This is a genomic window from Roseateles sp. DAIF2 (assembly GCF_015624425.1).
Lineage (GTDB): Bacteria > Pseudomonadota > Gammaproteobacteria > Burkholderiales > Burkholderiaceae_C > Kinneretia.
The window spans coordinates 2517646-2629088 of record NZ_CP049919.1 but is presented as its reverse complement, the minus strand read 5'-3'; the positions used below and the strand labels follow the sequence as shown (position 1 = coordinate 2629088).

Annotated in this window: 105 protein-coding genes (2 of these 105 only partly in view); 69 read left to right on the top strand and 36 right to left on the bottom strand. The window is 70.0% G+C overall.

The genetic code is table 11. The annotated features are described in order from the left end of the window. The 5 genes from G8A07_RS12145 to G8A07_RS12125 all read right to left on the bottom strand — a co-directional run. Positions 1–174, bottom strand: partial view of an autoinducer binding domain-containing protein gene (locus G8A07_RS12145; RefSeq protein ID WP_195797238.1) — the beginning only. The gene continues 540 nt to the left of window position 1, outside the view; the window shows 174 of its 714 coding nt (coding positions 1–174); it begins with the start codon at positions 172–174; its stop codon lies beyond the left edge, outside the window. A gap of 154 nt (positions 175–328) precedes the next feature. Further along, positions 329–3148 carry an ATP-binding protein gene (locus G8A07_RS12140; protein ID WP_195797237.1) on the bottom strand — a complete coding sequence of 940 codons (2820 nt, stop codon included), beginning with the start codon at positions 3146–3148 and terminating at the stop codon, positions 329–331. A 9-nt stretch (positions 3149–3157) separates the two neighbouring features. Further along, on the bottom strand, positions 3158–3892 hold the full coding sequence (locus tag G8A07_RS12135; RefSeq protein WP_195797236.1) for a hypothetical protein: 735 nt from the start codon (positions 3890–3892) through the stop codon (positions 3158–3160). After that, entirely contained in the window at positions 3889–5316 is a 1428-nt protein-coding gene (locus tag G8A07_RS12130) for a hypothetical protein (protein ID WP_195797235.1), read from the bottom strand. Before G8A07_RS12130 ends, G8A07_RS12135 begins: the two co-directional genes overlap by 4 nt. 152 nt (positions 5317–5468) lie before the next feature. Then, entirely contained in the window at positions 5469–6413 is a 945-nt protein-coding gene (locus G8A07_RS12125; RefSeq protein ID WP_195797234.1) for an SIR2 family protein, read from the bottom strand. Positions 6414–6974: 561 nt separating this feature from the next. Between G8A07_RS12125 and G8A07_RS12120 the strand changes: the two genes are divergently transcribed. Beyond that, complete coding sequence (locus G8A07_RS12120) at positions 6975–7574, top strand: GAF domain-containing protein (RefSeq protein WP_195797233.1); 600 nt, start codon at positions 6975–6977, stop codon at positions 7572–7574. Positions 7575–7588: 14 nt separating this feature from the next. On the opposite strand, the gene G8A07_RS12115 is transcribed toward G8A07_RS12120, so the two are convergent. Continuing rightward, positions 7589–7978 (bottom strand): DUF1801 domain-containing protein, encoded by a 390-nt coding sequence (locus tag G8A07_RS12115; protein WP_249937314.1) that lies wholly within the window; start codon positions 7976–7978, stop codon positions 7589–7591. Positions 7979–8107: 129 nt separating this feature from the next. On the opposite strand from G8A07_RS12115, the gene G8A07_RS12110 reads away from it, so the two are divergent. Then, a complete protein-coding gene (locus G8A07_RS12110; RefSeq protein WP_195797232.1) occupies positions 8108–9082 on the top strand; it encodes a DUF6279 family lipoprotein in 975 nt (324 codons plus the stop codon). 57 nt (positions 9083–9139) lie between these two features. Here the strand turns inward: G8A07_RS12110 and G8A07_RS12105 are convergent, their stop codons facing one another. After that, entirely contained in the window at positions 9140–10126 is a 987-nt protein-coding gene (locus G8A07_RS12105) for a LysR family transcriptional regulator (RefSeq protein ID WP_249937313.1), read from the bottom strand. A 150-nt stretch (positions 10127–10276) separates the two neighbouring features. On the opposite strand from G8A07_RS12105, the gene G8A07_RS12100 reads away from it, so the two are divergent. Both G8A07_RS12100 and G8A07_RS12095 read left to right on the top strand, forming a co-directional pair. Then, a complete protein-coding gene (locus G8A07_RS12100; RefSeq protein ID WP_195797231.1) occupies positions 10277–10534 on the top strand; it encodes a hypothetical protein in 258 nt (85 codons plus the stop codon). A gap of 166 nt (positions 10535–10700) precedes the next feature. Further along, positions 10701–11510: a class III extradiol ring-cleavage dioxygenase gene (locus G8A07_RS12095; protein ID WP_195797230.1), complete on the top strand. Its 810-nt coding sequence runs from the start codon at positions 10701–10703 to the stop codon at positions 11508–11510. A gap of 48 nt (positions 11511–11558) precedes the next feature. Here the strand turns inward: G8A07_RS12095 and G8A07_RS12090 are convergent, their stop codons facing one another. After that, positions 11559–12875, bottom strand: coding sequence for an MFS transporter (locus tag G8A07_RS12090; RefSeq protein ID WP_195797229.1), 1317 nt, complete (start codon positions 12873–12875; stop codon positions 11559–11561). A gap of 103 nt (positions 12876–12978) precedes the next feature. Here G8A07_RS12090 and cyoA point away from each other — a divergent pair, with 103 nt between their 5' ends. The 7 genes from cyoA to G8A07_RS12055 are packed head-to-tail and all read left to right on the top strand — an operon-like array spanning position 12979 to position 19831. Continuing rightward, a complete protein-coding gene (cyoA, locus tag G8A07_RS12085) occupies positions 12979–14058 on the top strand; it encodes a ubiquinol oxidase subunit II (RefSeq protein WP_195797228.1) in 1080 nt (359 codons plus the stop codon). Positions 14059–14087: 29 nt separating this feature from the next. Beyond that, positions 14088–16079, top strand: coding sequence for a cytochrome o ubiquinol oxidase subunit I (gene cyoB, locus G8A07_RS12080; RefSeq protein ID WP_195797227.1), 1992 nt, complete (start codon positions 14088–14090; stop codon positions 16077–16079). A gap of 17 nt (positions 16080–16096) precedes the next feature. Next, positions 16097–16720, top strand: coding sequence for a cytochrome o ubiquinol oxidase subunit III (gene cyoC / locus G8A07_RS12075; protein WP_195797226.1), 624 nt, complete (start codon positions 16097–16099; stop codon positions 16718–16720). Continuing rightward, positions 16720–17100 (top strand): cytochrome o ubiquinol oxidase subunit IV, encoded by a 381-nt coding sequence (gene cyoD, locus G8A07_RS12070; RefSeq protein ID WP_195797225.1) that lies wholly within the window; start codon positions 16720–16722, stop codon positions 17098–17100. Before cyoC ends, cyoD begins: the two co-directional genes overlap by 1 nt. Next, positions 17100–17879: an SURF1 family protein gene (locus G8A07_RS12065; protein ID WP_195797224.1), complete on the top strand. Its 780-nt coding sequence runs from the start codon at positions 17100–17102 to the stop codon at positions 17877–17879. The genes cyoD and G8A07_RS12065 overlap by 1 nt, the downstream gene beginning before the upstream one ends. Continuing rightward, complete coding sequence (locus G8A07_RS12060) at positions 17863–19260, top strand: ATP-binding protein (RefSeq protein WP_249937312.1); 1398 nt, start codon at positions 17863–17865, stop codon at positions 19258–19260. The genes G8A07_RS12065 and G8A07_RS12060 overlap by 17 nt, the downstream gene beginning before the upstream one ends. Continuing rightward, positions 19253–19831 carry a response regulator transcription factor gene (locus G8A07_RS12055; RefSeq protein ID WP_195797223.1) on the top strand — a complete coding sequence of 193 codons (579 nt, stop codon included), beginning with the start codon at positions 19253–19255 and terminating at the stop codon, positions 19829–19831. The genes G8A07_RS12060 and G8A07_RS12055 overlap by 8 nt, the downstream gene beginning before the upstream one ends. Here G8A07_RS12055 and G8A07_RS12050 read toward each other — a convergent pair. From G8A07_RS12050 to G8A07_RS12040, 3 genes are all read right to left on the bottom strand, one after another. Continuing rightward, positions 19824–20372, bottom strand: coding sequence for a GNAT family N-acetyltransferase (locus G8A07_RS12050; RefSeq protein ID WP_195797222.1), 549 nt, complete (start codon positions 20370–20372; stop codon positions 19824–19826). The two genes, G8A07_RS12055 and G8A07_RS12050, sit on opposite strands and share 8 nt — an antisense overlap. Continuing rightward, on the bottom strand, positions 20359–20994 hold the full coding sequence (locus G8A07_RS12045; RefSeq protein ID WP_195797221.1) for a cold shock and DUF1294 domain-containing protein: 636 nt from the start codon (positions 20992–20994) through the stop codon (positions 20359–20361). The genes G8A07_RS12050 and G8A07_RS12045 overlap by 14 nt, the downstream gene beginning before the upstream one ends. Positions 20995–21086: 92 nt before the next feature. Beyond that, positions 21087–22817: a DEAD/DEAH box helicase gene (locus G8A07_RS12040; RefSeq protein ID WP_195797220.1), complete on the bottom strand. Its 1731-nt coding sequence runs from the start codon at positions 22815–22817 to the stop codon at positions 21087–21089. Between the two features lie 532 nt (positions 22818–23349). Here G8A07_RS12040 and G8A07_RS12035 point away from each other — a divergent pair. Beyond that, positions 23350–23961, top strand: a complete 612-nt coding sequence (locus G8A07_RS12035; protein WP_195797219.1) for a DUF2087 domain-containing protein — start codon at positions 23350–23352, stop codon at positions 23959–23961. A gap of 120 nt (positions 23962–24081) precedes the next feature. After that, positions 24082–25605 (top strand): FAD-binding oxidoreductase, encoded by a 1524-nt coding sequence (locus G8A07_RS12030; protein ID WP_195797218.1) that lies wholly within the window; start codon positions 24082–24084, stop codon positions 25603–25605. 8 nt (positions 25606–25613) lie between these two features. Here the strand turns inward: G8A07_RS12030 and G8A07_RS12025 are convergent, their stop codons facing one another. From G8A07_RS12025 to orn, 3 genes are read right to left on the bottom strand one after another with little or no spacing between them, the layout of a single operon-like run. Then, positions 25614–27872, bottom strand: coding sequence for a hypothetical protein (locus G8A07_RS12025; RefSeq protein WP_195797217.1), 2259 nt, complete (start codon positions 27870–27872; stop codon positions 25614–25616). 49 nt (positions 27873–27921) lie between these two features. Next, on the bottom strand, positions 27922–29793 hold the full coding sequence (locus tag G8A07_RS12020) for a chorismate-binding protein (protein WP_195797216.1): 1872 nt from the start codon (positions 29791–29793) through the stop codon (positions 27922–27924). A gap of 16 nt (positions 29794–29809) precedes the next feature. Continuing rightward, entirely contained in the window at positions 29810–30373 is a 564-nt protein-coding gene (orn, locus tag G8A07_RS12015; RefSeq protein WP_195797215.1) for an oligoribonuclease, read from the bottom strand. A 67-nt stretch (positions 30374–30440) separates the two neighbouring features. On the opposite strand from orn, the gene G8A07_RS12010 reads away from it, so the two are divergent. Genes G8A07_RS12010 through rsgA form a run of 3 tightly spaced genes read left to right on the top strand, consistent with a single transcriptional unit; the run spans position 30441 to position 32967 of the window. Beyond that, the gene (locus tag G8A07_RS12010; protein WP_195797214.1) at positions 30441–31721 is read left to right on the top strand and encodes a M48 family metallopeptidase; all 1281 of its coding nucleotides are present in this window, start codon (positions 30441–30443) and stop codon (positions 31719–31721) included. A gap of 8 nt (positions 31722–31729) precedes the next feature. Next, positions 31730–32062 carry a 4a-hydroxytetrahydrobiopterin dehydratase gene (locus G8A07_RS12005; protein ID WP_195797213.1) on the top strand — a complete coding sequence of 111 codons (333 nt, stop codon included), beginning with the start codon at positions 31730–31732 and terminating at the stop codon, positions 32060–32062. Further along, entirely contained in the window at positions 32017–32967 is a 951-nt protein-coding gene (rsgA, locus tag G8A07_RS12000) for a ribosome small subunit-dependent GTPase A (protein WP_371816458.1), read from the top strand. The genes G8A07_RS12005 and rsgA overlap by 46 nt, the downstream gene beginning before the upstream one ends. Before the next feature lie 9 nt (positions 32968–32976). Here the strand turns inward: rsgA and G8A07_RS11995 are convergent, their stop codons facing one another. The 3 genes from G8A07_RS11995 to G8A07_RS11985 are packed head-to-tail and all read right to left on the bottom strand — an operon-like array spanning position 32977 to position 34371. Next, on the bottom strand, positions 32977–33252 hold the full coding sequence (locus G8A07_RS11995; protein ID WP_195797211.1) for a hypothetical protein: 276 nt from the start codon (positions 33250–33252) through the stop codon (positions 32977–32979). A 42-nt stretch (positions 33253–33294) separates the two neighbouring features. Next, complete coding sequence (locus G8A07_RS11990; RefSeq protein WP_195797210.1) at positions 33295–34056, bottom strand: SDR family oxidoreductase; 762 nt, start codon at positions 34054–34056, stop codon at positions 33295–33297. A 48-nt stretch (positions 34057–34104) separates the two neighbouring features. Next, a complete protein-coding gene (locus tag G8A07_RS11985) occupies positions 34105–34371 on the bottom strand; it encodes a hypothetical protein (protein WP_195797209.1) in 267 nt (88 codons plus the stop codon). A 197-nt stretch (positions 34372–34568) separates the two neighbouring features. Between G8A07_RS11985 and G8A07_RS11980 the strand changes: the two genes are divergently transcribed. After that, entirely contained in the window at positions 34569–34991 is a 423-nt protein-coding gene (locus G8A07_RS11980; RefSeq protein WP_195797208.1) for a response regulator, read from the top strand. Positions 34992–35001: 10 nt separating this feature from the next. On the opposite strand, the gene G8A07_RS11975 is transcribed toward G8A07_RS11980, so the two are convergent. Beyond that, positions 35002–37056 (bottom strand): M3 family metallopeptidase, encoded by a 2055-nt coding sequence (locus G8A07_RS11975; protein WP_195797207.1) that lies wholly within the window; start codon positions 37054–37056, stop codon positions 35002–35004. Between the two features lie 129 nt (positions 37057–37185). Continuing rightward, a complete protein-coding gene (locus G8A07_RS11970; protein ID WP_195797206.1) occupies positions 37186–37851 on the bottom strand; it encodes a hypothetical protein in 666 nt (221 codons plus the stop codon). Positions 37852–37955: 104 nt separating this feature from the next. On the opposite strand from G8A07_RS11970, the gene G8A07_RS11965 reads away from it, so the two are divergent. The 22 genes from G8A07_RS11965 to G8A07_RS11860 all read left to right on the top strand — a co-directional run bounded on the left by G8A07_RS11965 (position 37956) and on the right by G8A07_RS11860 (position 58525). Further along, a complete protein-coding gene (locus G8A07_RS11965; protein ID WP_195797205.1) occupies positions 37956–38516 on the top strand; it encodes a YaeQ family protein in 561 nt (186 codons plus the stop codon). Between the two features lie 22 nt (positions 38517–38538). Further along, complete coding sequence (locus G8A07_RS11960) at positions 38539–40632, top strand: prolyl oligopeptidase family protein (RefSeq protein ID WP_195797204.1); 2094 nt, start codon at positions 38539–38541, stop codon at positions 40630–40632. Then, positions 40629–41495, top strand: a complete 867-nt coding sequence (locus tag G8A07_RS11955; RefSeq protein WP_195797203.1) for a DUF924 family protein — start codon at positions 40629–40631, stop codon at positions 41493–41495. The genes G8A07_RS11960 and G8A07_RS11955 overlap by 4 nt, the downstream gene beginning before the upstream one ends. Before the next feature lie 150 nt (positions 41496–41645). Continuing rightward, positions 41646–43322, top strand: a complete 1677-nt coding sequence (locus G8A07_RS11950; protein WP_195797202.1) for a sensor histidine kinase — start codon at positions 41646–41648, stop codon at positions 43320–43322. A 16-nt stretch (positions 43323–43338) separates the two neighbouring features. After that, positions 43339–44085: a response regulator transcription factor gene (locus tag G8A07_RS11945; RefSeq protein WP_195797201.1), complete on the top strand. Its 747-nt coding sequence runs from the start codon at positions 43339–43341 to the stop codon at positions 44083–44085. 86 nt (positions 44086–44171) lie between these two features. After that, positions 44172–44807 (top strand): isoprenylcysteine carboxylmethyltransferase family protein, encoded by a 636-nt coding sequence (locus G8A07_RS11940; RefSeq protein WP_195797200.1) that lies wholly within the window; start codon positions 44172–44174, stop codon positions 44805–44807. Between the two features lie 84 nt (positions 44808–44891). After that, complete coding sequence (locus G8A07_RS11935) at positions 44892–45386, top strand: response regulator transcription factor (protein ID WP_195797199.1); 495 nt, start codon at positions 44892–44894, stop codon at positions 45384–45386. A 10-nt stretch (positions 45387–45396) separates the two neighbouring features. Then, positions 45397–45585, top strand: a complete 189-nt coding sequence (locus G8A07_RS11930) for a Flp family type IVb pilin (RefSeq protein WP_195797198.1) — start codon at positions 45397–45399, stop codon at positions 45583–45585. Between the two features lie 144 nt (positions 45586–45729). After that, complete coding sequence (locus tag G8A07_RS11925) at positions 45730–45912, top strand: Flp family type IVb pilin (RefSeq protein WP_195797197.1); 183 nt, start codon at positions 45730–45732, stop codon at positions 45910–45912. Positions 45913–45983: 71 nt separating this feature from the next. Beyond that, positions 45984–46523 carry a prepilin peptidase gene (locus G8A07_RS11920; protein WP_195797196.1) on the top strand — a complete coding sequence of 180 codons (540 nt, stop codon included), beginning with the start codon at positions 45984–45986 and terminating at the stop codon, positions 46521–46523. 12 nt (positions 46524–46535) lie between these two features. Continuing rightward, a complete protein-coding gene (locus G8A07_RS11915; protein ID WP_195797195.1) occupies positions 46536–47915 on the top strand; it encodes an ATP-binding protein in 1380 nt (459 codons plus the stop codon). Next, positions 47894–48751 carry a Flp pilus assembly protein CpaB gene (cpaB, locus tag G8A07_RS11910; RefSeq protein ID WP_195797194.1) on the top strand — a complete coding sequence of 286 codons (858 nt, stop codon included), beginning with the start codon at positions 47894–47896 and terminating at the stop codon, positions 48749–48751. Before G8A07_RS11915 ends, cpaB begins: the two co-directional genes overlap by 22 nt. A 29-nt stretch (positions 48752–48780) precedes the next feature. Next, positions 48781–50499 carry a type II and III secretion system protein family protein gene (locus G8A07_RS11905; protein ID WP_195797193.1) on the top strand — a complete coding sequence of 573 codons (1719 nt, stop codon included), beginning with the start codon at positions 48781–48783 and terminating at the stop codon, positions 50497–50499. After that, positions 50496–50789: a hypothetical protein gene (locus G8A07_RS11900; RefSeq protein WP_195797192.1), complete on the top strand. Its 294-nt coding sequence runs from the start codon at positions 50496–50498 to the stop codon at positions 50787–50789. The genes G8A07_RS11905 and G8A07_RS11900 overlap by 4 nt, the downstream gene beginning before the upstream one ends. Before the next feature lie 19 nt (positions 50790–50808). Next, complete coding sequence (locus G8A07_RS11895; RefSeq protein ID WP_195797191.1) at positions 50809–52068, top strand: Tad domain-containing protein; 1260 nt, start codon at positions 50809–50811, stop codon at positions 52066–52068. A 10-nt stretch (positions 52069–52078) separates the two neighbouring features. Continuing rightward, complete coding sequence (locus G8A07_RS11890; protein ID WP_195797190.1) at positions 52079–52549, top strand: TadE/TadG family type IV pilus assembly protein; 471 nt, start codon at positions 52079–52081, stop codon at positions 52547–52549. Next, positions 52546–52989, top strand: coding sequence for a TadE family protein (locus G8A07_RS11885; protein WP_195797189.1), 444 nt, complete (start codon positions 52546–52548; stop codon positions 52987–52989). Before G8A07_RS11890 ends, G8A07_RS11885 begins: the two co-directional genes overlap by 4 nt. Beyond that, on the top strand, positions 52986–54167 hold the full coding sequence (locus G8A07_RS11880) for an AAA family ATPase (protein WP_195797188.1): 1182 nt from the start codon (positions 52986–52988) through the stop codon (positions 54165–54167). Before G8A07_RS11885 ends, G8A07_RS11880 begins: the two co-directional genes overlap by 4 nt. Positions 54168–54178: 11 nt before the next feature. After that, positions 54179–55543: a CpaF family protein gene (locus G8A07_RS11875; protein WP_195797732.1), complete on the top strand. Its 1365-nt coding sequence runs from the start codon at positions 54179–54181 to the stop codon at positions 55541–55543. Between the two features lie 18 nt (positions 55544–55561). Beyond that, positions 55562–56533, top strand: coding sequence for a type II secretion system F family protein (locus tag G8A07_RS11870; RefSeq protein WP_195797187.1), 972 nt, complete (start codon positions 55562–55564; stop codon positions 56531–56533). A 14-nt stretch (positions 56534–56547) separates the two neighbouring features. Continuing rightward, positions 56548–57492 (top strand): type II secretion system F family protein, encoded by a 945-nt coding sequence (locus G8A07_RS11865; protein WP_195797186.1) that lies wholly within the window; start codon positions 56548–56550, stop codon positions 57490–57492. 10 nt (positions 57493–57502) lie between these two features. Then, entirely contained in the window at positions 57503–58525 is a 1023-nt protein-coding gene (locus G8A07_RS11860) for a LytR C-terminal domain-containing protein (RefSeq protein WP_195797185.1), read from the top strand. A 28-nt stretch (positions 58526–58553) separates the two neighbouring features. Here G8A07_RS11860 and G8A07_RS11855 read toward each other — a convergent pair whose 3' ends face one another. Then, positions 58554–60239, bottom strand: coding sequence for a long-chain fatty acid--CoA ligase (locus G8A07_RS11855; protein ID WP_195797184.1), 1686 nt, complete (start codon positions 60237–60239; stop codon positions 58554–58556). 91 nt (positions 60240–60330) lie between these two features. On the opposite strand from G8A07_RS11855, the gene G8A07_RS11850 reads away from it, so the two are divergent. The 5 genes from G8A07_RS11850 (at position 60331) to G8A07_RS11830 (ending at position 66169) form a co-directional block, all read left to right on the top strand. Next, positions 60331–61302 carry an HlyD family secretion protein gene (locus G8A07_RS11850; RefSeq protein WP_195797183.1) on the top strand — a complete coding sequence of 324 codons (972 nt, stop codon included), beginning with the start codon at positions 60331–60333 and terminating at the stop codon, positions 61300–61302. 2 nt (positions 61303–61304) lie between these two features. Then, complete coding sequence (locus tag G8A07_RS11845; protein WP_195797182.1) at positions 61305–62246, top strand: ABC transporter ATP-binding protein; 942 nt, start codon at positions 61305–61307, stop codon at positions 62244–62246. Beyond that, positions 62243–63379: an ABC transporter permease gene (locus G8A07_RS11840; RefSeq protein WP_195797181.1), complete on the top strand. Its 1137-nt coding sequence runs from the start codon at positions 62243–62245 to the stop codon at positions 63377–63379. The genes G8A07_RS11845 and G8A07_RS11840 overlap by 4 nt, the downstream gene beginning before the upstream one ends. Before the next feature lie 70 nt (positions 63380–63449). Beyond that, on the top strand, positions 63450–63950 hold the full coding sequence (locus tag G8A07_RS11835; RefSeq protein ID WP_371816443.1) for a molybdopterin-dependent oxidoreductase: 501 nt from the start codon (positions 63450–63452) through the stop codon (positions 63948–63950). Continuing rightward, positions 63947–66169: an ATP-binding protein gene (locus G8A07_RS11830; RefSeq protein ID WP_195797180.1), complete on the top strand. Its 2223-nt coding sequence runs from the start codon at positions 63947–63949 to the stop codon at positions 66167–66169. The genes G8A07_RS11835 and G8A07_RS11830 overlap by 4 nt, the downstream gene beginning before the upstream one ends. A 10-nt stretch (positions 66170–66179) precedes the next feature. Here G8A07_RS11830 and murB read toward each other — a convergent pair whose 3' ends face one another. Then, entirely contained in the window at positions 66180–67208 is a 1029-nt protein-coding gene (murB, locus tag G8A07_RS11825; RefSeq protein WP_195797730.1) for a UDP-N-acetylmuramate dehydrogenase, read from the bottom strand. Between the two features lie 94 nt (positions 67209–67302). Between murB and G8A07_RS11820 the strand changes: the two genes are divergently transcribed. The 12 genes from G8A07_RS11820 (at position 67303) to ileS (ending at position 83152) form a co-directional block, all read left to right on the top strand. Continuing rightward, a complete protein-coding gene (locus tag G8A07_RS11820) occupies positions 67303–67797 on the top strand; it encodes a YajQ family cyclic di-GMP-binding protein (RefSeq protein ID WP_195797179.1) in 495 nt (164 codons plus the stop codon). 48 nt (positions 67798–67845) lie between these two features. Further along, on the top strand, positions 67846–68454 hold the full coding sequence (locus tag G8A07_RS11815) for a TIGR02281 family clan AA aspartic protease (RefSeq protein ID WP_195797178.1): 609 nt from the start codon (positions 67846–67848) through the stop codon (positions 68452–68454). A gap of 81 nt (positions 68455–68535) precedes the next feature. After that, positions 68536–71364 carry an XrtA/PEP-CTERM system TPR-repeat protein PrsT gene (prsT, locus tag G8A07_RS11810; protein ID WP_195797177.1) on the top strand — a complete coding sequence of 943 codons (2829 nt, stop codon included), beginning with the start codon at positions 68536–68538 and terminating at the stop codon, positions 71362–71364. Between the two features lie 159 nt (positions 71365–71523). Next, positions 71524–72354 carry an exosortase-dependent surface protein XDP1 gene (gene xdp1, locus G8A07_RS11805; RefSeq protein ID WP_195797176.1) on the top strand — a complete coding sequence of 277 codons (831 nt, stop codon included), beginning with the start codon at positions 71524–71526 and terminating at the stop codon, positions 72352–72354. Positions 72355–72497: 143 nt separating this feature from the next. Next, on the top strand, positions 72498–73676 hold the full coding sequence (locus G8A07_RS11800; RefSeq protein WP_195797175.1) for an acyl-CoA dehydrogenase family protein: 1179 nt from the start codon (positions 72498–72500) through the stop codon (positions 73674–73676). Between the two features lie 13 nt (positions 73677–73689). Continuing rightward, the gene (locus G8A07_RS11795) at positions 73690–74799 is read left to right on the top strand and encodes an acyl-CoA dehydrogenase family protein (protein ID WP_195797174.1); all 1110 of its coding nucleotides are present in this window, start codon (positions 73690–73692) and stop codon (positions 74797–74799) included. A gap of 87 nt (positions 74800–74886) precedes the next feature. Beyond that, positions 74887–75453, top strand: a complete 567-nt coding sequence (locus G8A07_RS11790; protein ID WP_195797173.1) for a DUF3617 domain-containing protein — start codon at positions 74887–74889, stop codon at positions 75451–75453. Positions 75454–75469: 16 nt separating this feature from the next. Beyond that, complete coding sequence (locus tag G8A07_RS11785) at positions 75470–76444, top strand: P1 family peptidase (RefSeq protein WP_195797172.1); 975 nt, start codon at positions 75470–75472, stop codon at positions 76442–76444. Between the two features lie 7 nt (positions 76445–76451). Beyond that, positions 76452–77174 (top strand): pseudouridine synthase, encoded by a 723-nt coding sequence (locus G8A07_RS11780; RefSeq protein WP_195797171.1) that lies wholly within the window; start codon positions 76452–76454, stop codon positions 77172–77174. 156 nt (positions 77175–77330) lie between these two features. Then, positions 77331–79160: an ATP-binding protein gene (locus G8A07_RS11775; protein ID WP_195797170.1), complete on the top strand. Its 1830-nt coding sequence runs from the start codon at positions 77331–77333 to the stop codon at positions 79158–79160. A gap of 47 nt (positions 79161–79207) precedes the next feature. Then, a complete protein-coding gene (locus tag G8A07_RS11770) occupies positions 79208–80242 on the top strand; it encodes a bifunctional riboflavin kinase/FAD synthetase (RefSeq protein WP_195797169.1) in 1035 nt (344 codons plus the stop codon). A gap of 78 nt (positions 80243–80320) precedes the next feature. Beyond that, positions 80321–83152, top strand: a complete 2832-nt coding sequence (gene ileS / locus G8A07_RS11765; RefSeq protein WP_195797168.1) for an isoleucine--tRNA ligase — start codon at positions 80321–80323, stop codon at positions 83150–83152. 56 nt (positions 83153–83208) lie between these two features. Here the strand turns inward: ileS and G8A07_RS11760 are convergent, their stop codons facing one another. After that, positions 83209–83718: a DUF1269 domain-containing protein gene (locus G8A07_RS11760; RefSeq protein WP_195797167.1), complete on the bottom strand. Its 510-nt coding sequence runs from the start codon at positions 83716–83718 to the stop codon at positions 83209–83211. A gap of 153 nt (positions 83719–83871) precedes the next feature. Between G8A07_RS11760 and lspA the strand changes: the two genes are divergently transcribed. The 3 genes from lspA (at position 83872) to G8A07_RS11745 (ending at position 86803) form a co-directional block, all read left to right on the top strand. Beyond that, positions 83872–84366 carry a signal peptidase II gene (lspA, locus tag G8A07_RS11755; RefSeq protein WP_195797166.1) on the top strand — a complete coding sequence of 165 codons (495 nt, stop codon included), beginning with the start codon at positions 83872–83874 and terminating at the stop codon, positions 84364–84366. A 39-nt stretch (positions 84367–84405) separates the two neighbouring features. Then, on the top strand, positions 84406–85191 hold the full coding sequence (locus tag G8A07_RS11750) for a DUF2189 domain-containing protein (RefSeq protein WP_195797165.1): 786 nt from the start codon (positions 84406–84408) through the stop codon (positions 85189–85191). 76 nt (positions 85192–85267) lie between these two features. Further along, positions 85268–86803 (top strand): ATP-binding protein, encoded by a 1536-nt coding sequence (locus tag G8A07_RS11745; protein ID WP_195797164.1) that lies wholly within the window; start codon positions 85268–85270, stop codon positions 86801–86803. Here the strand turns inward: G8A07_RS11745 and G8A07_RS11740 are convergent. Beyond that, entirely contained in the window at positions 86783–87775 is a 993-nt protein-coding gene (locus G8A07_RS11740) for a quinone oxidoreductase (RefSeq protein WP_195797163.1), read from the bottom strand. The genes G8A07_RS11745 and G8A07_RS11740 overlap by 21 nt on opposite strands. 77 nt (positions 87776–87852) lie before the next feature. Here G8A07_RS11740 and G8A07_RS11735 point away from each other — a divergent pair, with 77 nt between their 5' ends. Together G8A07_RS11735 and G8A07_RS11730 are read left to right on the top strand one after the other, a co-directional pair. Beyond that, positions 87853–88779 carry a DMT family transporter gene (locus G8A07_RS11735; protein ID WP_213086296.1) on the top strand — a complete coding sequence of 309 codons (927 nt, stop codon included), beginning with the start codon at positions 87853–87855 and terminating at the stop codon, positions 88777–88779. Positions 88780–88835: 56 nt separating this feature from the next. Continuing rightward, positions 88836–89870: a CsgG/HfaB family protein gene (locus tag G8A07_RS11730; RefSeq protein ID WP_195797161.1), complete on the top strand. Its 1035-nt coding sequence runs from the start codon at positions 88836–88838 to the stop codon at positions 89868–89870. A 93-nt stretch (positions 89871–89963) separates the two neighbouring features. On the opposite strand, the gene G8A07_RS11725 is transcribed toward G8A07_RS11730, so the two are convergent. Beyond that, the gene (locus G8A07_RS11725) at positions 89964–90752 is read right to left on the bottom strand and encodes an SDR family oxidoreductase (RefSeq protein ID WP_195797160.1); all 789 of its coding nucleotides are present in this window, start codon (positions 90750–90752) and stop codon (positions 89964–89966) included. Between the two features lie 7 nt (positions 90753–90759). Next, on the bottom strand, positions 90760–91653 hold the full coding sequence (locus tag G8A07_RS11720; protein WP_195797159.1) for a DMT family transporter: 894 nt from the start codon (positions 91651–91653) through the stop codon (positions 90760–90762). Positions 91654–91933: 280 nt separating this feature from the next. On the opposite strand from G8A07_RS11720, the gene G8A07_RS11715 reads away from it, so the two are divergent. Genes G8A07_RS11715 through G8A07_RS11695 form a run of 5 tightly spaced genes read left to right on the top strand, consistent with a single transcriptional unit; the run spans position 91934 to position 95823 of the window. Further along, positions 91934–92356: a type IV pilin protein gene (locus G8A07_RS11715; RefSeq protein ID WP_213086269.1), complete on the top strand. Its 423-nt coding sequence runs from the start codon at positions 91934–91936 to the stop codon at positions 92354–92356. A 38-nt stretch (positions 92357–92394) separates the two neighbouring features. After that, positions 92395–92826 (top strand): hypothetical protein, encoded by a 432-nt coding sequence (locus G8A07_RS11710; RefSeq protein ID WP_195797158.1) that lies wholly within the window; start codon positions 92395–92397, stop codon positions 92824–92826. Next, positions 92810–93220, top strand: a complete 411-nt coding sequence (locus G8A07_RS11705; RefSeq protein ID WP_195797157.1) for a prepilin-type N-terminal cleavage/methylation domain-containing protein — start codon at positions 92810–92812, stop codon at positions 93218–93220. Before G8A07_RS11710 ends, G8A07_RS11705 begins: the two co-directional genes overlap by 17 nt. Positions 93221–93223: 3 nt before the next feature. Further along, positions 93224–93964 carry a PilW family protein gene (locus G8A07_RS11700; RefSeq protein ID WP_195797156.1) on the top strand — a complete coding sequence of 247 codons (741 nt, stop codon included), beginning with the start codon at positions 93224–93226 and terminating at the stop codon, positions 93962–93964. After that, on the top strand, positions 93961–95823 hold the full coding sequence (locus tag G8A07_RS11695) for a hypothetical protein (RefSeq protein WP_195797155.1): 1863 nt from the start codon (positions 93961–93963) through the stop codon (positions 95821–95823). The genes G8A07_RS11700 and G8A07_RS11695 overlap by 4 nt, the downstream gene beginning before the upstream one ends. Before the next feature lie 132 nt (positions 95824–95955). Here the strand turns inward: G8A07_RS11695 and G8A07_RS11690 are convergent, their stop codons facing one another. The 9 genes from G8A07_RS11690 to G8A07_RS11650 form a co-directional block, all read right to left on the bottom strand. Beyond that, the gene (locus G8A07_RS11690) at positions 95956–97068 is read right to left on the bottom strand and encodes an ABC transporter substrate-binding protein (RefSeq protein ID WP_195797154.1); all 1113 of its coding nucleotides are present in this window, start codon (positions 97066–97068) and stop codon (positions 95956–95958) included. A gap of 94 nt (positions 97069–97162) precedes the next feature. Further along, complete coding sequence (locus G8A07_RS11685) at positions 97163–97795, bottom strand: glutathione S-transferase family protein (protein WP_195797153.1); 633 nt, start codon at positions 97793–97795, stop codon at positions 97163–97165. 10 nt (positions 97796–97805) lie between these two features. Next, complete coding sequence (locus G8A07_RS11680) at positions 97806–98135, bottom strand: DUF3325 domain-containing protein (protein ID WP_195797152.1); 330 nt, start codon at positions 98133–98135, stop codon at positions 97806–97808. Between the two features lie 3 nt (positions 98136–98138). Next, a complete protein-coding gene (locus G8A07_RS11675) occupies positions 98139–99743 on the bottom strand; it encodes a PepSY domain-containing protein (RefSeq protein ID WP_195797151.1) in 1605 nt (534 codons plus the stop codon). A gap of 2 nt (positions 99744–99745) precedes the next feature. Further along, a complete protein-coding gene (locus G8A07_RS11670) occupies positions 99746–101908 on the bottom strand; it encodes a TonB-dependent siderophore receptor (RefSeq protein WP_249937310.1) in 2163 nt (720 codons plus the stop codon). A 43-nt stretch (positions 101909–101951) separates the two neighbouring features. Continuing rightward, positions 101952–102254, bottom strand: a complete 303-nt coding sequence (locus G8A07_RS11665; RefSeq protein WP_195797150.1) for a DUF3649 domain-containing protein — start codon at positions 102252–102254, stop codon at positions 101952–101954. Between the two features lie 3 nt (positions 102255–102257). Continuing rightward, a complete protein-coding gene (locus G8A07_RS11660) occupies positions 102258–104435 on the bottom strand; it encodes a TonB-dependent siderophore receptor (RefSeq protein ID WP_195797149.1) in 2178 nt (725 codons plus the stop codon). A gap of 113 nt (positions 104436–104548) precedes the next feature. Further along, positions 104549–105265 (bottom strand): cobalt ABC transporter substrate-binding protein, encoded by a 717-nt coding sequence (locus tag G8A07_RS11655; protein WP_195797148.1) that lies wholly within the window; start codon positions 105263–105265, stop codon positions 104549–104551. Between the two features lie 236 nt (positions 105266–105501). Beyond that, positions 105502–106719, bottom strand: coding sequence for a nitronate monooxygenase family protein (locus G8A07_RS11650; protein WP_195797147.1), 1218 nt, complete (start codon positions 106717–106719; stop codon positions 105502–105504). A 203-nt stretch (positions 106720–106922) separates the two neighbouring features. Here G8A07_RS11650 and G8A07_RS11645 point away from each other — a divergent pair, with 203 nt between their 5' ends. From G8A07_RS11645 to G8A07_RS11635, 3 genes are all read left to right on the top strand, one after another. Next, positions 106923–107963: a diguanylate cyclase gene (locus G8A07_RS11645; protein WP_195797146.1), complete on the top strand. Its 1041-nt coding sequence runs from the start codon at positions 106923–106925 to the stop codon at positions 107961–107963. A gap of 65 nt (positions 107964–108028) precedes the next feature. Then, positions 108029–108715, top strand: coding sequence for a response regulator (locus G8A07_RS11640; RefSeq protein WP_195797145.1), 687 nt, complete (start codon positions 108029–108031; stop codon positions 108713–108715). Then, the gene (locus tag G8A07_RS11635; RefSeq protein ID WP_195797144.1) at positions 108712–110037 is read left to right on the top strand and encodes an ATP-binding protein; all 1326 of its coding nucleotides are present in this window, start codon (positions 108712–108714) and stop codon (positions 110035–110037) included. Before G8A07_RS11640 ends, G8A07_RS11635 begins: the two co-directional genes overlap by 4 nt. 3 nt (positions 110038–110040) lie before the next feature. Here G8A07_RS11635 and G8A07_RS11630 read toward each other — a convergent pair whose 3' ends face one another. Then, complete coding sequence (locus G8A07_RS11630; protein WP_249937309.1) at positions 110041–110688, bottom strand: tetratricopeptide repeat protein; 648 nt, start codon at positions 110686–110688, stop codon at positions 110041–110043. 24 nt (positions 110689–110712) lie between these two features. Next, positions 110713–111443: the 3' portion of an SDR family oxidoreductase gene (locus G8A07_RS11625; protein ID WP_195797143.1), read on the bottom strand. The gene runs 64 nt beyond the window's last position; 731 of the gene's 795 nt are visible here — the last part of the coding sequence; its start codon lies off the right edge, out of view; it ends in the stop codon at positions 110713–110715.

Below are 111443 nucleotides of genomic sequence, written 5' to 3'. Positions count from 1 at the left end.
ATAGTTGTTCAGCAGAATCGTCTTCGGATTGCTGAAGGAGCGCGGAATGCGCATCCCGTAGGCGCAATACTCGAAGCCGAGATTCCGGGCCGCCGCGCCGATGCGCTCCAGCAGTTGATGCTCGCAATGGACCACCTGCACCGCGTGCAGCAGCTCTTCTTGCCAGGCCTTCATCCGATCCCCTTGTCGTCACTACACAGCCCTCCCTGTCATCGGGATTGGGGCGCTTTACGCACGCGAACTGTAGCGACGCGTGACAGCAAGCCGTCCTGTCAGGCCTGACAGGTCACGCGGGGATATTTGTAACAAGATGAGCCCGGGCCGGGGCTCAACCGTAGACCGAGACCTCCGGCCGGCGCGTGATCACCGCGATCGGCGGCGCCCAGCGTTCGCCGCGCGGCTTCTTGCTGGTCACCAGGGTGATCTCGCTGGGCTCGAACACCTCGACGTTGTGGGTGATCGGCGTGGTCAGCAGGTACTGCGCGCGGGTGCTGCGCAGGAAATGGCCGACCAGCTGGATGTTGCGCACGTCCAGGTGGGCAAAGGGCTCGTCGATGAAGACGAAGCCGCCGGGCGTCTCGTCGTCCTTCATCAGGCCCACCAGCAGGATCAGGCTCTTCAGCACCTGCTGGCCGCCCGAGGCCTCGCCGTCGTTCAGGCCCACCTCGCCCTTGCCGTCGAAGTTGAAGCGCACATGCAGGCCGGCCTGGGCCAGCACCATGTCGTCGTTGTCCAGGTGCGGCAGCTCGGCCTGGGCCATCACGCCGGCCAGCTCGCCCAGCTCCTGCACGTTCTTCTTGTAGCGGCGCACGGTGGCGCGCAGCACGTCGATATAGCGCTCGCGGGCGTTGAAGGCGGCGATGCGCGCCATCTCGTTGCTGGCGCGGCGGTCGTCCAGCTGGGTGCTCTGCTCCAGCACCGAGACGTTCATGCGCGCATGGCGCTCCTGCACCGCGGCGTCGGTCTCCCAGACCCCGGTATCCAGCTCCTGCTGCACATGGCGGGCCGCGATCTCGGCCTGCTTGGCGTTCTCGAACTCGTCGCGCAGCTGAGCGATGCGCGCCGGCTGGGTCCAGCTGGCCGGGAACTTCGCGCGCGCCTCGCGCGAGGCGCGGGACGCCAGGGCCAGGTCTTGCCGGCGCGATTCATGCTCGCGCTGGCCGCGCAGCACGTTCTCCTCGCTGGCCTTCAGCCCGCCCTGCGCGGCCTCGTAGTCGCGCTCGGTTCGGGTGGCCTGGGTCAGCGAGCGGTCATGCTCGGCGTCCAGCGAGCCCATGCGGGTGGAGGCCTCGACGCGCGCCTGGCGCAGCCCGGCCAGGCGGGCGCGCCCTTCCGCGAACTCGGCCGCGCGCTCGGCCAGCTCCTTGGCGGCCTTGTGCCCCTGGGCCGCCTTCTGCGCATCCTTCAGCTGGCGTTCGACCTCGGCCTGCTCCTTGGCGATGCGGGTCAGCTCCACGTCGTAGCGGCTCAGCTCGCGCTCCAGCGAGGCGCGGCGCGAGTCCAGCGCCGAGGCGCCGAACTGGTAGTCGCGCGCCTCGACCCAGAGGCTGCGGCCGCCGCGGCCGTCGCGGTAATAGGCGTCCGGCGTGATCCATTCGCCGCCGGCCTTGGCGCCCGCTTCCGTGTCCTTGACGCAGCGGATCGATGCCAGCTGGCGCAGCAGCCAGCCCGGCAGCTTGGCGTTGATGTTCAGCGCGGCCAGCAGCGAGTCCTTGGGCGGCAGGGCCGGCGCGCCCTCGGCATCGCCGACCACGTAATGGCGGTAGCGCTCCTTGGCCGCCAGGCCGAAGGCGCGGCCCTCGTCGCTCGAGCGCTCCAGCACCACCACCCAGCGCGAGGGCCGCAGGAAACCCTCGGCCGCGGCGCGCCAGGCCTCGTCGGCGATGTCGATGCAGTCGGCCAGCACATGGTGGCCGATGCCGGCCTCGTCCAGCGCCTTGCGAAAACGCGTCACCTCGGGCGGCGGCGGCGGCAGGCGCTGGCCGCTCAGCGCGTCCATCGCGGCCTGAGCCTTGCGCGACTGGTCGTTCTGGCGCGTGAAGGCCTCGCGCAGCGCATGCTGCTGGCTGCTCAAGGATTCCAGGCGCTGGGTCAGCTCGGCGCCGTCGGTCTCCACCGCCGCCAGGGCCTTCAGTTCCTCCTCGCGCTTGGCCAGCAGCTCGGCCGGGCGCTCGGCCTCGCGCGCCGCGTCGAAGGCGGCGCGGGCCTGCTTGCGCTCGGCCTCCAGCTCGACCAGCTTGCGCTTGGCGGCCTCGTGCTTCTCAAAGAGGGCATGCAGCTCGGCGCGCTTGGCCGACATCTGGCGGTTGTCGCCGGCGGCAAAGAGGCGCTGGCGGTGCAGCTCGCGCAGCTGCTGCGCGGTGCGCTGGCGGCTCTCGGCCCATTGCAAGACCGGCACCACCTCGGTGGCCAGCCTTTCTCGCTCCTTGAGGCGCAGCTGGTACTGCTGGTAGCTGTTGACCCGGTTCGCCAGGTCCGAGAGCTGGGCCTGGGTGTGCGACAGCTCATGCGCGGCCGACTCCACCTCCTTGAGCAGCTGCTGCTGGTGGCTGCGCGCCTGGTCGTAGCGGTCCAGCACCTCCTGGTCGCCGAACACCTCGAACACGAGGCGCAGCAGTTCCTTCGGGCTCAGCTCGCACAGGCGGTCGGTCTGGCCCTGCTCCAGCGCCAGCACGCGGCCGATCGCGCGGGTCAGGCCGGCGGCCTCCAGGCGGCGCTTCCAGGCCTCGATGCCCAGCCATTCCTTCTCGGCCTTGTCGGCCAGCGCCTCGATCTCGTGCACCCCGTCCGCCATCATGTAGCGGCGCACCCAGTCGCCGCCCTGGCGCTCGATGCGGCAGGCCAGGGTCACCTGGTCGGCATAGAGCAGCGAGCTGGCGAAGGGCCGCGAGCTGTTCTGGCGCCCGCGCGGGCGGTTGTCCACCAGCGCGCGCAGCCAGGCCGTCTCGGCATTGGCATGGCGGGCATAGGTCTTGTAGGTGCGGCCGCCCGAGCATTCCAGGCCCAAGAGGGTGCGCATCGCATCCAGCAGGGTGGTCTTGCCCGAGCCGTTGGGCCCGGCGATCGTGATGATGGCGCCGTCCAGCGGCATCGAGACGCGCTGGCAATAGTCCCAGTGCAGCAGTTCAAGCGATTGCAGATGAAACATGATCGGGGGTCAGGCCTTGTTCTGTTCTTGTTGTTCTTCGTCTTCTGGAATTTCTTCCTGCTCGGCCTCGCGCAGCTTGGCCAGCAGCGGCGCCACCGTCGGGTCGGTGCTGCGCGCCAGCACGTCGGCCAGCGCGCCGTCCAGGATGCGCGGCGCCAGGGTGTCGTAGTCCAGCAGCAGGTCCAAGAGCGGCCCCTCGGCGATGTCCTCGCCGCGGCGGATGATGAAGCCGTTGCGCTCCAGCAGCTTCAGGTTGGCGTCCAGACGCATCTTCTTGCCGAGCTGGTTGCCAAAGTCGGCCAGCAGGCTGCGATAGCTGACGGTGGGCGCGACGCTGGCGGCCAGCGGCACCGGCTTGTCGGTGGCGAAGAACTCGCCCTGCCCTTCCTCCTTGGCCTCGGCGCGCGCCACCTGGCGCTGGCGCTTGGGCAGCACGATCAGCGACCACAGCACCACCAGCAGGGCCACGCCGTCGCGCGGCAGGTCCAGGTTGTTGTTGGCGGCCAGGCCGGTCTCGCCGAACACCGCCACCTCGGCCGGGCGCAGCATCGCCAGCGAGATATGGTCGGCATAGAGGTTGTCGATCACCCGCATGCCGACGGCGGCCAGGCGCTGGTTCAGCGCGGCCCACAGCTCGGTGTCGATCAGGGCGCGGCGCACCAGCGCATGGTTGCGCGGCAACCAGCGGCGGGCAAGCAGTTGCGCCGCCAGTTGGGCGGCATCGTCGAAGGTTTGCTGGCTCATGTGGGGGAACTGGTCGTCTTGTTCTCGTCTTGCTTGTCGTCGGCCGCCGGCGCCGTCGCCGGGGCTGCGGCCGCGACCTCGGTGCTGTAGAGCACGCCGCGGCTCATCCATTCGACGTACTCGTCGGGCACCTCGCCCTGCTCCACCGACCAGCGCACGCGCCAGGGCTGGCGCGCCATGTCGCCGGTGGCGCCGGACAGATGCTGGGCCTGCGGATCGCCCAAGAGCGGCAGCAGCTGCGCACGGTAGGCCGCGCGGGCGTAGCTGCCACCCAGCACGGCCGGGGCCAGGTCTTGCTGCGCATGGCCGGCCTCGGTCCAGATGCCCAGCAGGGCCTGCAGCTCGTCCATCTCCGGCGGCAGGCTGAGCACCGCCAGCTGCCCCGGCGGCGCGGCCTGGCCCGGCGGCAGCGCCATCACCTCGGGCGGCTTCGGGCGGTCGCGCTCGAATTCCGCCTCGGTCGTGTCCAGCAGTTCATGCTGGGCCACCAGCACCGGATGCACCGGGCGCGACAGCGCGCCCAGCGACAGGTTCTCCAGGAAGGGCACGTTCTGCAGCCAGCGCCGCACGTCGGTGGTCGTGATGCCGGTGGAGCCCAGGGTGACGCGCTGGCGGTCCACCTGCTGCAGCGCGCGGTTGAACTGGCTGGCCATCGCCAAGAGGCGCGCCTGGGCCAGGCCCAGCTCGCGCGCCAGGCGCTCCAGCCGCGCATTGCCGTCGGCCTCTGCCTGCTCGATGATGGCCTTCAGCGCCTCGCTGGCCTTTTCGACCAGCTTCAGCGCGCGCTCGAAGCGCTGGCGCGCGCGGCGCAGATGGAACTCCGAACCCGAGGCAATCGCGTCGGCGAACTCGTCGTACAGGCGCGAGAGCTGGGCCTGCAGATGGTGCAGCTGCGCCGGGTCCAGGGTGCCCAGGGTATGCGCGCCGGCCACATTGGCCAGCAGCGCCGCCAGGTCGGCGTCCTGCTCGCTGTTGTTGCCCTGCACCAGCGGCGACAGCAGGCCGATCAGGCGCTGCGCCAGCGGCGTGACGCTGTAGACCTGGTTCGAGCCGTCCCAGGCCAGCAGCTCCGCCTCGCGCAGGCGCTTGAGCACCAGCTCGAGCGCCTCGTCGCGCAGCGTGTGGAAATGGCGGTTCAGGGTGTCGCGCGCAACGCGCGACTCCGGCAGCGCCATCAGCTCCATGAACACCCAGGTGCGCAGCCGCACCAGCGGCGCCGGGCCATGGCACAGCGCGCGCAGCGCGGCCAACAAGGCCTCGTTGCGCTCCAGCTGCCACCACAGCAGGGCCTCGGTCGGAGCGGCTCCCTCGCGGAAATAGTCTTCGAAGCGCAGGGCCTCGGCGGCGGTGTCGGCGGCGTCATCGACTGGGATGACGGGCGCCGCACGAACGCCCCGGGCCGCGCTTGCGGCGTGATCGGTCATGGGCGGCGATTATCCCAGGGTGGGAGGGGTGGCTTGGCGGGGGGCGCGCTGGTCAGGGGAAGCGGGGCACCGGACAGTCTGAACGTTTGACATGAGAGGCCCGACCCGGCTTGCCGGGGCGGGCCCTCTCGATGGAAGGGTTAGGCATCGGCTTAGAGCGAGTCTATGAACTGGATCAAAGACTGGTCTTCTGGGCGCTTCCAGGTGTACTTATCTGTGACGTTCGATAGTCGGTCTTCCACGTCAAAGAGGGAGATCGAGTCGAATGTCTTGTTTGCGATGCCATGTTTGAGTCGATTGACGATGTGCTCGTCCTCCTCCCGGAAACCGAAGCCGATAACGGCAAGATTGTTTTCCTGGTAGGGGCCTCGGCTCTCACATGTGGCCTTGAAACGATTGTTGTAGAACCTTAGTGACTCGTTCGACGTGATGATTCCCATCTTGACTTCATGATCTCCAACAACGAGCACAGGCCATTTGTATGGAGGATTGTTGTTCTTCGTCTTTTTGAACGGCTTGTACCGTAGGTCACCGTGCAGGTGAAAAATCTTGGCTCTCCGATCAATCTTATGGTCCAGATCACCAGATGGCCACCAGAAGTCGGTGACATCTTTTCCCCGCGAGTAGCCTTTTCCGTAAAGAACATGGTCAAAGATGCCATCGAAGTTGACCGTGTAGTAGTTGATCGAGTCGTACTTCGAGAAGATCTTGTCTACGGCAGGACGAAATTGATCAATCACCCCAAGGATCTGGCCAAGAGAGATGGTTAGCTGCTCCTCAATCGAGCTAAGTGCGGAGGCTATAGATGCCTGCAAGCTTGATTGACGAAACAACTCGGCAAACGCAGCCTCATTCATGTTGAAGCGCTTTAAATCTTGCTTGGTCTTCTCAATCGCAAGATTGACGGTCAACAGGCCACCAAGGATGTAGTCAAAGGACTCAGGGGTGAACATCGCCTTCACCTCTGCGTCGATCTTTGAGTAAACGCTCGTGCTGATCTTTTGATAGGTAAAGCTCAGCATCTCGTCCGCCTCGGGGCAAGCATGTGAGATGCCAAGGTTTATTCCCGCACCGCCAAGAATTGTGAGTTGTCGCATCTCTTTCTCCCTTGATGTGAAGCACGGGCTTCCGGCTAATGCCTAACTTGGTTATATGCGGACAGCATCTGCCGGATAACACCGAAACTGTCGGATGTGCCACCCTGACCGGCGCGAAACAAGCTGTTGATTCACCAGATTTTCCCCTCGATAACTTGATCAGTCTCAGGCAATAAAACTGGGCCAAAACCGGACAGGCGTTACAAATTTCCCCGGCGGCATGATGCCCATGCAGTCAAACGCTGGCAAACGCAGATAGGCAAACGCACCACACCCCGGAGAGGGGCCGCGAACTGCATCCCCGGCATTGCACGCGCGCGCAGCGCCGTCCGCCAACCCTGACTCGCGAAGGCGCCACCATCCTGCCCACCACAGCCCCAAGCCCGCCAACCGCTGCGGCTTTCGATGAGAACTTCGCCGCACTACTCGCACGCCAGCGAAGTTGTTACCCCTCGTCTCAAGCCTCGGGCGAAGCCCTCTCCGCCTCCATTAGGATGGCCGTCCAAGCGCTCCCTCTCCTCCTCCCACACCGACCCGCGAAGAACCCCAAGGAACTTCGGCATGCCGCCCTCCTACGACCACGCCTACCTCGACGCCACCACCCTCGACGTCCTGATCTCCGAGCTCCTGGTGGCCACCTGCGACGGCTGCGACCCCGAGCTGGGCGGTCGCATCACCGAGCTGCTGAGCCAGTTGCGCCGGCAGCTGGGCATGGACCTGGTGTTCGTCTCCGAGTTCAAGGACGGCCAGCGGGTGTTCCGTTTTGTCGAGGGCGCCGAAGCCGCCGAGGCCCTGGGCATCCATGCCGGCGGCGCGGCGCCGCTGGAGCAGAGCTATTGCCAGCGCGTTGTCCAGGGCCGCTTGCCCGAGCTGGTGCACGACGCCGAGACGCATCGCCAGTCGGCCGGGCTGCCGGACACACCGTTCCGGGTCGGGGCGCATCTGAGCACGCCGGTGCTGCTGTCCGATGGCCGCGTCTACGGCACCCTGTGCTGCTTCAGCACCCAGCCGAACCCGAGCCTGCGCGCGGCCGATCTGTCGCGGCTGAAGGGCTGCGCCCGGCTGGTGGCGCGCAAGGTCGAGACCTCGGCCGCCCGCGGCGCCACCATCCCGACCGGCTTCCGTGACACCCAGGTGGACTGGCCGGCCCTCGATCCCTGATCGGCCCCGCCTAGTTAGTTAGCCAGCCCCGCCGCCCCGGCCACCATCCTGAGCGCGGTCTCCCGTGCCAGCGGCGTGTCCTCGCGCAGCTCCAGGGTCGCCATCTCGTACTTGCCGCCGGGCCGCAGGCGCGGCTCGATGTCGCGCAGGCGCTGGCCGCGCCAGAAGCCGAACAGCAGGCGCTGCGGCTCGATCCGGATCAGCAGCACCGGGCTCTTCGCCTCCCGATCCCGGCAATAGACCAGATGACCCCAGCGCAGCCGCTCGTGCAGCTGCGGCGCCGCCTCGCCCACCACGGCGCGCAGCGCCTCGGCATAGCGGCGCTGCCAGCTGCCCCCGGCATGCCAGGCGATGTACTCGTCGGGCGTGGTGGCGTTGGTCAAGACCATCTTCATCGTCATCATCGTCGGCTCCCTGTTGCCAACCCTGCCAACGGGCGGATGCAAGCGGCGATGTTAGTAGTAGCAGGTAGGCGACGACGGCCGTTACCGCCGATACACCACAAGTCACCGTCAGGTGGTACGGTTGGCGCCATGCGCCTCGTCCATGACGCAACCCCCACATCTCCATCCCCAGGGCCGCTGGCCCGCCTGCTCCTGCTCCTGGCGCTGCTGGCGCTGCTGGCGCTGCAGGCCTGCAGCACCGTCAAGCTCGCCTACAGCAACGCCGACACCCTGCTCTACTGGCGGCTGGACAGCTATGTGGACATCACGGCCGAGCAGGCGCCGCGGGTGCGCGAGGGGCTGGCGCAGTTCATGACCTGGCACCGCCGCACCCAGCTGCCGCGCTATGCCGACGAGCTGCAGCGCCTGCGACCGCGGTTGGCCGGCGAGATCGCACCGGAGCTGGCCTGCACGCTGCTGGAGCAGCTGCGCGCGGTGGTGGAGCCACCGCTGCTGGAGCCGGCCAACTGGCCGCTGCTGTGGCTGGCCTCGGACCTGAGCGCCGAGCAGCTCAAACATATCGAACGCAAGCAGAAGGTCACCGACACCCAATGGAAGGCCGACTGGCTGGACGGCACGCCGGAGCAGCGCCGTGAGCGGCGCTTCGACAAGATGCTGGAGCGCAGCGAGATGCTCTACGGCAGCCTGGACGAACCGCAGCGCCAGGTGTTGCGCGAGGCCCTGCTGACCCAGGGCGCCGGCTTCGATGCGCAGCGCAGCTTCAACGAGCGCCTGCGCCGCCAGCAGGACCTGCGCCAGCAGCTGCGCCGCATCCATGACGACAAGCTGCCGCCCGAGGCCGCCGCCGCCCTGCTCAAGAGCTACCTGGAGCGCGCGCTGCGCCAGCCGCCCGACCCGACCCAGCAGCGCTATGCCCAGACCCTGCTGCGCGAGGGCTGCGCGGTGTTCGCACGCCTGCACAACGCCACCACGCCGGCCCAGCGCGAGCGCGCGATGCGCACGCTCAAGGGCTACGAGGACGATTTCCGGCAGCTGGCGGGCCAGCCGGCAGCCGCCAACGGCGGCGGAGCCTCGCGGGCCTCGTCGGCCACCTCTGCGCCCTGAGCACCCGTATCAGTCGTAGATACACGCTGACATCGACTCAGCCCGCACATTCTTCGCTCAGGCCGTCGCCCCTGCCGCCGGCAGCGCCAGGATCTCCGCCGCCACCGCCACCAGGGCCTCGCGCAGCCAGCGCTGCGCCGGGTCCAGCTCGTGGCGGGCATGCCAGGCGTAGCCGATGTCGATGCCCAGCAGCTCGAAGGGCACGGCGCGCGCGGCCAGGCGGTCGCCGAAGCCGGCGGCCGGCAGGAAGCTGCTGGGCAACACGGTCAGCAGATCGCTCTGCTGCACCGTCAGCGCGGCGGTGAAGTAGCTGTTCACCGTGATCGACACATGGCGCTGGCGGCCGATGCGGGCCAGCGCGTCGTCGACGAAGCCGCGCGCCCGGCCGGCGAAGCTGACGCGCAGATGCTCGGCCGCGCAGTAGTCATCCAGGCTCAGGGTCTCGGTCGCGGCCAGCGGATGGTCGCGCCGCATCACGCATTGGTAGGCGGTCGAGTACAGATGCTCGCAGCGAAACAGGCTCAGCGCCTCGCCCTCGGCCCGCAGCGCCGCCGGCAGCTCGGGGAAGAAGCCCAGCGCCACCTCGGCCAGGCCCTGCTCCAGCATCTCGCGCGGGTCGCGCGTCGTCAGCGGCACCACGCGCAGCCCCACCCGCACGCCCTCGCGCTGGAAGCGCCGCGCCAGCGCCGGCACAAAGAGCGCGGCGGTGGCGTCGGCCATCGCCACCGTGAAGCCCAGGCCGCTGTCCTCGCGCGGGTCGAAGGCCTGCGGTTCGAAGGCGCGCTGCAGGTTCGCCAGCGCCGTCCGCACGATCGGCCACAGGGCCTCGGCATGGGCGGTGGGCACGACGCCGGACGAGGTCGGGATGAACAGCTCCTCGTTGGTCGCCTCGCGCAGCCGGCGCAGCGCATTGCTGACCGCCGGCTGGGTGATCGCCAGGCGCGCGGCGGCTCGGGTGACATGGCGCTCGACCATCACGACGTCGAATACCCGCAGCAGGTTCAAATCCAGGGTGCGGAAGTTCAGGGGCCGAGGTATCTGCATGGCCCGATGCTAAATCGATCACGGGTCATTCGCGACAGTGATACCTGGATTCGGGAACGCAATTGGATAGTTCTACGTAAAAACCTCAATATTCGGGCCATGGACAGGGAGCAACCCGCGCCCTCCAGCCAACGAAGAAGGAAGCACACCATGTCTACCGCCCCGCTGAACCTGCCGCTCCATGTGATGCCGTTTGACGCCGCTCGCATCGGCGCCGCGCGCAGCGGGGGCGAACGCCTGGTCACCGCCGGCGCCGCCCTGGGCCGCACCCTGCTGCGCTTCGCCGCGATGATCGGCGAGGGACGCGCCCGGAGCGAACTGCGCGAGCTCGCCGACCGCACCGAGGCCAGCCGCCCCGAACTGGCCGCCTCGCTGCGCCAGGCCGCCCGCCGCAGCTGGCTCGACTGAACCCGGCCGGGGCCGCAAGGCCCCTTTCCCCTCAAAAGCCCGGCCCTGGCCGGGCTTTGTCATTCCGCTCTTGCGTATTTTTGAATGCAGCGCTCAACAGCCCTGCGCCATGCGGAGCCCGCCAAGGTTCAGACTGAAGGCCAGCATCACAAAAGGCAGGCCCCCGATGACCGGCAGCACCCGACTCCCCACCTACTTCCTCTCCCACGGCGGCGGCCCCTGGCCCTATATGGACGGGCCGTTCCGCGAGAACTTCCACGCGCTGGAGGTCTCGCTGAAGCGCATCCCGCAGGAACTCGGTGCGACACCGCGCGCGGTGCTGATGATCTCCGGCCATTGGGAGACGCCCGGCTTCGAGGTGATGGCGGCCGAGCGGCCCGGCATGGTCTACGACTACGGCGGCTTCCCGCCCCACACCTACCAGGTCAAGTACCCGGCGCCCGGCGATCCGGCGCTGGCGCGGCGCGTGCTCGCGCTGATCGAGTCCGCCGGCCTGCCCGGCGCGCTGAACGAAAGCCAGGGCTTCGACCATGGCGCCTTCACCACCATGGTTCCGATGTACCCGGCGGCCGAGATGCCGCTGGTGCAGCTCTCGCTGCAACAGGGCTATGACCCGGCCGCGCACCTGGCCCTGGGCCGGGCGCTGGCGCCGCTGCGCGACGAGGGCATCCTGATCGTCGGCAGTGGTCTGAGCTATCACAACCTGCGCGCCTTCGGCCCGGCCGCCAAGGCCGCCTCGGGCGCCTTCGACGCCTGGCTGCAGCAGACCCTGCTGCGGGAATCTCCCGAGGCCCGCAGCGCCGCCTTGTTGCGCTGGAGCGACGCCCCGGCGGCCCGTCTGGCGCACCCGCGGGAGGACCATCTGCTGCCCCTGATGGTCGCGGTGGGGGCCGCGGAGGGCGAAACGGGCTCGCTGATCTATCACGAGGCCGCCTTCATGGGCGGGGTCACGGCCTCCAGCTTCCGCTTCGGCTGAACAAAAAACGGGCCCCGCGGGGCCCGTTTCGGATTGCCGGAGCGGCGCTCAGTCGCGCTGCGCCAGGCTCTTGTTGATGCGCAGCGCGGCCAGGGTGCAGGCGGCGCCGGACAGCAGGTACAGGCTCACCGCGCCCAGGCCGAAGCGGGCCGACAGGCCCAGGGCCACCAGCGGCGCGAAGGCGGCGCCGATCAGCCAGGCCAGATCGGCGGTCAGCGCGGCGCCGGTGTAGCGCAGGCGCGGCAGGAAGTTCGAGGTCACCGCGCCGGCCGACTGGCCGTAGGACAGGCCCAGCAGCACGAAGCCGAACAGGATGAACAGGTCCTGGCCGCGCGCGCCGCCGTCCAGCAGCCAGGGCGCCACCAGGCTGAACAGCCCGATCGCCACCGCCAGCCCGCCCAGGGTGCTGCGCCGGCCGATGCGATCGGCCAGGATGCCCGACAGCGGCATCGCCGCGGCCGCCAGCAGCGCACCGACCAGTTGCACCGCCAGGAAGGCCCCGATGTCCTGGCTGGAATGCAGCATCACCCAGGACAGCGGGAACACCGTGACCAGGTGGAACAGCGCATAGCTGGCCAGGGCCGCGAAGGCGCCGATCACCACATTGCCGCCCTGCTCGCGCATCAGCTCGCCGACGTCGCAGGGCTCCAGCTCGCGCTCGCCCAGCTCACGCTCGTACTCATGCGTCACCACCAGGCGCAGCCGGGCGAACAGCGCGACCACGTTGATCGCGAAGGCGGCGAAGAAGGGGAAGCGCCAGCCCCATTCCAGGAAGTCGTTGCTGGACAGATGGCCCCAGAGGTAGGCGAACAGGCCGCAGGCCACCAGGAAGCCCAGCGGCGCGCCCAGCTGGCCCAGCATCGCGTACCAGCCGCGCCGGTGCGGCGGCGCGTTCAGCGCCAGCAGCGAGGGCAGGCCGTCCCAGGACCCGCCCTGGGCCAGGCCCTGGCCGATGCGGCAGGCCGCCAGCATGCCGATCGCCGCGGCGCCGGCACTCGCGTAGCCGGGCAGCAGGGCCATGCCGGCGGTGGAGCTGCCGAGCAGGAACAGGGCCACGGTCAGCTTGACACTGCGGCCGTATCGGCGCTGAATCTCCATCCCCGCGAGCGTGCCCAGCGGCCGCACGATGAAGGCCAGCGAAAACAAGGCGAACGAGAACAAGGTCCCTTCGAGCCGCCCCATGTGGGGGAAAAACACCGCCGGGAAAACCAGCGCGGATGCGATCCCGTAGACGAAGAAATCGAAGTATTCGGAGGCGCGACCGATGACCACGCCCACCGCGATATCCCCGGGTGCGAGGCTGTCGGCAGGGCCCTGTTGGGCTTCGGGCACCAGCGACGAATTGAGAGTACTGCTGCTGTTCATGTCTCCTGCCTGGGACAAAATGTCCAATCGTTGATTTGGGTCAATCAAGATACATTCGCGCCCGACGCGCAACTAGCGTTTTCCCGCCGGTCTGGTTTTCCCGATGACGTCCAATTCCTCTCCTTTCAAGAGCATTCTGCTCCGCCTCGGCCTGCTACTGGCGGGTCTTCTGCCGTTGGCGGGCTGCAATATGGTGGTGATGAAGCCCTCCGGCGATATCGCCGTGCAGCAGGCCGATCTGATCATCACCTCCACCCTGTTGATGCTGGTCATCATCGTACCGGTGATCGCCTTGACCATCCTGTTCGCCTGGCGCTACCGCCAGGCCAACAAGTCGGCCGCCTACGAGCCCGACTGGGACCATTCCACCCGGCTGGAACTGGTGATCTGGGGCGCACCGCTGCTGATCATCATCGCGCTGGGCGCGATCACCTGGATCAGCACCCACAAGCTGGACCCCTACCGCCCGCTGGACCGCATCGACGCCGAGCGTCCGGTCCCGGCCGATGTGCAGCCCCTGATCGTCGAGGTCGTGGCGCTGGACTGGAAATGGCTGTTCCTCTACCCGCAGCAGGGCATCGCCACGGTCAACGAGCTGGCCGCGCCGGTGGACCGCCCGATCCAGTTCAAGCTGACCTCGTCCACCGTGATGAACGCCTTCTACGTGCCGGCCCTGGCCGGCATGATCTACGCGATGCCCGGCATGGAAACCAAGCTGCACGCGGTGATCAACAAGGTTGGCGTCTACGACGGCTTCTCGTCGAACTTCAGCGGTGACGGCTTCTCGCACATGCGCTTCAAGTTCCACGGCATGTCCGAATCGGACTTCGCCAGCTGGGTCGAGCGCAGCAAGGCCGAGGGCAGCCAGCTGACCCGCGCCGACTACCTGGCGCTGGAAAAGCCCAGCGGCAAGGAGCCGGTGCGCCGCTACGCCAGCGTGGCCAACGGCCTGTACGACGCGATCGTGAATCGCTGCGTTGACGGCAGCAAGATGTGCATGGCCCAGATGATGGCCATCGACGCCGCCGGCGGCGGCGGCAAGGGCGCGATCGACGGCCTGGCCAGCAAGCCCTGGGGCGATGAAGGGCAGCGCACCTATGTGTCGGCCCTGTGCACGCCCGAGAACGCCGGCGACTTCGCACCGCGCAACCAGGCCCAACAATCGCCGTCGCAGCTGCGCTGAGGCAGCCGCCCCAATCCCGAGTATTTGTTATGCAAGATCTGAACAAGCTCGTGTTCGGCCGCCTCGGCTGGGATGCGATTCCCCATGACCCGATCATCTGGGCCACCTTCGCGATGGTCGCGATCGGCGGCACCGTGATGCTGGCCCTGATGACGCGCTACCGCGCCTGGGGCCCGCTGTGGCGCGACTGGCTGACCAGCATCGACCACAAGAAGATCGGCATCATGTACATCATCCTGGGCCTGGTGATGCTGCTGCGCGGCTTCGCCGACGCCATCATGATGCGTGCACAGCAGGCCATGGCCTTCGGCGACCAGGCCGGCTTCCTGCCGCCGCACCACTACGACCAGATCTTCACCGCCCACGGCGTGATCATGATCTTCTTCGTGGCGATGCCGCTGGTCACGGGCTTCATGAACTATGTCGTGCCGCTGCAGATCGGTGCTCGCGACGTGGCCTTCCCCTTCCTGAACAACTTCAGCTTCTGGATGACCGCCGGCGGCGCCATCCTGCTGATGATCTCGCTGTTCGTCGGCGAGTTCGCGCGCACCGGCTGGCTGGCCTTCCCGCCGCTGTCGGGCATCCTGGCGAGTCCGGGCGTGGGGGTGGACTACTACATCTGGGCGCTGCAGGTCGCGGGGGTAGGCACGACCTTGTCGGGTATCAACCTGATCGTGACCATCATCAAGATGCGCGCGCCCGGCATGACCCTGATGAAGATGCCCGTCTTCACCTGGACCTCGCTGTGCACCAACGTGCTGATAGTGGTGAGCTTCCCGGTGCTGACCGCCACCCTGGTGCTGCTGTCGCTGGACCGCTACCTGGGCACGAACTTCTTCACGACGGACCTGGGCGGCAACGCCATGCTGTACGTGAACCTGATCTGGATCTGGGGCCACCCCGAGGTCTACATCCTGATCCTGCCCTGCTTCGGCATCTTCTCCGAGGTGGTGTCGACCTTCTGCCGCAAGCGCCTGTTCGGCTATGCCTCGATGGTCTATGCGACGGTCGTGATCACGATCCTGTCGTATCTCGTCTGGCTGCACCACTTCTTCACGATGGGCTCCGGGGCCAGCGTCAACAGCTTCTTCGGCATCACGACGATGATCATCTCGATCCCGACCGGGGCGAAGATCTTCAACTGGCTGTTCACGATGTACCGCGGCCGCATCAGCTTCGAGCTGCCGATGATGTGGACCATCGCCTTCATGATCACCTTCGTGATCGGCGGCATGACGGGCGTGCTGCTGGCGGTGCCGCCGGCCGACTTCGTGCTGCACAACTCGCTGTTCCTGATCGCGCATTTCCACAACGTGATCATCGGCGGCGTGCTGTTCGGCCTGTTCGCGGGCATCTACTTCTGGTTCCCGAAGGCCTTCGGCTACAAGCTGGATCCGTTCTGGGGCAAGGTTTCGTTCTGGTTCTGGGTGATCGGCTTCTACTTCGCCTTCATGCCGCTGTACGTGCTAGGCCTGATGGGCGTGACCCGCCGCATGAGCCACTTCACCGATCCCTCGCTGCAGATCTGGTTCCAGATCGCCGCCTTCGGTGCCGTGCTGATCGCCGTCGGTATCGCCGCGATGCTGATCCAGTTCGCCGTCAGCTACCTGCGCCGCGAGCAGCTGCGTGACGTCACGGGCGACCCCTGGGACGGCCGCACGCTGGAATGGTCGACCGCTTCGCCCCCGCCCGCCTACAACTTCGCGTTCACCCCGGTGGTCCACGACCTGGACGCCTGGGCCGACATGAAGAAGCGCGGCGCCGTGCGCCCGACCCGCGGTTTCGTGGACATCCACATGCCCAAGAACACCGCCGCCGGCGTGGTGATCGCCGCCCTGGCGACCCTGCTGGGCTTCGCGATGGTCTGGCAGATGTGGCTGGTGGCCGGCGTGAGCTTCGCGGCGATCGTCATCTACGCGATCGTGCACACCTTCAACTACCACCGCGACTACTACATCAAGGCCGATGAGGTGACGCGCACCGAGGATGCCCGCACCGCGCAGCTGGCGGCCCAGGCTTGAGCGGAGGTCACGACAACATGCAAGCAACGCACACCCTGAACGGCGCCGGCGCAGCGCCGGTCTTCTACGACGACGGCAGCCACCATCCGCAGCAGGGCACCCTGCTCGGCTTCTGGATCTACCTGATGAGCGACTTGCTCATCTTCGCGGCCCTGTTCGCCACCTTCGCGGTGCTGGGCAGGAGCTATGCGGCCGGCCCCTCGGGCGCCGACCTGTTCGACCTGAAGCTGGTCGCGATCAACACCGCGCTGCTGCTGTTCTCGTCGATCACCTACGGCTTTGCGATGATCGGCGCCCAGCAGGGCAGCAAGAAGCTGGTGCTCGGCTGGCTGGCGATCACCGGCCTGCTGGGCCTGGCCTTCGTCGGCGTCGAGCTGTATGAGTTCGCCCACCTGATCCACGAGGGTGCGAACTGGCAGCGCAGCGCCTTCCTGTCGTCCTTCTTCGCCCTGGTCTCCACCCACGGTCTGCACGTCAGCTTCGGCATCATCTGGCTGGTGGTGCTGATGGTGCAGGTCGGCAAGCTGGGCCTGACGGTCGAGAACAAGCGTCGCCTGATGTGCCTGTCGATGTTCTGGCACTTCCTGGACCTGGTCTGGATCGGCGTGTTTACCTTTGTTTATCTGATGGGGGTGCTGTGATGGGCGCTCAGAACCACGGTCACGACGACCACGGCCACCACGACGATCCGCTGGCCGAGTACCACGTCTCCTACAAGGGCTACATCGTCGGCTTCCTGCTGGCGGCCATCCTGACCATCATCCCCTTCTGGCTGGTGATGGCCAAGGTGCTGCCGGCGGACATGACCAAGCTGATCATCCTGGTGTTCGCGGCGGTGCAGATCGTCGTGCACATGGTCTATTTCCTGCACATGAACGGCAAGGTGGAGAGCGGCTGGTCGATGCTGTCGCTGATCTTCACCGTGGTGTTCGTGGCCATCATCCTGGCCGGCACGGTCTGGGTCATGTACCACATGAACATCAACATGATGCCCGTGCACGACATGAACAGCATGCGCTGATGTCCCGCGATCCTTCCGCGCTGCGGCCGCGCCGCGGCAAGGCCTTCTGGGTCTTGCTGCTGGGCGCGGCCCTTTCGTTTGTGGCCTTCCTCGCGCTGGGCAGCTGGCAGGTCCAGCGCCTGGGCTGGAAGCAGGACCTGATCGCCCGCGTCGAGGCCCGCCTGGCCGCCGCGCCGGTGCCGCCACCGGCACGCGCCGACTGGCCCGCGGTCGACAAGGCCGGCTTCGAGTACCGCAAGCTGCGGCTCGCCGGCCGCTTCGAGCATGGGCGCGAGACCCTGGTCGGCGCCAGCACCGAGCTGGGCAGCGGCTTCTGGGTGCTGACCCCGCTGCGCCTGGCCGACGGCGGCTGGCTGCTGGTGAACCGCGGCTTCGTGCCGCCGAGCCTGCGCGATCCGGCGAGCCGGCGCGAGGGCCAGATCGAGGGCGAGATCGAGCTGACCGGCCTGCTGCGCCTGAGCGAGCCGCTGGGCAGCCTGCTGCAGAAGAACGAGCCGGCCGCCGGCCGCTGGTACTCGCGCGATGTCGCCGCGATCGCCGCGGCGCGCGGCCTCGAGGGCCCGGTCGCGCCCTTCTTCGTCGATGCCGCCGGCGACCCGCAGGCCGAGGTCTGGCCGCGCCCCGGCCTGACCGTGCTGCGCTTCAGCAACAATCACCGGGTCTACGCCCTCACCTGGTTTGCGCTGGCCGCGATGGCGGCCGGTGCCGCGGTCTACCTGCTGCGCGAGCAGCGGCGCCGGCCGCAGGACCCGCCATCGCATCGTGAACTCGACCCTTGAATCGCCCGGCACGCTGGGCCTGATCGGCCTGGCCTCGGAACACCGCGCCGGCCGCAACAACCTGCTGCAGCTGATCCAGCTGCGCTGGGTGGCGGTGGCCGGCCAGCTGGCCACCATCGCGATGGTGCAGTTCGCGCTGGGCATCGAGCTGCCGCTGGCCGAGATGCTGGCGCTGCTGGCCGCGCTGACCCTGTTCAATCTGCTGTGCTGGCTGCGCTATCACGCGCCCTGGGGCGTCGGCGACGCCGAGCTGTTCGCCGGCCTGCTGGTCGACATCGCGGTGCTCAGCGGCCAGCTCTTCTACAGCGGCGGCGTCACCAACCCCTTCATCCTGATCTATCTGCTGCTGGTCGCGGTCGGCGCGATGCTGCTGCGCCGGCCCTATATCTGGATCATGGTGGGCTTCACCGCCCTCGCCTTCCTGGCGCTGACGCAGTGGTACCGGCCGCTGGCGCTGCTGGGCCCGGCCCTGTCCACCCATTACATCGGCGGCCTGCTGCTGTGCTTCGCGCTGAACGCGGCGCTGCTGGTGATCTTCATCCACCGCATCGGCCGCAATCTGCGCCAGCGCGACGCGCGCCTGGCCGACCTGCGCCAGCGCGCCGCGGAGGAAGAGCATATCGTGCGCATGGGCCTGCTGGCCTCCGGCGCCGCGCATGAACTGGGCACGCCGCTGGCGACGCTGGCGGTGATCCTGGGCGACTGGTCGCGCATGGCGCCCTTTGCCGGCGACCCGGAGCTGCGCGAGGAGATCGAGGAGATGCAGTTCCAGCTGGCGCGCTGCAAGAGCATCGTCAGCGGCATCCTGCTGGCCGCCGGCGACGCGCGCGGCGAGGCGCCGGTGGTGACCGGCCTGCATGCCTTCCTGGACGAGCTGGTCGGGCAATGGCAGGACAGCCGGCCGGTGCAGGCGCTGGACTACCGGCGCGAGGGCCTACCCGACCCGCGCATCATTGCCGACTCGGCACTGCGCCAGATGATCGGCAACATCCTGGACAACGCGCTGGAGGCCGCGCCCCAGGGCCGCATCACCCTGAGCGCCAGCTGCGAGGGCGGCCCCACGACACAAGATTCCACGGCCGAGGACGAAGACGGCGCAGGCGATGTGAGCGAGGCCCAGTTGGTGCTGCGCGTGCAGGACCAGGGGCCGGGCTTCCTGCCCGGGATGCTGGAGCGCTTCGGCAAGCCCTACCAGTCGAGCAAGGGCCGGCCGGGTGGCGGCCTGGGCCTGTTCCTGTCGGTCAATGTGGCGCGCATGCTGGGCGGCCGCGTGCTGGCGCGCAATCCGGCCCAGGGCGGTGCGGAGGTCGAAGTGCGCCTGCCGCTGGCCACCTTGATGCCGCGCGAGCCGCGCGACAATGCGGCCCTGCACGATGAGTAACCCCTCCCCCACCCCTTCCGCCCCCGCGCCGCGCCAGCTGCTGATCGTCGAGGACGACGACGCCTTTGCCCGCACCCTGACCCGCTCCTTCGAGCGCCGCGGCTACCAGGTGCTGCGCGCCGCCAGCCTGGACGAGGTGCAGGCCCTGCTGCGCGATGCGCCCGCGCCGGGCCCCGCCGCCTATGCGGTGGTCGACCTGAAGCTGGCCGGCGGCGCCTCCGGCCTGGCCTGCGTGCAGGCCCTGCATGCGCATCACCCGCAGATGCTGATCGTCGTGCTGACCGGCTATGCCAGCATCGCCACCGCGGTCGAGGCGATCAAGCTGGGCGCCCGCCACTACCTGGCCAAGCCGGCCAATACCGACGACATCGAGGCCGCCTTCGCGCGCGGCCAGGGCGATGCCGAGGTCGAGGTGACCGAGCGCGTCACCACCTCGATCAAGACCCTGGAGTGGGAACATATCCACGAAACCCTGGCGGCCACCGACTTCAATATCTCCGAGACCGCGCGCCGCCTGGGCATGCACCGCCGCACCCTGGCGCGCAAGCTCGAAAAGCAGCGCATCAAGTAGCGGTCGCGAGCCCGCGCTCCATCCAGCAGGCCGCCGCGCCGAAGCTGGCCAGCTTGCGCCGGATCGGCGCCGGCAGCTGCGCCTGATGCGGCAGCGCAAAGCCCTGGCGCTCCCAATAGGGCCGCGCGCCCTGCACCGCCACCAGGCCCAGCTGCCGCAGGCCCAGCGCCGCGGCGCGCGCCTCGACCTCATCGAGCAGGCGCCGCCCCAGGCCCAGCGCGCGTCCGGCCGGCGCCACCGCCAGGTCGTGCAGATAGAGAAAGCGCGGCGCGGCGCTCGGCGCCCAGGCCGGCGCATCCAGCGCCGGCAGGCTGTCGGCGCAGGCCGGCAGGGTCACCAGATAGGCCAGCGGCTCCTCGCCGCGCCAGGCCATCCAGCTGGTCCGCAGCGCCTCGGTCGCGCACAGCTTGGCCTCGAAGGCAGCCGCACCCTCCAGGAAACCGGGCTCATAGCATTGCGCCTGCACCGTCAGCAGTGCCGGCACATCGGCCAGGCGCAGCGGCCGCAGGCTCACCGCATCCTCGAATTCAGAACGAGACATAGGACGACAGCAGCCGCGTGCCCAGCGGCGTGAAGATCAGCACGAAGCCCAGCAGATTGACGATCACGCTGAGCCAGAACAGGTGCCGGAACGCGGGCTTGCTGCTCTTGTGGCGCAGCAGCTGCTGCGCCAGCAGCGCGCCCGGCCAGCCGCAGGCCAACGCCAGGCCATGCAGGGTGGCCTCCGAGACGCGCCATTGCTGCAGGCGCGCCGCGCGCTTGTCGCCGGCATAGACGATGAAGGTGGCCAGGCTCATCGCCAGATAGCAGCCCCACAGCCAATGCGGCAGACCGAAGGCCAGATGCACCATCAGCACCAGCAGCGCAAAGCCCGGGATCAGCCACAGGCTGGCCCCACGCAGCGACTCGGGCCGCGGTGCCGCGGCGGCCGGCGCCGGCGCGCGGGCCGGGCGCGGCTCCAGGCTCTGCACCTTCAGCGCGCGAGCCTTGCCCTGCGCATCGGCGCCGGCCACGAAGCTCAGACGCTCGCCGACGAAGGGCCGGCGCGGCCGCAGGCCGAAGGCTTTTACATGCACAAACAGGCGCGGACCGCCGCCCTCGGGCTGGATGAAGCCATAGCCCTTGGCATCGTCCCACTGGATCAACTGGCCCGACTGTCGCATCGGAGATGGAAAAGAGAAGGTTGAAAAATGCAAAAGGCCCGCAACAGCGGGCCCCATCAGCTTAGCCGATCAAGATCGACCCGAGCCGGATCTCAGCGGCCGAAACCACCACGGCGCGGCGCCGGGCCGTTGCCCTGCGGGCGCTTGCCGCCATTGCCGCGACGCTCGCCGTCGAAGGCCGGACGATCGCCCTGGTGGAAGCTCTTGCCCTGGCCGCCGCCACCGAAGGGCTTGCGGTCGCCGAAGGCCGGGCGATCACCGCCGCCGCCGAACGAGGGCTTGCCCGCGAAGGGCTTGCGATCACCGTGGAACGAAGGCTTGCCCTCGCCGCGCGGGGCGAAGCCACGCTGCTCGCGCGCACCGCCGTCGAAACCGCGCTGCTCGAAACCGCGTTGCTGCTGCGGGCGCTGCTCGAAGGAGCGGCGCTCCTCGAAGCCACCACCCTGCGGCTGCTGGCGATCCTGCTGGCCGAAGGAACGGCCGAAGGACTTGCCACCGCCGTGGAAGGGCTTGCCGCCGCCCTGGCCGCCTTCGCGCTGGAAGGGCTTGCTGCCGAAGCGCTTGTCACCCTTGGGGGCGAAGCCCGGGCGACGGTCGTCGAAACGGCCACGCTCGCCTTCCGGACGCGGCGGGAAGATGCGCGGTTCCTGCGTCTTCGGCTCCAGGCCGGCGATCTGCGCCACCGGGATCTGCTGCGTCGTGAACTGCTGGATGCGGCGGATCATCGAGACGTCGTCACGCACGGCCAGGGTCACGGCCAGGCCTTCGCGGCCGGCACGGCCGGTGCGGCCGATGCGGTGCACATAGTCCTCGGCCTTCATCGGCAGGCCGTAGTTGATCACGTGGGTGATGGTCGGCACGTCGATGCCGCGCGCGGCGACATCGGTGGCCACCAGCACGCGCAGCTCGCGGCGGCGCAGCGCCATCAGCGTGCGGTTGCGGCGGCCCTGCGGCATGCCGCCGTGCAGCGGTGCGACGGCGTGGCCGATCTCCTGCAGGCGCTCGGCCAGCCAGTCGGCGTCGCGCTGGGTCGAAGTGAAGACCACGGCCTGGTCCAGATCGCGCTCGGCCAGGATGGCCTCCAGCAGCTGGTCCTTGTGGTTGTGGTTGTCGGCCCAGTGCAGGCGCTGGGTGATGTTCTCGTGGGTGTCGGTGTGCGAGGCGACGTCGATGCGCAGCGGGTCGTTCAGCAGGTCATGCGCCAGGCGGCCGACATGGCCGGCAAAGGTGGCGCTGTACATCACGGTCTGGCGCGTGGCCGGCGTGGCCTCGGCCACCACCTTGATGTCGTCGATGAAGCCCATGTCCAGCATGCGGTCGGCCTCGTCCAGCACCAGCATCTCGACATTCTCCAGCACGCACTTGCCCGAGGACAGGTGGTCCAGCAGACGGCCGGGGGTGGCGATCAGGATGTCCAGCGGGCCGCTCAGCTGGCGGATCTGCAGCGCATAGGGCATGCCGCCCAGCACGGTGGCGACCTTCAGGCCCTGCACATGGCGGCCGTAGGTCTGCGCGGCCTTGGAGACCTGCATCGCCAGTTCACGCGTCGGGGCCAGCACCAGCACCTTGGGGCCGTAGTTCTTGCCCTTCTCGCGCTTCTGGAAACCGTTGCCGTTGTCGCCGCGGGCGGCCAGCACCTTGTTCAGGGCCGGCAGGATGAAGGAGGCGGTCTTGCCCGAGCCGGTGCGCGAGCTGACCATCAGGTCCTGGCCCTGCAGCGCCGGCGGGATCGCCTGGCCTTGCACTTCGGTGGCGTTCTCGTAACCGGAATCCTTGACGGCGCGCAGCAGGGCTTCATGCAGGCCCAGATTTTCGAAACTCATTGTCTTTTCTTTCAACAAAGCCGTGCCCTGCCCCGTGGGGAGCAAAAATAAGGCACGTGCGGTCCCGGCCAGGCCGGCCCGCAGGTCATCAAGTCGCTGGGAGAAAGCTCGCGTCGTACAGCGAGGGCAACAAGCCTCGTGCGGCGCCGGGGAACAGTCAAAAGCGACGGCTAAACATCGCCGCCGACCGCACCCGTTGGGCTTTCGGCGCTGCGCCCACGACACCAGCGCGATGGCTGGCAGGGACGGCCCGAAAAAGGTCAGAGGAGACGAACGAATTGCCACGACCGTATCGCGGCAAGCCATTGATTGTAGCATCTAGGGTTTCCACTGACAAGGGGCTTCGTCCTATACTTGTTCACGGTCGGCAGTTCACCCAGGCCTTGCCGCGCGGCCCGTGCCGCGAGCTAAACCTGCCTCGATACCCCAGCATGTCACGTGGCGCCCTGTGCCCTTGGCTGCAAGACGGCAAGCCCAGCCCCTGTTGTGACGACAGGTTTTTTCCGCGCACATGGCGATGGAGTGAACATCCATGCCCCGTGAAACGATCGCTTGCCCGGTGCCGGACCTCTCGGCCTTTGCCAAGACCCTGCGCCGCCAGCTGGCCGAGGCCACCCCGGCCGAACATCTGCCCAGCCACCTGAGCCTGATGAACATGCTGGCGCGCGCCGCCGGCCATCGCAATCTGCAGGCCCTGAAGGCCACCCCGCCCGCGGCCGACCCGAGCCCGCCGAGCGACAACCCCGGCCGCCTGCCAGAACGCCAGCGTCTGGCCCCGCAGCGCGGCCCGCGCCACCCGGCGCTGGGCGACACCGCCGACCGTGCGCTGCGCCAGTTCGACACTCGCGGCCGGCTGATGCGCTGGCCCACCAAGTACAGCGTGCAACGCCAGGCGCTGTGGGGGCTGTGGCTGCATTTCGATGCCAAGCGGCCCTACACCGAGCGCGAGGTCAACCAGATCCTGCAGGCCTGGCATGGCTTCGGCGACCACTGCACCCTGCGCCGCGAGCTGATCAACATGAAGCTGCTGGCGCGCACGCCGGACGGCGCCGTCTACCGCAAATGCCCGGCGCGCCCGGACGGCGAGGTCTCGGCCCTGCTGCGCGCGCTGCGTGAACGCCACCAGGCCCCGCCCGAGCCCTGAAGCTTCAGATTGCCTATAGGCGCGCCGCCGCCTAGGGTCTGCCCCAGGCACATTGGCCCTCAACAGGTCCCAAATTGGTATTTGATTGGCTGCAACAAATACCGAAGAGGGAGGAGGCTCATGGACAGGCGGCGTTTTCTGACGGCGGCCGGCGGCTTGACGGGCGGCCTGTGGCTGCCCGGCTGCGGCGGCGGGGGTGGCGGCTCGGGCGAGACGGCGACGCCGCCGGTGATCCCGCCGCCCGCTGGCCTCGACTGGGAGCCGCTGGCGCGCCAGCTGCAGGGCCAGCTGCTGCGCCCCGGGCAGACCGGCTATGACACCGCGCGCCGGCCGGCCAATGCCCGCTACGACACGCTGCAGCCGCAGGCGCTGGCCCGCTGCAACACGCCCGCCGACGTGGTCGCCGCGCTGGCCTTCGCGCGCCAGCACAAGTTGCCGCTGACGCCGCGCGGCGGCGGCCACAGCTATGTCGGCGCCTCCACCGGCGAGGGCCTCGTCATCGACGTCGGGCCGATGAATGCGGTGCGGCTGGAGGGCGAGGTGGCGGTGATCGGCGCCGGCGCCACCCTGGCCGATGTCTATGCGGCGCTGATCGATGCCGGCCGCTGCATCGCCGCCGGCAGCTGCGTCAGCGTCGGCATCGCCGGCCTGACCCTGGGCGGCGGCTTCGGCGTGCTGGACCGCCGCTACGGCCTGACCTGCGACCAGCTGGTCGGGGCGCGCCTGGTGCTGGCCGACGGTCGACAACTGGACTGCAGCGCGACGCAGAACCCCGAGCTGCTGTGGGCCCTGCGCGGCGCCGGCGGCGGCCAGTTCGGCATCGTCACCGAGCTGCGCCTCTCGACCCATGCGCTGACGCCGCTGTGCCGCTTCGGCGCGGCCTACCGCGTCGACGAACTGCCCGCCGTGCTGGCGGCCTGGCAGGACTGGAACCCGCCGGACTGGATCTGGTCGCAGCTGGTGCTGTCGGCCATCGAGGACTTCATCCTGCTGTGGGGCATCGCCAGCGCCGACGCTGCGACCACCGCGCCGGTCTGGCAGGCGCTGCAGGCCCGCATCGGCCGCACGCCGATGAACGACGGAGGGGTCACCGCGTTCGGCTACCGCCAGATCATGCTGGAGGGCTGCGGCAGCCTGGACCTGCCGGCCTGCCATCTGCCGGCTCAGCGCAGCACCGGCCAACTGCAGCGCGTCGCGATGGCGGCCAGCTCGGACTTCTTCGATGCGCCGCTGGACGCCGCCGGCATCCAGGCCCTGGGCGCGGCCTTGCAGGCGCGGCGCGGCCAGCGCGGCTCCATCATCCTGAACCTGATGGGCGGCGCGATCGCGCGCGTCGAACCGGCCGCCAGCGCCTTCGCGCACCGCGGCGCGCTGTTCAGCGCCCAGTACCTGGCCGACTACTTTCCCGGCACCGCGGCGGCGACCCTGGACGAGGCCGCCACCTGGACCCATGGCATGCGCGCGACCATGGCGCGCTGGAGCAGCGGCCGGGCCTACCAGAACTACCCCGACCTGCTGATCGGCAGCAACGGCCCCGCCGCCTACTACGGCGCGCAGCTGGCGCGGCTGCGCCAGCTGAAGGCCCAGTACGACCCGGACCGGGTGTTCGCCCCGCCGGCCAGCCTGGCGCTGAACGCGGCCTAGAGCTGGGCTTAAAGCGCTTCCAGCAGCGCCTGCAGGGCCGGCATCAGCGCGGCCAGCTGCTCTTCGTCCAGCCAGGCCGGCGGCGCGTCCAGCCAGGCCGGGAAGGCAATGCCGCGCTGCTGCACGCCCAGCAGCGCACGGTCCAGCGAGCCCTCGATCAGCAGCTGGGCCACCGGCACGCCGCGCGCACCCTCGCCGCAGACGCGCTGCAGGCGCTGCAGCGGCAGCGCCGCGCTCCAGGGCAGGTCGGCGTGGATCAGGGCCACGCGCGGCTCGCCCAGGCCGGCCTGGGCCGCCAGCGCGGCATCGCTGGCCAGCAGCACGCCGCCGGCCTCGGCCCGCCAGGCAGTCAATGCAGCCTCGGCATCGCCGGCGCGCAGGCGCTGCACCAGCAGCTTGCGCACCTTCAGCGCCTGGGCCAGGCTGTCCAGCAGGGTCTCGGACTGGGCGCAGACCACCAGGCGCGCCGCGGCCGCACCGGCCTCCGGCAGCAGCCATTCCTGGCGCAGCGCCAGCAGCGCCTCGACCTTGGCCGTCAGCGCATGGCGCGAGGCGGCCGGCAGCAGGGCCAGGGCCTGCAGCAATTGCTGCTGTTCGGCGGCCGTCAGGAAGCCCAGCTGCGACCAACGCTGCTGCAGCGCGCGCAGTTGCTGCAGCGGCGCCTGCGGCTGGGGCGCGGCGCTCGCCGGCAGGCTCAACCAGCGCGGCTGGGTCAGCGCGGCCGGCAGCTGCTCGCCCTGCAGCTCGCGCTTGCGGCGCGACAGCAGCACGCTTTGCAGCGCCTCGCGCTGCGCCTTCTTGCTGGCATCGGCCGGCAACGCGGCCAGGCGGGCCGCGGGGCCGCGCCGCGCCGGATCCAGCCAGTCCACCCAGGCCGCCAGACGTAGGTCGCCCAGCGGTTCCTGCGCGGCGATCAGCAGCAGCTGCGGCACCTCCAATTCACGCAGCGCCTGCAGCGCGGCCTCGTCCAGGCGCTCCAGCGCATCGACCACCAGCAGGCGCGGCGCCTGGGCATGGCGGCCGGTCGCGGCCGGCGGCTTCTCGGCCAGGATCAGGCTGCGCGGGAACTCGCCCAGCAGGCGTTCGATGTCGCGCCGCCAGGCCTCATGCGTGGCGGCCGGCGCGATCAGCAGCACGGGCTCGACGCCGAAGCGCTGGGCCCAGAGCCGGATCGCCGCGATCGCGGCGCCGCGCTGGCCCAGGCCCAAGTCGTCGGCGATCAGCGCGCGGCCGGCGCAGACGGCGAACAGCGCCGCCTCCCATTGGTAGGTCGGCAGCTCCTCCTTCAGCAGCCCGGCCAGCGCGCCGGGCTCGGCCAGCAGCGGCTCCAGCCGCGCCACGCGCGCCTGCGCATCGCGCGCCCAGGCCAGCTGGGTCCAGACCTCGGGCGCGACGCGCAGCGGCAGCGCCTCGGCGCGCGCACCATCCAGCAACGCCTGCAGCCAGGCATGCGCCCGCTCGGCCGGCAGGCGCATCGCCTCGTCCAGCGCCGGCGCGGCCAGCTGCTGCAGGGCCGGCGGCACCGCCAGACCCGGCACCCATTGCAGCTTGCGCTCCAGGCCCTGCTGCACCAGCCAGACCTCGGCCTCGCGGGCCGGCCAGCCGGCGTCCAGCTCGGCCACCTTCTCCAGCGGCAGCAGGCTCAGCAGCGCCTCGCCATGCTCGCAATCGGCCTGCGCGCGATGCTGCTCGCAATCGCAACGCCAGGCCAGTGGGCCCTGCAGACGCAGGTGATAGCTGCGCGCCAGCTCGAGGTCGTGCAGCTCATAGTCGCCGAACACGCTGTCCTCGTCCTCGCGCGAGCCCAGGCTGTAGCGCGGCGGCGGGGGCGGCTCGGCCGGTTCGACCGGCGCCGCGGCGACCTCGGCCGGTTTTGTCTTCTTGCTGCCGGCCTTCTTCTTGGCGGCCGGCGGTGCTTCGGCAGCGACCTCCTCGACCGGCGCCGCGGCGGCGACCTTCTTGCGCGCGGCGGGCTTTTTCTTCGGCGCGGATGCGGGCTCCTCGGCCGGCGGCTCCACCGGTGCCACCGGCGCAACAGGCTGGGCGACCACGGCAGCTTCGGCAGCCACGACGGCGGGCTTGCGCGCCGGCGCTTTTGTCTTCGCCGGCGCCTTCTTCGCAGCGACGGGCTCGGGCACGGCCTCGATCACCACAGCCGCCTCGGCCGTCTCTTTTTTCGTGCGGCGCTTCGGCGCGGGCTTGGCCTCGACGGCGGCTACATCGCCACCATCCGGGATCTGGTCTGCAGAGGTCTTCTTGTGTTTCATGGGATTCGGAAAAAGGAGGACCCGGCCGCGGCCGGCATGCAGGCGTGCCTCAGGAAGAAGAGGCGCGCAGGCGAGCGGGTGGCGGGTCGTCGTGGTCGTGATCCTGCTGCGGTAGCAGCTCGGCCTCGAGCCAGCCGCGCAGGCTGTTGAAGAAGGCGAGCCCCTGGGCTCGCGTCAGGTCCTGGGGCGTCAGGCGTGCCTCGCGCACGCGCCCCTGGGCCAGCAGCTCCTCGCGCAGCACACCGGGCAGCAGCCCGGCCGCGGCGCGCGGCGTCAGCCATTGGCCCTCGATATTCAGCGCGATATTGCCGAACGTACCCTCGGTCAGTTCGCCGGCCTCGTTCCACAGGATCAGATCGAAGGCGCCGGCCGGCTTGTCCGCGGTGAAGGCCTCGTAGAGCTCGCGCCGCGTGGTCTTGTGCTGAATAAACTCGGCCGCCGGCCCGAGGGTGGCGATCGGCCGCGGCGCCAGCGCCAGCCGCACCGGCTGCATGGTCTCGGCCAGCGCCTGCACCTCGGTGCGCAGCTTGCCGCCGCGCGCCAGGATCAGGCGCACGCGCCAGCTGCCATGCGGATGCTCGCGCGCGATCTTGGCCAGCTGGGAGCGCACGCAGTCGCCGCACCAGGTCAGGCCGAAATGGCGCACGCAGCGCTGCAGCCGCGCCAGGTGCAGCTCCAGCCGGGCAAAGGCGCCCTGCGCCAGCCGCAGGGTTTCCAGCGCCGCCACCGGCGCCGCCGCGCGCAGCAGAAAGCGGCTCTTGGCGCGCCATTCGGCGATCTCGGCCTCGGCTTGCGAGTCCAGCGTGATGCCGCTGCCGATGCCGCAGCACAGGCCGGCGCCGTCCGGTGCGGTCTCGACGGTGCGGATCGGCACGTTGAAGGTGGCCGCCCCGCCCGGCTGCAGCAGGCCCAGGGCCCCGCAGTACCAGCCGCGCGGGCGTTGCTCCAGTTCGGCAATGATCTGCGTGGCACGCACCTTGGGCGCGCCGGTGATCGAACCGCAGGGGAACAGCGCGCCGAACAGCTCGGACAGCCGCAGGCCGCTGCGCCCCACCGCGGTGACGGTCGAGGTCATCTGCCAGACCGTGCTGAGCGGATGCAGCTCAAAGAGGCGCGGCACCCGCACCGAGCCGGTGACCGCGATGCGCGACAGGTCGTTGCGCAGCAGGTCCACGATCATCAGGTTTTCGGCGCGCTCCTTCTCGCTGGTGCGCAGATAGGTCTGGGCCGCCTCGTCTACAGCGCGGTCGGCGCCGCGCGGCGCCGTGCCCTTCATCGGCTGGGCCGCGATCAGCCAGGTGCGCGGCGCGCCCTCGCTCTCGGGCAGCGGGCGCCAGTCGAAGAACAGCTCGGGCGAGACGCTGGCGATGCCAGGCTCACGCAGAAACAGCGCGAAGCCGCCCGGCTGCGCCGCCTGCAGCGCCAGGAAATAGGCGGCCAGCTCGAAGCCGGGCTGTGGCGTGGCCGCGAGCCGGGTGGTCAGATTGACCTGGTAGCAGTCACCCGCGCGTATCCATTCGCGCACCCGCTTGACCTGTGCGGCCGCGGTCGCCTCGTCCTGGCCATCGCTCCAGCCGGACAGCGGCATCGGCGCGGCCTCGGCCTCGGGCCAGGCCTCGGGCGCCGAATCCCAGACCTGGAACTCGGCCAGCGGGCCCTCGGAGGGCAGGGTCGCCAGCACCGGGTCCAGGGCCGCCGCGGCCTCGTAACGCAGGCCGCCCAGCACCCAGGCGCCGGCGCGCGCGGCCGCATGGGCGGCGTCGATCACGCCGCGCAGCTCGGCCGCCTCGCGCGCGATCAGGCGCCGCGCCGGCGGCGCGTAGAAGGCGCCGCGCAGGCGCTCGCCGTCCTCGCGGGACAGCGGATGGCGCGGGAAGTCGAAGGCCGCCCAGAGCTCGTCGGGGCGGCGGGTACTGCTCATCGCGGGACCGGCGGGATCAGAGGCTCAGGAAATGCTCGCGGTAATAGGCGAGCTCCTCGATCGACTCATGGATGTCGGCCAGCGCGGTGTGCTTCTGGGCCTTCTTGAAGCCGTCGATGATGCCGGGCTTCCAGCGCCGCGCCAGCTCCTTCAGGGTCGACACGTCGAGATTGCGGTAGTGGAAGAAGTCTTCCAGCGTCGGCATGTAGTTGGCGAGGAAGCGGCGGTCCTGGCAGATGCTGTTGCCGCACATCGGCGACTTGCCCTTGGGCACATAGGCCTTCAGGAACTCGATCACCTGGGCGGCGGCCTGCTCCTCGGTGATGGTCGAGGCCTTGACGCGGTCGATCAGGCCGCTCTTGCCATGCGTGCCCTTGTTCCAGTTGTCCATCGCGTCCAGGGTCGCGTCGCTCTGGTGGATCGCGAACACCGGCCCCTCGATGCGCACCGTCAGCTGCGGGTCGGTCACCACCACCGCCACCTCGATGATGCGGTCGCGGTCGGGGTACAGGCCGGTCATCTCCAGATCGATCCAGATCAGGTTCTGGTCGCTGCTGGCCAGCAGGGGGTTGTCGCTCATGGCTTGGCTCTCTCGGAAAGCTTGTGGTCTTCGGTTGCCGCATTGTCGCAGCCCTACACTCACGCCCATGCCGTCCGCGAATTTTCTTGTGCTGAATCCCACCCATCTGAGCCTGGCCTTTGCCGCGGCGCTGCTGCTGTCCCTGCTGATCAAGTTCTGGCTCAACGGCCGCCAGGTGCGCCATGTGATGCGCCATCGCGAGGCGGTGCCCGCGCCCTTCGCCGCCACCGTGCCGCTGGCGGCGCACCAGAAGGCGGCCGACTACACGGTGACGCGCGCGCGCTTCGGCCTGCTGAGCCTGGCCTTCAACGCCGCGGTGCTGCTGGGCTGGACCCTGCTGGGCGGGCTGGACCTGCTGAACGGCGCGCTGCGCGCGCTGGACTGGCCGCCCATGGGCTACCAGCTGGCGCTGATCGCCGCCTTCGCGCTGATCGGCGGCCTGCTGGACCTGCCCTTCGAGCTCTACAGCACCTTCCGCATCGAGCAGCGCTTCGGCTTCAACCGCATGACATGGAAGCTCTACCTGGTCGACAACCTGAAGGGCCTGGCGGTCGGTGCCGTGATCGGCCTGCCGATCGCCGCGCTGATCCTGTGGCTGATGGGCGCGGCCGGGCGCTATTGGTGGCTGTGGGCCTGGGGATCCTGGATGGGCTTCAATCTGCTGATCCTGGTGCTCTACCCGACCGTGATCGCGCCGCTGTTCAACAAGTTCGAGCCGCTGACCGACGAGGGCCTGAAGACCCGCGTGCAGGGCCTGATGGCGCGCTGCGGTTTCGCGGCCAAGGGCCTGTTCGTGATGGACGGCAGCCGCCGCTCGGCCCATGGCAATGCCTATTTCACCGGCATCGGCGCGGCCAAGCGGGTGGTGTTCTTCGACACCCTGCTGGCGCGCCTGTCCGGCGCCGAGGTCGAGGCGGTGCTGGCCCATGAGCTGGGGCATTTCAAGCACAAGCATGTGCTCAAGCGCATGCTGACGATGTTCGGCCTGAGCCTGGCCGGCTTCGCGCTGCTGGGCTGGCTGTCGGCCCAGCCGGCCTTCTTTTTTGGCTTCGGCGTGCAGCCGAACCTGGATGCGCCGAACGACGCGCTGGCCCTGCTGCTGTTCCTGCTGGTGCTGCCGGTGTTCGGCTTCTTCTTCACGCCGATCGGCAGCCTGCTGTCGCGCCGCGACGAGTTCCAGGCCGATGCCTATGCCTGCGTGCAGGCCAGCGGCGCCGATCTGGCCTCGGCCCTCCTGAAGCTGCACGAGGACAATGCCGGCACCCTGACGCCGGATCCGGTCTACGCCCGCTTCTACTATTCCCACCCGCCGGCCAGCGAACGCCTGGCCGCCATTGCCGCCCTGTGACCCAAGCCATGAACCTGCTGCTCGCCCAATGCACGCCCCAGCATGAGGCCCTTCCCGAAGCCCAGCTGCAGAGCTGGCTGGACCAGGTGCCGGGCTGGCTGCCCGATGCCGAGCGCCAGCTGATCGCGCGCGCCTTCCGCTTCGACAACTACTACCAGACCATGGCCTTCGTCGACGCGGTGGCCGAGCTGGCCCATGCGCAGGACCACCATCCTGAGATGCTGGTGAGCTACGGCACCTGCACCGTCAGCTTCCGCACCCACAGCGCCGGCGGCCTGACGGCCAACGATTTCATCTGCGCCGCGCAAGTCTCGGCCCTGCCCGAGGCCGAGCAGGCATGACGGCCAAGTTCCAGGACCTGGACCTGGGCCTGGTGGTGCGCGGCCATGGCCGGCACTACATCGTCGAGGATGCGGACGGCGTGCGTCATGTCTGCCATCCGCGCGGCAAGAAGAGCGATTGCGTGGTCGGCGACCGGGTGCGCTGGGCACCGAGCGGCGACGAGGGCGTGATCGAGGCGGTGGAGCCGCGCGGCAACCTGCTGTTCCGCCAGGACGAGTGGAAGACCAAGAGCTTCGCGGCGAACCTGGACCAGCTGCTGGTGCTGGTCGCGGTGGAGCCGGTGTTCAGCGAGAGCCAGCTGACGCGCGCGCTGATCGCGGCCGAGAGCGCCGGCATCGCGGCGCGCATCGCGCTGAACAAGACCGACCTGCCCGGCGCCGAGGCCGCGCGCGAACGCCTGCGGCCCTACCGCGAGATGGGTCTGGAGGTGATGGAGGTGGCGCTGAAGGCCGACCCGGCCGGCTCGCGCGCGCTGCTGGAGCCCTGGCTGCAAGGCAAGAGCAGCTTCGTGCTGGGCCCCAGCGGCACGGGCAAGAGCACCCTGATCAATCTGCTGATTCCCGACGCCCAGGCCCAGGTCGGTGACATCTCGCAGGCCCTGAACTCGGGCCGCCACACGACGACGACGACGCAGTGGTACTGGGTCGACGGTGAGCGCCACACCGCGCTGATCGATTCGCCGGGCTTCCAGGAATTCGGCCTGCGCCAGATCGAGCCGGCGCAGCTGCCGATCCTGATGCCGGACCTGCGTGCGCACGCCGGCGACTGCCGCTTCTACAACTGCACGCACCAGCATGAGCCGGGCTGCGGCGTGATCGCCGCGCTCGAGGCCGGCAGGATCAGCGCCTCGCGCTACCGCATCTACGGCGAGATCCTGGCGGAGCTGAGCAGCAAGCGCTGGTAGGCGGCGGGATCAGGGCTCGAGCCGGGCCTGCTCCGGCCTGACCTCGCGCACCTCGACATCCACCACCTCGCCGACCGGCGCGCGCTTCGAGCCAGAGCCCGCACGGAAGCGGCGCGCGCGGGCGAAGCCGGACAGATCGACCACCGGCTTGCGGCCGCGGACCAGGCTCCAGATCATCAGCCCCAGCATCGTGACCAGGGCCACGCCCATCAGCGCCAGCACCAGCACCACGGTGGCGACGGCCAGCAGCAGGCGCACGGCGAACGAGACGAGGGCAGAGAGCATGGAGTCCTTTCTTTCTTCTGCAGTACGGACGAGCGCGAGCGCTCAGCCGCGCCCGACAAAGGGCATAGATGTGGCCATCACCGTCATATTCAAGACATTGGCCGACAGCGGCAGCGCCGCCATGTGCAGCAGCGCTTCGGCCACATGGCGCACATCCATCGTCGGCTCCACCGCGATCTGGCCGTTGGCCTGCGGCACGCCCTGGGTCATCTTGTAGGCCATGTCGGTCAGCGCATTGCCGATGTCGATCTGGCCGCAGGCGATGCCATGGGCGCGGCCGTCCAGCGCCAGCGACTTGGTCAGGCCGGTGATCGCGTGCTTGGTCGCGGTATAGGGCGCGGAGTTCGGCCGCGGCGCATGGGCCGAGATCGAGCCGTTGTTGATGATGCGGCCGCCCCGCGGCGACTGGGTCTTCATCAGCTTGAACGCGGCCTGGGCGCAGAGAAAGCTGCCGCTCAGGTTGACGTCCACCACCGCCTGCCATTGCTCGAAGCTCAACTCGTCGATCGGCACCGCGGGGGCCGACATGCCGGCATTGTTGAACAGCAGGTCGAGCCGGCCGAACTCGACGCGCACGCGCTCGAACAACGCCGCCACCGCCTCGGGCCGGGCCACATCGGCCGCCATCACGACGCCGCGCCCGGGGTGCGACTGCGCCGTCTGCTCCAGCGCCTCGGCGCGCCGCCCGACCAGGGCCACGCGGTAGCCGGCCCCCATCAGGGCCTGGGCGCAGGCGCGGCCGATGCCGCTGCCGGCGCCGGTCACCATCGCATAGCGGATGAGGGAAGAAGTGTCGGAGGTCATCGTCAGGGCTCAGTGCTCATCGAGGCCCGCATGATGACATCAACTTATTCAATTGGTGCGGGCCTCGGCCTCGACGGCCGCCAGGCGTCGACCCTCGAGGCTGCGCCCCTCGACCAGCACGCGCGGCAGGCGCTCGATGCGCCCCTCGGCCGCCAGGGTCGCGAGGCTCTTGCCGCTGATCTCGACCCGCGGCAGTTGCGTCACCGCCGGACGTTCGCCGGCCAGGCCGGCCAGCAGCAGCGCCAGGCCCAGCATGGCCAGCACCAGGCGATGGCCGATCCCGAAACCCGAGGGCCGTTGATTCGTGTTTGTCATGTCGTGCTCCCGTTGGCCAAGACCGCGGCGGGTCTCGATGGAAAGCACTGTGCCTGGCGTAAACCCTAGGCACCACGGCCGCGCGACCGGCACACGTTTGGATACGATGAACTGTCGCTCGACGCGACGAACAGGGTTAACCCGCAGCCCAGGCGCGCTAAAGTTGAGCCGTACTTTTTCAGCCGTTTGACCCCGCCGTGCCCGATTCCCAGCAGTTCCCCGACACCGTGCCGAACCCTCATCCGGCCGGACGGCTGCTCTATATCGAAGACAACCCGGTGAACCAGCTGGTGGTGCAGGAGCTGGTGGCGCAGCGCCCGCAGCTGAGCCTGGATTGCGCGGACGATGGCGCCCAGGGCCTGGCCCGGGCACGCGAACTGCGGCCCGACCTGATCCTGCTGGACATGCAACTGCCCGATGTCGATGGCTACGAGGTGCTGCGGCGCCTGCGCCTGGACCCGCTGACCGCCGCCATCCCCTGCATCGCGCTCTCGGCCAACGCGATGCCGGAGGACATCCGGCGCGCGCTGAGCGCCGGCTTCGCCGACTACTGGACCAAGCCGATCGATTTCAAGCGCTTCCTGGCGGGGCTGGACGCCCGCTTCCCAACGGGCGTCTGAGCGGCACCGCTCAGGCCGGCAGCAGGCCCCGGCCGCGCAGCATCGGCTCCACCTGGGCATCGCGCCCGCGGAAGGCGCGGTAGGCCTCGCGCGGCTCGCGGCTGTTGCCGCTGGAGTAGATATTGGTCAGCAGCTTGGCCGCGACCGCCGGGTCGAAGGGGCTACCGGCCTCGACGAAGGCCTCATAGCCGTCCGCGTCCAGCACCTCGGCCCACATATAGACGTAGTAGCCGGCCGCATAGCCGCTGCCGCTGAACAGATGCTGGAAATGCGCCAGGCGGTGGTTCATGCCGATCGCCGCCGGCAGGCCGTAGGCGGCCATGGTCTCGGCCTCGAAGGCGGTGATGTCGGGGCCGGCCGCATCGGTCAGCGCATGCGCGGCCATGTCGACCAGGGCGCTGGCGGTGTAGCGCACCGTCTCGTAGCCCTGGTTGAACAGCTCGGCCGCCTTGATCTTGGCCAGCAGCGCGTCGGGGATGGCCTCGCCGGTCTTGTAGTGGCGGGCATGCTGCTTCAGCACCTCGGGCTCGGTGATCCAATGCTCGAAGATCTGCGAGGGCAGCTCGACGAAGTCGCGCAGCACCTGGGTGCCCGACAGGCGCTCGTACTCGACGTCCGACAGCAGCCCATGCAGACCATGGCCGAATTCATGGAACAGGGTGCGCGCGTCGTCGAAGGACAGCAGGGTCGGCTCGCCCGGCGCGCCCTTGGCGAAGTTGTTGTTGTTCAGGATCACCGGCACCGCGCCGATGCCGTTCCTGGCCTGCCAGCGCAGCGCGTTCATCCAGGCGCCGCTGCGCTTGGTGGCGCGCGCGAAGTTGTCCTGCATGAAGACGCCGCGCAGGGTACCGTCGGCGCCCTGCACCTCGTAGACCTTGGCATCGGCGTGGTAGCCGGCCACCTCGGGGCGGGCCACGAACTTCAGGCCGAACAGGCGGCCGGCGCAGTCGAACAGCGCCTCGACCATCGCGTCCAGCGGGAAGTAAGGCTTGACCTCGGCCTCGTCGAGCTCGTAGCGCGCCTTGCGCACCTTCTCGGCGTAGTAGCGCCAGTCCCAGGCCTCGAGCGCGAAGTCGTGGCCCAGCGAGGCCATCATGCCTTCAAGCTGCTCGCGCTCGGCCTGGGCCGCGGCCTTGGCCGGTTCCCAGACCTGGTCCAGCAGGCCCATCACGGCGTCGCGCGTGCCGGCCATCGTGTCGGCCAGCGCATAGTCGGCGTAGCAGGCATAGCCATGCAGGCGCGCCTGCTCGTTGCGCAGGGTCAGGATCTCCTGCGCGACCGCGCGATTGTCGGTGGCACCGGCCTTCTCGCCGCGGCCCACCCAAGCGCGCCAGGCTTGTTCGCGCAGGTCACGCCGCGCGCTGAAGGTCAGGAAGGGCACGATATGCGAGCGCGACAGGGTGATCGCATGCTGGCCCTCGGCCAGGCCGCGGTCCGCGCCGGCCTGGCGCGCGGCGGCACGCACGAAGTCCGGCAGGCCGGCCAGTTCCTCCTCGCCCTGCAGCACCAGCTGATAGCCGCTCTCGTCGGCCAGCACATTCTGGCCGAACAGGGTGTAGAGCTCGGCCAGGCGCTCGACCACCTTGGCATAGCGCCGCTGCGCCTCGCCCTGCAGCTTGGCGCCGGCGCGCACGAAGTCCAGATGCACCCGCTCCAGCAGACGCAGCTGCTGCGGCGCCAGGCCCAGCGCCTGGCGCTCGCCGTACAGCGCGTCGACGCGCTTGAACAGCTCGGCATGCATGTAGACCGCATTGCCATGGGCCGCCAGCGGCGCCGCCAGCGCGCGCTGGGCGGCCTGCAGCTCGGGCGAGGTGGCCGAGGCCGCCAGGGTGTGGAACAGGTGCTCCAGCTTGGTCAGCAGGCGGCCGCTGCGGTCGAAGGCCGCCAGCGTGTTCTCGAAGTCCGGCGCGGCGGTCTGGGCGGCGATCGCGTCCAGCTCGGCGCGGTGCTGGGCCAGCGCGGCCTCGAAGGCGGGCGCGAACTGGGCGGCCTCGATCTGGGCGAACGGCGGCAGACCGTAGGCATCGGTCCAGTCCTGCAGCAGGGGATTGGTGGCGTGGCTCATGGCTTGTTTGTCTCGGTGTAGTGGGCCCTCATGGGGCGCTCGATTGTAAGAAAAGCAAACGGCGCCGTCCCGAGGCGGGGCGGCGCCGTTGCTCGCGCGAGCCGCGGGCCCGCCGCGGCGCTGGATCACTTACTTCTTGGTCTGGCCGAGTTCCTTGCGGACCGCGATCTCGTCGGCCTCGTCATAGGACTTCTTGCTGCACTCGTTCTTCCAGTCGTCGACCTCGTCCAGATGGGTCTCGGTGCGGGCCTGCAGGTCTTTCGTGTTCTTGTTGTGGGACTCGACCTTGGCATCGAAGCCCTTGGCATCCTCGGCGTACTTGTTCTTGGCCTGGTTGTAGGCGTCGATCTTGACGTCATGCGCGGCGGCCTTGGCTTTGTAGTCGGCCAGCACCTTCTCGGCGTCGGCGCGCTCCAGCTTGGCGATCTGCTCCTTCAGGCCCTCCTGCGACTTGATCAGGCCTTCGCGCTCCGCCTTCAGCTCGGCGGCGCCGGTGTTCAGCGACTGGCCGGCCTGGGTCAGCTCTTCCTTGAGCTTGAGCATGTCGGCGCGCTCCTTGGCATTCGCCTCCTGCGCAGCCTTGATGTCCTTGGCGTCGGCCTCGTTCTTGTCGAAGCGGATCAGGCAGGCGCGCAGCTCGTCGCGCGTCATCAGCTTGACCTTGGGCTTCTCGACCACCGGGCGGCTGACCTTGTTGTTCTTCGGGTCGACCTTGGCGTTCGGGTTGGTCGCGACCTGGGCCAGGGCAGGCAGCGCGGCCACGATCAGGGTGCAGAGCAGGAGACGTTGTTTCATGTGCAGAACTCTTCTCGACAAGAAAAAGCACCGGATCACGGCGCCAGGGCGGCATCATGCCACGGCCTGATAATTGCGGGTTTCGCCTCGTAACCAAGTTCGCCATGGCGCTCAAAGCTACCATCCACAAAGCCCAGCTGCAGATCGCCGACATGGACCGCCATGTCTACGGCGACCACAACCTGACCATCGCCCGCCACCCTTCGGAAACCGATGAGCGCATGATGGTGCGCATCCTGGCCTATGCGCTGCATGTGCCCGCCGACGAGCTGCGCGGCCGGCTGGAGTTCACCAAGGGCCTGTCCGATGTCGACGAGCCCGAGCTCTGGCAGCTGGACCTGACCGGCGACGTGGTGCACTGGATCGACCTGGGTCAGCCCGACGATCGCCGCATCATGAAGGCCCATGGCCGCGCCGATCGCGTCACGGTGATCTCCTACGCCAGCAGCACCCCGGTCTGGTGGGGCCAGCTGGCGGGCAAGCTGACCCGCGCGCCCAAGCTGACGGTCTGGCAGATCCCGGCCGAGCAGTCGCAGGCCCTGGCCGCGCTGGCCGAGCGCAGCATGCAGCTGCAGGTGATGGTGCAGGACGGCATCATCCACATGTCCACCCCCCATGCGTCGGTCGAGATCACGCCGCAAGCGCTTAAGCTCGGGAGTGACTGAACGCATTTAGGGAGACGATCCAATGACGCAAGACCTGCCCCCCGGCAAGCCGGAGGAGAAGAACGACAAAGACGATCCGTATCTGTGGCTGGAGGAGGTGCAGGGCGAGCGCGCCCTGGCCTGGGTGCGCGAGCGCAATGCGCAGAGCCTGGCCCGGCTGCAGGCCCATGCGGACTATCCGCGGCTGCGTCGCGAGCTGCTGGAGGTGCTGAACGCCAGCGACCGCATCCCCGCGGTCACGCGGCGCGGCGACTGGTTCTACAACCTCTGGCAGGACCAGCAGCACAAGCGCGGCCTGTGGCGGCGCTGCAGCCTGGCCGAGTACCGCAAGGCCGAACCGGCCTGGGAGACGGTGCTGGACCTGGACGCGCTGGGCGCGGCGGAGCAGGAGAGCTGGGTCTTCGCCGGCGCCGCGGCGCTGGCACCCGAGTACCGGCGCTGCCTGGTGTCGCTGTCGCGCGGCGGCGCCGACGCCCATGTGGTGCGCGAGTTCGACCTGGTCGAGAAGCGTTTCGTGCCGGACGGTTTCCAGCTGCCCGAGGCCAAGAGCCAGGTCGACTGGATCGATGAGGACACGATCTATGTCGGCACCGACTTCGGCCCCGGCTCGCTGACCGATTCCGGCTATGTGCGGGTGATCAAGCGCTGGCACCGCGGCACGCCGCTGGAACAGGCCGTCACGGTGTTCGAGGGCGAGACGCAGGACGTCGCCGCCTCGGTGCATGTGGACCACATGCCTGGCTTCGAGCGCACCCTGTTCACCCGCGCGCTGGACTTCTACCACCAGGTCAGCTTCCTGCTCGGCGCCGACGGCGGCCTTGCCAAGCTGGACCTGCCGGCCGATGCGCAGCCGCAGTTCTGGGGCCCGCGCCTCTTGATCTCGCTGCGCAGCGACTGGTCGGTCGGCGGCCGCGACTTCGTCTCCGGATCGCTGCTGCTGGCCGATGCCGCGGCCTATCTGGCCGGCGCGCGCGAATTCACCCTGCTGTTCGCGCCGACGCCGACCTGCTCGCTGGCCGATTACACGCTGACGCGCCGGCACCTGATCCTGAACCTCTCCGACAACGTCGCCAGCCGCCTGGAGGAATGGGACTTCGGCGTGCAGCCGCCCGCGTTGCGCCGCATCGAGGCCCCCTTCCCCGGCACCCTGGGCATCGCCGGCCTGCACGACAACGAGCTGCCCGAGGATGCGCTGGCCGACCAGTACCTGCTCAGCTACACCGATTTCCTGACGCCCGACACCCTGTCGCTGGCCCATGCCGGCATCGACACGCGCGAGCCGCTGAAGGCACGGGTGCCGCAGTTCGACGCCGCCGGCATGCACGCCGAGCAGTTCTTCGCCCAGAGCGCCGACGGCACGGCCGTGCCCTACTTCGTGATCTGGCCCGCCGGCGCCAGTGCGAACAGCCGCAACCCGACCCTGCTGTACGGCTATGGCGGCTTCGAGGTCAGCCTGCAGCCCTGGTACTCGGGCGGCTTCGGCCGCGCCTGGTATCGCGACGGCGGCGTGCTGGTGCTGGCCAATATCCGCGGCGGCGGCGAGTTCGGCCCGGCCTGGCACCAGGCCGCGATCCTGGACAAGAAGCAGAAGAGCTACGACGACTTCATCGCGGTGGCCGAGGACCTGGTCGCGCGCGGCATCACAAGCCCGCAGCAGCTGGGCATCATGGGCGGCAGCAACGGCGGCCTGCTGGTCGGCGCGGTGGCGATGCAGCGCCCCGAACTCTTCAATGCGGTGGTCTGCCAGGTGCCGCTGCTGGACATGCGGCGCTACCACAAGCTGCTGGCCGGCGCCTCCTGGATGGCCGAGTACGGCGACCCGGACAAGGCCGAGGACTGGGCGGTGATCTCGCGCTACAGCCCCTACCAGAACGCCCGCGCTGAGCGGCGCTATCCGCAGATCCTGTTCACCACCTCGACCCGCGACGACCGCGTCCATCCCGGCCATGCGCGCAAGATGGCGGCGCGCCTGCTCGAACAGGGCCATGCGCTGCTGTACTACGAGAACATCGAGGGCGGCCATGGCGGCGCGGCCGACAACGAGCAGCGCGCCACCTTGCAGGCGCTCGAATACAGCTACCTCTGGCAGCAACTGGGTGGCGAGGCTCGGCGATGAGCGGCGCGGAGCTGGCGATCCGCCATGACGAGCCGCGCCGCCGCTTCGAGGCCGAGCTGGACGGGCATCCGCTCTACATCGAATACGAGCGACCCGAACCCGGGCTGTTCGTGCTGACCCACACCATCGTCGACCCGGCGCTGCGCGGCCGCGGCCTGGCCGCGCGCCTGGTCGAGCATGTGCTGGCCTGGCTGGCGCCACGCGAGCTGCGACTGGACGCGCAGTGCAGCTATGCCGCGCGCCATCTGCAGCGCCACCCGGCCTGGCTGCGTCTGACCGCACCGCCGGCGGCCCAGCGGGTGCTGAACTTCTGGTTCGATCTGCCCGGCGGCGCGGAGGACGGCGTCGCGCGCGGCGCCTGGTTCAGCAAGAACTCGGCCTTCGATGCCGAGATCCGCGACCGCTTCGGGCCCTTGCTCGAGCAGGCGCTGCAGGGCGAGCTGCGCGACTGGGACGCCGCCGGTGCCCATGGTGCGCTGGCCCGCATCCTGCTGCTGGACCAGTTCACCCGCAACAGCTTCCGCGACCAGGCGCGCGCCTTTGCCGGCGATGCACTGGCGCGCGAGGCCGCGCTGGCCTTGATCGATGCCGGGCTGGATGCGCAGCTGACGCCGCTGCAGCGCGTCTTCGCCTACCTGCCGCTGGAGCATGCCGAGGATCTGGCGCTGCAGCGGCGCAGCGTCGCGCTGTTCGAGGCGCTGGCCGCGGCCGCGCCCGAGCTGACCGCGATCGCGGACTATGCGCAGCGCCACCTGGTCTTGATCGAGCAGTTCGGCCGCTTTCCGCATCGCAACGCCGCCCTGGGCCGCCCCAGCAGCGCGGCCGAACGGGACTACCTGGCCCGGCCCGGCGCCGGCTTCTGAGCCCCGGCGCCGCGCGCCAGCCGCGCGCGGCGTTCATTAGTTGGCGATTCACCACGCCCGACCACCCGTTCCCGGGGGGAGTTGGCTCCGGGGTGCCATGACAGACTGGAGCCACTTCTGCAGCGGTACGCAGAATGTGGAAGGTCAGCGATGTGGCGCCAACTGAAGGACATGGCCAGCATGCCGAGCTCGGATCCCGGGCCCTCGGTCGAAATGCGCCGTTGCTCCGCCGGCGTGCGGGTCGTGACCGCGCTGCTGTGCAGCGTGCTGCTGATCTCAAGCGAACCGAGCATCGCGCCGCTGCCGGCCTGGCTGCTGCTGGCCTACAGCGCCTGGGCCGGCTGGCTCTTGTGGAGCGAGGCGCGCGAGCGCCCGCTGGTGCCCAGCCTGCTGGCCTACTGGATCGATGTGGTCTGGACCTGCGCGATGATGAAGCTGTTCAGCGTCGGCGCGATGACGATGATGATCGTCACCCTGATCCATCCGGTGGTGCTGACCACGATCGGCTACGGCGTCGGCCATGGCGTGCTGCTGTCGATGGTGGCCGCCGCCGGCATGCTGCTGGACGCCGACCCCGGCCTGCTGCAGCTGCCCGGCCCGGGTCGCTGGGGCGGCCTGGCGCATCTGGCGGTGCTGCTGCTGGTGCCGGCCGCGGCGCTGCTGGCCCGGCCGATGCGCGTGCTGCACCGCCGGCTGGCGCTGATCGGCGAGATCGAGACCCGGCTCGACCCGCGCCGCGGCCTGGAGCCGATCTGCGCCGAGCTGGTCGAGCGCCTGCGCGGCGGCACCCAGGCCGATGTGGTCGCGCTGGTGCTGCCCAGCCAGGTCGGTGCGCCGGCGATGATCGCCAGCCGCGAGGATGGCGGCTTCCGCGCCAAGGCCCAGGCCCATGCGCAGCTGGAGCAGCTGCTGGCCCCGACCCTGCAGGAGCCGCTCAGCTATGTCGAGCGCCGCTGGTGGGATCTGCGGCCGCGCGCGCGCCTGCATGGCAACGGCCAGCTGCCGCGCGCGCTGCTGGAGCCGCTGGGCGAGCTGGCGCGGCTGCTGGATGTGCGCGGCCTGCATGTGGTGCCGCTGCGCCGCTACGACCGCCAGTACGGCCATTTCGTGATCGGCTATCGCGGCCTGCGAGGCGCGGCCCAGGACCTGTCGGCGCTGGCCGGCGCGGCGCCGGAGCTGCTGCGCATCATCGAGCAGGCGGCCCTGGTTGACCAGCTGCAGGAGGAAAGCGCCAGCCATGAGCGCGCCCGCATCGGCCGCGACCTGCACGACAGCGCGATCCAGCCCTATCTGGGCCTGAAGTACGCGGTCGAATGCGTGGCGCTGCGCATCCCGGCCGACAACCCGGCGCGCGCCGAGGTCGATGCGCTGGCCGATCTGGTCAACACCGAGGTGGCCTCGCTGCGCGAACTGATCTCGGGCCTGCGAACCGGCAACGGCCAGCGCGGCGACAACGCGCTGGTGCCGGCGGTGCGCCGCCAGGCGCGCCGCTTCGGCCTTTTGTTCGGCATCGAGGTCGAGGTCGACTGCCCCGAGGCCGTGTCCACCACGCGGGCCCTGGCCGGCGCGCTGTTCCACCTGCTCAACGAAGCGCTCAACAACATCCGCAAGCACACCCAGGCGCGCCATGTCTGGATCGCGCTGGCCAGCGACGAGAGCAGCCTGAACCTGACCGTGCGCGACGACGGCGGCAGCATCAGCGGCCGGGCCCAGGCGGGCTTTCATCCCCATTCGCTCAACGAGCGCGTCGGCGAGCTCGGCGGCTCGCTGGACATCGGCCTGCATGACGGGCTGAACACCGAGCTCGCGATCCGCATCCCCCTCTGACAGCCCGGAGCCGTCCATGACCCTCAGCGACATCCAGCCCCCCTGCACCGACACCCGGGCGATCCGCGTCTTCGTCGCGGAGGACCACCAGATCACGCTGTGGGGCCTGCGCCAGCTGATCGACGCGATGCAGCCACGCATGCAGGTGGTCGGCTGCGCCAGCACCCTGCCCGAGCTGCTGGCCCATGCCGAGCTGCCCGGCGCCGACGTGCTGCTGCTGGACCTAGATCTCGGCGGCGAGGACGCCGGCGCCGCGCTGGCCACCCTGCGCCAGCGCGGCAATGCCCATGTGCTGGTGCTGACCGGGGCCGACAATGTCGAGCAGTACCGCAGCGCGGTGCTGAAGGGCGCGCGCGGCGTGGTGCACAAGTCCGCGCCGGCGCCGACCATCCTGCGCGCGATCGAGCGGGTCAGCGAGGGCGAGGTCTGGCTGCACCGCGCGCTGCTGGGCGAGGTGCTGGGCCTGCTGACCGACGGCGGCCCCGCGCCCGCGGCGCGGCCGCAGGACCCCGAGGCGCGCCGCCTCGCCAGCCTGACGCCGCGCGAGCGCGAGATCATCGCGACCCTGCTGCAGCGCTCCGGCGCCAAGCTGCTGTCGGTGGCCGACGAGCTGCAGCTCAGCGAGCACACCCTGCGCAACCACCTGACGACGATCTACAGCAAGCTCGGCGTGCGCGGCCGCCTGGAGCTGCATGTCTATGCCAGCGCCCATGGCCTGGCCGGCCCGCTGCCGCCGGCACGCGCGGGGGGAGCAAACTCCTAAATCGCGCGGGCGCCGCCTCCCTGGCGGCCAGCACGCGCGGGCGCGAGCATCGGCTCCAGAGTCAGACCTCTGCGAGGAGTCCTCCGATGCAAGCCGTCCCCGCCCCGTCCGAAGGCCGCCTCACCGAATGGCTGCTGCGCAGCTTCGCGCTGCTGGCCCTGGCCTTCCTGGTTGCCCGCTGGGGCCATGCCTGGCTGCAGCAGCCCGAGCGCGGCACCCTGCTGCTGCTGCTGATCTCGGAGGCCTATACCCTGGCCCTGGTGCTGCTGGCGCGCCGCGCCGCGCAGCGCGACCTCTCGCCCGCCGCCATCGCGGCCACGCTCTATGCCAGCGCCTTCGGTCTGCTGATGAGCCCGGAGCAGACGCGCGCCTTCATCCCCGAGAGCCTGGGCGCGGCGCTGCAGCTGGCCGGCCTGCTGTGGCAGCTGGCGGCCAAGATCGTGCTGGGCCGCAGCTTCGGCCTGCTGCCCGCGCAGCGCGGCCTGGTGGTGCGCGGCCCCTACCGCCTGGTGCGCCATCCGATCTATCTCGGCTACCTGATCGGTCACGCCGGCTTCCTGCTGGTCAACTTCTCGATCCTCAATCTCGCGGTGCTGGCCCTGCTCTATGTGGCCCAGGTGGTGCGGATGCGGCGCGAGGAAGCGGTGCTGTGCGCGGGCCTGCCCGAGTACCGCGCCTACCAGCGCCGCGTGCCCTACCGCTTGCTGCCCTTCGTCTACTGATCCGCGCGAGGGGGAGCAAGCTCCCCCCTGGCTCCCACCCCTTCCTCCCATTCGCGCCCGCGGCCCCTTGCCTAGCATCGACTCATGGTCTCCCTGCCCGCTCCCGCCCCCCAAGCCGACGGCGGTCTCACGCCGCTCGGCGTGCTGCTGGTGGATGACCAGCCGATGGTGCGCGAGGGCCTGGCCCGGCTGATCGCCTGCGCGCCGCTGCAGCTGTACTGCGTCGGCACCGCCGCCACCAGCGATCAGGCCCTGCGCGCCGCGAACAGCCTGCGCCCCGATGTGGTGGTGCTCGATGTCGACCTCGGCGGCGAGGACGGCCTGGCCCTGCTGCCGCTGCTGCTGCCGCTGGCGCGCGTGCTGGTGCTGACCTGCCATGGTGACGCCGCCACGCGCGAACGCGCGCGGCGCCTGGGCGCGCAGGCCTTCCTGGAAAAACACCGCCCCGCGGCCGAGCTGCTGGGCGCGATGGTGCGCCTGGGACGGATGAGGGGGGAGCCATGTCATGCCCAGCAAGGGTCAAGCTCCCCCCTGGACATGGCTCCATCCTCCGCTGCGCGCCGGGGCGGCAATTTCTAAAGTGGATGCCATGAAGAAGCCACAAGACATCGCGACGCGCCGCAGCTGGCTGAGCGACGAGTCCGCCGTGACCTCGATCGAGTACGCGCTGCTCGGCGCCCTGATCGCGGTGGTGATCATCGGCGCGCTGAGCCTGAACGGCGATGCGCTGAAGGCGATTTACCAGTTCTGGTCGAACGCCGTGGCCGCGGCCCTGTGAACCGGAGCAACCAAGGACACCGAGCATGACGCGAATCGCCGACCGGCGTCTCCCGAACAGGTCGGCAGGGCATGGATCCAGCCCCAATGGGTTCTTCGCGGCGCGGTCCAGCGCCATGTCTATGAGCAAGTGAAGGAAATCATCATGCAACTCCTCCCCCGCTTCCTGCAGCAGTTCGGCCAAGACGAAGAGGCCGTCACCGCCATCGAATACGGCCTGATCGCCGCGCTGATCGCGGTCGTGATCATCGCCTCGGTGAAGCTGGTCGGCACCGATCTGAGCGCCGTGTTCACCAAGATCGCCACCGAGCTGAGCGCGGTGCTGTGACGCCCCAGCGGGGCGTCGCGCCCGCGATGGCCCGCCCCGCCCCGAATACCTCTCACCCCCAGCACCCATCCATGAACACCACCGCCCTGCCCCTGCTCTCGCTGAGCCTGCTGGCCCTGTGGCTCGGTGGTGCGGTGCTGAGCGATCTGCGCCAGCGCCGCGTCGCCAACCGCTGGCTGCTGGCCGGCACCGGCCTGGCGCTGGGGCTGCATGCGCTGGCCCTGGCCGGCGGCCTGCCGGCGCTGGCCGGCGGCAGCTGGTGGGCACCGCTGGCCGGCCTGGCGCTGGGCCTGGCGCTGATGCTGCCGCTGTACCTGCTGCGCGCAATGGGCGCCGCCGACGTCAAGCTGATGGCGATGGTGGGCTGCTTCATCGGCCCGGCCGGCGTCGCCAACGCGGTGCTCTACAGCCTGCTGGCCGGCGGCCTGCTGTCCCTGCTGTACCTGAACGGCCGCGGCGTCGTCGCCCGGCTGCTGGGCAATCTGCGCCGGCTGCACCTGGCCTGGCGCGACGGCGCGACGCCGCTGAGCCACAGCGCGGTGCGCCTGCCCTATGCGGTGGCGATCGCGCTGGGCACCGCCGCCGCGCTGCTGTGGCCGCAGGCCCGCTGAACGGAGACCGTGATGGGCCTGCACAACTTCCCCGCCGTCGCAGCCCCGCGCAGCGCCGCCTCGCCCTGGGCCCTGCTGCCGCGTGCGCCGCAGAGCATCGAGGAGACCGGCCTGTCCAACGGCTTCCTGGTCGAGCTGCTGGGCAAGACCATGCTGCAGCAGGGACTGACCCGCCTGGTCGAGCTGGGCAGCCAGCTCCGCCTGGGCGGCGGCGTGGTCGACGCGCTGTGCCAGTTCATGCGCCGCGAAGGCCTGCTGGAGGTCACGCGCCGCGGCCAGCACGAGGCCGATGTGCAGTACGAACTGACCCAGGCCGGACATGCCCGCGCGCTGGAATGGCTGGCGCGCAATGCCTATGTCGGCGCCGCGCCGGTGCCGCTGGCCGCCTATGCCGAGCGGGTGCGGGCCCAGTCGGCCCCGCACCGCGACCTGACCCTGCGCCAGGCGCACCAGGCCTGTGCCGGCCTGGTGCTGCCCGAGGGCCTGCTGGATCAGTTGGGCACCGCACTGAACTCCGGCCGCCCGCTGCTGCTCTACGGCCCGGCCGGCTCCGGCAAGACCTATCTGGCGCAGAGCCTGCAGCGTCTTCTCGGTGGCGCGGTCGCGATCCCGCACGCGATCTGCGTGCACGACGAGGTGATCCGCGTGTTCGATGCGCAATGCCACCGCCCGCTGCCGGCCGAGGCCGCGCCGCGCGCCGCGCTGGACAACCGTTCCCGCCCCGATCCGCGCTGGCAGCTGTGCGAACGGCCGGTGATCGCCTCCGGCGGCGAGCTGACCCTGGAGATGCTGGACCTCAGCTTCGACAACCGCGCCGGCTACTACGAGGCACCGCCGCATTTCAAGGCCAACAACGGCCTCTTCATCGTCGACGACCTGGGCCGCCAGGTCGTGACCCCGCGCGCGCTGATGAACCGCTGGATCGTGCCGATGGAGCATCGCCACGACCACCTGATGCTGCGCAACGGCGGCAAGTTCACGGTCCCCTTCGAGATGACCCTGGTGTTCTCCTCCAACCTGGAGCCGCGCGAGCTGGAGGATGCCGCCTTCCTGCGCCGCCTGGGCCACAAGATCCGCATCGGCGCGCTGGACCCGCAGTCCTATGCGCGCGTGTTTGAAAACGCCTGTGGCGACGAAGGCCTGCCTTTCGACAGCGGCGTGCTGGCCCAGCTGGTGCATGAGCTGCACCCGCGGCACGGCCGGCCGCTGCTGGCCTGCTACCCACGCGACCTGCTGCGCCTGATCGCCAGCCGCGCGCGCTATCTGGAACTGCCCGCCGCGCTCAGCTCCGAGCTGCTGGACTGGGCCTGGTCCACCTACTTTGGCAACGAGGCCCTGATCGAGGCGGCCTCGTCAACCGGGAGTCCGCCATGCGATCACGTGGTCTGCTGATGTTGTTCGTCGCCGCGCTGGCCGGTCTGGCCGCGGTGTTCATGGCCGCGCGCTGGATGCAGAACCAGGGTGGTGAGAGGGGCCGCATCGCGGTCGCCAACGCCGACATCGAGCTCGGCGGGCGCATCTCCGCCGAGATGGTGCGCATGGCCGACTGGCCGCAGGGCAGCGTGCCGGCCGGTGCCTTCGAGGACTCGCGCCAGCTGGAAGGCCGGGTGCTGCTGGTCTCGATGCAGCGCGGCGAGCCGCTGACCGAGGCGCGCCTGGCGCCGATCGGCACCAAGGGCGGCCTGTCCGCGGTGGTGCCGCAGGGCAAGCGCGCGATGACGGTGCGCGTCAACGATGTGGTGGGCGTGGCCGGCTTCGCGCTGCCCGGCACCTATGTCGACGTGATGGTGAACACCCAGGACGAGGCCGGCGGCCGCAACGACCGCGACCACTCGATCTCCAAGATCGTGCTGGAGCGCATCCTGGTGCTGGCCGTGGCCCAGGAGGCCGACCGCGACGCCACCAAGCCCAAGGTCGTCAACGCGGTGACCCTGGAGGTCACGCCCGGCGAGGCCGAGCTGCTGGACCTGGCGCGCAGCGTCGGCACCCTGTCCCTGGTGCTGCGCAACCAGACCGATCCCAAGGAAGCCGGCGCCGGCAACGGCGCCACCAAGGCCGAGATGCTGGGCCTGCTGCGCGCGCCGCCGCCGGCGGCCTCGGCGCCCGCCCCGGCGCCGGTGCGCAGGCCCGCCGCCCCGCGCCCGGCGCCCCCCGCCGCCATGGCCGTCGCCCCCAGCAGCTGCGTGGAGCTGATCCGCGGCATGCACAAGGTGACGGAATGCTTCTGACACCGCCCCCCAAGATCCGGAGACACGCCATGCCTTCGATGCCCCTCTTCCCCCGCCGCGCCGCCCAGGCCGCCGTGCTGCTGATGCTGCTGCAGGCCGGCTGGGCCGCGGCCCAGGGCAGCGCCCCCAAGGCGCCGCTGGCCGCCCGCGCGCCGAGCGCCGCCGGCATGCCCGCGAGCGGCACCGCGATGTGCTCGCGCGTCGAGATCGCGCCGCTGGTGCAGGTGCCGGTGGGCAAGTCCACCGTGCTGCGCCCCGGCCAGCCGGTCACGCGCATCCTGCTGGGCAACCCCGACAACGCCCGCGCCGCGCGCCCCGCCGAGGCCGAGGCCGGCAAGAAGGACGAGGCCGGCGGCGCCAAGACCGCGGCGCCCGAGGGCCGCCCCGGCGTGGCCGAGGTCGACGTGCTGCTGCTGGCCCCGACCGAGATCTACCTGCTGGGCAAGAGCATCGGCTCGACCAATGTCGTGATGCTGGACCGCAGCGGCACCTGCACCGCCTTCGACGTGGTGGTCGGCATGGACACCTCGGCCCTGCAGGCCGTGCTGCGCCAGCTGCTGCCGGCCGAGAAGGACATCAAGGTGACGCCGGCCTTCGACTCCATCGTGCTGTCCGGCCCGGTGACCGACAGCGAGGCGGTCAGCCGCGCGGTCGAGCTGGCCAATGCCTATGTGCGCGGCGGCGGCGATGCCAAGGGCGGCAGCCCGCGCGTGGTCAACATGCTCGAGGTCGGCGCGCCGCAGCAGGTGATGCTGGAGGTCAAGGTGGCCGAGATCTCCAAGTCGCTGCTGGACGCCTTCGGCATCGACTTCTCGCGCGCCTATGTGCCGGGCGACGGCTCGATGCTGCGCTTCCTCTCCGGCATCTTCGGCGGCGCCACCGGCGCGCTGGGCCAGATCGGCGGCACCGGCCCGAACAACGTGCCCTTCAGCTCGGTCGACGCGGTGGTCGGCGGCACCGTGCCGATCCCCGGCACCAGCGGCGGCAATGTCACCGTCACCTACGACGCCTTCGGCCGCCCGACCTACACCACCACCTACGGCACCGTGCCGGGCCGCAATGTCAGCAACGCCGCGCTGAACATGCAGAAGACCGACGGCCTGGTCAAGGTGCTGGCCGAACCGACCGTGATGGCGATCAGCGGCCAGACCGGCAGCTTCCTGGCCGGCGGCAAGATCTTCATCCCGGTGGCGCAGACCAACGGCGTCGGCGGCACCACCGTGACCCTGGAGGAAAAAGAGTTCGGCGTCTCGGTCAAGTTCACGCCCACCGTGCTGGGCGGCGGGCGCATCAATCTGCGCGTGCGCCCCGAGGTCTCGGAGCTGAATGCGGCCGGCATCCAGATCAGCGCCGGCGCGTTGAACTCGGTGCTGCCCTCCTTCACCTCGCGCAAGGCCGAGACCACGGTGCAGCTGATGGACGGCCAGAGCTTCGCGATCGGCGGCCTGATCAAGAACAACACGACGACCAACATCAAGGCCTTCCCCTTCCTGGGCGAGCTGCCGGTGGTCGGTGCGCTGTTCCGCAGCACCCAGTTCCAGACCGACCGCTCCGAGCTGGTGTTCGTGATCACGCCGCGCCTGGTCAAGCCGCTGCCGGCCGACTACCGCCTGCCCACCGACGGCTACACCCCGCCCAGCCGCAGCGACCTGATCCTGGGCGGCCGGCTGGAAGGCCAGCCCAGCCAGACCGAGAGCAAGCCCGCCAACCCGCCGGCCCAAGGCGGCTTCGACAAGGAAAAGCCATGAGCAAGACCCCACGACTGCCGCGCCTGCTGTGCCTGGGCGCCGCGCTGCTGGCCCTGGCCGGCTGCACCACGCCCAGCGCCTCGCCCGGTTGGGACCAGCGCTTCGGCGAATCGATGCGCGCGCTGCAGGCGCAGCAGGTGGTCGACCCGGCCGCGCCGCAGCGCCATGCGCAGGAGAACGGCAAGGCCGATGGCCGCACCGTGCGCGAGGCGCGCGAACGCCAGGTCGACAGCTACAAGGCGCCGCCGCCGAGCAATGTGATCAATATCGGCGTCGGCGCGGGCCGCTGAGCCCCGACGGGAGACGAGCATGCTGCGCAAGACCTGCCCCCGCCACAGCCCCCGCGCCCAACAGCGCGGCGTGGTCGCCATCCTGGTCGGCCTGATGCTGGCGGTGCTGGTCGGCTTCCTCGGCCTGGCGGTCGACGGCGGCCACCTCTACCTGGCCAAGACCGAGCTACAGAACAGCGCCGATGCCTGCGCGCTGGCGGCCAGCTACGAGCTGACCGGCGCGCCCTCGATTCCCGCCGATGCCTTCCCGCGCGCCGAGGCCGCCGCGCGCGCGATCGCCAAGCAGAACAAGGTCGGCTTCCAGGGCTCGGCCATCGCCGATGCCGACATCACGGTCGCCTTCGGCAGCTCGCTGGCGGCCGGCAGCCTGTGGACCAGCGCCGGCGCCGCCGCGCCCAGCGCCAAGTACGTGCGCTGCACCCTGAGCCGCGGCGGCTTCGCGCCCTACTTCATGCAGGTGCTGGGCTTCGGCAGCCAGTCGGTCAGCGCGCTGGCCACCTCCACCCTGACGCCGGCGCAGAGCAACTGCGCGGTGCCGCTGGGCGTGTGCCGCGCCGGCTCCGCCGGCGCCGGCGCCAGCCCGCCCTTCGGCCTGACACCCGGCAGCTGGGTCAGCGGCAAGTTCAAGGACGGCGGCGGCAACTGGAACTGGATCGACTTCAGCCCGCCCAGCGGCGGCGAGAGCGAGCTGGCCGCGCTGCTGACCGGCAACGGCATGTGCTCGCTGAACGTCACCAACCCGGTCGGCCAGCCCGGCAATATGGGCAATGCCGCGGCCAAGGCTTGGAACACCCGCTTCGGCCTCTACCAGACCGGCTCCAGCGGCGTCGCCACCGCGGCGCCGGACTTCACCGGCTACGCCTACACGACGACCAACTGGCCCTCGGGCGCCAACGCCCTGCCCAACTTCATCGCCAAGCGCGGCACCCACAGCCCCTATGGCAGCAGCGTCGCGAACGGCAACTCGATCACCGGCCTGAGCATCAGCAATGCCTACAACCCGGTCACGACGGTGGCCCAGCACACCCAGTACGGCGCGGACCGTCGCCTGGTGATCGCGCCCATCATCGACTGCGCCTCGCTGACCGGCGGCAGCCACACCACCGATGTGCTGAGCTGGGCCTGCGTGCTGATGCTGCAACCGATCGACAACCCGAACGACACCTTGAAGATGGAATACATCGGCCTGTCCAGCGCCACCGGCAGCCCCTGCGCCTCGTCCGGCATCGCCGGCACATCGGCCAGCGTCGGCCCGATGGTGCCGGCCCTGGTGCAGTGAGGACGACATCATGACGCGCAAGCACCGCCCCATCGCCCCGCTCCGCCGCCGCGGCGTCGCCGCGGTGGAGCTGGGCATCCTGATGATCCCGCTGCTGCTGCTGGTGTTCGGCTCCAGCGAGCTCGGGCGCGCGGTGTTCAGCTACAACGTGCTGGACAAGACGGTGCGCGACGCCGCCCGCCACCTCTCCCAGCATGGCCCGGGCGACGCCACCATCGCCGGCGAGGCACGCTGCCTGGCCGTCTACGGCAACAGCGACTGCAGCGGCAGCGCCGTCGCGCCGGGCCTGACCACCGCGATGGTGACGATCTGCGATGCCTCGCTGTGCCCCGGCAGCCATGCCAACCAGCTGACCGGGCTGGGCGCGGTCAATCTGGTGACGGCCAGCGTCGAGGGCTACACCTACAACTCGATCGTGAAGTTCGTCGTCCCCAGCATGAACTTCAACCGCATCTCGGTCACGATGAGGGCCCAGCTGTGAACATCCCGAACCGCCACCGCCGCGCACGCGGCGCCGCCGCCGTCGAGTTCGCCCTGGTGTGCAGCCTGCTGTGCATGCTGCTGCTGGGCGCGATGGAGATGGGCCGGCTGCTCTGGACCTGGAACGCCGCGGTCGAGGCCACGCGCTTCGGCGCGCGCCTGGCCGTGGTCTGCGACATGAACGACAGCCATATCAAGAGCCGCATGATCTCGCGCCTGCCGACCCTGAAGACCTCCAACATCACGCTGAGCTACCTGAACCCGCCGGCCGCGGTGAACAGCTGCTCGCCCGCCGACTGCAAGGCGGTGCGCGTGGCGCTGAGCGGCTACACGCACAAGATGATCCTGCCCTTCGTGCCGCTGTCGCTGAGCTTGCCGCCCTTCGCGACCACGCTGCGCAAGGAATACATGAGCAGCGCCGCCAACGAGGTATGCCAATGAAGGTCAAGCTCATCACCCCCGATGCCGCCCATGCCGAGGCCTGGGGCCGCGCGCTGCGCAGCGAAAGCGCCGTCGCGCTGACCATCGTCGAGCGCCCGATGCGCGAGGTCAACGCGATCGTCAACGGCAGCCGCCCCGACCTGCTGGTGGTGGAGACGCCGACGCCCGAGGATTTCCTGGCGCTGGAACAGCTGGCCGGCACCCATCCCGAGGTCGACATCCTGCTGGTGGCGCCCGAGCAGAACCCGGAATTCCTGCTGCGCGCGATGCGCGCCGGCGTGCGCGAGGTGCTGCCCGCGCCGGCCTCGTCGGATGCGCTGCTGGCCGCGCTGCGCCGCCTGCTGCGCAAGCAACAGGGCAGCGCCGGCCTGCCGCAGCCGGCCGCGCGCCATGGCGAGCTGCTGGCCCTGGTGTCCTGCAAGGGCGGCAGCGGCGCCACCTTCGTCGCCGCCAACCTGGCCCATCTGCTGGCCGCCGGCGGCCAGCGCCGCGTCGCGCTGATCGACATGAACCTGCAGTTCGGCGACGCCGCGCTGTTTCTCAGCAGCCAGACCCCGCCCAGCCATGTCGCCGACGTCGCGCGCAATATCGCGCGGCTCGACGCCGAGCTGCTGCGCTCGGCGATGAACGAGGTGACGCCGGGCCTGTGGGTGCTGGCCGCGCCGGAGGATCCGGCCCAGGCCGCGGATGTGACGCCGGCCCAGGTGCGCGCGATCCTGCAGCAGGCGCAGGAGAGCTTCGACTATGTGGTGGTGGACCTGGGCCGCTCGCTGTCCTCGCTGACCCTGCAGGTGCTGGACCTGGCCGACCAGGTGCATGCGGTGCTGCAGCTGACCCTGCCCTTCATCCGCGACGGCAAGCGCATGCGCGACGTGTTCCGCTCGCTCGACTACCCGGCCGACAAGATCCACTGGATCGTCAACCGGCATCACAAGGACGGCCAGTTCAGCGTCGACGACCTGAAGCGCACCCTGGGCATCGGCCAGGTCATCACCCTGCCCAACCATTACGAGGCGGTGGCCGCCGCGGTCAACCAGGGCATGCCGGTCGAGGCCATCGCCCCGACCAGCAGCATCGCGCGCGCGCTGCGCGACCTGGCCGAACGCATCGCCCCGCCGCCCGCCGCTGCCGCCCCGCGCGGCTGGCTGTCCGGCCTGTTCCGAGGAGCATCCGCATGAAAGGAATGAGCATGAGCCTGCGCGAGAAACTCGGCGCGGCGATCCCCGGCTACGCGCCGCCCGAGGCGCAGGCCGAGGAGGCCGGCACCGGCGCGCCGACCCGCGCCTACCAGGAGACCAAGTCCCGCGTGCACCAGCTGCTGCTGGGCCGTCTGGACCTGGAGGCGATGGAGAGCCTGACGGCGGACAGCCTGAAGGAGGAACTGCGCCAGATGGTCGAGCGCCTGCTGTTCGAGGAGAACCTGGTGCTCAACGCTGGCGAGCGCCGCGCGCTGGTGCGCGACATCCAGTACGAGATGCTGGGCTTCGGCCCGCTGGAGCCGCTGCTGGCCGACCCGAGCGTGTCCGACATCCTGGTCAACACCCATGCCCAGGTCTATGTCGAGCGGCGCGGCCGCCTGGAGCTGACCGAGGTGCGCTTCGCCGACGACGAGCACCTGATGAAGATCATCGACAAGATCGTCTCGCGCATCGGCCGGCGCGTCGACGAGTCCAGCCCGATGGTCGACGCGCGCCTGCCCGACGGCTCGCGCGTCAACGCCATCATCCCGCCGCTGGCGATCGACGGCCCGATCCTGTCGATCCGGCGCTTCGCCACGGTGCCGCTGAAGGCCGAGAACCTGATCGAGTACCGCTCGATGTCGCAGGAGATGGCGCGCTTCCTGGCCGCGCTGTCGCAGGCGCGCGCCAACATCCTGATCTCCGGCGGCACCGGCTCCGGCAAGACCACCCTGCTGAACATCCTGAGCGGCGCGATCCCGGTCAGCGAGCGCATCGTGACGATCGAGGACGCGGCCGAGCTGCAGCTGCAGCAGCCCCACGTGGTGCGGCTGGAGACCCGCCCGCCCAACATCGAGGGCCGCGGCGAGGTGGCGCAGCGCTCGCTGGTGCGCAACGCGCTGCGCATGCGGCCGGACCGCATCATCCTGGGTGAGACCCGCGGCGCCGAGGCGCTGGACATGCTGCAGGCGATGAACACCGGCCATGAGGGCTCGATGACCACGGTGCATGCCAACACGCCGCGCGACGCGCTGGCGCGGCTGGAAAGCATGATCGCGATGGCCGGCGTCGACCTGCCCGCGAAGGCGGCGCGCGCCCAGATCGCCTCCGCGATCGGCGTCATCGTGCAGGCCAACCGGCTCTCCGACGGCACCCGCAAGATCACCAGCATCCAGGAGGTCACCGGCATGGAGGGCGACACCGTTACCCTGCAGGAGATCTTCAGCTTCAAGCAGACCGGCGTGGCCGCCGCCAGCGGCGCGGTGCAGGGCTACTTCAGCGCCACCGGCGTGCGCCCGCGCTGCTGGGACAGGCTCTGCGCGCGCGGCGTCGAGCTGCCGCAGACCCTGTTCACGCCGCTGCGCGTGGACGTCTGAGCCTAAGGGAGCGACGCGATGGACATCAGCCTGATCCTGTTCGCGGCGATCGCCTTCCTCGCCGTGGTGCTGAGCCTGGAGGGCCTGTACAACCTCTGGGCCTCGCGCCACAGCCCCGAGGCCCGGCGCATCGCGGCGCGCCTGGCCGCGCTGGCCGAGGACGCGCCGGTCGGCATCGCCAGCATCGCGCGCGAGCAGACGACCGAGCGCCTGCCACGCCTGAACGCGCTGCTGGCGCGCTTCGCGCCGGGCCAGCGCCTGCGCCGCACGGTGGGCGCCTCGGCGATGAACACCTCGCCGGCCGAACTGCTGCTGCTCTCGCTGGCGCTGGGCGCCTGCGGCGCGCTGCTGCCGGTGCTGCTGGCCAAGCCGCCCGCCTTCGGCCTGGCCCTGGCCCTGGTGCTGGCCGCCCTGCCCTGGTGGCGCGTGGCCAGCCGCGCCAGCGCCCGCATCGCGCGCATCGAGCGCCAGTTCCCCGAGGCCCTAGACCTGATGAGCCGCGCGATGCGCGCCGGCCATGCCTTCCCCTCGGCGGTCAAGATGGTGGCCGACGAGATGGCGCCGCCGCTGGCGCGTGACTTCCGCATCCTGTTCGACGAGATGAACTACGGCGTGCCGGCCAACGAGGCGCTGGCCCGCTTCGCCGAGCGGCTGCCGATCGCCGATGTCAGCTACTTCGTCGTCGCGGTGATGATCCAGCGCGAGTCCGGCGGCAACCTGGCCGAGCTGCTCGACAAGATCGCGGCCCTGGTGCGCCAGCGCCTGAACCTGCTCGGCGAGATCCGCACCCTCTCGGCCGAGGGCCGGCTCTCGGCGGTGATCCTGACCGCCCTGCCCTTCGGCGTGGCCCTGGTCGTCAACATCGTCAATCCGGAGTTCATGACCGTGCTCTGGACCGATCCGCTGGGCCTGCGCATGGTCGCGGTGGCGCTGTTCATGATGGCCGTCGGCATCCTGTGGATGCGCCGGATCATCCGCATCCGGGTCTGAACGAGGAGCTCATCATGACGACGCTGCAGCTGATGATGCTGGCCCTGGTCTTCCTGCTGGTGATGATGGCGGTGCTGGGCCTGGGTGCCCTGCTGCGCCCCAATCCGGCGCGCAAGCGCCTGCTGGAGCTTGGCGGCGACGGCCGCGGCCCGGGCGCGCCGCTGGGCGAGCGCCTGCTGCAGACCGTGGCCGGCCTGACCCGCCCGATCGGCAAGCTCTCGATGCCCGAGGAGGGCTTCGAGAAGTCCAGCATCCGGCTGCGCTTCGTGCATGCCGGCATCCGCAGCCCGCTGGCGGCCTCGGCCTTCTTCGGCATCAAGACCCTGCTGACCCTGGGCCTGCCGTTGCTCGGCTTCGCCGCGCTGGCGGCCAGCGGCCAGGCGCCGCGCGGCGAGAGCCTGATGCTGGCCCTGCTGCTGCTGGCGGCGCTGGGCTACTACGGCCCGAACGTGGTGCTGGCGCGCCTGGTGATGCTGCGCCAGCGCGAGATCTTCGAATCCTTCCCCGACGCGCTGGACCTGATGACGGTCTGCATGGAGGCAGGCCTGGGCACCGAGGCCGCGATGCTGCGCGTGGCCGACGACCTGCAGCTCAAGAGCGCCGCGCTGGCCGATGAGATGCGACTGGTCAACCTGGAGCTGCGCGCGGGCGCCGACCGCGAGCGCGCGCTGCGCAACCTGGCGATCCGCACCGGCGTCGAGGAGGTGGACGGCTTCGTCACGATGATCGCCCAGGCCGAGCGCTTCGGCACCAGCATCGCCGCCTCGCTGCGCATCCATGCCGAGATGCTGCGCACGCGCCGGCGCCAGCGCGCCGAGGAGGCCGCGGCCAAGATCGCGCTGAAGCTGCTGTTCCCGCTGATCTTCTGCATCTTCCCCTCGCTGATGGTCGTGCTGATGGGGCCGGCCATGATCCAGATCTACCGCGTGCTGCTGCCGACCATGGGCGGCAGCAACTGAGGAGCCCGCCATGCGCATGCAAGCCCGCTTCGCCCCGCCCGCCGCCCTGCCGCCCGCGGCGCCGGCCCCCGCTGAGCCGGTAGCGCGCACGCTGCGCCGCCCGCTGCTGGGCCTGACCCTGCTGGCCGGCGTCGCGCTGGCCGGCTGCGCCGCGCTGGACCAGGCCCGGCCCTGGTGGAAGGTCGAGCCGGTCTATCAGGTGCAGGACGGCCCGCTGTCCGCCGCGGCCTATCTGGCCCTGGCCCGCTATTTCGAGGGCAGCCGCGACTGGGAGCGCGCCGTCCATGCCTACCGCCGCGCGCTGGCGCGCGACGAGGGCCTGGTCGAGGCGCATGACGGCCTGGGCCAGGCGCTGGCCCAGCTGGGGCGCCTCGATGCGGCCGAAGCCGCGCTGCGCCGCGCGCTCGCGCTGGCGCCGCAGCGCCCGCATCTGCAGAACAACCTGGCCTATGTGCTGCTGCTGGCCGGCCGAGCGGACGAGGCGGTCGAGCCCCTGCAGCGGGTGCTGGCGCAGCAACCGGCCAACAGCGTCGCCCAGGCCAATCTGCAGCAGGCGCTGGCGCGCCGCACCCTGGCGACCCTCTCGATCGAGCAGCCCGCGCCGCCGGCCGTTGGTCCGGCAGACGCGACCCTTCCCGCAATCATGATCTCGACCGCGGCGCCCAGCGCGCCGGCGACGACGGGCACGGCCATGCCCGCCGAAGGCGACGCACCGTCGCGCTTCCGGCTCGAGGTCAGCAACGGCAACGGCGCCGCGGGCATGGCCGCGCGAGTCGGCCAGCGGCTGGCGGCGGCAGGGCTGCCCGCGGCGCGGTTGAGCAATCAGCTGCCCTATACCGAAACCCGCACCCTGGTGCAGTACCGCGAGGGCCAGGAGGCCGCGGCGCAGCGCGTGGCCCGCGCCCTGCCGGAGGGCGTGCCGGCCAGCGCGCGGCTGCAGCCGGGCCTGCGCGGCGATGTGCGGCTGCTGCTCGGTCAGGACTGGCCGCAGGATGCGGCCTGCCGCGTGCGCGGCAACAGCGCCGACTGCTGAGGGGCCGGCCGGCTTCGCTTCGGCCCGATCAAGCCCGCGCGGCCTCGCGCTCCTGCAGCAGGCGCCACATCACCTTGCCGGCGCCCGACTTGGGCAGCGCGGGCGCGAACTCGACCTGGCGCGGCACCTTGTAGGTCGCCATCTGCTCGCGCGCCCAGGCCATCAGGGCCTCGGCCGTCAGCCCCTCCTGGCCGGGGCGCAGCACCACCACCGCCTTCACCGTCTCGCCGCGGTAGGCATCGCGCGCCGCGATCACGCAGGCCTCCTGCACCGCCGGATGCTTGTACAGCAGCATCTCGACCTCGGAGGGCCAGACCTTGTAGCCGCTGGCATTGATCATGCGCTTGAGCCGGTCGGCGATGAAGAAGAAGCCCTCCTCGTCGACCCGGCCCAGGTCGCCGGTGCGGAAGAAGCGCTTGCCCTCGATCTCGATGAAGGCCGCGGCCGTCGCCTCGGGCTGGCGCCAGTAGCCCTTGAACAGCATCGGCCCATGGCTGACGATCTCGCCCACCTCGCCGGGGGGCAGCTCGGCCAGGGTGTCGGGATCGACGATGCGCGAATCGACGCCGAAGAAGGGAATGCCCAGGCATTGCAGCTTGGCATGCTCGGGCGGGTTGGCATGGGTGGGTGCCGCGGTCTCGGTCAGGCCGTAGCCCTCGGCGAACGTCAGGCCGAACTCCTGGCGCAGCCGCTCGGCCACCGCCTGTGGCATCGCCGCGCCGCCGCCGGAGAGGTAGCGCAGGCTGGAGAGGTCGAAGCTGCGATAGTTCGGGCTGGCGAACAGGTCGATGATCATCGTCGGGATGCAGGTCCAATGCGTGACCCGGTGGCGCGAGATCAGGCGCCCGGCCAGCTCGCGGTCCCAGCGCGGCATCACGATCAGGGTCAGGCCTTGATAGACCGGCCCCAGCACGCCGTACAGCAGGCCGGTGATGTGGAACATCGGCACCACCGCCAGCGCCACGCTCTCGGCCGAGGCATGGCCCCATTGGCCGCCGCCGCAGGCATTGCTCATCAGCGTGGCATTGGTATGCATGCAGCCCTTGGGCGCACCGGTGGTGCCCGAGGTGTAAGGCAGCAGGGCCAGGTCGTCCGGCCCGGCGCTGTGCGGGCCGGGTTCATGGCCGGCCGCCAGCGCCGCGGCCCAGCGCGTCGCCCCAGCCGGCAGCGGCGGATCGGCGCGCAGCCCCTCCAGCATCGCCGGCGGCAGGCTCAGGGCGGGGTCGATCTCCTGCGGCAGCATCTCGGCGTAGCGGGTCACCAGCAGCGCGCGCAGGCGCTGCTCGGGCGGCTGGGCGGCGTCGGCGGCCGCGACGATGCCGGCCAGCTCGGCGCCGCAGATCACCACCCGGGTCTCGGGGTCGCGCAGGTAATGGCCGAACTCCTCGGCCTTGTTCATCGGGTTGACCGGCACCACCACCGCGTCGGCGCGGTTCACCGCATAGAAGGCGACCAGGAACTGCGGGCAGTTCTGCATGAAGATCGCGACCCGGTCGCCCTTGGTCACGCCCTGGGCCTGCAGCCAGCCGGCCAGAGCCTCGGCCTGGCGCCGCAGCTCGGCATAGCTCAGGGCTCGCCCGCAGAAGATCGTCGCGGCCTTGTCGGGATAGCGGCGCGCCGCCACTTCCAGGTTGAACCACAGCGATGTCTGCGGCACCTCGAGCCGGCGCGGCAGGCGCGCGGGCCAGTAGGCCTGGGCGGGGCGGGACGTCATGCGGCGAGTCTCCTGGGCTTGTTGTGCGGCCATCTTCCCCGGCCCGGCCGTTGCCGTTTGTCCCGCGAGCGACAGGGCCTAACATGGCGTCATGTCGCGCCACCGCCTGCCGCCGCTGCTCGCCGCCCTGCTGCTCGGGGCCTGCGGCCGCGGCGAGCCGCCGCCGGCGCCGGCCTGGGCCGGCTATGCCGAGGGCGATGCGCTCTACCTCGCCGCGCCAGTGGCCGGGCGGGTGGCCGAGCTGACGGTGCGCGAGGGCGACGCGGTGCGGCCCGGCCAGCCGCTGTTCGCGCTGGAGGCCACGCTGGAACGAGCGGCCCTGGCCGAGGCGGAGGCACGCCGCGACAGCGCCCGCTTCCAGGCCGAGGACACCGACAAGGGCCGACGCCGCGAGGAGCTGGCCATCACCCAGGCCCAGCTGCGCCAGGCCCAGAGTCAGGCCGCGCTGGCGCGCGCCGACTGGCAGCGCCAGCATGAGCTGCTGGGTCAGGGTTTCGTGGCCCGCGCGCGGGTCGACGATGCGGCGCTGCAGCTGCGCCAGGCCGAGGCCCGCGTCGGCGAGCTGGAGGCGGCGCTGGCCAGCGCGCGCCTGCCGGCAAGGGCGGACGAACGCCTGGCGGCCCGCGCCCAGGCCGCGGCGGCCAGCGGCGCGCTGGCGCAGAGCGACTGGCGCCTGGCCCAGACGCGGCAGAGAGCGCCGCAGGGCGGGCGCGTGACCGATGTGTTCTACCGCCCCGGCGAATGGGTCAATGCCGGCCAGCCGGTGCTGGCCCTGCTGCCGGCCGCGGCGCGCAAGGCCTTGTTCTTCGTGCCCGCGGCCGAGCTGGGCGGCCTGGCGCTGGGCCAGCCGGTGCGCCTGTCCTGCGACGGCTGCGGCGCCGCGATCGCCGCGCGCATCAGCCATATCGCCAGCCAGGCCGAGTTCACGCCACCGGTGATCTACTCGAACGCGCAGCGCGCCCGGCTGGTGTTCCGCGTCGAGGCCCGGCCGGAGCGGCCCGAGGACGCCGAGCGCCTGCACCCGGGCCAACCGCTGGACGTACGCGCGGGGGTCAAGTCTTGACCATGGAGCCGGCCATCGACGTGCGCGGCCTGGTCAAGCGCTACGAGGGTCGCGCGGTGGTGGACGGCATCGATCTGCAGGTGGCGCCGGGCCGCATCTGCGGCTTCCTCGGCCCCAACGGCAGCGGCAAGACCACCACCCTGCGCATGCTCTGCGGCCTGCTGACGCCGGATGCCGGCGAGGGCCGCTGTCTGGGCCTCGATTTCCGGCGCGAGGCCGCGGCGCTGAAGCGCCAGGTCGGCTACATGACGCAGCGCTTCGGCCTCTACGAGGACCTGACGATCCGCGAGAACCTGGACTTCGTCGCGCGCCTGTTTTCTATGCCGCAGCGCCGCGCGGTGGTCGGCGCCGCGCTGGAGCGCCTGGGCCTGACCAGCCGCCAGCGCCAGCTGGCCGGTTCGTTGTCGGGCGGCTGGAAGCAGCGCCTGGCGTTGGCCGCCTGCCTGCTGCACCGGCCGCGCCTGCTGCTGCTGGACGAGCCGACCGCCGGCGTGGATCCGAAGGCGCGGCGCGAGTTCTGGGACGAGATCCACCGCCTGGCCGGCGAGGGCATCACGGTGCTGGTCTCGACGCATTACATGGACGAGGCCGAGCGCTGCCATGAGCTGGTCTACATCGCTTACGGCCGGCTGCTGGCGCGCGGCAGCGAGGCGCAGATCATCCGCGAGGCGGGCCTGGCGGTCTGGTCGCTGCGCGGCCCCGGCTTGGCCGCGCGGCTGGAGGCGTTGCGCGCCGCGCCCGGCGTGCTGAGCGTCGCGGCCTTCGGCAGCGCGGTGCATGTGGCCGGGCAGGACGAAGCCCAGCTGGAGCGGGCGCTGGCGCCGCTGCGCGCGCAGCCGGGCCTCGCGATCGAGCGCGCCGAGGCCAATCTGGAGGATGTGTTCATCAGCCTGATCGCCCGCGCGCAGGACAACTTCGCCGCGCCGGCCGGGGCCGCGCGATGAACACCGGCTGGTCCTGGGCCCGCATGGGCGCGATCTTCATCAAGGAGTTCCAGCAGATGCTGCGCGACCGCCTGACCTTCGCGATGGCGGTCGGCGTGCCGGTGCTGCAGCTGGTGCTGTTCGGCTATGCGATCAACACCGACCCGAAGGGCCTGCCGACCGCGGTGATCGTGCAGGACCCGGGGCCGATGGCGCGCAGCCTGGTGGCCGCGTTGCAGAACAGCGGCTATTTCCGGCTGGTCGCATCGCCGGCCGGCGAGGCCGAGGCGGACGCGCTGATGGCGCGCGGCGAGCTGCAGTTCCTCGTCGTCGTGCCGCCGGGCTTCCAGCGCGCGCTGCTGCGCGGCGAGCGTCCGGTGCTGCGGGTGGCGGCGGACGCGACCGATCCCGCCGCTTCCGGCAACGCCATCGCCGCGCTGCAGCAGCTGGCCGGCACGGCGTTGCGGGCCGACCTGGTCGGCGCGCTGGCGCCGCTGCAGGGCACGCCACCGCCCTTCGAGCTGCGCCTGCAACGGCGCTACAACCCCGAGGGCCTGTCGCGCTACAACATCGTGCCGGGCCTGATCGGCACCATCCTGACGATGACCATGGTGATGCTGACCGCGCTGGCGATGACGCGCGAGCGCGAGCGCGGCACGATGGAAAACCTGTTGGCCACGCCGGTGCGGCCGCTGGAGGTGATGGCGGGCAAGATCCTGCCCTATGTGCTGATCGGCTACCTGCAGCTGGCGGTGATCATGGGCGCGGCCGCGCTGCTGTTCGAGGTGCCGATGCTGGGCAGCCCGCTGCTGCTGCTGGCCCTGATCGGGGTGTTCATGCTGGCCAATCTGGGCGTCGGCTTCACCTTCTCGACCCTGGCGCGCAACCAGCTGCAGGCACTGCAGATGACGTTCTTCTTCTTTCTGCCCTCGCTGCTGCTGTCGGGCTTCATGTTCCCGTTTCGCGGCATGCCGGCCTGGGCCCAGGCCCTGGGCGAGCTGCTGCCGCTGACGCATTTCCTGCGCATCGTGCGCGGCCTGATGCTCAAGGGCAGCGGCCTGGCCGAGCTGCTGCCCGAGCTCTGGCCGATGCTGGCCTTCCTGCTGGCGGCCGGCGCGCTGGCCCTGTTGCGCTACCGCCGTACCCTGGATTGAACCGATACGAGCGCCGCAGCACCCATCCTAGAATCCGCCGGGCCTCCCCGCCCCGCAACCCGAGACCACCGTGCGACACCTGAGCCGCCGCCCCGTCCTGCTGAGCCTGCTGAGCCTGCCCTTGCCCACCCTGGCGCTGGAAACCCCGACCGGCCCGGTGGTGCTGAGCGTCAGCGGGCGCCTGACCAAGCCGAACCGCGAGGGCCAGGCCCAGTTCGACATGGCGATGCTGGCCGCCCTGCCCCAGCACCACATCACGCAGAAGACGCCCTGGTATCCGGGCCCGCGCAAGTTCAGCGGCCCGCTGCTGCGCGACGTGCTGGCCGCGGCCGGCGCCCAGGGCCAGCAGATCGAGGCCCGCGCGATCAACGACTACAAGGTGAGCATCCCGATGGAGGACGCGCAGGCGCATGACATGCTGGTGGCGCGGCTGCTGGACGACCAGCCGATGCCGCTGCGCGACAAGGGCCCGCTGTTCGTGATCTACCCCTTCGACAGCCAGGCCAAGCTGCGCAGCAGCGTCTACTACAGCCGCTCGATCTGGCAGCTCAAGGCGATGGAGGTGCGGTGAGCGAGCCCCTCAACGCCATTCCCGCCGTTCCTGCCGCTCCCGCCACAGCCGCCGCGCCGCGCGCGCGCCGGCGCCTGCTACCCGCGATGGGCCTGCTCCTGCTGCTGGTGTTCGGCGCGATGGGCGTCTTGCAGATGCGCCAGCTGGAGCTGCTGAACACCACTCGGCAGTACCAGGACGACTACCTGGTCTGGAGCCTGTTCCAGTACGAGGCCGAGTACCTGAAGCTGCGCACCCAGCTGGGCGAGGCGCTGCGCCGCGGCGGACCGGAGCAGGCGCAGCAGGCAGCGCAGCGCTACGAGATCTTCGTCAGCCGGCTCGGCCTGATCGAGGGCGAGCATGCGGCCAAGGTGCTGACCAGCCACCCGGACTACCGCCGCACCCTGGAGCGCAGCCGCGCCTTCGTCGCCTGGGCCGACACCCTGCCGCTGGACGCGGCGCTGCTGGAGCGCCAGCCCGAGCGGGTGCGCGAGCTGCTGGAGCGGCTGGCGCCGCTGGGCGACGGCATCCACGACCTGTCGCTGACCGCCTCGCACCATGTGGCGGCGCAGCTGAGCGCGCGCAACGAGCTGGTGCGCAGCCAGAGCACCCTGAGCCTGGGCCTGACCCTGCTGCAATGCGCGCTGCTGCTGGGGCTGGCGATCGTGGTGATGCGCCAGCTGCGCAGCCTGGAGCGCCATGGTCGCGACCAGGAGACGCTGGCCGAACATCTGCGCGAGGCGCGCCAGGCCGCCGAGGCCGGCAGCCGCGCCAAGAGCCTGTTCCTGGCCAATATGAGCCATGAGCTGCGCACCCCGCTGCACGGCCTGCTGGGCATGCTGGGTCTGCTGAAGGACACGCCGCTGCGCGCCGACCAGCGCCTGCAGCTGCAGGCCGCCAGCGATTCGGCGCGCCATCTGCTGGCGATCCTGAACGACATCCTGGACGTCTCCAAGATGGAGGCCGGCGCGATCACCATCCATCCGGAGCCGGTGCAGCCGGCGCGGCTGCTGCGCGAGCTCGACGAGATCTGCCAGCCGCAGGCGCGGCTGAAGGGCGTGGCGCTGTCGCTGGCGCAGACCGGCGAGGTGCCGGCCTGGGTCAGTGCCGACCCGACCCGGCTGCGCCAGATCCTGCTGAACCTGCTGAGCAACGCGATCAAGTTCACCGACCAGGGCCGGGTCGACCTGCGGCTGAGCCACGAGGGCCAGGTCTTGCGCTTCAGCGTCAACGACACCGGCACCGGCATGGACGAGGCCCTGCTCGGCCGCCTGTTCCAGCGCTTCAGCCAGGGCGACGCGACCAGCTCGCGCCGCCATGGCGGCACCGGCCTGGGGCTGGAGATCTCGCGCAACCTGGCGCGCGCGATGGGCGGCGACATCCAGGTGCACAGCACGCCGGGCCTGGGCTCGACCTTCGTCGTCGAGCTGCCGCTGCCGGCCTGCGAGGCGCCGGCGCAGCTGCCCGACACCAGCGGCGCCGCGCTGCCGCCGACCCGCTCGCTGCGCATCCTGGTGGCCGAGGACCATGTCACCAACCGCCACTATCTGGAGGCGGTGCTGGAGCGGCTGGGCCATCACGCGGTGTTCTGCGAGAACGGCTTCGAGGCACTGCAGCGCCTGTCGCTGCAGGACTTCGACCTGGTGCTGATGGATCTGCACATGCCGGTGATGGACGGCTACGAGGCCTGCCGCGCGATGCGCGCCCTGCCCGGTGCGAAGGCCCGGGTGCCGATCGTCGCGCTGTCGGCCGATGCCTTCGAGGAATCGCGCGAGCGCGCGCTGCAGGCCGGCATGGCCGATTTCCTGGCCAAGCCGGTGGAGATCGAGACCCTGGCCGCGCTGCTGCACCGCCAGTCGCTGCCGCCGGCCCCGGCGCCCGCCGCGCCGCCGCCGGCCGGCGACTTCGACGACGAGGTACTGCAGGTGCTGCGCCGCACCCTGCCGCCGGCCCGGGTGCCGGGCCTGTATCAGACCTTCGTGCAGGACGTGCCGGTCAGCCTCCAGCGCCTGGACCGCGCGCTGCAGCCACCTGACGCCGAGGCGCTGCGCTCGGCCGCCCATGCGGTCAAGGGCGCCAGCGCCAGCCTCGGTCTGACCGAGGTGGCGCGGGCCGCGCGCGAGCTGGAGCGCCTCGCCAAGCAGGGCGCTGATGCCACGACCCTGAGCCGCTGCGGCGAGCTGCTGCGCCATGCGCTGCAGCGCAGCCCGGCGCTGTGCGCACAGCGCGGGCTGATCTGAAAGCGCTCGTTCAGAGCAGGATGGGTTCGGGCTCCAGGCGGATGCCGAAACGGCCGTAGACGCTTTCCTGGATCGCCCGCGCCAGGGTCACGACCTCGGCGCCGCGCGCCTCGCCGCGGTTCACCAGCACCAGGGCCTGGCGCTCGTAGACCGCCGCGCCGCCGACCGATTTGCCCTTCCAGCCGCAGGCGTCGATCAGCCAGCCGGCGGCCAGCTTGATCGTGCCGTCGGGCATCGGGTAATGCACGATGCCGGGGTCGCGGCCGATGATGTCGCGGCATTGCTCCTCGCTGACCACCGGGTTCTTGAAGAAACTGCCGGCATTGCCGATCTTGGCCGGGTCGGGCAGCTTGGCACGGCGGATCTCGCAGACCCAGTCGAAGATCTGACGCGCGTCGGGCGCGGCGATGCCGGTCTCGGCCATCCGGCGCTGCAGGTCCAGGTAGTCCAGCGCCGGCACCCAGGGGCGCGGCAGGCGCAGGCGTACCCGGGTGATCACGCTCTTGCCGGCCAAGCCGCCAAAGCCTTCCTGCTTGAACACGCTGTCGCGGTAGCCGAAGCGGCACACCGCGGCCGGCAGGAAGGCGCTGCGGCCGGTCACCAGGTCCACCGCGTCCAGGCTCTCGAAGCGGTCCTTCAGCTCGATGCCGTAGGCGCCGATGTTCTGCACCGGCGCCGCACCGACGGTGCCGGGGATCAGCGCCAGGTTTTCCAGGCCCGGATAGCCCTGCTCGATGGTCCAGGCGACCAGCTCATGCCAGGCCACGCCAGCGCCGGCCTCGATGATCCAGGCATCGGCGCGCTCCTCCAGCAGCCGGATGCCGGGAATCTCCATCTTCAGCACCACCGCCTGCACATCGCGCGTCAGCACCAGGTTGCTGCCGCCGCCCAGCACGAACTTGGGCGCACGGCCCAGCTCCGGGTGGTCGACGACGCGGCGCACATCGGCCTCCTCGCGGATGCGCACCAGGCGTTCGGCCATGGCGGGCAGGCCGAAGCTGTTGTAGGGCTTCAGATTGACGTCGCGTTCGAGCGGCAATTCACGCGTGGCGCTCTTGGGGGGATTTACAGCATGGTCCGGCATGGCAGAATTTTCACCGATCACGGGCAACCGCCCGCAAGCATTTACCGATATGCCAAGTTTTGACACCGTTCTCGAGCCCGATATGGTCAAGGTCCGCAACAGCGTGGACGCCAGCGCCAAGGAAATCGGCACCCGCTTCGACTTCAAGGGCACCAGCGCCCAGATCGAATACAAGGACAAGGAAAAGGAGATCCACGCCACCGGCGATGCCGAGTTCCAGCTCGAGCAGATCGAGGGCGTGCTCTATGCCAAGCTGACCAAGCAGGGCGTGGTGCTGGGCTTCGTCGACAAGCAGGAAAAGGTCGAGAAGCTGGGCGGAGACCGGGTCAAGCAGGTCTACAAGATCAAATCCGGCCTGGAAGCGGCCGAGGCCAAGAAGATCGTGGCCGCGATCAAGAACAGCAAGCTGAAGGTGCAGGCCGCCATCGAGGGCGACATCGTGCGCATCACCGGCAAGAGCCTGGACGATCTGCAGGCCGCCCAGTCCGCGCTGCGCAAGGAGTTGCCGGACCTGCCGCTGAGCTTCGACAACTACCGCAAGTAAAGGCAAGCCGTGCGGCGCGCCCTCGCCCTGCTTTCCGCAGGCCTCGTCATGGGCGCCACCGCGCTCGCCCAATCGGTCAGCTTCAACGGCAGCCTGGGCCAGAAGGCCGCGCTGCTGCTGATCGATGGCCAGCCCAGCACCGTGTCGCTGGGCCAGCGCGTGCGTGGCGTCAAGCTGCTGGCGTTGGAGGGCGACAGCGCCACCGTCGAGCTGGACGGCGGACGCCGCCTGAGCCTGCAGTTGGGCGCCTCGCCCGGCCGGGTCGGCGGCGGCGCGACCACCGGCGCGGGCCGCCAGATCGTGCTGTCCGCCGGGCCCGGCGGCCATTTCGTCGCCCAGGGCAGCATCAACGGCCAGGCGGTCCAGTTCCTGGTCGACACCGGCGCCACCTCCGTCTCGCTGGCCCAGGCCGAGGCGGAGCGCATGGGCCTGAAGTACCGCGAGGGCCGCCGCGTGATGACGCAGACCGCCAACGGCGTGGTCACGGCCCACCTGCTGCAACTGTCCAGCGTGCGCATCGGCGATGTCGAGCTGCGCCATGTCGACGCGATCGTCGTGCCCGGCCAGATGAGCCATGTGCTGCTGGGCAACAGCTTCCTGAACCGCTTCCAGATGCGGCGCGAGAACGATTTAATGACTCTGGACCTGCGCTACTGACTTGAGGGGTGGGCGAGCCCCAGGGCGCGGCGGGGCTGACCTTATGATCGCCCGGTTCCGCCTACGCAAGGGTTGCGCCCCATGTCCCGTCCCCCGTCCTCACGCCCCACCCGCAGGCACGCCACCACGCTGGCGCTGCTGCTGAGCCTGGGCGCCGCGCCGCTGGCCTGGGCGGTCGACAACGCCAAGGCCGCGCGCTACTACGAGGACGCGCTGGTGCGCTACGAGCGCAAGGACATGGCCGGCGCGATCATCCAGCTGAAGAACGCGCTGCAGATCGACAAGTCGCAGCTGCCGGTGCAGCTGCTGCTGGGCCGCGCGCTGCTGGCCAACAACGAGCCGGCCGGTGCCGAGATCGCCTTCGGCGAGGCGCTGCGCCTGGGCGTGAACCGGGCCGAGATCGTGATCCCGCTGGCCCAGGCCCTGGCGGCCCAGGGCAAGCAGACCCAGCTGCTGGAGCGCCCCGATCTCAATCCGAACGGGCTGCAGCCGGCGCTGCGCCAGCAGCTGATCCTGCTGCGCGCCGCCGCCGCCGCCGATACCGGTGACCTGCGCAACGGCCTGGCGATGCTGGACGAGGCGCGCGCGCTGAGCCGCGACTCGGCCGAGGTCTGGCTGGCCGAGGTGCCGCTGCGGGTGCGCAACCGGCAGTTCAACGAGGCGATGGTCGCGGTCGACAAGGCCCTGGCGATCACCCCGGCCTCGGCCGAGGCGCATTACCAGAAGGGCTCGGTGCTGCATGCGCGCGGCGACATCGCCACCGCTCTGGCCGCCTATGCCCGCGCGCTGCAGCTCGACCCCGCGCATACCGAGACCCGGCTGGCACGGGCCGGCGCGCTGATCGACCTGGACCGCGGCAAGGATGCGGCGGCCGACATCGGCGAGCTGCTCAAGCGCGAGCCGAACGAGCCGCGCGGGCTCTACCTGAAGGCCCTGCTGGCGCGCCGCGCCGGCGATGCCGCGACCGCGAACGCCGCGCTCAACGAGGTCACCTCGTTGATGGACCCGGTGCCGATCGAGTACATCCGCTACCGGCCGCAGATGCTGATCCTGACCGGCATGGCCCACCATGCGCTGAAGGAGCCGCTGAAGGCCATTCCCTATCTGGAGGCGGCGCACCGCGCCCTCGGCCCGACGCCGCTGGCCAAGCTGCTGGCCCAGATCTACCTGGGCGACGGCAAGCCCGACCGCGCCGCCGAGGTGCTGGAGTCCTATCTACGCGCCCAGCCCGGCGACGGCCAGGCGCTGGCGATGTATGCCTCGCTGCTGGTCTCGCAGGGCCGGCATGCCAAGGCCACCTCGCTGATGCAGCAGGCGCTGCGCAGCAACGACACGCCGGAGTTCCGCACCGTGCTGGGTCTGGGCCTGCTGCAGAGCGGTCAGGCGGCCAGCGGCCAGACCGAGCTGGAGGCCGCCTTCAAGCGCGCCCCCGGCCAGCTTCAGGCCGGCACCAACCTGATCAGCCTCTATATGAAGGCCGGCCAGAATGCCAAGGCGATCGCCACCGCCGACACCCTGCTGAAGCAGCATGGCCGCAACCCGACGGTCTGGACCCTGCAGGGCATCGCCAAGTCCCGTGCGCGCGACTTCGCTGGTGCGCGCAGCAGCTTCCAGCGCGCGCTCGACATCGACCGCAGCCTGCTCGAGCCCAAGCTGGGCCTGGTGCGGGTCGACATCGCCAGCGGCGCGCTGGCCGAGGCCGACAAGCGCCTGGCCGCCCTGCTGAAGGAAGAGGACCGCAACGCCGACATCCTGTTCGAGATGGCCTCGCTGTCCGAACAGCGCAAGAACCCCGAGGAAGCGCTGCGCTGGCTGGAGAAGGCGGTCGATGGCCTCGGCCCCGGCGTCGGCCGTGCCCAGCAGGCCCTGGTCGCCTGGCATCTGCGCGCCGGCCAGGCCGCCCCGGCGCTGGAAGCCGCCAAGCGCCTGCTGAACCGCACGCCCGAGGATTCCGGCGCGCTCCTCATCTATGCCCGCGCCCAGCTGCTGGGCGGCGACCAGGCCGGCGCCCGCAACAGCCTGACCCAGGCCGCCCGCCGCGCCGGCTACCAGGCCGAGCAGCTGTTCGGCGTCGCCGACCTGCAGCTGCTGGCCGGCGATGCGGCCGGTGCCGCCTACACCCTGGAAAAGGTGCTGTCGACCCAGCCGGGCTCGGTCCGCGCGCTGGCCATGTCATCCAGCGCCGAACTGATGCGCGGAGATCAGGCCGCCGCCGAACGCCTGGCCCGCCAGGTGCTGCAGCAACAGCCCAAGCTGGCCCTGGGCCACAGCCTGCTGGCGGATGTGCAGGTAGCGCGCGACCAGGTCGGCCCGGCGCTGGACTCGCTGCGCCGGGCCCATGAACTGCAGCCCTCGACCGACAGCCTGCTGCGCCTGTTCCGCCTGCTGTCGCTGCAGGACGGCGGCAAGCCGGCGGTGCAACTGGCCGAGCAATGGTTGAAGACCCGCCCGAACGACCTGGCCGTGCGCAAGGTCCTGGGCGACACCCAGGCCCGGCATGGCAATTTCGCCGCCGCCCGCCAGACCTACGACCTCGCGCTGAAGCAGAGCCCGAAGGACGCCGAGCTGCTGAACAACCAGGCCAATGTGCTGCTGCGCCTGAACGACAACGCCGCGGCGCTGAAGGTCGCCGAGGCCGCGCTGGCCGAGGCGCCCCGCCTGCCGCTGGTGATCGACACCGCTGGTTGGGCCAATTTCCGCGCCGGCCGGCATGACCGCGCCCTGCAACTGCTGCGCGATGCGCGCCTGCGCGAGCCGGGCAATGCCGAGATCCGCTACCACCTGGGCGCCGTGCTGGCCGCCATGGGCAAGAAGGCCGAGGCCCGCGGCGAGGTGGAGGTGGCGCTGAAGGGCAGCCTCGCGCCGGATATCGCCATGGCCGCGACTGCCCTGCTGACGACACTTAAATGAGGGGATACCGCGGTGTCAAAAAAGCTTACATTGGATCCCGAGAGCAGTCCGTCGATATGGCTAAGTCCTTGTATTACATAAGAATCGACGCCGTGGCCTGAGATTTGCTACCTACGCTGCAAGCGTCCTTTCAAGGGCCTGCAAGCTTCGGAGACCTATATGACCCATAAGAAATCGCTGAAATGGCTATCCCTGGCGGCCTGTCTGGGTTCCAGCCTGACATTCGCGCCGGCGGCCTTTGCAGCGGACACCTGGAACTGGAACGTCTCGGGTTGCTCCTTGTCCTCCGGCACCAGCAGCGGCATGGGTAACGCCTATGGCTGCACCTCGACGGTCGGTGGCAAGACCGCCACGATCACCGCTTGGTCCACAACCGGCTACAACGGTTCCGGCTCCGACTTCGACAAGGCCTCGCTGCGCCGCTACGCATCCAACACCGAATTCGGCGTCGTCAATGACACCGGCGAAACCTCGACCGACAGCCAGCACGCGATCGACAACAAGAATCACACCGATGCGGTGCTGATCCAGTTCAGCGGCTCGGTAGAGTTGAACGGCTTGAACCTAGGCTGGATGTACAACGACTCGGACATCTCCATCCTGCGCTATGTGGGCAATGGCGATGCGTCCGCTGCCCTGCTGGGCAAGACCGCCGCGCAGATCAAGACCGACATGGACAATGGAGGTGACGGCTGGGATCTGGTGGCCAACAAGTTCAATGTGGGCACCTCGGCCGCCGCGACCTTCAACAACGCCAACGCGGTCGGCTCCAACGAGAGCTCCAGTTGGTGGCTGATCACGGCCTACAACCAGACCATCGGCACCACCACCGCCGACAGCAAGCTCGACTACTTCAAGCTCTTCTCCTTCGCCGCCGCGAGCAAGACGCAGACCCCGGGCACCGGCGTGCCGGAGCCGGCCACCCTGACCCTGGCCGCCGCCGCGCTGGGCGCGATCGGCTGGGTGCGCCGCCGCCGCGACCAAGCCTGATCGGCTTTAAGCTGAATGACCAAGCGCCCTTCGGGGCGCTTTTCTTTTGCCCCGCCGAGTTGTCCCTGCCGGGACATCCGTGAATAGAACGGTCGTGCTAAAACCCTGCCAGTACGTAGAAAGACGATAGGCAGGAGACGAGCATGGATCTGAACTTCACGCCGGAGGAGCTGGCCTTTCGCGCCGAGATCCGGCAATGGGTGGCCGCGAACCTGCCCAAGGACATCAGCCACAAGGTGCACAACGCGCTGCGCCTGTCCAAGGACGATATGCAACGCTGGGCCAAGATCCTGGGCAAGCAGGGCTGGCATGGCTGGGCCTGGCCCAAACAGTTCGGCGGCCCGGGCTGGAATGCAGTGCAGCGCCATCTGTTCGAGGAAGAATGCGCGCTGGCCGGGGCGCCGCGCGTCGTGCCCTTCGGCCCGGTGATGGTGGCGCCGGTGATCATGGCCTTCGGCTCGCCCGAGCAGCAGCAGCGCCACCTGCCCGGCATCATGAGCGGCGAGGTCTGGTGGAGCCAGGGCTATAGCGAGCCCGGCTCGGGCTCCGACCTGGCCTCGGTCAAGACCCGCGCCGAGCGCCAGGGCGACGCCTACATCGTCAACGGCCAGAAGACCTGGACCACGCTGGGCCAGCATGGCGACTGGATCTTCTGCCTGGTGCGCACCGACCCGACGGTCAAGCCGCAGGCCGGCATCTCCTTCCTGCTGATCGACATGAAGTCGCCCGGCATCACGGTGCGGCCGATCATCATGCTGGACGGCGAGCATGAGGTGAACGAGGTGTTCTTCGACAATGTCGAGGTGCCCGCCGAGAACTTGGTCGGCGAGGAGAACAAGGGCTGGACCTACGCGAAATACCTGCTGGCCCATGAGCGCACCAATATCGCCGACGTGAACCGCGCCAAGCGCGAGCTGGAGCGCCTGAAGCGCATCGCCAAGGCCGAGGGCGTCCTCGATGACAGCCGCTTCCGCGACCAGATCGCGCTGCTGGAGGTGGCCATCGTCGCGCTGGAGATGATGGTCCTGCGCGTGCTGTCGGCCGAGAAGTCCGGCAAGCAGTCGCTGGACGTGGCGGGCCTCTTGAAGATCCGCGGCAGCGAGATCCAGCAGCGCTACACCGAGCTGATGATGCTGGCCGCCGGCCCCTATGCCCTGCCCTTCGTCTTCGAGGCGATGGAGGCTGGCTGGCAGGGCGACCATGTCGGCGCCGCCCATTGCGCGCCGCTGGCCAGCCATTACTTCAACTACCGCAAGACCACGATCTACGGCGGCTCGAACGAAGTGCAACGCAATATCGTCGCGCAGACGGTGCTGGGCTGAGGAGGCCGACATCATGGATTTCGATTTCAGCGAAGACCAGCAATCACTGCGCGACGCGGTGCAGCGTTGGGTGGACAAGGACTATGGCTTCGAGCGCCGCCAGACCATCGTCAAGGTCGGCGGCTTCGACCGCGCGGCCTGGGACGGCCTGGTCGGCCTCGGCCTGACGGCCCTGGCCGTGCCCGAGGACCAGGGTGGCATGGGTTTCGGCCCGGTCGAGGCCATGGTCGTGATGGAGGAACTGGGCCGCGGCCTGGTGCTGGAGCCCTATGCTCAGGCCGGGCTGATCGCGCCGGCGGTGCTGGCCCATGCCGGCGCCGAGGTTCGCGCAGCCTGGCTGCCGAAGATCGCCGGCGGCGAGGCCCTGGTCGTGCTGGCGCACCAGGAGCGCGGCGCCCGCTACCGGCTCGACCGGGTCGCGACCCGCGCCGAGGGCTCGAAGCTTAGCGGCGCCAAGAGCCTGGTGCCAGCGGGCGACCAGGCCGACGCCTTCATCGTCCCGGCGCAGACCGGCGGCGGCATCGCGCTGTTCCTGGTCGAACGCGGCGCGGCGGGCGTCGCGACCCGCCCCTATGCGCTGCAGGACGGGTCCCGCGCCGCCGAGCTGAGCCTGGACCAGGCCCCCGCCACCCTGCTGGTCGGCCCCGAGCAGGGCCTGGCCGTGCTGGAACTGGCGGTGGACATCGGCATCGCGGCGCTGTGCGCCGAGGCCGTCGGCGCGATGGACAAGCTGGTGCTGCTGACCGCCGACTACCTCAACACGCGCAAGCAATTCGGCGTCGCGATCGCCAGCTTCCAGGCCCTGCGCCACCGCATGGCGGACATCAAGATGCAGCTGGAGCTGGCGCGCTCGATGAGCTACTTCGCCACGCTCAAGCTGGGCGAGCCGGATGCCGCGCGCCGCCGCGCCCTGTCGCAGGCCAAGCTGCAGCTGGGCCAGTCGATGCGCTTCGTCGGCCAGCAATGCACCCAGCTGCATGGCGGCATCGGCGTCACCGACGAGTACATCGGCAGCCACTACTTCAAGCGCCTGACCACGATGGAGATGCAGTTCGGCGACAGCCTGCACCACCTGGCCGAGGTCAGCGCCCGCATGCAGGACAGCGCCGGCGTCTTCGCCTGAGCCGCCGGCGCTACACTGATCCCGCCCGGGCCCAGCGGCTCGCGGCGGGATTCCTTCTTCCTCTTTTGCTCTCTGGGAGACCCTGCCATGGCCATCCGCAATGCCCTGCTCCCGACCCTGCTGATCGCGCTGCTGAGTCCCGCCCTGCCGGCCGCGGCCCAGGCCGCGATGAAGCCGGGCCTCTGGGAGATTCGCCAACAGCCACAGCAGCTCGACCCGCAGCGCCAGAAGCAGATGGCCGAGGCCCAGCAGCGCATGGCCGCGATGCCGCCCGAGCAGCGCCAGGCGATGGAGCAGATGATGGCCTCGCGCGGCATCAGCCTGGACATGAGCGGAGGCGGTGGCGGCGGCATGGCGGTGAAGATCTGCATCAGCCCGGAACAGGCCGCGCGCAACCAACCACCGATGCTGGACAAGGGCAAATGCCAGCATGACAGCCAGCGCAGCGGCAACACCATCAACACCCGCTTCCGCTGCACCGACCCGGCCGCCGAGGGCGACAGCGAGGTCACCCTGCGCGCCAATGGCGAGGGTTTCAGCAGCCGCACCCGCATCACGCATCAGCGCGGCGGCAAGGCCGAGACCACCCAGGTCAGCGGCGACGCCCGCTGGCTGGGCGCGGACTGCGGCGGCCTGAAGCCGCAGCCGCGCTGAGCTTGTCCTCTCTGCCATGCCGATCGACGACAGCATCTGCGACATCCCCGGCCTGAAGATCGGCCACTGGACCTCGACGCAGCGCCCCACCGGCTGCAGCGTGCTGTTGTGCGAACAGGGCGCAGTGGCCGGCGTCGATGTGCGCGGCGCGGCGCCCGGCACGCGCGAGACCGATCTGCTGGCACCGGAGAACACGGTGGACCGGGTGCATGCCCTGCTGCTGGCCGGCGGCAGCGCCTTTGGCCTGGATGCGGCCGGCGGCGTGATGCGCTGGCTGGCCGAGCGCGGCCATGGCTTCCCGGTCGGGCCGGCGCGCGTGCCCATCGTGCCCGGCGCGGTGATCTTCGACCTCTGGCTGGGCGACCCGGCCATCACGCCCGATGCCGCGGCCGGCTATGCCGCCTGCGAGGCCGCCAGCACCGCGCCGCCGGCCGAAGGCAATGTCGGCGCCGGCGCCGGCGCCACCATCGGCAAGCTGCTGGGTATCGCGCGCGCGATGAAAGGCGGCATCGGCAGCGCGTCCCTGACGGTGGGCGGCGTCACGCTGGGCGCGCTGGTCGTCGTCAACGCGATCGGCGACATCATCGATCCCGCCAGCGGCGTCCTGCTGGCCGGCGCGCGCGGCGCGGACGGCCGGCCGCTGGGCATGATCGCGGCCCTGCAGCGCGGCGAGCTACCGCAGGTGCCGCTGGCCGGCACCGCGACGACCCTGGGCATCGTCGCCACCAATGCACGCCTGGACAAGGCCGCGGCCACCAAGCTGGCGCAGATGGCGCATGACGGCCTGGCCCGCTGCATCAACCCGGTCCACACCGTCAGCGATGGCGACGTGATCTTCGCCCTCGCCACCGGCGGCGCCGAGACGCCCGCGGGCGATCTGCGCCTGCTCGGCCCGCTGGCCGCCGAGGTGACCGCCCGCGCGGTGCTGCGCGCCGTGCGTGCCGCCCGCGGCCTGCCGGGCCTGCCCTCGATCCACGAGCTGCCCGGATAATCCGGGCATGCGTTTGTCCCAGATTCTTTTTTCCCAAGGCTTCGGCACCCGTCGCCTGTGCGCCGGACTGATCCAGCATGGCGAGGTGTCCGTGCAGGGCGAGGTGGTCGACGACCCCGATGCCGATTTCTCGCCCGAGGGCCTGGTCTTCGAGGTTGGCGGCAAGACCTGGCCCTATTACGAGAAGGCTCTGATCCTGCTGCACAAGCCCGCCGGCTACGAATGCTCGCAAAAGCCCAAGCATCACCCCAGCGTGATGAGCCTGCTGCCGGCGCCGCTGCGCGAGCGCAATGTGCAGCCGGTCGGCCGGCTCGACGAGGACACCACGGGCCTCTTGCTGCTGACCGACGACGGCGCGCTGATCCACAAGCTGACCAGCCCCAAGCACCATGTGCCCAAGGTCTACGAGGCGCGCTGCAAGCATCCTGTGACGGCCGAGCAGGTGGCCCAGTTGCTGGCCGGCGTGGAGCTGCGCGAGCCCGACCCCAAGCCGCACCACAAGCCCGAGTTCACCCGGGCCGAGGCCGCCGAGGCCACCGGTGAGCAGTTGCTGCGCCTGACCCTGACCGAGGGCAAGTACCACCAGGTCAAGCGCATGGTGGCCGCGGTCGGCAACCGGGTCGAGGCCCTGCATCGCCCGAGCTTCGGCGCGCTGGCCCTGCCGGCCGATCTCGCGCCCGGCGCCTGGACCTGGGTGGCGAGCCCCGCGCTGATCTGGTCGCAGGCCTAGCAGCACCTAGGGCATGCCCTAGCTTTGTTCTCTCTTTGCAGCGAGCGCACCACGCTCCAGGGTTGATCCTAGGCGTTTTGTCATGCCGAGCCGGTAGAACCGCGATCTGTGGGAGCCTTCGAGACAGAAGGCCCCGTCGTTGGTTGATTGACAAAAATGATGACAAGCGCCGAACCCCAAGAGGATGGAGGGAACGCGGCGCAAGCGGATCGGATCGCCCAGCAGGTGGGCGCCGAGAGCCTCGCCGCGCTGTATGACATGACCCCGGCCCCGACGGCCGTGGGGCTGCTGTTCTGCTGCTTCCCGGTCATATGGCTGTGGCCGCACCTGCCGCATGGCCTGCTGCTGGGCTGGCTGGGCGCCCGAGCGCTGATCAGCGCGCTGCGCTGCCTGGATGTGCTGCAGTTCCGCCGCGCCCGCCCGGCCCCGGGCCAGCACGCCGCCTGGCAGCGGCGCTACATGGCGCTGCTGGCGCTGGATGCGCTGAGCTGGGGCGCGCTAGGCTGGTGGTTCCACAGCCCGGCCCTGCCGGAACTTGACGGCATCATCCTGGCCAGCCTGGTCGGCCTGGGCGCGATCAGCCTGTTCTCGCTGGGCAGCGTCTGGCGCGCCCATCTGCTGTTCTCGACCCTGGCCTTCGCGCCGCTGCTGGCCTACCACCTGAGCCTGGGCAGGCCGGCGGACCTGTTCGTCGCCGCCGGGTTGAGCCTGTTCCTGGGCGTCTCGCTGTTCGAATCGCGCCGCGTACAGGCGCGCCACGGCGAGCTGCTGCGCCTGCGCTTCGAGAACGCCTGGATCGCCGAGCAGCGCGAGCAGGCCCTGCAATCGGCCGAGCGCAACAGCAGCAGCAAGAGCCGCTTCGTCGCGATGATGAGCCACGAAATCCGCACCCCGCTGAACGGCATCCTGGGCATCACCCAGCTGCTGGAGCGCAGCGAGCTGGCGCCCGAGCAGCGCGAGCAGGTGCATATCGTGCGCCGCTCCGGCCGCCATCTGCTGACCCTGATCAACGACATCCTGGACCTGGCGCGCATCGAATCCGGCAAGCTGGTGATCGAGCCGGCCGCGCTGCAGCTGCGCGAGGCAGTCGACGATGTCTGCCAGCTGCTGGCCGCGGGCGCGCGCGAGAAGGGGCTGGACTTCCGGCTGCAGTGCAGCCCCACCCTGCCCGGCTGCGTGGTCGGCGATGCGGCGCGCATCAAGCAGGTGCTGCACAACCTGGTCGGCAACGCAATCAAGTTCACCGAGGCCGGCAGCGTCACGGTCGAGGTCGGCACGGTGCTGGACATGCGCGCCGGCACCCTGCTGCGCTTCGCGGTGCGCGACACCGGCGAGGGCATCCCGGCCGACCAGATGGAGCGCGTGTTCGCCCCCTTCGAGCAGGCCGAGCGCAGCTACCGGCTGCAGTCGCCCCGCCCCGAGGGCACCGGCCTGGGCCTGACGATCTCGCGCGAGCTGGCGCGGGCGATGGGCGGCGATCTGCGCTGCTGCTCGAGCCCGGGCCAGGGCTCGACCTTCGAGTTCACGCTGCCGCTGCAGGTCTGCGCCGACGCGCGGCCGAGCGGCCCGGAGCCTGCGCCGCTCACACTGCCGCGGCTGGCGGGCCGGGTGCTGCTGGTCGACGACAGCCCGGTCAACCTGCTGGTCGCGGCCAGCATGCTGGAGCGCTTCGGCCTGGCGGTGGACCAGGCCGAGGACGGGCTGCAGGCGCTGGAGCGCATGAAGGCCGGCGCCTACGACCTGGTGCTGATGGACTGCCAGATGCCCGAGCTGGACGGTTTTGAGGCCACCCAGAGCTGGCGCGCGCATGAGCGCCGCCAGGGCCTGACGCCGCTGCCCATCGTCGCGCTGACCGCCAGCGCGGTGAACAGCGACCGCCAGCGCTGCCTGGATGCCGGCATGGACGACTACCTGGTCAAGCCCTTCGAGATGGCCGATCTGCTGGCGATGGTGCAGCGCCATCTGCGCCAGCCGCAGCCCGCCTGAAGCCGTCCGCCGGCCAGGGCTTGGCGGCGCGGAGATAATCGGCGCCCATGCAGGTTTTCCGCGGCTTCCACCATCCCGGCATCGCGCCCGCTTGCGCGCTGACCATTGGCAACTTCGACGGCGTGCACCGCGGGCATCAGGCCATGCTGGCGCTGCTGCGCTCCGAGGCCCAGCACCGCGGCCTGCCGACCTGCGTGCTGACCTTCGAGCCGCATCCGCGCGACTTCTTCGCCGCCCGCTTAAGCAAGCCCGAGCTGGCACCGGCGCGCATCGCCACCCTGCGCGACAAGCTGCAGGAGCTTTCGCGCTGCGGCATCGACCAGGTCGTGGTGCTGCGCTTCGACGAGGCGCTGGCCTCGCTGCCGGCGCAGGACTTCATCCGCCGGGTGCTGGTCGACGGCCTGGCCACGCGCTATGTGCTGGTCGGCGACGATTTCCGCTTCGGCGCCAAGCGCCAGGGCGACTACGCCACCCTGGACGCCGCCGGCGCGCGCGAGGGCTTCGATGTCGCGCGCATGATGAGCTACGAGGTGCATGGCCTGCGCGTCAGCAGCTCGGCGGTGCGCGAGGCCCTGGGCGCCGGCGACATGGAGACCGCGACCCGGCTGCTGGGCCGACCCTATTCGATCTCCGGCCATGTGGTGCATGGCCAGAAGCTGGGCCGCTCGCTGAACGAATCGGCGGCCGGCGCGGGCGACGGTTTTCGCACCCTGAACCTGCGCTTCCCGCACGGCAAGTCGGCCGCCCATGGCATCTACGCGGTGCGCGTGCAGGGCCTGGCCGGAACGCCGCTGGACGGTGTGGCCTCGCTGGGCGTGCGGCCGACGGTCGAGCAGGCCGGGCGCATCCTGCTGGAGGTCCATTGCCTGGACTGGCCGGCCGAACTGGGTTCGGACGGGGCCTACGGTAAACTCGTGCGCGTGGAACTGCTGCACAAACTGCGAGACGAGGCCCGCTTCGAGGGCCTGCCGGCCCTGACCGCCGCGATTGCCCGCGACGTGGCCGAGGCGCGCGCCTACCTGGCCGCCCATGCAGCGTCCTACGTCAAGGTCAGTCGCCAGACCACGCGCGACCGAATTTGAAGCGCTGCGCGCGCGCCTCCCTCCGCCCCACGCTTCACGCAGACGCCCGCAGTCTGCCCACCCATTGCCGTTGCTGCCATGACCGACGCCGCCAACAAAGACTACCGTTCGACCCTGAACCTGCCCGACACCCCGTTCCCGATGCGCGGCGACCTACCCAAGCGCGAGCCGGGCTGGGTCAAAGACTGGGAGGACCAGGGCCTCTACAAGCGCCTGCGCGAGGCGCGCTGCGGCGCGCCGAAGTTCGTGCTGCACGACGGCCCGCCCTATGCGAACGGCCAGATCCACATGGGTCACGCGGTCAACAAGATCCTGAAGGACATGATCGTCAAGGCGCGCCAGCTGGACGGCTTCGACGCGGCCTATATCCCCGGCTGGGACTGCCATGGCCTGCCGATCGAGAACCAGATCGAGAAGACCTACGGCCGCGGCCTGCCGCGCGACGAGGTGCAGGCCAAGAGCCGCGCCTACGCGACCGAGCAGATCGACCAGCAGCGCGCCGATTTCAAGCGCCTGGGCGTGCTGGGCGACTGGGACAAGCCCTATCGCACGATGGACTTCAAGAACGAGGCCGGCGAGATCCGCGTGCTCAAGCGCCTGTTCGAGCGCGGCTTCGTCTACCGCGGCCTGAAGCCGGTCTACTGGTGCTTCGACTGTGGCTCGTCGCTCGCCGAGTTCGAGATCGAGTACGCCGACAAGCAGAGCCCGGCCGTCGACGTGGCCTTCCTGAGCGCAGAGCCGGCCAGGCTGGCCGCGGCCTTCGGCCTGGCTGCGCTTTCCAAGGATGCCTTCACCGTCATCTGGACCACGACGCCCTGGACCATTCCCGCCAACCAGGCGCTGAACCTGAACCCCGAGCTGCCCTATGCGCTGGTCGAGACCGAGCGCGGCTACTTCGTCGTGGCCGAGGCCCTGGTCGAGAAATGCCTGGCGCGCTGGAGCCTCGAGGGCCAGGTGGTGGCCGTCACCCCGGGCAAGTCGCTCGAGCTGCTGAAGTTCAAGCATCCGCTGGCCCATGTGGACCCCGGCTTCGACCGCGAGAGCCCGGTGTATCTGGCCGACTATGCCACCGCCGACGACGGCACCGGCATCGTGCACTCGGCCCCGGCCTATGGCCTGGACGACTTCAACAGCTGCGTCAGCCATGGCCTGGCGTTCAAGGACATCCTGAACCCGGTGCAGGGCAACGGCGTCTACGCGGCCGAGCTGCCGCTGTTCGCTGGCCAACATATCTGGAAGGCCAATGCGGTGATCGCCGAGGCGCTGCAGAACGCCGGCCGCCTGATGGCGCACAGCAAGCTGATGCACAGCTACCCGCATTGCTGGCGCCACAAGAGCCCGGTGATCTACCGTGCCGCGGCGCAATGGTTCGTGCGCATGGATGAAGGCGAAGGTGTGTTCACCGTCGACAAGGCGCCCAAGACCCTGCGCCAGACCGCGCTGGAGGCGATCGAGGCGACCAGCTTCTACCCCGAGAACGGCCAGGCGCGCCTGCGCGACATGATCGCCGGCCGGCCCGACTGGTGCATCTCGCGCCAGCGCAGCTGGGGCGTGCCGCTGCCGATCTTCCTGCACAAGGACACCGGCCAGCCGCATCCGAACACGCTGGAGTTCATCGAGCGCGCCGCGCAGCTGGTCGAGGCCGGCGGCGTCGAGGCCTGGTCCAAGCTGGACCCGGCCGAGTGGCTGGGCGCGGAAGCGGAGGCCTACAGCAAGGGCCAGGACATCCTGGACGTCTGGTTCGATTCCGGCTCCACCTTCCAGCATGTGCTGAAGGGCAGCCATCTGGGCGCCGCGCACGAGAGCGGTCCCGAGGCCGACCTCTACCTGGAAGGTCATGACCAACATCGCGGCTGGTTCCACAGCTCGCTGCTGATCTCCTGCGCCATCAACGGCCGCGCGCCCTACAAGGGCCTCTTGACCCACGGCTTCACCGTGGACAGCAAGGGCCACAAGATGAGCAAGTCCAAGGGCAATGGCGTGGACCCGCAGGACACCAGCAAGAAGCTGGGCGCCGAGATCATCCGCCTGTGGGTGGCCGCCTCCGACTACTCGGGCGACATCGCCGGCGACGACAAGATCCTGGCCCGCGTGGTGGACGGCTATCGCCGCATCCGCAACACCCTGCGCTTCCTGCTGGCCAACACCTCGGACTTCGACGCGGCCAAGGACGCCGTGCCGCTGGAGCAGCTGCTGGAGGCCGACCGCTATGCGCTGGCGCGCGCGGCCGAGTTCCAGGCCGAGATCCTGGCGCATTACCAGAAGTACGAGTTCCACCCGGTCGTCGCCAAGCTGCAGGTCTACTGCTCCGAGGACCTGGGCGCCTTCTACCTGGACGTGCTGAAGGACCGCCTCTACACGACCGCGCCAAAGTCGCTGGCGCGCCGCTCGGCCCAGACCGCGCTGTGGCACATCACGAACGCGATGCTGCGCTGGATGGCGCCCTTCCTCAGCTTCACCGCCGAGGAGGCCTGGAAGGTCTTCAACGGTGGCCAGACCATCTTCACCGAGACCTACTGGACCTTCGACGCGCCGGCCAGCGAGCTGACGGCCAAGTGGAACCGCATCCACGAGATCCGCGACGCCGTCAACAAGGCGATCGAGGAGGTGCGCACCACCGGCGCGATCGGCTCTTCGCTGCAAGCCGAGGTCACCCTGGGCGTCAATGCCGAGGACCTGGCCCTGCTGCAGAGCCTGGGCGAGGACCTGAAGTTCGTGCTGATCACCTCGGCCGCCAGCCTGGTGGCCGCGGACGAGTTGAGCGTGACGGTGACGCCCTCGACCCATGCCAAGTGCGAGCGCTGCTGGCATTACCGCGCCGATGTCGGCGCGAATCCGGCGCACCCGACCCTGTGCGGGCGCTGCGACAGCAATCTGCACGGCGACGGCGAGACCCGCACGGTGGCCTGACGAAACGAAACAAGGGGCGCCACGGCGCCCCTTGTTGTTTCCGGCTGAGCCCGAGCTCAGGGGAAGGCCGGAACGTTCGGTTCGACGCCCTCGAAATGCGCCTCCGGATGGGTGCGCTGCAGCAGCTCCTCGATCTGCGCGACGCGCGAGCGCGGCACATCGACCATCAGCAGGTACTGGCCCGCCGCGATGGCGTCGGCGAAACGGCGCAGGCGCCGGCTCGGCGTCGAGCTGCCGATCATGCTGGACCACCAGGTGCCCAGCACCGAGCCCAGCACCGCCAGCGCGATCACGATCGCCGCCGGCGCCGCCAGGCCGGCCAGCACATAGGCGCCGACGACGCCCATCGCCGCCCCCACGCCCGCGCCCAAGAGCATGCCGCGCTGGGCCGCTTCGATCACGTCCGAGGTCTGCAGGAAGTTGGCCGGATGCAGTCCCGTCATGTCCGCACCCTCGCGCGCCGCGAAATGGATGTGGTATTCGCTGATGCGGGCCAGCAGCAGCTCGTTCATGGTCTTGGTGGCACTGTCCAGGTCCGGCAGCAGCCAGTAGATGCGTTTGCGCATGGGAGGAGCTCCTTTGGTCGGGTCCGGTGTCGATGTCTGCGGCAGCACCACGCGTCGCACGGCACGACGAGGTTTTCTTCTACTCCTGAAACCGGCCGGCGGCAAGCGAGCGGCTACAGTAGCGCCCAGGTTTGAGCACTCCGTGCCTTTTTCATGTCAAAGTCATCTTCCGCCTCGTCGCCCCGCCTGCTGCAATGGCTGGGCATCGCCCTGCTGATCATCGTGCTGGACCAGTTCAGCAAAACCCTGATCCTGGGCCATTTCCAGCTCGGCGACAGCCGCTTCGTCACCAGCTTCTTCAATGTCGTGCGGGTGCACAACACCGGCGCCGCCTTCAGCTTCCTGGCCGGCGCCTCGGGCTGGCAGCGCTGGTTCTTCGTCGGCCTGGGCGTCGTCGCGACGATCTTCATCACCTGGATGCTGCGCCGCCACGGCCAGCAGACCCTGTTCGCCAGCGCGCTGTCCCTGATCCTGGGCGGCGCGATCGGCAATGTGGTGGACCGCCTGCTGCACGGCTATGTGGTCGATTTCATCCAGGTCCACTGGGGCGGCTGGTACTTCCCCTCCTTCAACATCGCCGACAGCGCGATCACGGTCGGCGCGATCCTGCTGATCTGGGACGAGCTGCGCCGCGTGCGCAAGGGCTAACCCCCTTGGTCGCGGGGCCGCGGCGCACTAGATTGCGCCATGGCCCCGATCGAACCACCGGCCGACGGACGGCATCCGCCGACCGCCTTCGACATCCCGCTGCGCGCCCTGCGCTTTGGCGACCCGCTGCGCTGGCTGGCCGCCGGTTGGCGCGACCTGCGCCGCGCGCCGGGCATCGGCCTGTTCTATGGTGCCTGCTTCATGGCGATGGGCTGGGCCCTGCTGGCGGTGTTCCGCCATGCGCCGGCCTACACCCTGGCGCTGTCGGCCGGCTTCCTGCTGATGGGGCCTTTCCTCTGTCTGGGCCTGTACCAGGTCAGCCAGCGCCTGGAGCGCGGCGAGGCGCCCGATCTGGGCGACTCGCTGCTGGCCTGGGAGAGCCGGCTGCCGCAGCTGGCGCTGTTCGGCTTCGTGCTGCTGATCCTGGAGATGCTGTGGGGCCGCGCGGCCCTGGTGGTGTTTGCGGTCAGCTTCGACGGCATGCCGGACTTCGGCGGCTCGCTGTGGAAGCTGTTGCTGGATCCGGAGAACCTGGGCTTCGTCCTCGCCTATCTGGCGGTCGGCGCGCTGTTCGCCGGTCTGATCTTCGGCATCAGCGTGGTCGCGATGCCGATGCTCTTGGACCGGCCCACCGATGCGGTCAGCGCCGCCCTGACCAGCCTGCGCCTGGTGCTGACCCAGACCGGGGTGATGCTCTGGTGGGGGGCGCTGATCACCGCCCTGGTGCTGCTGGCCCTGCTGCCGGGCTTCGCCGGCCTGCTGCTGGTCGGCCCGCTGCTGGGCCATGCGAGCTGGCATGCATACCGCGCCGCCGTGATGGACTGAACACGACAGCGCGAAAATCCCGAGGGCCTGTCACGCGCCAGCGGCGACAATGCGGCGCTTGCAAACCACGCCGCCCATGCTTGATTTCTCCAGCTTGACGCATTACGACTGGCTCGACGTGCCCATGTGGGTGTTCGACCAGGAGCATCAGCGCAATCTCTGGGCGAACGCGGCGGCGCTGTCCTTCTGGCGCGCCGAGAGCGCCGAGGAATTCCTCTCGCGCGATTTCTCCGACACCAGCCCGATGGTCAAGGAGCGCCTGGCGGTCACCGCGGCCGACCATGTGCAGGGCAAGATCGTGCGCGAGCAATGGACGCTCTACCCCCGCGGCCAGGCCACCACGGTGCTGCTGGTCTCGCGCGGCATGCGCACCCCGGACCGGCGCCAGGTGATCCTGTTCGCGGCCGACGCGCTGCCGGCCGGCGTCGACAAGAGCATGCTGCGCGGCGTCGAGGCGCTGCAGCACACCTCGGTGCGCATCGCGATGTTCAGCCTGAAGGACGGCTCGGTGCTGATGCGCAACCCGGCCGCGGCCACCGCCTTCGCCCTCGGCGAGGAGCGCGGCAACAAGGCCTTCCTGGCGATGTTCCCGGACCCCGACCTGGCGCGGCGCATCTTCGGTCAGGTGCAACGCGGCCACAGCTTCGCCGCCGACCTGGAGCTCATCACCACCGGCGGGCGGCGCTGGCATGGCGTCGACGCGCGGCCGATGCGCGACCCGGTGACCGGCGAGCTGGTGATGCAGTTCAATGCGCGCGACATCGCCGACCTGAAGGCCAGCCAGGCCGCGCTGGAGGCGGCGCGCGAGGCGGCCGAGGCCGCCAGCCAGGCCAAGAGCAGCTTCCTGGCCAATATGAGCCATGAGATCCGCACGCCGATGAACGGCGTACTGGGCCTGACCGAACTGGTGCTGCAGACCGAGCTGTCCGAACGCCAGCGCAAGTTCATCGAGCTGGCGCACAACTCGGCCAAGGGCCTGATGGTCATCATCAACGACCTGCTGGACGTGGCCAAGATCGAGGCCGGCCGGGTGCAGATCGAACAACACCCCTTCTCGTTGCACGACTGCCTGCGCGAGGCGCTGCAGCCGCTGCTGCTGCATGCGCATGAGAAAGGCATCGGCCTGCATGCGCGTGTGCAGCCCGGCGTGCCCCTGCATGTGCTGGGCGATGCGCTGCGCCTGCGCCAGGTGCTGGTGAACCTGGTCGGCAATGCGCTGAAGTTCACCGAGAAGGGTGAGGTGCGGCTGGAGGTGCAGCGCATCGACGACGGCAGCGCCTGCGAGACCCCGGCGCAGCTGCGCTTCTCGGTGCATGACACTGGCATCGGCATGACGCGCGAGCAGATCGCGCAGATCTTCGACCCCTTCACCCAGGCCGACGGCAGCATCACGCGCCGCTACGGCGGCACCGGCCTGGGCCTGACCATCGTGCAGCGCCTGGTGAACCTGATGGGCGGCCGGGTCGCGGTGGAAAGCCAGCCCGGCACCGGCTCCTGCTTCAGCTTCGAGCTGAGCCTGCAGCGCGGCCAGCAGCCCGCGGCCGGCACGCCGGCGTCGCTGAACGGCCAGCCCGCGCTGGCCGCGGCCGCCTCAGACCAGCAGCACGCCTGAACCGATGGTCTTGCGGGCCTCCAGGTCCCGATGCGCCTGGACGATCTGCTCGAGCGGATAGCGCTGCTCGACATGGATCTTCACCGCGCCGCTGCCCACCACCGCAAACAGGTCGTCGGCCATCTCCTGCGTGATCTCGCGCGAGCTCAGATGGGTGAACAGGGTCGGCCGCGTCACATAGAGCGAGCCCTTGGCCGCCAGCTGGCCCAGCTGCAGCGGCGGCGCGAAGCCCGAGGCATTGCCGAAGCTGACCAGGAGGCCAAAGGGCGCCAGGCTGTTCAGCGAACCCTCGAAGGTGTCCAGGCCCACCGAGTCGTACACCACCTTGACGCCGCGGCCGTCGGTGATGTCCTTGACCCGCGCGGCGAAGTCCTCGCGCCGGTAGTTGATCGCATGGGCCGCGCCGGAGCGCAGCGCCAGCGCGCATTTCTCGTCCGAGCCGGCAGTGGCGATCAGGTTCAGGCCCAGCGCCTTCGCCCATTGGCAGGCGATCAGGCCGACCCCGCCGGCCGCGGCATGGAACAGCACGAAGTCCCCCGCCGCCAGCCCGCCCTGCGGCAGCGTGCGGCGCAAGAGGTATTGCGCGGTCAGGCCCTTCAGCATCATCGCAGCGCCGGTCTCGAAGTCGATGGCCTCCGGCAATCGCACAACGCAACGCGCCGGCATCACGCGCGCCGTCGCATAGGCGCCGGGCGGCTGGCTGGCATAGGCGGCGCGGTCGCCGACCTCCAGATGCGTGACACCCTCGCCCACCGCCTCGATGATGCCCGCGGCCTCCATGCCCAGGCGTGCCGGCAGCGGCAGCGGGTAGGCGCCGCTGCGGTGGTAGACGTCGATGTAGTTCAGGCCCAGGGCCTGATGGCGGATGCGGACCTCGCCGGGACCGGGCGCGCCGACCTCGACATCGACCCAGTGCAGCACCTCAGGCCCGCCCGGGGCCTCGATCTGGACGGCTTTTTCGCCACGACTCATGGGCTTGCTCCTGATGGGGAATAGATGAACTCCGCTATCGTGCCAGCCTTTGTCCATCCTTGCCGACGACGACCGTGATGCTGACGCCCCGCCTGGCCCTGCTGCTCACCCTGCCGCCGCTGATGTGGGCCGGCAATGCCGTCGTCGGCCGCATGGTGTCGACCAGCGTGCCGCCGCTGCTGCTCAATGCGATGCGCTGGTCCCTGGTGTTCCTGCTGCTCTTGCCGCTGGCCTGGCGCCTCTTGCGCCGGCCGGCCGCGCTGCTGGCGCGCTGGCCCTATCTGCTGCTGATCGGCGTGCTGGGCATGGGCTGCTACAACGCGCTGCAGTACCAGGCGCTGCGCAGCTCCACCGCGTTGAACGTCACCCTGATCACGGCCAGCATGCCGGTCTGGATGCTGGCGGTCGGCGCGCTGATGTACGGCGTGCGGCCCTCGCGCCAGCAGTTCTGGGGCGCGCTGCTATCGCTGCTGGGCGTGGCGCTGGTGATCACCCATGGCCAGCTGGAGCGCCTGCGCGAGCTGCAGTTCCTGCCGGGCGACCTGCTGATGCTGCTGGCGATCTTCTCCTGGGCGGTCTACAGCTGGCTGCTGGCGCGCCCGCCGGCGCATATGCAAGGCGAGCAGAAGCCCGCCTGGAACTGGGCCGAGACGATGATGAGCCAGCTGGTGTTCGGCCTGCTGTTCGCGGCCGGCAGCGCCGGGCTGGAGCAGAGCTGGACCGAGCAGCCGCTGGTCTGGGGGCCAGGTCTTGCCCTGGCCCTGGCCTATGTCGCAATCGGCCCCTCGCTGATCGCCTACCGCTGCTGGGGCCAGGGCGTGGCCGAGGCCGGGCCGACCCTGGCCGGCTTCTTCGTCAACCTGACGCCGGTGTTCGCCGCGCTGATGTCGGCCGCCCTGCTGGGCGAATGGCCGGCCTGGTACCACGGCCTGGCCTTCGCGCTGATCGCCGCCGGCATCGTGGTGTCGGCACGGCCGGCCAGATCCCCAGATCGAAGTCTGTAAGCAAACGTCAGCACGGGCCTAAAATCATCCGGTCGTTCGCGAACCGGAGGTGATGTATGCCTTCCTTGCTGAAGACCCATCCATGGCGCGCCCTGGCCGGCGCCCTGATGCTGATGACGACGCTCGCCGCGCCCGCCCAGGAGCTGGGCAAGGGCGGCTCCAAGGCCACCGGCAGCGCCGGCCCCGAAGGCGCGCACAACGCCTCGGCCGAACTGGAGCGCTGCGATGCCCCCAAGGGCACGATCGCGGTGGTCGAGCCGCAATCCTCGCTGGCGATGGCGCTGCAGCGCTACCAGCTGGGCTCGCCGACCAGCGTGATCCGCATGCTAATCCAGCAGTCCAACTGCTTCCAGGTGGTCGAGCGCGGCATGGCGATGCAGAACATGATGCAGGAGCGCGCGCTGGCCCAGTCCGGCCAGCTGCAGGCCGACCAGAACATCGGCCGCGGCCAGATGGTGACGGCCGATTTCCTGGTCACGCCCAATGTGGTGTTCAGCGAGAACAATGCCGGCGGCATCGGCGGCGGCCTGCTGGGCGCCTTCGGCGGCAGCGCCGGGCGGCTGATCGGCGGCATCGCCGGCGGGCTCAAGTTCAAGCAGGCGCAGACCAGTCTGCTGCTGTCCGACTCGCGCTCCGGCATCCAGGTCGCGGCGGCCGAGGGCAGCGCCGAGAAGGCCGATTTCTCACTCGGTGGCGCGCTGTTCGGTGGCGGGGGCGGCGCGGCCCTGGGCGGCTACTCGAACACCAACGAGGGCAAGGTGATTGTCGCCTCCTTCATCGACAACTGGAACAACATCGTGCGGGCGATCCGCAGCAACCCCTCGCTGATCCAGGCGCGCGCCGGCGAGGCCTCGCAGCGCAACGCGGCCGGCAGCGTGCAGGCCAATGCCGCGGCCGAGGGCGATGTGATGGTGCCCAAGATCGGCGGCGCCAAGGTGCTGCGCCAGCCGCGCGAGGGCGCGCCGGAGCTGCAGACCCTGGCGCGCAGCGACGAGGTGCTCTATCTCGGCGAGGAGCGCGACGGCTACCTGAAGGTCCAGTCCGGCAAGGGCGAGGGCTGGGTCAAGAAGGTGCTGGTCCGCAAACAGTAAAACATATCTGCCCCCGGCCCGTCACAACGGGCCGCCCCCCGAGGGGGCGCAAGTCGTTCTTGGGGCAGCCCGGCGAACGACTTGGCCAGTACTTCAGAACGTACCCGGGTAGGCCCCGCCGTCCAGCAGGATGTTCTGCCCGGTCAGATAGCCCATCTGCTGACTGCACAGCATCGCGCAGACCGCGCCGAACTCGGCCGCGCTGCCGAAGCGCTGGGCCGGGATCGCGCCGCGGCGCTTGGCGGCCACCTCGTCGGCCGCCTGGCCGCTCTTGGCCGCGCCGGCGGCCAGGGTCTTCTGCAGGCGCTCGGTATCGAAGGCGCCGGGCAGCAGGTTGTTCAGGGTCACGTTGCGGCCGGCCAGGCGAGGCTGGCGCGCCAGGCCGGCGACGAAGCCGGTCAGGCCCGAGCGCGCGCCGTTGGACAGGCCCAGCGTGTCGATCGGCGCCTTCACCGCGCCCGAGGTGATGTTCACGATGCGGCCGAAGCCGCGCTCGGCCATGCCATCCACCGTGGCCTTGATCAGCTCGATCGGGGTCAGCATGTTCGCCTCCAGCGCCGCCAGCCATTGCTCGCGGCCCCAGTCGCGGAAATCGCCGGGCGGCGGGCCGCCGGCGTTGTTGACCAGGATGTCCACCTGCGGGCAGGCCGCCAGCGCGGCGGCGCGGCCCTCAGGCGTCGCGATGTCACCGGCCACCGTGCGCACGTCGACGCCGGGGTAGGCGGCGCGGATCGCCGCCGCCGTCGCCTCCAGCGCCTCGGCGCCGCGCGCCGTGATCACCACATTGACGCCCTCGCCCGCCAGCGCCTCGGCGCAGCCGCGGCCCAGGCCCTTGCTGGCCGCGCATACCAGGGCCCAGCGGCCCTTCAGTCCGAAATCCATACTTCGCCTATCTCCATTTGGTCAGCAGCCACACGCCGCCCAACACCAGGACCGTGCCGGCCGCCACCCAGGGGGTGAAGGGCTCGCCGAGGATCCACACGCCCATCAGTATCGTGGACATCGGGCCGATCATGCCGGTCTGGGCCGCGATCGTCGCGCCGACCCGCTCGATCGCCATCATCACCATCAGCACCGGCGCGAAGGTGCAGGCGGTCGCGTTCAGCAGCGACAGCCACCAGACCTCGGGCGCCAGCGCCGCCAGCCCCGAGACCGGGCGCAGCAGCAGGAACTGGCCGATGCACAGCAGGCAGGCCACGGTCGTCGCCAGGCCGGTCAGGCGCATCGCGCCCAGGCGCTTGACCTCCTCGCCGCTGTAGACCAGGTAGAGCGCATAGCTGACCGCGCTGCCGAACACCAGCCCCGCGCCCAGCGCGACATGGCTGCCCTGCAGTTGCAGCTCCTGGCCGAACACCAGCAGCACGCCGGCATAGCTGACGCCCAGCGCGATCAGCTGCCGCCCGGTCACCCGGCGCTTGAACAGGATCCAGCCCAGGAACAGCACCAGGGTCGGGTTCAGATAAAGGATCAGCCGCTCGAAGCTGGCCGATACATAGGCCAGGCCGGCGAAGTCCAGGAAGCTGGCCAGGTAGTAGCCGGAGAAGCCCAGGCCCAGGATCGCGATCCAGTCGCGCCGCGTCAGCGCCGGCTTGCCGCGCCCGGCCCACCAGGACAGCAGCAGGAACAGGGGCAGCGCGAACAGCATGCGCAGCATGATCAGGGTGACCGCATCGACGCCGTGGCGGTAGGCCAGCTTGACGATGATGGCCTTGCCGGAGAAGGCCACCGCCCCCATCGAGGCGAGTGCCAGACCTGGCCACAGCGGCTTGGGTTCGGAAGACATCCGCGGCATTGTAGAAAGCCGCCCGGCCGCCCGCCCTTCGTTTGGACACAAGCCGGCCTTGCCGGACGCGCCACAAGACGGCTGCCCTGCGCACAAATGCACGGCCGCCGGGCATTGCTTGACCGCCACCAAGGTAATGAATTGTTTCGCTCGCTAAAATTGGTATTCGTCTGGTGTTCAAAACACGATACCAATCATTCGATCCGGTCTCGCCCACACGCGAAGAACCAGGACGGGTCCGCAGAGGGATGGAGGGTTGTTAGCGATGCGAAGAAGAACGATGCAAGACCACCGCCGCCGCACCGGCGGCATGGCCGGTTTCACCCTGGTCGAACTGATGGTCGCGGTGGTCGTCGCGGCCATCCTGGCCGCGGTGGCCATCCCCAGCTACACCAGCTTCATCGACAAGAGCCGCGCCCGCGACGCCAGCGCCGATCTGGCTGCGCTGGCGCTGAACCTGCAGAACCAGTTCCAACTGCAGCTGGGTTATCCGGTAAATCCCGCCGACACCGAGGCCACCACGGCCAAGTTCTCCGGCTGGTCGCCGACCCAGAAGGCCCATTTCCGCTACACCCTGGTCAGCACCGCCAATGCCTACACCTTGACCGCTACCGGCCGGGGCCGCCTGGCTGGCTGCACGATGAGCCTGACCGAGGCCAATGTCAGCTCGGCCAGTGCGGCCTGCGGCTTCACGGCATGGTGACGAGGGCCCCGCAGCGCGGTATCGGCCTGGTCGAACTGATGATGGCGCTTGCGCTGACCATGCTGCTAGCGGTCGGCGGCACCGCGTTGAACCGGGTCTGGCTCGACAAAACCGCGATGCGCCAAAGCCAGGCGCTGCTGAACCAGGCCATGAGCGAATTGAAGGCCCGGGCGCTGCGCAATCCCAACGGCCAGCCGATGGGGCAACCCGCGGCCGTGCTGCTGAGCCTGAACGGCCAGTTGTGCGTCTTCGGCGCTGCGCCGGCCCAGCGCAATTGCGCCAACGCACTCTGGCTGGGGCGGCCAACCGCAGGCATCCAGTTCCAGAACCAGGAGCCCAACGACGCCTGCCTAGCGATGGACAGCGCCGGCCAATTGCTGCCCAGCTCGGTTGCCGGCATCAACTGCGGCATGAATCTCAACTACACCATCAGCCGCAATCAGGAACCGATCGATGGCACGCTCAATTGACAAGCAGCGCCAGCGCGGCGTCTCGCTGGTAGAAGCCTTGGTCGCCATGGTGCTGCTGAGCGTGCTGGGCCTGGGCATGGCCCATGCGCTGGGCCGCACGATGATGGCCAGCAAGTTCCACAAGGCCCAGAGCCTCGCGGTGCAAGGCGTGCGCGCGGACCTCCAGACCAACGGCATGGCCCAGGGCTGCCCCAACGCCGGCGAGACCACCAGCAGCCGCGACCTGCCCTTGGGGCCCAACCTGAGCATCGACGACGTCAACCGGACCTGCCGCGTGGTCCCGGTGATCGTCACCATCGACAACATCGAGCGCAACACGACGTCGGTGCAGCTGCAGTACGAGGTCAGGGCCGAAACCTTGCTAGGCCCCGGCACCCTGACCCTGAGGAACTGAGGCATGAGCAAGCAGCGCCCCCTCCTTCCCCTTTTGCGCCAGCGCCGTCAGGCCGGGGCCAGCCTGGTGGCCCTGATGGTGGGCATGCTGATCTCGATGCTGGCGGTGGTCGCCGGCATGGCCCTGTATCGGACCGCACTCCAGCAGGCCGCCGGCCCGCGTGGCGTGATCCCGGCCAGCCAGCTGGATGGTCAGTTGGCCTCCGGCCTGTTGGCAGCCCAGATCGCGCTGCAGGAGGCCGGCTTTGGCATTGCCGATGCCAGCTCGGCCCAGCATCTGGTGCTGTTGAGCAATGCCCGACTCGACGGCAATCGCCTGCAAGGCACTCCTGTGCTGCCCCTGGGCAGTGGCGCGGTGCTTCAGGGCAATGCCCTGCTCTGGGTCACCAACCGGACACTGGCGGCAGCCCCGAACGTACGGGTCTGCCAAGGCCTGCTATCCGAGCCCGGTGACAACACCTTCGTACTGCTGAGCTTCCAGGGCGACTGTCAAGCGCTGGCGGCCAACTGGCCTCAGCTCGGCTGGCAGCGTCGCAGCCTGGTGGGCCCCAATCTACTGCAACAACCGGTGGCGCTGGACGTGCAGGTCAACATCGGCAGTTGTTGGCCCTATGGCGCTCTGCCCGAGGCGATGACCGGCCAGACGGCACCCAGCGCGGCGGTGCGGGTCGGGCTGACCTACGGCGGCAGCGTCGAAGGCAGCGGCAATCGCTACCTGTCCTGCCTGGCCAACTTTCTCCAATGAACAAGACCGTCACCCAAGTTTCACCGCCCGTGACCAAGCCTTGCCAACAAGGCGTGGCTTCGGTGCTGTTCATGATGCTGCTGGGCCTGGGCCTGATGGCCCTGGTGCTGGGTGCGGCCTCGCAGGTACGCGGCTCGCAGTCGCAGTCACAGACCGTGCATGCCCAGACCCAGGCCCAGCTGCGCGCCTGGAACGGCGCCGAGGCGTTGCGCCAGTACCTGGCCCAGAGCGGCGCGGCGCAGGCATCCACGATACCGGCCAATGCACCGGTCGCCTTCCAGGGCCTTCAGGGCATCAACGCCACCGTCACCGCCGTGACCGCGGCGGATCCGCTATGCCAGGGCGGCACCCGCGTCGATGCCAATCTGAGAGGTGCCAGCGGTGGCGCCAATTCATTGCTGCAGCTGGTCTACTGCGCCACCGGTCAGCCCGGCGGCGGCGGGCAAAGCGGCAACGACGCGGTCAACATCAAGGGCAACCTGGATCTGTCCGGTGACCTCAAGGTGCTGGGCAAGGAGAAGGCCCGAATGATCGTCGATGGCAAGGTGCAAGGCGCCGGCAGCCTGAACGGCATCCATGAGCTCTACGCCACCGGCAATGTCACTCTGGGTGGCTCCACCAGCATCGACACTGTTTTCTCCGAAGGGAACATCAGCCTGAGTGGCAGCGGCAACTACCGGCAGTTGGAAGCGATGGGCGACATCACGCTCAGCGGTGGCGTCAAGGCCAGCACCCTGTTCGCCAACGGCAAGATCAGCCTGGAAAGCAATGAGGTGCCGACCCTGTCCGCGATCGGCGATGTGAAGCTGGGCAGCAACGCCAAGGTCACCGACCTCAAGACCAAGGGCAGCGTCGTCGCCGTCAACTCGCAGATCAGCGGCTCTGCCTTGGTGCAGGGCAGCTATACCGAGGGCAGCAACGGCGCAGTGGCCAGCGGTCAGTACGGCCAGAACCTGACGGTGCCGGGCTGGAACACACAGGTCAGGATGAACCATGTGCCGGGCCTGGTGGTGGCATTGACCCCGCGCACCCAGCAGACGATCAGCCGGCCGCGCGTCGACGTGTACGAGTACCGTGCCGCGGCCAACTACCGCTTCGAACGCGACACGGACAATCGGACCATCGTCACCGTCAACCAGGTCGAAGGCATTCCCGACGGCCGCTACTTCCTGGCCGGGCAGGCCGACAAGCAGGACTGGCTGTGCAGGAGCGGCGCCAACTTCAGCGCCAGCGACTGCGTGGCCAAGATCTGCGCCGGCCATTCGGAGCACAACAGCTGCCTGTCCTACAGCAACGGCACCTGGAGCCTGGCCGGCCAGTCGATGGCACCGGGCGTGGCCTGGTTCGAAGGCAATCTGAGCGCGGGCCAGGGCAGCTACGCAAACAGCTTCATGGCCAGCGGCAACATCACGACCGCCGGCAACAACACCACCGAGGCGCTGAACTACGCCGGCTATGCCAAGGTCTGCAACAACAGCTTGTTCCCGGGCCTGCGCCCCAAGGGCTACTGCAAGGCCGGCAGCGCCGAACTGACGCCGCAGCCGCTGGGCAACATCGCCTTCGCCGCGGGCGGCATCGGCCCCTCGGGCAAGTACAGCGGCGGCCGCATCGACCTCAGTGCCGCCAACCATGTCTACGGCGACGTGCTGGCCGGCGACCTGCTGCAGACCGGCGGCAGCACCGTCGTGCATGGCCATGTGGTGGCAGCTCGGATGGGCAATGGCACCGGCAACAACAGCTTCGGCGCCAGCACCACGATCGACCTGCGCAACCTGCCCAGCACCTTCACACCGGGTGGCGGCCAGGGTGGCAATGCCGCACCTCCCGCCGCAAGGATCCTCTGGTCGCGATATCGCTGAAGCGGCCTTTCAACGCACATCGAGAACGACGATCGTATTCCCCAGCGGCGTCCGAGGCTCCGGCTCCGCCGGGCCTCCGGACGCGCCCCCTTGAGGGGGCCGGCGCAGCCGGTAGGGGGTGGGCTATCTATCTCACCGCCAGAACTTCCCATCCGGCCCGATGATTGAGACGTCGGCGTAGTCCAGGCCGGTGTGGTCGCCGGGGTTGAAGTTGACCTCCAGGCCGCCGATGTCGAACTTGCCCAGGTTGTCCAGTGCGCGCAGCAGGCCGCCGCGGCTCAGGTCCTTGTCCTTTGCGGCCTTCTTCAGACCCTCGACCAGCACCTTGGCCGCGGCAAAACCTTCCAGGTTCTGCGGCGTCAGCTCGGTGCCGCGCGCCTTGGCCAGGCCCTGGGCCTCGCGCACCAGCGGCGTGTTCAGCGAGCGCTCGGACGGGAACACCTGGCTGACGATCACGCCGCGCGCCTGGCCCTTCAGCGCCTTGATGAAACCAGACGAGGCATTGTTGGACAGGGTCACCAGCTGCGCGTTCGAGCCGGCGGCGCGCAGCGCCTCCACGCCATCGGCGGTCGGCTCGGCCGCGCCGATGAAGACCAGCGCCTGCACATCGGCCTGCGCCACCTGCTTCATCAGCGGCGCCAGTTCGGGCTTGGCGCGCGCGTATTTCAGATGCACGGTCGGCTGCAGGCGGGCGGTCTGCAGGCCCTTCAGCGCGCCGGTGGCACCGTCGTCGCCGAAGCTGTCGTCCACCTGCACCAGGCCGATGCGGGTCACGCCCATGCCGGCCAGATGCTGGACCGCGCGCTCCGCCTCGCGCTGATAGGTCGCACGCACATTGAAGACAAAGGGATTCACCGGCCGGTGCAGCAGCATTGCGCCGGTCGAGGGCGCGATCAGGGCCAGCTTGTGCTCGGCCAGCAGCGGCAGGATGGCCTGGCTCTGCGGCGTGCCGCGCGTCAGGAACAGGGCCAGCACGCCCTGGTCGATCAGCTGCTTGGCGTTCGGCGCGCTGAGCTTGGGGTCGAACTTGTCGTCCAGCGAGACCAGCTCGATCTTCTGGCCCGCCACGCCGCCCTGGGCATTGACGGCATCGAGGTACAGCTTGGCGCCGTCCGTCACCTCCTTGACCCCGGCGGCCACGGCCCCGGTGAAGCCGGCCGTCTGGCCGATCTTGATCTGGGCCCAGGCGGCGGCATTCAAGCCACCAAGAAGGGCCACTCCCAACACGATCGCACGCAGTCGCATGTCTTGTCACCTCCGGGCGCGGATTGTGGCAAAGCGCACGATCCCCGCCTTGATCCGATCGGCCCAAGATGTGAGCAATTGCCCGATTGGACGCTCAAACCACCGGCCAGTGGCGCGAAAACACCGCCGCCAGCTCCGGCCGGGCCTCCAGCTTTTGCAACAACTCGTGAAACGCGGGCCGCGCGGCGGCCAGATGCGCGCGACTGCCCGACCATCGGGACACCACCACCGCCATGAAATCCAGTGCACCGGGCTCGGCGCCGTTCAGGAAGGGCGCGCCGGGGAACTGGTCGGCGAACACCTCCCATTGGCGATGCAGCTGCGCGCGCGTGCCGCGCTGGATGCGCTGCTGGGTCGCCTCGTCGATCTCCGCGCAGTAGCGCTGCGGGAAGTCGAGGATGGAGATCGCGCTGTAGCAGTTGGCCGCGATGAAGACCAGGCCGCGCAGCACCTGGGCGCAGGCCGAGGGCTCGGCCGGCAGCAGGCGCGAGGCCGGATGGGTCAGGCCCAGATGCATCAGGATCGCGGCGCTTTCGGTCAGCACCGAGCCGTCCGGCAGCACCAGGGTCGGGATCTGCATCAGCGGGTTCAGGCGCCGCAGCTCCTCCTGCGCCGAATCGGGCTCCCAGGAGCTGGCGCGCAACACGCGAAAGGGGCGCGCCGCGCGCTCCAGCGCCAGCTCGACGATGGCCGAACCCGAACCTTGGCTGCCAAACAGGGTGTACATCGGGCCGAGCTTACCCGCTGAGCGCTCCCAGCAGCAATGCGGCGGCACCGCAGCTCCAGGCCACCGGCAGCATCCAGGCCGGCCGCCAGGTGGCCAGCGCGACCACGGCAAAGGCGGCCAGCGAGAGCTGGGCCGTCCATTCGGCCCAGGCCACACCCCAGTCCGGCCGCGCCGACAGGGTCCAGGTCGAGGCGACGAAGGCCAGCAGCGCCAGCCCCCGCAGCGCGCGCCGCCGGCGCAGGCTCGGGGCCTGGCCCAGCGCGTCCTCATGATGGCGTTCCATCGCCAGACACAGCAGCGCGAAGGCCACCAGCGAACACAGGATCTGGTGCAGCAGCATCGCTCAGGCTCCCTCGGCCGACAGCGGCGTGGTGGTGCCACCGGCAGCCTTCTTCTTCTCGCCCGTCGGGCACGGCCCGCAGCGCCAGGCCAGGCCGCCCAGCAGCAGGGCCGCGGCGCCCAGCGAGGCCTGGATCGGCCAGGGCCCGGCGAAGCCCAGCGCCAGGCCCGCGAAGGCCAGCGCGGCCAGGCCGAACAGCGCGCGCCAGCCGCGCCGATCCGGCAGCGCGGCGGCCAGCAGCAGGCTCGCGCCCCAGGCCAGGTAAAAGCACTTCAGCTCCCAGTCCGGCCGCTCGGCCAGCTCCAACGGCAGCAGGCGGTTGGCATAGAAGATCGCCGCGATCGCCAGCGGCAGGCCGGCGATCGCCGTCAGGTTCAGGGTGTCGACCAGGCGCCGCCCGAAGGGCCGCGCGCGGCGGCGGCGCTCGTCGTCGGCCGCGCGCTTGACGCTCCACAGCAGCAGGCCGGTGGCGATCATCGCGCTGCCCAGCAGGCCGAAGCCGAACAGCAGCCAGCGCAGCGGCAGATCGGCGAAGCGCGCCATGTGCAGGCCGTAGAGCACGCCATAGCTGCGCGCGGCCGGGGCCGCGGTGTCGGCCAGATGCTGGCGCTGGCCGCTGGCGGCGTCGAACAGCAGGCGCGGGCTGCGGTACTGCAGCCGGTCGCCCTCGTGGCGGCCGAACTCCACCAGGGTTTGGCCGCCCTCGCGCAGCAGGGCTACCACCTCGATGCGGCCCTGCGGCCATTCGCGCCGCACCTCGGCCAGCAGCGCCTGCCAGCGCGCCTCGCCGACCTGTGGCAAGACCTGGCCCTCGCCGGGTTTGGCGTTCAGGCCGCGGCCGCGCGGCAGCGGGTCGCCGGCCAGCTCGTTGAAATAGCTGCCGCCCTTGGCGCCGTAGACCGCGGCGATGCCGGCCGGCATGTAGAGCGTGTGAAAGATCATCAGCCCGCTGAAAGTGATCATCAGATAGAAGGGCAGCACCAGCACGCCGCTGATGTTGTGCGCGTCCAGCCAGGCGCGCTGCGCGGCCTTGGCGCGCGGGCGGAAGGTGAAGAAGTCCTTGAAGAAGCGCCGGTGCGTGACGATGCCGCTGAGCAGCGCGACGAACATGAACAGGGTCGCCAGCCCGATCGCCCAGCGCCCCTCCAGGATCCAGCGGCTCTGCTGGGCCGAGCGCAGCTCGAAGTGGAAGCGGTAGAAGAACTCGCCGATGCCGAAGGTGGAGCGCGCCTGCAGCGCCGCGCCGCTCTCGGGGTCGAGCCAGCGCTGCTCGGTGCGCGCGCGCTGGCCCGGCTTGCCCGCCTCGCGCCAGCTCAGCTGGGCCAGCGGCCGGCGCTCGTCCGCCGCGTTCAGGCGCCAGCTCTGCGCGGCCGGGGCCAGCTCGTGCAGCCGCGCCTCGGCCCGCGCCAGCTGCGCGGCATCCAGCGCGCCGGTGGGGCCATGCGCCAGCAGCTCCGGCCGGCTCCACTGGTTCAGCTCCTGCTTGAAGAAGGCCAGGGTGCCGGTCAGGAAGATCGCGAACAGCAACCAGCCCAGCAGCAGGCCCACCCAGGTATGCAGCCAGGCCATCGCCTGGCGCAGCCCCTCGCGCGCACCATCGGCTCTCATGCTCAGAAGCGGTAGGTCATGGTGGCATTGACGGTGCGGCGCTGCCCATAGAAGCAGTCGCCGCGCGCTAGGCATTGGGTGATCTGCACCTTGTCGGTCAGGTTCACCGCGTTCAGCGCCAGGCGCCAGTCGCCATGGTCGTAGGCGATCATCGCGTCGACCAGGGTGGCCGCGGGCGTGCTGATCAGCGGCGTGCCGGACCAGGAGCCGCCCAGGTAGCGCACCCCGGCACCGGCGCTGAAGCCCTCGCGGCCGGCCAGGCTGAAGTGATGGGTCAGCCAAGCCGAGCCGGTGTGGCGCGCCACGCCGGCCACCGCCTGGCCCTGGTCGCCGCCATTGCTGCGCGTGATCTTGGCGTCGGTATAGGCATAGCCCAGGCTCCAGTCCCAGCGCCCGCCGGCGCCCTGCGCCAGGCTGCCCGTGCTTTCCAGCTCCAGGCCGCGCACCCGCACCTCGCCGATCTGCAGGCTGTTCAGCGGCTGGCTCGGATCGCTGGTCTTGCGGTTGGTGTCGCGCAGGTCGTAGACGGTGGCGCTGGCCGAGAGGCGCTTGTCGGCCGGCTGCCACTTGATGCCCGCCTCCCATTGCTCGCCGACCTGCGGCTTGTACGGGTTGCCGTAGAAGTCGACGCCGCCCAGCGGCAGGAAGGACTCGGTGTAGGAGACATAGGGCGAGATGCCGCCCTCGGCCAGGTACAGCAGGCCGGCGCGCTTGCTGGTGGCCTTGTCGTCCACCTTGGCCGCCGGGCGGCCCTCGGTATCGGTCTTGGCGCGGTCATGGCGCAGGCCCAGCACCGCGACCCAGCGCTCGTCGAACTTCACATGGTCCTGCAGATACAGGCCCAGCTGGTGCTGGTCCACCGTCGGCTGCTTGGCCGGCATCGCGCTCGGCGCGGTGAAGTTGCCGTAGATCGGCGCATAGACATCGATCGCCGGCGCGCGGCCGCGGAAGCTGCGCTGCGTGCTGTCGTTCTTCTGCGCGTCCAGGCCCACCAGGATCTGGTGCTGCCAGCCGCCGAAGCGCAGCTTGCCTTCCAGCTGGGTGTCCAGCAGGGCCATCGTGCCGCCGTTGAGCTGCCAGACCAGGTCGCGCTCGACGCGGCGACCATCGGCATTGAAGACCGGCCGGCCGGTGGCGGTGAAGCTGGTGTAGATGGTGCGGTAGTCGACCGCGCTTTCGGTGTAGCGCAGGTTCTGGCGCAGGGTCCAGTCATTGTCGAAGCGGTGGCTGAACAGATAGCCGACCGAATCCTGGTCGGTGTCGTAGGCATCCCAGCCCGGCTCGCTGATGAAGGTCGAGGTCGGGATCTGACCCGGCGCGCCGTTCGGCAGCCTGGTGCCCTGCCAGGGGAAGAAACCGATCAGCGAGCCGCTCTTGTCGCGCTGATGCAGGGCCTGCAGGGTCAGCGTGGTGGCGGCGCTGGGCTGCCACGTCAGCGAGGGTGCCAGCACCAGGCGGTCGTCCTTCACATGGTCGACCTGGCTGCCGCTGTCGCGCTTGATCGCCACCAGGCGGTAGGCCCATTGCTCGCTCAGCGCCCCGCTCAGATCCACGGCCAGCTGCTTGCGCTCGAAGCTACCCAGCTGCAGCTGCACCTCGCGCTGGGTCTCGAACTGCGGGCGCTTGGACACCAGGTTCAGCACGCCGTTCAGGCTGCCCTGGCCGTAGAGCACCGAGGCCGGGCCACGCACCAGCTCGACGCGCTCCAGCGTGTAGGGGTCGGGTCTTGCCGTGTTGTAGGTGCCGTAGCTGCGCAGCAGGCCGTCGTGATACTGCGCCACATTGCCGCCGCGCGCGGTGATGCTGTCGACGCGGCTGTCGAAATAGGACGAGACCACGCCGGCCGAGTAGCCGATGGTCTGGCGCAGGGTGGTGGCGCCCTGCGCCTCGATCTGGTCGGCGGTCACCACCGCGATCGACTGGGGCGTCTCGATCAGCGGGATGTCGCTCTTCAGGCCGCTGCCGGCGCGGCGCGCGACAAAGCCCTTGACCGGGCCGGTCGCGCTTTCCTTGCTGCCCTGCAGGCGCACGACCGGCAGGGTGCTGGTGGCCGCCACGTCGGCAGCCACGGCGGACGCCACGATCAGCGGCGCTTCATCGCCGGCCCAGGCGCTGCCGACCAGCAGGGCCAGCAGGCTCAGGCTCATCGAATGAGTGTGTTTCATGGTGTGGACGAATCGGAAGAGAGGGGGTCGGGAGAGAGGCAGCTCAGAGCCAGCGCGGCAGCAGCACCGCGCCGCCCAGCGCCAGCGCCGGGCCGAGGATCCAGGCCCAGGCACGCCAGGCGCTGCGGCAGGCGAAGGCGCTCATGAAGGCCAGCGCATAGACGAGGTAGGCCAGCATCGCGCCGCCCACCGTGGCCTCGCTGCGCGGGGCCGGCGTCAGCAGCGGCAGGTAGACCGCGCAGGCCGCGGCCACCGCCGCCGCCAGCAGGTAGCCGCCCAGCAGCGCCGCCAGGGCGCGCGAGCCCACCGCCGCGCGGTAGCGCCAGGTCTTCTGCGCCGCCGCCATGGCTTAGAAGCGGGCGCGCAGGCTCAAGAGCACATTGCGCGGTTCGCCGTAGTTGGGGTAGTCCAGATTGGCCCAGTAGCTCTCGTCCAGCGCGTTGCGCAGGCTCAGCGTGGCGCTGAGCTGCTCGCTGATGCGGTAGCTGGCATGCAGATTGACGACCGAGTAGGCCTTCTGCGTCACCGTCACCGTCTTCAGGGTCGGGTGCGGGATGTCGTAGCCGGTGATCTTGCTCTGCCAGTTCAGGCCGCCGCCGACGGTCAGGCGCTCCCAGGCCCCGGGCAGCTGGTAGCTGGTCGAGAGCTGCAGCTGATGCTCGGGCAGATTGGCCCAGATCTTGTCGTTCCGGTTGCGCGTGATCTTGGTCTGGGAGAAGGCGGCGTTGACGGTCCAGCCCGCTCGGATGCTGCCGTTCAGGTCCAGCTCGAAGCCGCGGCTCTTGGTGCCATTGACGCCGTAATAGGGATCGAAGCCCAGGCGCTGCTTTTCTTCCTTGGACACCGTCGGGTCTAGCACGCCGTAGTTGTCCTGCTTGGCCTCGAACAGCGCGAAGCTGAAGGCCAGGCGCTTGTCCAGCAACTCGCCCTTGATGCCCAGCTCCGTGTTGCTGCCCAGCACCGGCGCCAGCAGGTTCTGCTGCTTGTCCTTGAGGTTCTGCGGCTTGAAGATGTCGGTGTAGCTGGTGTAGAGCGAGAACTCCTTGTTCAGCTCATAGACCAGGCCCAGATAGGGCGTGACCTCGTCCTTGACCCGGAAGGCGCCACTGGTGTTGGTGTAGGCGCCGTTGATGCCGTAGTTGTCGGTGCCGGTCTTCCAGTTGCTGACCCGTACCCCGGTGATCAGCGACATGGCATCGCCGACGCGCCAGCGCGCCGAAGCGAAGATGCCGCTCTGCTCGGTGGTGGCGATGCGCGAGGCGCCGGTGCGCTGGTAGCTGGGCCGCGGCGCATTGCCGTCCCAGGTGGCGAGGTTGGGGATAGGATAGTTCCAGGTGGTCACCGAGCTCAGGGTCGGGGTGTCGGCCGTCAGCTTGGAATAGGTCGCGCCCAGCATCAGGTCATGTTCGCGGCCCAGCAGGCTGAAACGCCCGGTGGCGAACAGGTCCAGGCTGTCACGCAGGTCGGTGCCCTCGCCCACGCCGGCCAGCAAGGTCATGCCGGCGCCGGTCTTGGCATCGGGATAGCCATCGCCATAGACGCGCAGGCTGTTGAAGCTGCCCTTGGTGCGGTTGTAGAGCGCCTTCAGGCTCCAGCTTTCGCCCAGGCGCTGGTCCAAGGTGACATAGGTCGTGCCGGACTCGCGCTCCCACTTGGTCCAATGCGGCGAGAAGCTGGTCTCGCGCGGCAGATTGGCGAGCGAGCCATCGGCCGCGAAGCGCGGGATCGTGCCCCAGATCGCACCGGCCGGATTGTTGTTCTGGTTCTGATGCCCCAGGATCAGGGTGGTGCCGGGCAACAGATCGGCCTCGACCGTGGCCAGCCAGGCGCCCTTCTCCTCGTTGTAGCGCTTGCGGAAGCTGTCGCTGTCCTGGTAGGACGCAACCAGGCGGCCGCGCACGCGGCCGTCGGCGCTCAGCGAGGTGTTGAAGTCGCCCTCGATGCGCTGCTTGTTCCAGGAGCCGGCCGAGAGCACCACCGAGGCGTCGAAGCCCTTGTGGGCGCGCTTGCGCACCATGTTCACAGTGGCGGAGGGGTTGCCGGGGCCCGACAGCAGGCCGTTGGCGCCGCGGATCACCTCGATGCGCTCATACAGCGCGGTGTCGTATTCCTGGTTGGTGCTGCCGCTGTAGGTCGGCACGCCATCGACCTGGAAGTCGGTGATCTGGAAGCCGCGCGCGTAGTACAGCGGGCGCTGCGTGTCATAGAAGCTGACGACCACGCCGGGGGTGAACAGCAGCACGTCGTTGATGCTCAGCAGCGATTCCAGCTCGATGCGCTGGCGATCCATCAGGCTCAGCGACTGCGGCGTCTCGCGGCGCGTCAAGGCCATCTTGGTCAGGCTGAGGTTGCTCTCCCGATTGACGGTCATCACCACCTTGCCGAGCTGGGCCGTGCCGTTGGCGTCGAGCGCGGCCACCTGCGTGTCGGCAATGGCCTCCTGCGCCGCGGCCATCAGGGGATTCAGGGAGAAAGCGCCGAGCAGCAGCGCGCCTGCGGCCAGCCGGCCACCGGAAATTTCGGACATGGGAACTCCAGGCCGGCGCCCAAACGGGCCCGGCAGCGATCGAACGAAGGGGATGGGGTGAGCCGCGAGGCGGGCGTCGGAACGCCCGGCTCAGCTCGAGGCCGCGCGGCTGATTACTGCGTCGGCTTGGCGGGCGCCGGCAGCGGCGGCGATTCCATGCCCTGAGCCACGTTGAAGCTCAGGGTGGTGACGAACTGGCCGACGTCCCAGGCCTGGCCGTTGCGGTCGCCGCCGTTCTTGTCGGTGTGCTTGACCTCGAGTGCATAGGCGCTCTTCCAGGGCAGGCTCACGCTCAGCAGGCCGCTCTTGTCGGCCTGCACCTCGCGGCCCCAGCCGGAGGCCGAGACGACCTGCACCTTGGCTTCCGGCAGCGGCTGCTGCTTGTAGAACACCTGGAACTGACCCGGCTTGCCGGTGGGCACCAGGTCCAGAGCCAGCTTCGGGCCGCGCGCGGCGAAGTCGCTGATCCAGCGCGCCGCCGGGATCCAGACATGGCGCTCGACCTTGTCGCCCTGCTTGCGCTCCCAGCCGGGAAAGCCGGATTCCTGCGCGACGATGGACTCGCCGGAGATCGCACGCGCATCAATGCCGAAGGCATTCGCGCGCTTGGCCAGCGGGGCCGGCAGATCGCCCTTGGCGGTGATCAGGGTCGCGGCGGGCTGCGTGAACTTGTCCAGCATGCCCGGCGAGGTCTCGCGCAGGTTCTCGCCGAATTCGCCCAGATACAGGCGGGCGCCGGCGGCATCCTGTTCGATCCAGATCTGGTGGGCCTGGGCCGGCACGGCCAGCAGCAGCGCCAGGGGCAATAGCAGCAGCTTGTTCTTCAGCATGGCTCGCAATCCTAACGAGGTTTTTAGTAATGAGATGAGGCGGCGGCGCGGGGGCGCCGGCCCGATCCGGGGCGGATCGGGTCAGACATGCTGGCGGGACCGCGACGGCGGCCACTGGCTGGCGGCGGGCGCCCTGGACGGCACTCGCTTCGCTTACTTGCGAATGATTCTCATTGTAAACCTGAAGTTGCGGCGCGCACAAAGCCGCGCTGATCGCAGGGGGTCAGGTGTTGCAGTTACGCCATGCCCGGCGCGCCGCGTGCGTCCAGCAGCCGCTCCAGCAGCTCGCGCACCGAGCGCACCTCGCGCCCAAAGGGCAGCGCGCCGGCGCCGCGGAAGAACAGGCCCTTGGCCACGTCGCCGCGCAGCGCCGCGGCCAGCTGGTTGTCGATGCAGAACTGGCCCCAGCCCTTCAGGCCGTCGCGCAGCCCGCATTGGGCCAGGCAGTCGAAGGCCTTGGTGCAGCGCGCCTTGACCTGGGCCACCGCCTGCAGCTTGGCCTCGGCCTTCAGATAGCCGCGCAGCCAGGGCGTGGCCACCGCGCGCGCCGGCAGCCCGGCCACGCTGGTGAACTCGACCAGCTCGCCCTCCTGCGCTTCGGCCAGCACGCGCTTGAACTCGGGATGGGCATCGCCCTCGGCCGTCACCGCGAAGGGCGTGCCCAGCTGCACCGCGGCCGCGCCCAGGCCCTGCAGGCGGCGGATCTCGGCATGGCTGCGGATGCCGCCGGCCGCGATCAGCGGAATGCGGCCCGCGAGGCCGGCCTTCTCGAAGAACTCCAGGCTCTCGGGAATCGCGCGCTCGAAGTCGAAGCGCGGGTCGTTCAGGTCTGCGACCTTGGCCGCGCCGAGATGGCCGCCGGCCAGGCGCGGATGCTCGATCACGATCGCGTCCGGCAGGCGCTGCTTGCGCTCCCATTTCTTGACGATCAGCTGCACGCCGCGCGCGTCGCTGAGGATCGGGATCAAGAGGGTGTCCGGATGGTCCTGCGCCAGCTCGGGCAGGTCCAGCGGCAGGCCGGCGCCGACCACCAGCACATCGATGCCCTCGCGCAGCGCGGTCTTCACCGAGGCCGCGTAGTCGCTCAGCGCCCGCATCACATTCAGCGCCAGCAGGCCGCGGCCCTCGCTGCGCCGGCGCGCGCCGGCGATCTCGCGCGCCAGCGCCTCCTGGTTGGCGGCCTCGATCACGCGCTTGGCTGCTTCGCCGGCGTTCTGGCCCTCGCAGCGCGCCATCAGGTCCGGATGCAGGCGGCGCAGGTCCACCGAGCTGAGCGTGCCGATCGCGCCGGCCGCGGCCACCGCCCCGGCCAGGCGCTGCGCGCTGACGCCAACCCCCATGCCGCCCTGCACCACCGGCAGCAGGGTGCGGCCGCCGCGCAGGCGCAGCGGGGCCAGGCCGCTACCGGCCAGCCAGGGCCGCAGCTGGGGATCGATCAGGGTCTGTTCGGACATGGCGGGAGCGACGGCAAAGTGGATCAGACCGGCACCCTAAGCCCGCATCCGGCGCGCGAAGTTGACAAAAATCACGCTCCCACGAGATCAGGGATCGCCCGACATCAAGCCCGCCGGGCGCCGGCCGATACAGGCGACGGGGCCGGAGGTCGGGGCTCCGCCCAATACAACAACGATCGAAGGGATAGCGGATGCACCACCCGATGAGGTACCCGGACAGCATGGCGCGCAGTGCCGAATACCTGCGCCTGGCCCTGCCCCTGATGACCCGCCAGCAGACGGCGCTGCACCCGATCAGCTATGCGGTCTGGTACGAGTTCGTCAGCGGACGCAATGTGCCGCTGGTGCGCGCGCTACAGGAGCGCACCCGCGACGGCGCCCTGCTCGACGAGGAGACCACCGCCGCGCTGTACCGCGAACATGTGGCCGAGCCGGTGCTGGACCCGCGCGACGCGCGCCGCGTCAGCGAGGGCCTGAGCCGGGTGCTCGACAATATGGCCAGCACCGCCGCCCAGGCCGGCGACCAGACCGCGCGCTTCGACCAGTCCCTGCTGGAATGGAGCCGCCAGCTGCTGGACGGCCGGCAGGCCGGCGAGGAACAGGCGCGCCAGCTGCAGGCCCTGATGGCGGGCACGCGCGAGATGCGCGCCGCGATGGCCACCCTGCAGCAGCGCCTGGACGCCAACCAGGCCGAGATCGCGAGCCTGCGCGAGGAGGTCAGCCAGGCGCGCAGCGAGGCCCTGGTCGACGCGCTGACCGGGCTGGCGAACCGCCGCGCCTTCGAGCAGCAGCTGGCGCGCTGCCTGGCGGGCGGCGAGGCCGACCAGAGCCACTGCCTGGTGCTGAGCGACATCGACTTCTTCAAGCGCGTCAACGACAGCTACGGCCATTCCTTCGGCGACCAGGTGCTGCGCACCGTCGCGCAGAGCATCAAGCGTCTGGCCGGCGAATCGCGCCTGGCCGCGCGCGTCGGCGGCGAGGAGTTCGCGCTGCTGCTGCCGGCCACCGCCCTGCCCGAGGCCCAGGCCCTGGCCGAGCAGCTGCGCAGCACCATCGCCGCCAGCCGCATCCGTCGCGGCGAATCGGCCCAGACCCTGGAGCGCGTCACGCTCTCGCTGGGCGTGACCCAGCTGGCGCGCGGCGAGAGTGCCAACGAGTTCTTCGAGCGCGCCGACCGCGCGCTCTACGCCTCCAAGCGCAGCGGCCGCAACTGCGTCACCGTGCTGGCCGCCAAGGCGGCCTGAGGCTCGTGCCCGGACGATGCGGCGACCTGCATAATCGCCGCCATCCCCCTCCCCGCGACTCAATCATGCGTCTGCTCGTGGTCGAAGACGATGCCCAGCTGGGCGAGGCCCTGATGCTGGGCCTGCGTCAGCTCGGCCATGCGGTGGACTGGTTCCGCGACGGCACTCGGGCCGACGCCGCCCTGGGCGGCGCGCCCTATGACGCGGTGGTGCTGGACCTGGGCCTGCCGGGCGGCGACGGCATCAGCTGGTTGACCCACTGGCGCGGCCGGGGTCGGACCTTGCCGGTGCTGATCCTGACCGCCCGCGACGGCGTGCAGCAGCGCATCGCCGGCCTCGACGCCGGCGCCGACGACTACCTGATCAAGCCGATCACGATCGACGAGCTGGCGGCCCGGCTGCGGGCCCTGCTGCGCCGCACCAGCGGCCGCGCCCAGTCGGTCTGGCAGCATGGGGCGCTGGAATATGACCCGGCCGCCAAGCAGGTGCGATGGGCCGGACATCCGGTCGAGCTGACCGGGCGCGAGCTGGCCCTGCTGGAGGTGCTGATGACGCATCCGCAGCGCGTGCTCAGCAAGGAGCACCTGAAGGACAAGCTCTACGACTGGAGCGGCGGCGAACCCGAGGGCAACGCGCTGGAGGTGCATATCCACCACCTGCGCCGCAAGCTGGCTCCGGCCGTCGTGCGCACCGTGCGCGGCCTGGGCTACGCGCTGGGCTCCTGCGAGGCCGAGCCGCAGCAGGCATCATGAGCCTGCGCCGCCGCCTGCTGCTCTATCTGCTGGTCTGTGCCCCCCTGGTCTGGGCGCTGGCGCTGTGGGTCTCGGCGGACCGGGCGCGCCACGAGGTCAACGAGCTGTTCGACACCGAGATCATCCGCCTGGCCCGACAGGTGCAGGCCACGCTGCGCGGCCTGCATGCCGGCGCCGCGCCGATCGCCAGCGAAGGCGACCCCGGCGAGGCCGATGTGCGGGATCTGGCCGTGGCCGTCTGGGACCGCGAGGGCCGTCTGCTGCTGGCCGACCGCGAGGGCGTGGAGCTGCCGCGCCGGACCGAGGCGGTCGGCTTCGTCGACCTCACGCTGGGCGGAGAACCCTGGCGGGTCTACTACCTGCAGTCGCAGGGCGGCGACTGGCTGGTGGCGGCCGGCCAGAAGGTGGAGGAGCGGGACGAACTGGTCTTCAGCCTGACCAGCAGCCAGCTCGCCCCCTGGCTGTTGGTGCTGCCCCTGCTGCTGCTGGCCATGGCATGGGCGGTGCGTCGGGCGATGGCGCCGCTGAGCCGTCTCAGCGCCGAACTGGCCCGGCGCAGCCCGGATGAGTTGCAGCCGCTGGAACAGCTGCGCATGCCTCAGGAGCTGCAGCCCCTGCTGGGTGCGATGAACGGGCTGTTCCTGCGCATTGAGGCGATGTTGCAGCGCGAGCGCCGCTTCACCGCCGATGCCGCGCACGAGTTGCGCACGCCGCTGGCGGTGCTGCGCGCGCAATGGGACGTGCTGCGCCGCGCGGCCGACCCGGTCGAACGCGCCCAGGCCGAGGAGCGCCTGGGCAGCGGCCTGGAACGCATGGACCGATTGGTGACCCAGATGCTGGCGCTGGCGCGCCTGGAGTCCGGCTCGGAACCGGCACGGCGCGAGCGGGTGGACTGGCGCCGCGTGGCCGAGCAGGTGGTCGGCGACATGCTGCCGCTGGCCGAGCGGCGCCGGGTGGAGCTGGTGTGCGAGTGGCCGCAGGATGCCGTCGCGCCGCTGCCGCTGGCGGGCGACGCCGATCTGCTGGCGGTGCTGCTGCGCAATCTGCTGGACAACGCGCTGCGCTACGGCCCGGTCGGCGGCACCGTCTGGCTGCGCTTCGGAGCGCGCGAGCTGCGCGTCGAGAACGAGGGCGAATCGCTTGACGCCGCGCATCTGGCGCGGCTGGGCGAGCGCTTCTACCGGCCCGACGGCCAGGCCGAGACCGGCAGCGGCCTGGGCATCTCCATCGCACAGCGCATCGCCGCCCTGCACGGCCTGCGCCTGAGCTACAGCCCGCGCGCCGACGGTCACGGCACCGCGGCCCGGCTGAGCCCGGCATGAAGTTCAGCGCCTGGCCTTCTCGATCAGTTGGCGGGCCTCCTCGCGCCGGCCGGTGTCGGCGATCTGCCGGCCGGGGCGGGCCGGCGCCTGCAGCGCGCGCTCTAGGTAGGCAATCGCCTCGGTGGGTTGCTTGATTTCCAGCAGGTACTCGCCGTAGAAGAAATTGGGGTCGATGCCCTTGGGATTGAGCGCCAGGGCGCGCTGCAGCAGCTCGCGCGCCTTCTCCTTGTCGCCGAAACCCAGCGGCCAGCCGGGCACCTTGTAATACAGCACCCCGAGGCTGTTGAAGGCGGAGCCGTCCAGCGCCGAACCGTCAATCTTGATCGCCGCCTCGTACAGGCCCCTGGCCTGCTTGACCAGGCCGAGCGCGCCCAGCCCGCCCTTCTCGCCGGCCAGGGAGCTGACCACGATGCCTTCCCAGATCAGGGGCTCGCTGCGGCCGGGCTGGCTTTCGCTCAGGCGATGGGCCTTGCCGACCAGGGCCTCGAAGCGCTTTTCGCGCTCGGCCGCGGGCGTCTGGTAGCGGATCACCTCCCAGTCATGCTGGATCTCGATGATGCCGTCCTCCAGCGCGCCGGCCCGCGCCGGACCGAAGGTAAACAGCGCGCTCAGGGCACACAGGGCGGCGGCGGTGAAGGTGAACTTGTCCATGGTCCTGCTCCTTGTAGAATGGATTCAGAGGGAAGGCAGGCTGCGCCGGTGCTTGGCAAACGCACCGTCTAGCCAGGGGGCGGCGAGGCCGTTGAGGCGCACCGCCAGGGTTTCGGGGAAGCCGATGAAGCGCTCCGGACGCTCGTCCTCGAGCTGGCGCAGCAGGGCCTGCGCGACCCGCTCGGGCCGGTCCATCGCGGTGCCGGTGGCGCGGTTGTAGGCCTCGACGCCGGGGCTGTTGAAATCCGTCAGGGTGCTGCGCGGGCCGAGGTACTGCACCCGCACACTGCCATCGGCCAGCTCGCGGCGCAGCGCCTCGGCAAAGCCGCGCAGGCCGAACTTGCTGGCGCTGTACACCGAGAAGCCGGGCAGGCCGATGCGCCCCAGCGCCGAGCCGATGCAGATGACCTGGGCGCGAGGCAGGGCCTGCAGATGCGGCAGCAGGGCCTGGGTCAGCAGCATCGGCGCCAGCAGATTGGTGTCCAGCGCCGCCCGCAGGGCCGCCGGATCCAGGGTCTGCAGGCGCCCGAAGGCCGGGACGCCCGCGCCATGCACCAGCACATTGCAGCGCCAGGCCGCGGCCGCCTCGGCCAGCTGCTGCAGGTCCGCATCGCGCCCGAGGTCCGCGCATTGCCAGGCCAGGCGTTCCGCGGCTCCGGGGTGACGCTCCGCCAGTTGCCCGAGCAGCTGACACAAGCGGCCGGCATCGCGTCCCACCAGCAGCAGGCTGGCCCCGGCAGCCACCAGGGTCTCGG

Bases quoted from the DNA above. Each gene is read 5' to 3' on its own strand.
- G8A07_RS12140 (WP_195797237.1), bottom strand. From the start codon at position 3,148: ATGTTTCATCTGCAATCGCTTGAACTGCTGCACTGGGACTATTGCCAG.
- G8A07_RS12135 (WP_195797236.1), bottom strand. From the start codon at position 3,892: ATGAGCCAGCAAACCTTCGACGATGCCGCCCAACTGGCGGCGCAACTG.
- G8A07_RS12130 (WP_195797235.1), bottom strand. From the start codon at position 5,316: ATGACCGATCACGCCGCAAGCGCGGCCCGGGGCGTTCGTGCGGCGCCC.
- G8A07_RS12125 (WP_195797234.1), bottom strand. From the start codon at position 6,413: ATGCGACAACTCACAATTCTTGGCGGTGCGGGAATAAACCTTGGCATC.
- G8A07_RS12120 (WP_195797233.1), top strand. From the start codon at position 6,975: ATGCCGCCCTCCTACGACCACGCCTACCTCGACGCCACCACCCTCGAC.
- G8A07_RS12115 (WP_249937314.1), bottom strand. From the start codon at position 7,978: ATGATGACGATGAAGATGGTCTTGACCAACGCCACCACGCCCGACGAG.
- G8A07_RS12110 (WP_195797232.1), top strand. From the start codon at position 8,108: ATGCGCCTCGTCCATGACGCAACCCCCACATCTCCATCCCCAGGGCCG.
- G8A07_RS12105 (WP_249937313.1), bottom strand. From the start codon at position 10,126: ATGCAGATACCTCGGCCCCTGAACTTCCGCACCCTGGATTTGAACCTG.
- G8A07_RS12100 (WP_195797231.1), top strand. From the start codon at position 10,277: ATGTCTACCGCCCCGCTGAACCTGCCGCTCCATGTGATGCCGTTTGAC.
- G8A07_RS12095 (WP_195797230.1), top strand. From the start codon at position 10,701: ATGACCGGCAGCACCCGACTCCCCACCTACTTCCTCTCCCACGGCGGC.
- G8A07_RS12090 (WP_195797229.1), bottom strand. From the start codon at position 12,875: ATGAACAGCAGCAGTACTCTCAATTCGTCGCTGGTGCCCGAAGCCCAA.
- cyoA (WP_195797228.1), top strand. From the start codon at position 12,979: ATGACGTCCAATTCCTCTCCTTTCAAGAGCATTCTGCTCCGCCTCGGC.
- cyoB (WP_195797227.1), top strand. From the start codon at position 14,088: ATGCAAGATCTGAACAAGCTCGTGTTCGGCCGCCTCGGCTGGGATGCG.
- cyoC (WP_195797226.1), top strand. From the start codon at position 16,097: ATGCAAGCAACGCACACCCTGAACGGCGCCGGCGCAGCGCCGGTCTTC.
- cyoD (WP_195797225.1), top strand. From the start codon at position 16,720: ATGGGCGCTCAGAACCACGGTCACGACGACCACGGCCACCACGACGAT.
- G8A07_RS12065 (WP_195797224.1), top strand. From the start codon at position 17,100: ATGTCCCGCGATCCTTCCGCGCTGCGGCCGCGCCGCGGCAAGGCCTTC.
- G8A07_RS12055 (WP_195797223.1), top strand. From the start codon at position 19,253: ATGAGTAACCCCTCCCCCACCCCTTCCGCCCCCGCGCCGCGCCAGCTG.
- G8A07_RS12050 (WP_195797222.1), bottom strand. From the start codon at position 20,372: ATGTCTCGTTCTGAATTCGAGGATGCGGTGAGCCTGCGGCCGCTGCGC.
- G8A07_RS12045 (WP_195797221.1), bottom strand. From the start codon at position 20,994: ATGCGACAGTCGGGCCAGTTGATCCAGTGGGACGATGCCAAGGGCTAT.
- G8A07_RS12040 (WP_195797220.1), bottom strand. From the start codon at position 22,817: ATGAGTTTCGAAAATCTGGGCCTGCATGAAGCCCTGCTGCGCGCCGTC.
- G8A07_RS12035 (WP_195797219.1), top strand. From the start codon at position 23,350: ATGCCCCGTGAAACGATCGCTTGCCCGGTGCCGGACCTCTCGGCCTTT.
- G8A07_RS12030 (WP_195797218.1), top strand. From the start codon at position 24,082: ATGGACAGGCGGCGTTTTCTGACGGCGGCCGGCGGCTTGACGGGCGGC.
- G8A07_RS12025 (WP_195797217.1), bottom strand. From the start codon at position 27,872: ATGAAACACAAGAAGACCTCTGCAGACCAGATCCCGGATGGTGGCGAT.
- G8A07_RS12020 (WP_195797216.1), bottom strand. From the start codon at position 29,793: ATGAGCAGTACCCGCCGCCCCGACGAGCTCTGGGCGGCCTTCGACTTC.
- orn (WP_195797215.1), bottom strand. From the start codon at position 30,373: ATGAGCGACAACCCCCTGCTGGCCAGCAGCGACCAGAACCTGATCTGG.
- G8A07_RS12010 (WP_195797214.1), top strand. From the start codon at position 30,441: ATGCCGTCCGCGAATTTTCTTGTGCTGAATCCCACCCATCTGAGCCTG.
- G8A07_RS12005 (WP_195797213.1), top strand. From the start codon at position 31,730: ATGAACCTGCTGCTCGCCCAATGCACGCCCCAGCATGAGGCCCTTCCC.
- G8A07_RS11995 (WP_195797211.1), bottom strand. From the start codon at position 33,252: ATGCTCTCTGCCCTCGTCTCGTTCGCCGTGCGCCTGCTGCTGGCCGTC.
- G8A07_RS11990 (WP_195797210.1), bottom strand. From the start codon at position 34,056: ATGACCTCCGACACTTCTTCCCTCATCCGCTATGCGATGGTGACCGGC.
- G8A07_RS11985 (WP_195797209.1), bottom strand. From the start codon at position 34,371: ATGACAAACACGAATCAACGGCCCTCGGGTTTCGGGATCGGCCATCGC.
- G8A07_RS11975 (WP_195797207.1), bottom strand. From the start codon at position 37,056: ATGAGCCACGCCACCAATCCCCTGCTGCAGGACTGGACCGATGCCTAC.
- G8A07_RS11970 (WP_195797206.1), bottom strand. From the start codon at position 37,851: ATGAAACAACGTCTCCTGCTCTGCACCCTGATCGTGGCCGCGCTGCCT.
- G8A07_RS11965 (WP_195797205.1), top strand. From the start codon at position 37,956: ATGGCGCTCAAAGCTACCATCCACAAAGCCCAGCTGCAGATCGCCGAC.
- G8A07_RS11960 (WP_195797204.1), top strand. From the start codon at position 38,539: ATGACGCAAGACCTGCCCCCCGGCAAGCCGGAGGAGAAGAACGACAAA.
- G8A07_RS11955 (WP_195797203.1), top strand. From the start codon at position 40,629: ATGAGCGGCGCGGAGCTGGCGATCCGCCATGACGAGCCGCGCCGCCGC.
- G8A07_RS11950 (WP_195797202.1), top strand. From the start codon at position 41,646: ATGTGGCGCCAACTGAAGGACATGGCCAGCATGCCGAGCTCGGATCCC.
- G8A07_RS11945 (WP_195797201.1), top strand. From the start codon at position 43,339: ATGACCCTCAGCGACATCCAGCCCCCCTGCACCGACACCCGGGCGATC.
- G8A07_RS11940 (WP_195797200.1), top strand. From the start codon at position 44,172: ATGCAAGCCGTCCCCGCCCCGTCCGAAGGCCGCCTCACCGAATGGCTG.
- G8A07_RS11935 (WP_195797199.1), top strand. From the start codon at position 44,892: ATGGTCTCCCTGCCCGCTCCCGCCCCCCAAGCCGACGGCGGTCTCACG.
- G8A07_RS11930 (WP_195797198.1), top strand. From the start codon at position 45,397: ATGAAGAAGCCACAAGACATCGCGACGCGCCGCAGCTGGCTGAGCGAC.
- G8A07_RS11925 (WP_195797197.1), top strand. From the start codon at position 45,730: ATGCAACTCCTCCCCCGCTTCCTGCAGCAGTTCGGCCAAGACGAAGAG.
- G8A07_RS11920 (WP_195797196.1), top strand. From the start codon at position 45,984: ATGAACACCACCGCCCTGCCCCTGCTCTCGCTGAGCCTGCTGGCCCTG.
- G8A07_RS11915 (WP_195797195.1), top strand. From the start codon at position 46,536: ATGGGCCTGCACAACTTCCCCGCCGTCGCAGCCCCGCGCAGCGCCGCC.
- cpaB (WP_195797194.1), top strand. From the start codon at position 47,894: ATGCGATCACGTGGTCTGCTGATGTTGTTCGTCGCCGCGCTGGCCGGT.
- G8A07_RS11905 (WP_195797193.1), top strand. From the start codon at position 48,781: ATGCCTTCGATGCCCCTCTTCCCCCGCCGCGCCGCCCAGGCCGCCGTG.
- G8A07_RS11900 (WP_195797192.1), top strand. From the start codon at position 50,496: ATGAGCAAGACCCCACGACTGCCGCGCCTGCTGTGCCTGGGCGCCGCG.
- G8A07_RS11895 (WP_195797191.1), top strand. From the start codon at position 50,809: ATGCTGCGCAAGACCTGCCCCCGCCACAGCCCCCGCGCCCAACAGCGC.
- G8A07_RS11890 (WP_195797190.1), top strand. From the start codon at position 52,079: ATGACGCGCAAGCACCGCCCCATCGCCCCGCTCCGCCGCCGCGGCGTC.
- G8A07_RS11880 (WP_195797188.1), top strand. From the start codon at position 52,986: ATGAAGGTCAAGCTCATCACCCCCGATGCCGCCCATGCCGAGGCCTGG.
- G8A07_RS11875 (WP_195797732.1), top strand. From the start codon at position 54,179: ATGAGCCTGCGCGAGAAACTCGGCGCGGCGATCCCCGGCTACGCGCCG.
- G8A07_RS11870 (WP_195797187.1), top strand. From the start codon at position 55,562: ATGGACATCAGCCTGATCCTGTTCGCGGCGATCGCCTTCCTCGCCGTG.
- G8A07_RS11865 (WP_195797186.1), top strand. From the start codon at position 56,548: ATGACGACGCTGCAGCTGATGATGCTGGCCCTGGTCTTCCTGCTGGTG.
- G8A07_RS11860 (WP_195797185.1), top strand. From the start codon at position 57,503: ATGCGCATGCAAGCCCGCTTCGCCCCGCCCGCCGCCCTGCCGCCCGCG.
- G8A07_RS11855 (WP_195797184.1), bottom strand. From the start codon at position 60,239: ATGACGTCCCGCCCCGCCCAGGCCTACTGGCCCGCGCGCCTGCCGCGC.
- G8A07_RS11850 (WP_195797183.1), top strand. From the start codon at position 60,331: ATGTCGCGCCACCGCCTGCCGCCGCTGCTCGCCGCCCTGCTGCTCGGG.
- G8A07_RS11845 (WP_195797182.1), top strand. From the start codon at position 61,305: ATGGAGCCGGCCATCGACGTGCGCGGCCTGGTCAAGCGCTACGAGGGT.
- G8A07_RS11840 (WP_195797181.1), top strand. From the start codon at position 62,243: ATGAACACCGGCTGGTCCTGGGCCCGCATGGGCGCGATCTTCATCAAG.
- G8A07_RS11820 (WP_195797179.1), top strand. From the start codon at position 67,303: ATGCCAAGTTTTGACACCGTTCTCGAGCCCGATATGGTCAAGGTCCGC.
- G8A07_RS11815 (WP_195797178.1), top strand. From the start codon at position 67,846: ATGGGCGCCACCGCGCTCGCCCAATCGGTCAGCTTCAACGGCAGCCTG.
- prsT (WP_195797177.1), top strand. From the start codon at position 68,536: ATGTCCCGTCCCCCGTCCTCACGCCCCACCCGCAGGCACGCCACCACG.
- xdp1 (WP_195797176.1), top strand. From the start codon at position 71,524: ATGACCCATAAGAAATCGCTGAAATGGCTATCCCTGGCGGCCTGTCTG.
- G8A07_RS11800 (WP_195797175.1), top strand. From the start codon at position 72,498: ATGGATCTGAACTTCACGCCGGAGGAGCTGGCCTTTCGCGCCGAGATC.
- G8A07_RS11795 (WP_195797174.1), top strand. From the start codon at position 73,690: ATGGATTTCGATTTCAGCGAAGACCAGCAATCACTGCGCGACGCGGTG.
- G8A07_RS11790 (WP_195797173.1), top strand. From the start codon at position 74,887: ATGGCCATCCGCAATGCCCTGCTCCCGACCCTGCTGATCGCGCTGCTG.
- G8A07_RS11785 (WP_195797172.1), top strand. From the start codon at position 75,470: ATGCCGATCGACGACAGCATCTGCGACATCCCCGGCCTGAAGATCGGC.
- G8A07_RS11780 (WP_195797171.1), top strand. From the start codon at position 76,452: ATGCGTTTGTCCCAGATTCTTTTTTCCCAAGGCTTCGGCACCCGTCGC.
- G8A07_RS11775 (WP_195797170.1), top strand. From the start codon at position 77,331: ATGATGACAAGCGCCGAACCCCAAGAGGATGGAGGGAACGCGGCGCAA.
- G8A07_RS11770 (WP_195797169.1), top strand. From the start codon at position 79,208: ATGCAGGTTTTCCGCGGCTTCCACCATCCCGGCATCGCGCCCGCTTGC.
- ileS (WP_195797168.1), top strand. From the start codon at position 80,321: ATGACCGACGCCGCCAACAAAGACTACCGTTCGACCCTGAACCTGCCC.
- G8A07_RS11760 (WP_195797167.1), bottom strand. From the start codon at position 83,718: ATGCGCAAACGCATCTACTGGCTGCTGCCGGACCTGGACAGTGCCACC.
- lspA (WP_195797166.1), top strand. From the start codon at position 83,872: ATGTCAAAGTCATCTTCCGCCTCGTCGCCCCGCCTGCTGCAATGGCTG.
- G8A07_RS11750 (WP_195797165.1), top strand. From the start codon at position 84,406: ATGGCCCCGATCGAACCACCGGCCGACGGACGGCATCCGCCGACCGCC.
- G8A07_RS11745 (WP_195797164.1), top strand. From the start codon at position 85,268: ATGCTTGATTTCTCCAGCTTGACGCATTACGACTGGCTCGACGTGCCC.
- G8A07_RS11740 (WP_195797163.1), bottom strand. From the start codon at position 87,775: ATGAGTCGTGGCGAAAAAGCCGTCCAGATCGAGGCCCCGGGCGGGCCT.
- G8A07_RS11735 (WP_213086296.1), top strand. From the start codon at position 87,853: ATGCTGACGCCCCGCCTGGCCCTGCTGCTCACCCTGCCGCCGCTGATG.
- G8A07_RS11730 (WP_195797161.1), top strand. From the start codon at position 88,836: ATGCCTTCCTTGCTGAAGACCCATCCATGGCGCGCCCTGGCCGGCGCC.
- G8A07_RS11725 (WP_195797160.1), bottom strand. From the start codon at position 90,752: ATGGATTTCGGACTGAAGGGCCGCTGGGCCCTGGTATGCGCGGCCAGC.
- G8A07_RS11720 (WP_195797159.1), bottom strand. From the start codon at position 91,653: ATGTCTTCCGAACCCAAGCCGCTGTGGCCAGGTCTGGCACTCGCCTCG.
- G8A07_RS11715 (WP_213086269.1), top strand. From the start codon at position 91,934: ATGCAAGACCACCGCCGCCGCACCGGCGGCATGGCCGGTTTCACCCTG.
- G8A07_RS11710 (WP_195797158.1), top strand. From the start codon at position 92,395: ATGATGGCGCTTGCGCTGACCATGCTGCTAGCGGTCGGCGGCACCGCG.
- G8A07_RS11705 (WP_195797157.1), top strand. From the start codon at position 92,810: ATGGCACGCTCAATTGACAAGCAGCGCCAGCGCGGCGTCTCGCTGGTA.
- G8A07_RS11700 (WP_195797156.1), top strand. From the start codon at position 93,224: ATGAGCAAGCAGCGCCCCCTCCTTCCCCTTTTGCGCCAGCGCCGTCAG.
- G8A07_RS11695 (WP_195797155.1), top strand. From the start codon at position 93,961: ATGAACAAGACCGTCACCCAAGTTTCACCGCCCGTGACCAAGCCTTGC.
- G8A07_RS11690 (WP_195797154.1), bottom strand. From the start codon at position 97,068: ATGCGACTGCGTGCGATCGTGTTGGGAGTGGCCCTTCTTGGTGGCTTG.
- G8A07_RS11685 (WP_195797153.1), bottom strand. From the start codon at position 97,795: ATGTACACCCTGTTTGGCAGCCAAGGTTCGGGTTCGGCCATCGTCGAG.
- G8A07_RS11680 (WP_195797152.1), bottom strand. From the start codon at position 98,135: ATGCTGCTGCACCAGATCCTGTGTTCGCTGGTGGCCTTCGCGCTGCTG.
- G8A07_RS11675 (WP_195797151.1), bottom strand. From the start codon at position 99,743: ATGAGAGCCGATGGTGCGCGCGAGGGGCTGCGCCAGGCGATGGCCTGG.
- G8A07_RS11670 (WP_249937310.1), bottom strand. From the start codon at position 101,908: ATGAAACACACTCATTCGATGAGCCTGAGCCTGCTGGCCCTGCTGGTC.
- G8A07_RS11665 (WP_195797150.1), bottom strand. From the start codon at position 102,254: ATGGCGGCGGCGCAGAAGACCTGGCGCTACCGCGCGGCGGTGGGCTCG.
- G8A07_RS11660 (WP_195797149.1), bottom strand. From the start codon at position 104,435: ATGTCCGAAATTTCCGGTGGCCGGCTGGCCGCAGGCGCGCTGCTGCTC.
- G8A07_RS11655 (WP_195797148.1), bottom strand. From the start codon at position 105,265: ATGCTGAAGAACAAGCTGCTGCTATTGCCCCTGGCGCTGCTGCTGGCC.
- G8A07_RS11650 (WP_195797147.1), bottom strand. From the start codon at position 106,719: ATGTCCGAACAGACCCTGATCGATCCCCAGCTGCGGCCCTGGCTGGCC.
- G8A07_RS11645 (WP_195797146.1), top strand. From the start codon at position 106,923: ATGAGGTACCCGGACAGCATGGCGCGCAGTGCCGAATACCTGCGCCTG.
- G8A07_RS11640 (WP_195797145.1), top strand. From the start codon at position 108,029: ATGCGTCTGCTCGTGGTCGAAGACGATGCCCAGCTGGGCGAGGCCCTG.
- G8A07_RS11635 (WP_195797144.1), top strand. From the start codon at position 108,712: ATGAGCCTGCGCCGCCGCCTGCTGCTCTATCTGCTGGTCTGTGCCCCC.
- G8A07_RS11630 (WP_249937309.1), bottom strand. From the start codon at position 110,688: ATGGACAAGTTCACCTTCACCGCCGCCGCCCTGTGTGCCCTGAGCGCG.